80 protein-coding genes, 2 tRNA genes and 1 pseudogene are annotated in these 91,761 nt (G+C 62.8%); 31 read left to right on the forward strand and 52 right to left on the reverse strand.

Annotated features, from left to right (window positions below):
* Positions 1-203 precede the first annotated feature (203 nt).
* The gene (locus U5A52_RS35320; RefSeq protein ID WP_321938623.1) at positions 204-1,124 is read left to right on the forward strand and encodes a LysR family transcriptional regulator; all 921 of its coding nucleotides are present in this window, start codon (positions 204-206) and stop codon (positions 1,122-1,124) included.
* Positions 1,125-1,149: 25 nt separating this feature from the next.
* Here U5A52_RS35320 and U5A52_RS35325 read toward each other — a convergent pair whose 3' ends face one another.
* The 3 genes from U5A52_RS35325 to ssuD form a co-directional block, all read right to left on the reverse strand.
* Positions 1,150-2,475: a type II toxin-antitoxin system HipA family toxin gene (locus U5A52_RS35325; protein WP_321938625.1), complete on the reverse strand. Its 1,326-nt coding sequence runs from the start codon at positions 2,473-2,475 to the stop codon at positions 1,150-1,152.
* A 2-nt stretch (positions 2,476-2,477) separates the two neighbouring features.
* A complete protein-coding gene (locus U5A52_RS35330) occupies positions 2,478-2,723 on the reverse strand; it encodes a helix-turn-helix transcriptional regulator (RefSeq protein WP_321916234.1) in 246 nt (81 codons plus the stop codon).
* A gap of 175 nt (positions 2,724-2,898) precedes the next feature.
* Positions 2,899-4,017, reverse strand: coding sequence for an FMNH2-dependent alkanesulfonate monooxygenase (gene ssuD / locus U5A52_RS35335; RefSeq protein WP_321938627.1), 1,119 nt, complete (start codon positions 4,015-4,017; stop codon positions 2,899-2,901).
* 235 nt (positions 4,018-4,252) lie between these two features.
* Here ssuD and U5A52_RS35340 point away from each other — a divergent pair, with 235 nt between their 5' ends.
* Both U5A52_RS35340 and U5A52_RS35345 read left to right on the forward strand, forming a co-directional pair.
* Positions 4,253-4,630 (forward strand): DUF427 domain-containing protein, encoded by a 378-nt coding sequence (locus U5A52_RS35340; RefSeq protein ID WP_321916232.1) that lies wholly within the window; start codon positions 4,253-4,255, stop codon positions 4,628-4,630.
* 233 nt (positions 4,631-4,863) lie between these two features.
* On the forward strand, positions 4,864-6,366 hold the full coding sequence (locus U5A52_RS35345; protein WP_321916231.1) for a GGDEF domain-containing protein: 1,503 nt from the start codon (positions 4,864-4,866) through the stop codon (positions 6,364-6,366).
* A gap of 248 nt (positions 6,367-6,614) precedes the next feature.
* Here the strand turns inward: U5A52_RS35345 and U5A52_RS35350 are convergent, their stop codons facing one another.
* The 11 genes from U5A52_RS35350 to U5A52_RS35400 form a co-directional block, all read right to left on the reverse strand.
* The gene (locus tag U5A52_RS35350; protein WP_028207645.1) at positions 6,615-6,893 is read right to left on the reverse strand and encodes an HU family DNA-binding protein; all 279 of its coding nucleotides are present in this window, start codon (positions 6,891-6,893) and stop codon (positions 6,615-6,617) included.
* A gap of 532 nt (positions 6,894-7,425) precedes the next feature.
* Positions 7,426-7,983: an XRE family transcriptional regulator gene (locus U5A52_RS35355; protein WP_321938629.1), complete on the reverse strand. Its 558-nt coding sequence runs from the start codon at positions 7,981-7,983 to the stop codon at positions 7,426-7,428.
* A 13-nt stretch (positions 7,984-7,996) separates the two neighbouring features.
* Positions 7,997-9,292, reverse strand: coding sequence for an FAD-binding oxidoreductase (locus U5A52_RS35360; protein ID WP_321938631.1), 1,296 nt, complete (start codon positions 9,290-9,292; stop codon positions 7,997-7,999).
* A 170-nt stretch (positions 9,293-9,462) separates the two neighbouring features.
* A complete protein-coding gene (locus tag U5A52_RS35365) occupies positions 9,463-10,143 on the reverse strand; it encodes a response regulator (protein ID WP_321916228.1) in 681 nt (226 codons plus the stop codon).
* Entirely contained in the window at positions 10,136-11,596 is a 1,461-nt protein-coding gene (locus U5A52_RS35370) for an ATP-binding protein (protein WP_321938632.1), read from the reverse strand. Before U5A52_RS35370 ends, U5A52_RS35365 begins: the two co-directional genes overlap by 8 nt.
* Positions 11,597-11,702: 106 nt before the next feature.
* On the reverse strand, positions 11,703-13,181 hold the full coding sequence (locus tag U5A52_RS35375; RefSeq protein WP_321938633.1) for an efflux transporter outer membrane subunit: 1,479 nt from the start codon (positions 13,179-13,181) through the stop codon (positions 11,703-11,705).
* Positions 13,178-16,435, reverse strand: a complete 3,258-nt coding sequence (locus tag U5A52_RS35380) for an efflux RND transporter permease subunit (RefSeq protein WP_415774102.1) — start codon at positions 16,433-16,435, stop codon at positions 13,178-13,180. The genes U5A52_RS35375 and U5A52_RS35380 overlap by 4 nt, the downstream gene beginning before the upstream one ends.
* 17 nt (positions 16,436-16,452) lie before the next feature.
* The gene (locus tag U5A52_RS35385; protein ID WP_321938635.1) at positions 16,453-17,526 is read right to left on the reverse strand and encodes an efflux RND transporter periplasmic adaptor subunit; all 1,074 of its coding nucleotides are present in this window, start codon (positions 17,524-17,526) and stop codon (positions 16,453-16,455) included.
* 240 nt (positions 17,527-17,766) lie between these two features.
* The gene (locus U5A52_RS35390; RefSeq protein WP_321916223.1) at positions 17,767-18,387 is read right to left on the reverse strand and encodes an O-methyltransferase; all 621 of its coding nucleotides are present in this window, start codon (positions 18,385-18,387) and stop codon (positions 17,767-17,769) included.
* A 30-nt stretch (positions 18,388-18,417) separates the two neighbouring features.
* The gene (locus U5A52_RS35395; RefSeq protein WP_321938637.1) at positions 18,418-19,425 is read right to left on the reverse strand and encodes a zinc-binding dehydrogenase; all 1,008 of its coding nucleotides are present in this window, start codon (positions 19,423-19,425) and stop codon (positions 18,418-18,420) included.
* Entirely contained in the window at positions 19,422-19,925 is a 504-nt protein-coding gene (locus tag U5A52_RS35400; RefSeq protein ID WP_321916221.1) for a lactoylglutathione lyase family protein, read from the reverse strand. Before U5A52_RS35400 ends, U5A52_RS35395 begins: the two co-directional genes overlap by 4 nt.
* 94 nt (positions 19,926-20,019) lie before the next feature.
* Between U5A52_RS35400 and U5A52_RS35405 the strand changes: the two genes are divergently transcribed.
* The gene (locus U5A52_RS35405; protein ID WP_321938638.1) at positions 20,020-20,913 is read left to right on the forward strand and encodes a LysR family transcriptional regulator; all 894 of its coding nucleotides are present in this window, start codon (positions 20,020-20,022) and stop codon (positions 20,911-20,913) included.
* Positions 20,914-21,038: 125 nt separating this feature from the next.
* On the opposite strand, the gene U5A52_RS35410 is transcribed toward U5A52_RS35405, so the two are convergent.
* The 8 genes from U5A52_RS35410 to U5A52_RS35445 all read right to left on the reverse strand — a co-directional run bounded on the left by U5A52_RS35410 (position 21,039) and on the right by U5A52_RS35445 (position 29,912).
* Complete coding sequence (locus U5A52_RS35410; RefSeq protein WP_321938640.1) at positions 21,039-21,695, reverse strand: cytochrome c; 657 nt, start codon at positions 21,693-21,695, stop codon at positions 21,039-21,041.
* Positions 21,696-21,706: 11 nt separating this feature from the next.
* Positions 21,707-23,644, reverse strand: coding sequence for a thiamine pyrophosphate-binding protein (locus U5A52_RS35415; RefSeq protein ID WP_321938641.1), 1,938 nt, complete (start codon positions 23,642-23,644; stop codon positions 21,707-21,709).
* Positions 23,645-23,705: 61 nt separating this feature from the next.
* Positions 23,706-24,389 (reverse strand): 4-carboxy-4-hydroxy-2-oxoadipate aldolase/oxaloacetate decarboxylase, encoded by a 684-nt coding sequence (gene ligK, locus U5A52_RS35420; RefSeq protein ID WP_321916218.1) that lies wholly within the window; start codon positions 24,387-24,389, stop codon positions 23,706-23,708.
* A 2-nt stretch (positions 24,390-24,391) separates the two neighbouring features.
* Positions 24,392-25,417 (reverse strand): amidohydrolase family protein, encoded by a 1,026-nt coding sequence (locus U5A52_RS35425; RefSeq protein WP_321916217.1) that lies wholly within the window; start codon positions 25,415-25,417, stop codon positions 24,392-24,394.
* A 62-nt stretch (positions 25,418-25,479) separates the two neighbouring features.
* Positions 25,480-26,511, reverse strand: a complete 1,032-nt coding sequence (locus U5A52_RS35430) for a porin (RefSeq protein ID WP_321916216.1) — start codon at positions 26,509-26,511, stop codon at positions 25,480-25,482.
* A 166-nt stretch (positions 26,512-26,677) separates the two neighbouring features.
* Complete coding sequence (dctA, locus tag U5A52_RS35435) at positions 26,678-28,045, reverse strand: C4-dicarboxylate transporter DctA (protein WP_321916215.1); 1,368 nt, start codon at positions 28,043-28,045, stop codon at positions 26,678-26,680.
* 68 nt (positions 28,046-28,113) lie between these two features.
* A complete protein-coding gene (locus tag U5A52_RS35440) occupies positions 28,114-29,025 on the reverse strand; it encodes a hypothetical protein (RefSeq protein WP_321938642.1) in 912 nt (303 codons plus the stop codon).
* Between the two features lie 35 nt (positions 29,026-29,060).
* Positions 29,061-29,912, reverse strand: a complete 852-nt coding sequence (locus U5A52_RS35445; RefSeq protein ID WP_321916213.1) for an amidohydrolase family protein — start codon at positions 29,910-29,912, stop codon at positions 29,061-29,063.
* 142 nt (positions 29,913-30,054) lie between these two features.
* On the opposite strand from U5A52_RS35445, the gene U5A52_RS35450 reads away from it, so the two are divergent.
* Positions 30,055-31,284: a LysR family transcriptional regulator gene (locus U5A52_RS35450; RefSeq protein ID WP_321938644.1), complete on the forward strand. Its 1,230-nt coding sequence runs from the start codon at positions 30,055-30,057 to the stop codon at positions 31,282-31,284.
* Positions 31,285-31,356: 72 nt separating this feature from the next.
* Here the strand turns inward: U5A52_RS35450 and U5A52_RS35455 are convergent, their stop codons facing one another.
* Both U5A52_RS35455 and U5A52_RS35460 read right to left on the reverse strand, forming a co-directional pair.
* Positions 31,357-32,067, reverse strand: a complete 711-nt coding sequence (locus tag U5A52_RS35455) for an SDR family oxidoreductase (protein WP_321938646.1) — start codon at positions 32,065-32,067, stop codon at positions 31,357-31,359.
* 104 nt (positions 32,068-32,171) lie between these two features.
* Positions 32,172-32,921, reverse strand: coding sequence for an SDR family oxidoreductase (locus tag U5A52_RS35460; RefSeq protein WP_321916210.1), 750 nt, complete (start codon positions 32,919-32,921; stop codon positions 32,172-32,174).
* Positions 32,922-33,111: 190 nt separating this feature from the next.
* Between U5A52_RS35460 and U5A52_RS35465 the strand changes: the two genes are divergently transcribed.
* Together U5A52_RS35465 and U5A52_RS35470 are read left to right on the forward strand one after the other, a co-directional pair.
* Positions 33,112-34,638, forward strand: coding sequence for a PLP-dependent aminotransferase family protein (locus U5A52_RS35465; protein WP_321938648.1), 1,527 nt, complete (start codon positions 33,112-33,114; stop codon positions 34,636-34,638).
* 98 nt (positions 34,639-34,736) lie between these two features.
* The gene (locus U5A52_RS35470; RefSeq protein WP_321916208.1) at positions 34,737-35,720 is read left to right on the forward strand and encodes a nitronate monooxygenase; all 984 of its coding nucleotides are present in this window, start codon (positions 34,737-34,739) and stop codon (positions 35,718-35,720) included.
* A gap of 108 nt (positions 35,721-35,828) precedes the next feature.
* Here U5A52_RS35470 and U5A52_RS35475 read toward each other — a convergent pair whose 3' ends face one another.
* Together U5A52_RS35475 and U5A52_RS35480 are read right to left on the reverse strand one after the other, a co-directional pair.
* Positions 35,829-35,978: a hypothetical protein gene (locus tag U5A52_RS35475; protein WP_321916207.1), complete on the reverse strand. Its 150-nt coding sequence runs from the start codon at positions 35,976-35,978 to the stop codon at positions 35,829-35,831.
* Positions 35,979-36,014: 36 nt separating this feature from the next.
* Positions 36,015-36,314 carry a hypothetical protein gene (locus U5A52_RS35480; protein ID WP_321916206.1) on the reverse strand — a complete coding sequence of 100 codons (300 nt, stop codon included), beginning with the start codon at positions 36,312-36,314 and terminating at the stop codon, positions 36,015-36,017.
* Positions 36,315-36,727: 413 nt separating this feature from the next.
* Here U5A52_RS35480 and U5A52_RS35485 point away from each other — a divergent pair, with 413 nt between their 5' ends.
* Positions 36,728-37,318, forward strand: a complete 591-nt coding sequence (locus U5A52_RS35485; RefSeq protein ID WP_321938649.1) for a YSC84-related protein — start codon at positions 36,728-36,730, stop codon at positions 37,316-37,318.
* Between the two features lie 258 nt (positions 37,319-37,576).
* Here the strand turns inward: U5A52_RS35485 and U5A52_RS35490 are convergent, their stop codons facing one another.
* Positions 37,577-38,110, reverse strand: coding sequence for an EF-hand domain-containing protein (locus U5A52_RS35490; RefSeq protein ID WP_321938650.1), 534 nt, complete (start codon positions 38,108-38,110; stop codon positions 37,577-37,579).
* A gap of 533 nt (positions 38,111-38,643) precedes the next feature.
* Here U5A52_RS35490 and U5A52_RS35495 point away from each other — a divergent pair.
* Positions 38,644-39,066 (forward strand): SRPBCC family protein, encoded by a 423-nt coding sequence (locus U5A52_RS35495; RefSeq protein ID WP_321916204.1) that lies wholly within the window; start codon positions 38,644-38,646, stop codon positions 39,064-39,066.
* 13 nt (positions 39,067-39,079) lie between these two features.
* Here the strand turns inward: U5A52_RS35495 and U5A52_RS35500 are convergent, their stop codons facing one another.
* Positions 39,080-39,700 (reverse strand): HAD family hydrolase, encoded by a 621-nt coding sequence (locus U5A52_RS35500; protein ID WP_415774098.1) that lies wholly within the window; start codon positions 39,698-39,700, stop codon positions 39,080-39,082.
* Positions 39,701-40,237: 537 nt separating this feature from the next.
* On the opposite strand from U5A52_RS35500, the gene U5A52_RS43390 reads away from it, so the two are divergent.
* The 4 genes from U5A52_RS43390 to U5A52_RS35520 all read left to right on the forward strand — a co-directional run bounded on the left by U5A52_RS43390 (position 40,238) and on the right by U5A52_RS35520 (position 45,462).
* Positions 40,238-40,909 carry a hypothetical protein gene (locus U5A52_RS43390; protein WP_415774099.1) on the forward strand — a complete coding sequence of 224 codons (672 nt, stop codon included), beginning with the start codon at positions 40,238-40,240 and terminating at the stop codon, positions 40,907-40,909.
* Positions 40,910-41,185: 276 nt separating this feature from the next.
* Positions 41,186-42,364: a DUF4382 domain-containing protein gene (locus U5A52_RS35510; RefSeq protein WP_321938694.1), complete on the forward strand. Its 1,179-nt coding sequence runs from the start codon at positions 41,186-41,188 to the stop codon at positions 42,362-42,364.
* A gap of 714 nt (positions 42,365-43,078) precedes the next feature.
* The gene (locus tag U5A52_RS35515; protein ID WP_321938653.1) at positions 43,079-44,491 is read left to right on the forward strand and encodes a hypothetical protein; all 1,413 of its coding nucleotides are present in this window, start codon (positions 43,079-43,081) and stop codon (positions 44,489-44,491) included.
* Positions 44,488-45,462, forward strand: a complete 975-nt coding sequence (locus U5A52_RS35520; protein ID WP_321916201.1) for an alpha/beta hydrolase — start codon at positions 44,488-44,490, stop codon at positions 45,460-45,462. The genes U5A52_RS35515 and U5A52_RS35520 overlap by 4 nt, the downstream gene beginning before the upstream one ends.
* 79 nt (positions 45,463-45,541) lie before the next feature.
* Here the strand turns inward: U5A52_RS35520 and U5A52_RS35525 are convergent, their stop codons facing one another.
* From U5A52_RS35525 to U5A52_RS35540, 4 genes and pseudogenes are all read right to left on the reverse strand, one after another.
* Positions 45,542-45,901: a hypothetical protein gene (locus U5A52_RS35525; RefSeq protein ID WP_321916200.1), complete on the reverse strand. Its 360-nt coding sequence runs from the start codon at positions 45,899-45,901 to the stop codon at positions 45,542-45,544.
* A gap of 304 nt (positions 45,902-46,205) precedes the next feature.
* Positions 46,206-46,916 (reverse strand): amino acid ABC transporter permease, encoded by a 711-nt coding sequence (locus tag U5A52_RS35530; protein WP_321938655.1) that lies wholly within the window; start codon positions 46,914-46,916, stop codon positions 46,206-46,208.
* Positions 46,913-47,644, reverse strand: coding sequence for an amino acid ABC transporter permease (locus U5A52_RS35535; protein WP_321916198.1), 732 nt, complete (start codon positions 47,642-47,644; stop codon positions 46,913-46,915). Before U5A52_RS35535 ends, U5A52_RS35530 begins: the two co-directional genes overlap by 4 nt.
* Positions 47,645-47,660: 16 nt before the next feature.
* Positions 47,661-48,494: pseudogene (locus U5A52_RS35540) on the reverse strand (ABC transporter substrate-binding protein).
* 576 nt (positions 48,495-49,070) lie between these two features.
* On the opposite strand from U5A52_RS35540, the gene U5A52_RS35545 reads away from it, so the two are divergent.
* Entirely contained in the window at positions 49,071-49,490 is a 420-nt protein-coding gene (locus U5A52_RS35545) for a hypothetical protein (protein ID WP_321938656.1), read from the forward strand.
* Between the two features lie 33 nt (positions 49,491-49,523).
* On the opposite strand, the gene U5A52_RS35550 is transcribed toward U5A52_RS35545, so the two are convergent.
* Positions 49,524-50,267 carry a pyridoxamine 5'-phosphate oxidase family protein gene (locus tag U5A52_RS35550; RefSeq protein WP_415774100.1) on the reverse strand — a complete coding sequence of 248 codons (744 nt, stop codon included), beginning with the start codon at positions 50,265-50,267 and terminating at the stop codon, positions 49,524-49,526.
* Between the two features lie 182 nt (positions 50,268-50,449).
* Here U5A52_RS35550 and U5A52_RS35555 point away from each other — a divergent pair.
* The 4 genes from U5A52_RS35555 to U5A52_RS35570 all read left to right on the forward strand — a co-directional run bounded on the left by U5A52_RS35555 (position 50,450) and on the right by U5A52_RS35570 (position 53,087).
* Positions 50,450-50,525: transfer RNA gene (locus tag U5A52_RS35555), tRNA-Asn, on the forward strand.
* Positions 50,526-50,530: 5 nt separating this feature from the next.
* Positions 50,531-50,606 (forward strand) — tRNA-Gly (locus U5A52_RS35560).
* 558 nt (positions 50,607-51,164) lie between these two features.
* Entirely contained in the window at positions 51,165-52,472 is a 1,308-nt protein-coding gene (locus U5A52_RS35565) for an MFS transporter (RefSeq protein ID WP_321938660.1), read from the forward strand.
* A 240-nt stretch (positions 52,473-52,712) separates the two neighbouring features.
* On the forward strand, positions 52,713-53,087 hold the full coding sequence (locus tag U5A52_RS35570; protein ID WP_321938662.1) for a response regulator: 375 nt from the start codon (positions 52,713-52,715) through the stop codon (positions 53,085-53,087).
* Here the strand turns inward: U5A52_RS35570 and U5A52_RS35575 are convergent.
* Genes U5A52_RS35575 through U5A52_RS35590 form a run of 4 tightly spaced genes read right to left on the reverse strand, consistent with a single transcriptional unit; the run spans position 53,084 to position 65,578 of the window.
* A complete protein-coding gene (locus U5A52_RS35575; RefSeq protein ID WP_321938664.1) occupies positions 53,084-58,246 on the reverse strand; it encodes an AAA family ATPase in 5,163 nt (1,720 codons plus the stop codon). The genes U5A52_RS35570 and U5A52_RS35575 overlap by 4 nt on opposite strands.
* Complete coding sequence (locus tag U5A52_RS35580; RefSeq protein WP_321938665.1) at positions 58,243-64,269, reverse strand: AAA family ATPase; 6,027 nt, start codon at positions 64,267-64,269, stop codon at positions 58,243-58,245. Before U5A52_RS35580 ends, U5A52_RS35575 begins: the two co-directional genes overlap by 4 nt.
* Positions 64,270-64,302: 33 nt before the next feature.
* Positions 64,303-64,959, reverse strand: coding sequence for a response regulator transcription factor (locus U5A52_RS35585; protein WP_321916189.1), 657 nt, complete (start codon positions 64,957-64,959; stop codon positions 64,303-64,305).
* A 46-nt stretch (positions 64,960-65,005) separates the two neighbouring features.
* Positions 65,006-65,578, reverse strand: a complete 573-nt coding sequence (locus U5A52_RS35590; RefSeq protein ID WP_415774103.1) for a response regulator transcription factor — start codon at positions 65,576-65,578, stop codon at positions 65,006-65,008.
* Between U5A52_RS35590 and U5A52_RS35595 the strand changes: the two genes are divergently transcribed.
* From U5A52_RS35595 to U5A52_RS35605, 3 genes are all read left to right on the forward strand, one after another.
* Positions 65,567-65,797 carry a hypothetical protein gene (locus tag U5A52_RS35595; RefSeq protein WP_321938699.1) on the forward strand — a complete coding sequence of 77 codons (231 nt, stop codon included), beginning with the start codon at positions 65,567-65,569 and terminating at the stop codon, positions 65,795-65,797. The genes U5A52_RS35590 and U5A52_RS35595 overlap by 12 nt on opposite strands.
* Before the next feature lie 200 nt (positions 65,798-65,997).
* A complete protein-coding gene (locus tag U5A52_RS35600) occupies positions 65,998-66,372 on the forward strand; it encodes a response regulator transcription factor (protein WP_321916188.1) in 375 nt (124 codons plus the stop codon).
* A gap of 170 nt (positions 66,373-66,542) precedes the next feature.
* Positions 66,543-66,905, forward strand: a complete 363-nt coding sequence (locus U5A52_RS35605; RefSeq protein ID WP_321938667.1) for a BON domain-containing protein — start codon at positions 66,543-66,545, stop codon at positions 66,903-66,905.
* 87 nt (positions 66,906-66,992) lie between these two features.
* Here U5A52_RS35605 and U5A52_RS35610 read toward each other — a convergent pair whose 3' ends face one another.
* On the reverse strand, positions 66,993-68,228 hold the full coding sequence (locus tag U5A52_RS35610; protein WP_321938669.1) for a condensation domain-containing protein: 1,236 nt from the start codon (positions 68,226-68,228) through the stop codon (positions 66,993-66,995).
* A gap of 164 nt (positions 68,229-68,392) precedes the next feature.
* On the opposite strand from U5A52_RS35610, the gene U5A52_RS35615 reads away from it, so the two are divergent.
* The 4 genes from U5A52_RS35615 to U5A52_RS35630 all read left to right on the forward strand — a co-directional run bounded on the left by U5A52_RS35615 (position 68,393) and on the right by U5A52_RS35630 (position 70,796).
* Positions 68,393-68,617, forward strand: coding sequence for a hypothetical protein (locus U5A52_RS35615; protein ID WP_321938671.1), 225 nt, complete (start codon positions 68,393-68,395; stop codon positions 68,615-68,617).
* Positions 68,618-68,631: 14 nt separating this feature from the next.
* Complete coding sequence (locus U5A52_RS35620) at positions 68,632-69,183, forward strand: RNA polymerase sigma factor (protein ID WP_321916185.1); 552 nt, start codon at positions 68,632-68,634, stop codon at positions 69,181-69,183.
* On the forward strand, positions 69,180-70,118 hold the full coding sequence (locus U5A52_RS35625) for an anti-sigma factor (protein WP_321938673.1): 939 nt from the start codon (positions 69,180-69,182) through the stop codon (positions 70,116-70,118). Before U5A52_RS35620 ends, U5A52_RS35625 begins: the two co-directional genes overlap by 4 nt.
* A gap of 228 nt (positions 70,119-70,346) precedes the next feature.
* A complete protein-coding gene (locus tag U5A52_RS35630) occupies positions 70,347-70,796 on the forward strand; it encodes a universal stress protein (RefSeq protein ID WP_321916183.1) in 450 nt (149 codons plus the stop codon).
* 47 nt (positions 70,797-70,843) lie between these two features.
* Here the strand turns inward: U5A52_RS35630 and U5A52_RS35635 are convergent, their stop codons facing one another.
* Positions 70,844-71,887 carry a sensor histidine kinase gene (locus U5A52_RS35635; protein ID WP_321938675.1) on the reverse strand — a complete coding sequence of 348 codons (1,044 nt, stop codon included), beginning with the start codon at positions 71,885-71,887 and terminating at the stop codon, positions 70,844-70,846.
* 261 nt (positions 71,888-72,148) lie between these two features.
* The gene (locus tag U5A52_RS35640) at positions 72,149-73,429 is read right to left on the reverse strand and encodes an epoxide hydrolase (RefSeq protein ID WP_321938677.1); all 1,281 of its coding nucleotides are present in this window, start codon (positions 73,427-73,429) and stop codon (positions 72,149-72,151) included.
* 337 nt (positions 73,430-73,766) lie between these two features.
* Here U5A52_RS35640 and U5A52_RS35645 point away from each other — a divergent pair, with 337 nt between their 5' ends.
* Together U5A52_RS35645 and U5A52_RS35650 are read left to right on the forward strand one after the other, a co-directional pair.
* A complete protein-coding gene (locus U5A52_RS35645; RefSeq protein ID WP_321938679.1) occupies positions 73,767-74,558 on the forward strand; it encodes a response regulator in 792 nt (263 codons plus the stop codon).
* A 299-nt stretch (positions 74,559-74,857) separates the two neighbouring features.
* Positions 74,858-76,060: a cytochrome P450 gene (locus U5A52_RS35650; RefSeq protein WP_321938680.1), complete on the forward strand. Its 1,203-nt coding sequence runs from the start codon at positions 74,858-74,860 to the stop codon at positions 76,058-76,060.
* A gap of 32 nt (positions 76,061-76,092) precedes the next feature.
* Here U5A52_RS35650 and U5A52_RS35655 read toward each other — a convergent pair whose 3' ends face one another.
* From U5A52_RS35655 to U5A52_RS35695, 9 genes are all read right to left on the reverse strand, one after another.
* Positions 76,093-76,926: an alpha/beta hydrolase gene (locus U5A52_RS35655; protein WP_321938682.1), complete on the reverse strand. Its 834-nt coding sequence runs from the start codon at positions 76,924-76,926 to the stop codon at positions 76,093-76,095.
* Between the two features lie 183 nt (positions 76,927-77,109).
* On the reverse strand, positions 77,110-78,126 hold the full coding sequence (locus U5A52_RS35660) for an alpha/beta hydrolase (RefSeq protein WP_321938684.1): 1,017 nt from the start codon (positions 78,124-78,126) through the stop codon (positions 77,110-77,112).
* Positions 78,127-78,370: 244 nt separating this feature from the next.
* Positions 78,371-79,018: a response regulator transcription factor gene (locus U5A52_RS35665; RefSeq protein WP_321938696.1), complete on the reverse strand. Its 648-nt coding sequence runs from the start codon at positions 79,016-79,018 to the stop codon at positions 78,371-78,373.
* 77 nt (positions 79,019-79,095) lie between these two features.
* The gene (locus U5A52_RS35670; protein ID WP_321916176.1) at positions 79,096-79,467 is read right to left on the reverse strand and encodes a response regulator; all 372 of its coding nucleotides are present in this window, start codon (positions 79,465-79,467) and stop codon (positions 79,096-79,098) included.
* Between the two features lie 130 nt (positions 79,468-79,597).
* Entirely contained in the window at positions 79,598-80,329 is a 732-nt protein-coding gene (locus U5A52_RS35675) for a response regulator transcription factor (RefSeq protein ID WP_321916175.1), read from the reverse strand.
* A 144-nt stretch (positions 80,330-80,473) separates the two neighbouring features.
* Entirely contained in the window at positions 80,474-82,708 is a 2,235-nt protein-coding gene (locus U5A52_RS35680) for a PAS domain-containing protein (protein ID WP_321938685.1), read from the reverse strand.
* A 236-nt stretch (positions 82,709-82,944) separates the two neighbouring features.
* Positions 82,945-83,412, reverse strand: a complete 468-nt coding sequence (locus U5A52_RS35685) for a RidA family protein (protein ID WP_321938686.1) — start codon at positions 83,410-83,412, stop codon at positions 82,945-82,947.
* A 130-nt stretch (positions 83,413-83,542) separates the two neighbouring features.
* Positions 83,543-84,211, reverse strand: a complete 669-nt coding sequence (locus tag U5A52_RS35690; RefSeq protein WP_321916172.1) for a response regulator transcription factor — start codon at positions 84,209-84,211, stop codon at positions 83,543-83,545.
* Positions 84,212-84,544: 333 nt separating this feature from the next.
* Positions 84,545-85,015, reverse strand: coding sequence for a DUF3331 domain-containing protein (locus U5A52_RS35695; RefSeq protein ID WP_321916171.1), 471 nt, complete (start codon positions 85,013-85,015; stop codon positions 84,545-84,547).
* Positions 85,016-85,433: 418 nt separating this feature from the next.
* On the opposite strand from U5A52_RS35695, the gene U5A52_RS35700 reads away from it, so the two are divergent.
* From U5A52_RS35700 to U5A52_RS35710, 3 genes are all read left to right on the forward strand, one after another.
* Entirely contained in the window at positions 85,434-86,516 is a 1,083-nt protein-coding gene (locus tag U5A52_RS35700) for a catalase family peroxidase (protein WP_321916170.1), read from the forward strand.
* A 183-nt stretch (positions 86,517-86,699) separates the two neighbouring features.
* Complete coding sequence (locus U5A52_RS35705) at positions 86,700-87,245, forward strand: RNA polymerase sigma factor (protein WP_321916169.1); 546 nt, start codon at positions 86,700-86,702, stop codon at positions 87,243-87,245.
* The gene (locus U5A52_RS35710) at positions 87,242-88,147 is read left to right on the forward strand and encodes an anti-sigma factor (protein WP_321938688.1); all 906 of its coding nucleotides are present in this window, start codon (positions 87,242-87,244) and stop codon (positions 88,145-88,147) included. Before U5A52_RS35705 ends, U5A52_RS35710 begins: the two co-directional genes overlap by 4 nt.
* A 51-nt stretch (positions 88,148-88,198) precedes the next feature.
* Here U5A52_RS35710 and U5A52_RS35715 read toward each other — a convergent pair whose 3' ends face one another.
* A complete protein-coding gene (locus U5A52_RS35715) occupies positions 88,199-88,702 on the reverse strand; it encodes a DUF3455 domain-containing protein (protein ID WP_321938690.1) in 504 nt (167 codons plus the stop codon).
* Between the two features lie 293 nt (positions 88,703-88,995).
* Between U5A52_RS35715 and U5A52_RS35720 the strand changes: the two genes are divergently transcribed.
* Positions 88,996-89,349 (forward strand): BON domain-containing protein, encoded by a 354-nt coding sequence (locus tag U5A52_RS35720; protein ID WP_321916166.1) that lies wholly within the window; start codon positions 88,996-88,998, stop codon positions 89,347-89,349.
* Between the two features lie 86 nt (positions 89,350-89,435).
* On the opposite strand, the gene U5A52_RS35725 is transcribed toward U5A52_RS35720, so the two are convergent.
* The gene (locus U5A52_RS35725) at positions 89,436-90,449 is read right to left on the reverse strand and encodes a lysylphosphatidylglycerol synthase domain-containing protein (protein ID WP_321938692.1); all 1,014 of its coding nucleotides are present in this window, start codon (positions 90,447-90,449) and stop codon (positions 89,436-89,438) included.
* Between the two features lie 58 nt (positions 90,450-90,507).
* The coding region (hpnI, locus tag U5A52_RS35730; RefSeq protein WP_415774101.1) for a bacteriohopanetetrol glucosamine biosynthesis glycosyltransferase HpnI at positions 90,508-91,761 on the reverse strand (1,254 nt) is incomplete at its 5' end.

Here is a 91,761-nt window from a genome sequence, read left to right on the forward strand (position 1 = left end):
GGAAGTCATGTCGGATGCTGCGTAAGTGAAGAAGGTATGGTCGTTTTATACACGCCGCGCCTGAGCAAGATCCAATACTATTTGCGTCCAATTCCATACCTTTATAATATGGAGCACCCGCAATCCCTGATAAATCAGCCGATATTGCGGTGCATCATATTTTCAGAGTATTGAAAATTGGATGCTTCTTCCGGGAACAGACCATGGATCTTCGCCAGCTTCGTTACTTCGTAGCCGTTGTCCGCGAGCGCAATTTCACGCGTGCGGCGGAACAGCTTTGCATCGCTCAACCGCCCCTGAGCCGGCAGATTCAACTGCTCGAACAGGAGATCGGCGTGCCTCTGCTGATTCGCAATACGAGGCCCGTGCGCACGACCGATGCGGGGCGTCTCGTCTACGAGCAGGCCATGCAGATCCTTGGGCGCGTCGAACAACTGCAAGCGACCGCCAAGCACGTGGGGCTGCATCACCGCACCGTGCTGTCGATCGGCTTTGTCGCCTCCGTTCTCTACTCAGGGCTGCCGCCATTGATGCGCAAGCTGCGCCAGAATGCGCCGGAACTCGACATCCAGATGGTCGAACTCATGTCGGTGCAGCAGGTCGAGGCCTTGAAGGAAGGCCGCATCGACATCGGCTTCGGACGCGTGCGCCACAGCGACCCCAACGTGGCCGGCATCATCCTGCGTGAAGAGCCGCTGGCCGTGGTGGTGCCGACCGGCAGCGAGATGGCACAGGAGTCGACGCCGATTCCCATCGAACAACTGGCCGGGCAAAAGCTGATTGTTTATCCCAAGGAGCCTCGCCCCAGTTTCGCCGACCAGGTGCTCAGCATCTTGCACGGCGACGGCGTGCAACCAGGCGAAGTGCTGGAGGTGCGGGAGATCCAGACGGCGCTCGGCCTCGTCGCGGCCGAGTTCGGCATATGCGTGATCCCGGCTTCGGCGCGGCAATTGCGCCGGGACGTGCACTACCGGCTGATAGACAGCGACCACGCGACTTCGCCGATCATCCTGAATCATCGTGTGAACGACAATTCGGTCTACGTCGATCTCGTGAAGCAACTGGTCAAGGAAATGTATGCCGAGCCACAAACGTGGCTGCCGGCGAAGAAAAAGAACGCGTGAACTGGGTGCGCCGTTTTTTGCGCCGTTATTGCGCCGCGAGCCGCTCCGCGGAAAAACGCAGGCCGTCGAACAGACGCGCGGCTACCCGCTCGGGAAAGCCTTCAGGCAACGCGCCCGCGACTTCTTCTATTGCACCGGGCGTACGCGCCAGCACGCGCTCGATCAACGGCCCGGCGTCCGGCCCGTAGTGGCACAGGCGCGCGGTAGCGTCGAAATGCGTGCGCTTCACGTCGCGCATGCGATAGTGGCGCGCCCGGCCCCACACCGCCATGGCGAGCGACGCCTTGTGCCACGACCATTGATTGCCGCCGTCGCCCTCCACGGGCCAGATCGACATGACGTCATAGAGCGGCGCGAGCTGAAAGCGCCCTGCAGGCAGCAGGCGGATGCTGAAATTCTTCGCGTGTCCGTCTGGTGCCGCGAGCATCCAGAAGACGATTTGCGCAGTGAGAAACGTTTCGAGGTCCTCCCGCGCCTGCTGCGACTGGCGCAACAGACCCGCAATCTCGCGCACGCCGGGACCGCCATGCGCTTCGTACTTGCGATGCGGCGGCACGCCGAGCGCCTGGCAGAAGTCCTCTTGCGGCAGGCGCAGCAAGCCGCCCGTGCGCGAACGCGTACGATCGAAGCGCTCGACACACAGCACCTTCTGCGCGCCGAACCTGAGGATCTGCGCCTGTGAAGCGGGCAAACCGTAGGCCCTCAGCAGTGCCAGGCAAAGCCATTCGTTTTCGACCGAGGTATTGAAATCCACCTTGCGATGGCCGATCAGCCCCAGCGGCAGCTTGAAAATGTGGGTAGTGGGCGTGGCGCCGCGCGGCAGCAGCCACTTGCCGCGGTGGCGCAAGAGCGCGGTCTTCTCCTGTGCGCCCGCCAGCGAAATGCGCAGATCGTCGGCCTCCAGCGCGCCACCGGGCAGCGCACCGGCCGTTTCGAGCAGCAGGCGTTCGATGACGGCATCGCTTAACGCCGTGCCTTCAATGCGGTCGACGCGGCCCGGCATTTCGTCCTCGCCCAGCAGTTGCACTGCGCCCACGCAATCGCGCCCGATGGCCTTGAGCAGGTCGAAGGCGTCGAGCGTATCCGTGCGAAAACGCGCGGCGATGCGGCGACGGATAGGCTCGCTGTCGGGCAGGAGATTGTCGAAGTAGTACTGCACGCGCTCGCCGCGCAATGGCACATCGCCAATGCCGAATGGCAGCGAGAGCGAAAGCGGACGGCCCAGGGCCGAGCGCTTCCAGGCGTCGTCATAGCGCAGTTCGGTGTCGCCAGAGGGCGTCATGACCCACGTGCCCACACGCTCGCCGTTGGCCCAGACCGATAGCGCGCGCGAATGCGATTTGCGGCCCATCGTCACCACTCCGGCGTGCCGGCCGCCGCGTCGCGCGACTGCACGCAGAGTTCCAGCCCGTAGAGCGCGAAAAGCGCGAGCATCTGCTCGAGCGAGAGGCTGGCGGCGCCCGTGGTTTCGAGCGCGGAGAGGCGCGGCTGGCCGATGCCGAGATTCGCCGCGGCCTGCGCCTGGGTCATGCCGCGCGCCTTGCGCGCCGATTGCAGAATTTCGCCAAGCCCGCCGGGTGTCTGGACGATGATGTTCATGACGTATTCCTGTGAGGCATAAACCGATTATATGCCTGTGGGGAATATTTCGCCAATATCACTCACACGAATAAAACCGAATTATCGCTCACACGAATAATTGGCCGGTGGACCTCCGGTATGCGACCCGGTCGCCGCGCACGGCGGCCCTCACGCACGCGGCGTCCTGCGCCCGCTAGCGCGCGCGCACGTCGAACGCGCCGCCCGTCAAGGCCTGATCGCGTAACGTCACCGGTTTCTTGCCCGGCAGCAGCGGGAACACCAGTTCGGCAAAGCGGATCGACTCCTCGAGGTGCGGATAGCCGGAGAGCACGAAGCTGTCCGCGCCGGCGTCCACGTATTCCTTAAGGCGCGCCGCCACGGTTTGCGGGTCGCCCACCAGCGCCGTACCCGCGCCGCCGCGCACGAGGCCCACGCCGGCCCACAGGTTCGGGCTGATCTCGAGCTTGTCGCGGCTGCCGCCGTGCAGCTCGGCCATGCGGCGCTGCCCCACCGAATCCATGCGCGCGTAGTTTTCCTGGGCGCGGCGGATATCGTCGTCGTCGAGCTTGCTGATGAGGCGCTCAGCGGCGGCCCAAGCCTCGTCGTTGGTCTCGCGCACGATCACGTGCAGGCGCACGCCCAGCTTGAGCGTGCGCCCGTGGCGCGCCGCCCGCGCGCGGATATCGGCGAACTTCTGCGCCACGGCCTCGGGCGGTTCGCCCCACGTGAGATAGGCATCCACATGCTTTGCCGCCAGTTCGTGCGCCGCCGGCGACGAGCCGCCGAAATACAGCGGCGGATGCGGCGTCTGGACCGGCGCGTGAAAGTTCTGCGCGCCCTGCACGCGCAAATGCTTGCCCTCGAAGTTCACCGTCTCGCCGCGCAGCAGGTCGCGCCAGATCGTGAGGAATTCGTCGGCGGCTTCGTAGCGCTCGTCATGCCCGAGGAACACGCCGTCTGCCGCCAGTTCGGTGGCGTCGCCGCCCGGCACGACGTTGAGCAGCAAACGGCCGTTCAGCGCCTGGTCGAGCGTGGCCGCCTGGCGCGCCGAAGCGGTGGGACCGCCAAGCGACGTGCGCAGCGCGACGAGCAGCTTGATGCGCTGCGTGACGGGCGCAAGGCTCGCCGCTGTCACCCACGGGTCGAGGCAACTGCTGCCGGTGGGAATAAGGAGACCGTCGTAGCCGAGTTCTTCGGCGGTAACGGCAATCTGGCGCATATAGGCGTTGGTCGGCGCACGGCCGAAATCGGATTTGCCGAGGTAGCGGGTGTCGCCGGAAGTCGGCAAGAACCAGAAAATATCGAGGCTCATCAGTGATCCTGCTGCGGGTAAATAAAGGCGCGGCTGGTGACTTGAAGCGCGCAGGCTGGCGGCGCAATCGCGTGGCTATCGCCGCCCGTGCGTCGAATTCAGTCGCGCCCTCATTGAAACAGCCTGCAGCGCTTTCCCCTACCAGTTAATCTGCAATTGCATATCATGTATTCGGCTAAACGCCGGCCTCTTCAACCCTTCCCCCCGTTCCACACCTTGCGCGAGGAACCCAGTCATGGACACACGGACCGTCAAGATTCCCGGCCCCGATCATCCGATCACGGTCGAACCGGCGCGCACGCGCGTGGTGGTGAAAGCAGGCGGGCGCGTAGTGGCCGACACGCGCCGCGCGCTCACGCTGCGCGAGGCGAGCTATCCGGCGGTGTTTTACATACCGCGAGAGGACGCCGACATGTCGCTGCTCTCGCGCACGGAACATAAAAGCTGGTGCCCATACAAGGGCGAGGCTTCGTACTACTCGATCACGCCAGGCGGCGCGCGAGCCGTGAACGCGATATGGACCTATGAAACGCCGCATGAAGCGGTGTCGGCGATCAAGGATCACCTTGCGTTCTACCCGGATCGCGTCGATTCGATCGAAACGTCCGATTAAGCGCGCCGGCCTTGAGATGCGAAACACATTGGCGCGCGCAGCGATCCCCTCAAGTTTTCGCCCGCGCCGGCCGTTATGCATGTTGGCTTACTGGACAACGAATCGGACACAACCGACGCCGCAGCAACGTAACATCTGCAGCGCTGATGCCCACCCGGGCCCCAAGGTGTGCCAGGATTCGGTTATTCGTGCGGCGCAGCCCGCCGCGCCCTGCTCCCTTACATCCAACCGACATGCAACAAGGCACCCCGGCCACCGCAGCCAGTTTTGCCAACATGGGCGTCGATCTGCTCGACTTCTTCGACGTGACGCCCACCTCCTTGTGGCTCGAAGACTATAGCCAGTTGCGTGCGCTCTTCGATCGCTGGCGCGCGCAAGGCGTGACCAACCTGCGCAGTTTCCTCGAAGACGATCCGCGCCGCGTGGCCGAATGCTCGGCCTGCATCCGTGTGCTCAAGGTCAACCGCCATACGCTCGATCTTTACGGCGCGCGCGACTATGAAGAACTCGCCGCGCACCTGGCGCAGGTGCTGCGCGACGACATGTTCCAGGCGCACGTGGGCGAACTCGAGCAGATGTGGGAAGGCCACAGCACGTTCGAGAGCAAGAGCGTGAACTACACGCTACGCGGCCGGCGCATGGACATCCTGTTGCGCGGCGTGATCCTGCCGGGCCACGAAGCCGACTGGAGCCGCGTGCTCGTGGCCATCGAAGACGTCTCGGCGCTCGAAGAAGCCCGTCATCGCGCGGCCGCGAGCGAGCAATACGCGCTCGGCATTTTCGAGCACGCGCCGGTTTCGCTGTGGGTCGAAAACTTCTCCGCCATTCGCGAACTGCTCAATGAAGTTCGCGAACAGGGCATCATCGACTTCCGCACCTTCACCGACGTCCACCCCGAATTCGTCGAGCGCTGCATGAGCGAGATCGAGGTGCTCGATGTGAATCACTACACGCTGGGCATGTTTCGGGCGCCGGACAAAGCCACGCTGCTCGCGCGCCTGCCCGAGGTGTTCCGCGACGAAATGCGCCCGCATTTCCGCGAGCAATTGCTCGATCTATGGGAAGGCCGGCTGTTCCAGCAGCGCGAGGTGGTGAACTACGCGCTCGACGGCAGCGAAGTCAACGTGCACCTGCAGTTTTCGGTGTTTCCGGGCCACGAGGCGCAATGGGACCTCGTGCTGCTCGCGCTCACCGACATCACGGCGCGCAAGAAAGCCGAGGCCTACCTCGAATTCCTCGGCAAGCACGACGTGCTCACGAAGCTCAAGAACCGCTCGTTCTATGTGGACGAACTCAATCGTTTGCATCGCAAGGGGCCGTTCCCGGTAAGCGCGATCGTCGTCGACATGGACAACCTGAAGACGGTGAACGACCAGCTTGGCCACGCGGCCGGCGACGCGTTGCTGCGCCGAGCGGGCGAAGTGCTCGCGAAAGCGATTCAGAAGCCGTATCAGGCCGCGCGCATTGGCGGCGACGAATTTGCCGTGCTGATGCCCGGCGCCGACGCGCGCGATGCGGAAACCGTGGTGGACAGCATCACTAAACTCGTGGAGTTGAACAACCAGTTTTACGGCGGACCGAAACTGAGCTTTTCAATGGGTTTTGCGAGTTGCGAGGAAGGCGAAAGCGTGGAAGCGATGCTGCGTGAAGCCGATACGGCGATGTACGAGGCCAAGCGCCGCCGCAACGAAATGAGCCGCACGTCGATGGAAGCCGACGCAGCGCGCGACGCGTGAGCTTCGACACACGAGGCGTGAGAAACGCTTCGGACACCGTAGGAGAATCGGGGAAGAAAAAGCGGCCGGCATGTGAGCATGCCGGCTTGCCGAAGGCCTTGCGCCCTCGTCTCACACACTCGGGCGAGCGGCGTGACGCCACGTGCCCAAGCGCGTGCCACCGCCCTGGCGTGATACTGCGCCGCGCACCAGCCAATGAGCCAGCGGAGCCAGCAGCGCGCGTATCCGCCATGACGGCGGACCTGGCATCACGACGCGTTGACAGCGTCCTTGAATGCCTTGCCGGCGGTGAACTTCACCGTCTTGGCAGCGGCAATCTGGATCTCCGCGCCCGTGGCCGGGTTGCGGCCCACGCGGGCGGCACGCTGGCCAGTCGAGAACGAGCCGAAGCCGACGAGTTGCACGGAGTCACCCGAGGTGACCGCGCGCGTGACGACGTCGAGAATCGCGTCGATGGCGGCGCCCGTGGCTGCCTTGGTCTCGCCCGTGCTAGCGGCGACTGCGTCAATGAGTTCCTGTTTGTTCATCTGCTACCTGTGTTGAGTTGAGAAAACCTGCATACCCTACCTCACGCGGGCAAAACAGGCAAATCGCGTTGCATATGGAAACGCCTCGATCGCCCGCCCGGCACGTGTTTTGCGGTTGCCGCGCATGAGGGCGAAAGCCGAATCAATAGCACAACGCGGAGTCACTGTGTAGACAAAATTACGTTAAAAATTGGCAAAAATGCACAAAAACGACATTACGGCGGTTTTAAGCGGGTTTATACAGGAACGATTCGTGCAGATGGCCGTTGGCGGATAACGAAAATCAGCGATATTTCCGATTTTGACCAGGTCAGAAAAAAATGCCTCGCCGGAGCAGCCGCCGGTCATACTTCCCCTGCGGGAACGCCGCCAGCAAGGTTCCAGGCGCCCGGCGGAATCGCATCCTGTCTTTCAATTGCGCAACGTCAGGCAGCATAAACGCCTTTCGCCCGGCGTGTCGTCAACGCGTAACTTTACGGCATAATCAATCGATATATTGCTCAGTCATGCTGATTATCTATCGAGTCGCCGCTCAGGTGAAAACCCATAGCACGCGCGCGGGCGCATCGGCGAGATTGGCATAACGGAAACGGCAGCGCGCCGGTAGCTGAAAGCTGTCGTTGGCCCGCAACGTCACGGGGTCTTCGTTGTCCTCCAGCCAGATCGTCAGCTCGCCTTCGAGCACGAGGCCGCCCTGCTCGTCGCTGTCGTCCACGGGGCGCTCGCCGCTTGTCGCGCCGGGGTCGAGCCGGCTCTCCAGCATCGAGAAACCCGACGACATGCTGGGCAAAACAAGCACGTCCGTAATGCCGCCGCCATAGTAGAGCGTGCGCCGCTCGCCTGGCCTCGTGACCCACGGCAGCTCGCGCGGCATGCTCACGCTGTAGAAGTACGTAGTAGGCGTTTGCAGCGCCTCGCCGATAGCCGTGAGATCCGCCACCGTGGGCCGCGAAAGACCGCGTTCGACCTGCGAAAGAAAGCCCACCGAACGGCCGATTTTTCGTGCGAGATCGGTGAGCGTCACCTTCTTGTGTTTGCGCAGATCGCGAATGAGGATCGCGAGGCCTTCTATTTCGTCCTGCCGGTCCATGCGTTTCTCTCTGTCACACGACGTCGCGCAGGCGGTACCACAACTTGCCGAGCGCTTCGAGCGGCGCGGCGAAGCGCTCGCCGCCCGGAAAACGCGGATTATGAATGCGCTCATAGAGCGAAAGCAAGCGCGGCTCGCCGAGGATGGCGTCGGCAACGGCGCGCGCCGCCGCGAGCGTCGGCAGGATGCCGTGCCCGGAAAAGCCCTGCAGCCAGTAGCGATTGCGTGCGTGACCAACGTCGGGCGTGCGGCGAATGCTGATGTCGATATGACCACCCCACGCGTAGTCGAATTCGACGCCGCGCAACTGCGGGAACGCGCGCTCGAGGCTCGGGCGGATCGCTGCGCCAATGTCCTTCGGGATGCCGCCAAGGTAGGTGCACGCACCGCCAAAAAGCAGGCGATGGTCCGGGCTCAGCCGAAAGTAGTCCGGCACGAACTGATTGTCGATCACGCAACTGTTGCGCGGTAGCAGCAAGCGAGCAAGCTCAGGATCGAGCCTGCGCGTGGCGACCTGCCAGGTGCCCACGGGCAGCACGCGCCCCGCGAGATCGCTATCGAGCCGGTCGATGTAGGCGTTGCAGGCGAGCACCAGCGTGCCGGCGCGCACCGTGCCTTCCCGTGTGGTCGCCACATAGCCGCCCGGCGTTTCGCGATACGCGAGCACACGGCTTTGCTCGAAGATGGCGCCGCCCGCGCGCTCGATGGCGTCCGCGAGGCCAAGCGCAAGCTTGAGCGGATCGAGATGCCCCGCCTCGGGATCGTAGAGCGCCGCGCGATAACGGCGGCTGCCGATCCACTCCGGCATCTCCGCTTCAGGTATGAACCGCAGGCGCTCGTAGCCCCACTTTTGCGCGGCCTCGTCGCGCGCGGCTTCCAGCATCGCGACACGCGAGCGCCGGACTGCCGCCCACAGGCTGCCTGGCCGGTAGTCGATGTCGAAGCCGTGCCGCGCGGGCAACTCGCGCACTTCGGCGGCGGCCCAGCGCATGCTCTCCCACAACTCTCGCGCGCCCGCCAAGCCCAGCGCCTGTTCGAACGGGGGCATGTCGCATGACCAGCCGAGCAGCGCCTGACCGCCGTTGCGCCCCGAGGCGGCCCACGCCACACGGCTCGCCTCGACGAGCGCCACGCGCCGCCCGGCCAGCGCCAGACGCAACGCCGTGTGCAGCCCGCTGAAGCCCGCGCCGATGATCAGGACGTCCGCACTGTAGTCGCCCGCCAGCGCGGGGCGCTCGGGCAGCGCGCCGCTTTCGGCGTAGTGACGTGCGTAATAGCTTTCGATATGGCGGGTCGATTCGGCGAACATGGGGCGCGTACGTGAAATTTATCATGCTGAATTTCATGAAAAATTATCATGGCAATTTCATGCACGCAACCTGGGTGTAGTGCGCACTGCGGTAGTCGCCCGGGTCCGGAGAAAGTCCGGCGAACTTCGGCTGCGCTCCCTTCCGCACGATTGACCGGTGCGGGCGCACCCTACAATGCCAGGCGAAAACCCGCGCCGTACACGGACTGGATCACGTCTTCGCCAGGCGCAACCGCCTCGAACTTGCGGCGGATCTTCTTGACGTGGCTGTCGATCGTCCGATCCTCTACGATGCGGCCGTCCGGATAAAGCCGGTCCATCAGCACGTCGCGCGAAAACACCCGGCCTGGCCGCCCCGCGAGCGTCTTGAGCAGCCGGAATTCGATCGGCGTGAATTCGATCGCCACGCCGCGAAACGTCGCCTGAAAACGTTCTTCGTCGAGCGTGAGCGGCGCGCTCTCGGGAAAGCGTTCGAAGCGCGCGCGGCGCAGGATCGCCTTCACGCGCGCGACCAGTTCGAGCAAGCTGAAGGGCTTGCAGATATAGTCGTCCGCGCCGAGTTCGAGGCCGATCAAACGATCGACCTCTTCGACCTGCGCCGTCACCATGATGATCGGCACGTCACTATAGGTCCGCAAATCACGGCAGATATCGCGCCCGTCGCGGCCGGGCAGCATCAGGTCCAGCACGATCAGACCCGGCATCTGCCGCGCCACTTCGTTCGCCACCGCGCGCCCGTCGCTCACGCAACGCGTCGTGAAGCCGGCCGCCTGCAAAAAATCCGCCATCACACTCGCGAGCTTCGGCTCATCTTCGACGATGAGAATGTCGATTGGCGTTTCGTTACTCATGATCAAGTCGGTTCCTGATGCTGTCCTTCAGGCGCGGTAATTCGATGGCAATGCGCAAGCCGCCCAGCGGCGCGTGCGCGGCTTCGATACGGCCGTTGTGCGCCTCGACAATGCCGCGGCAGATCGGCAGGCCGAGACCCGCGCCGCCGGTCGCGCGGCTACGCGACGCCTCGACGCGATAGAAACGCTCGAAGAGCGACGGCAGCGTCGCATCGGGTACGCCCGCGCCGCTGTCGTCGAAATCGATACGCACCGTGTGTGCATCTTCGCGGGCTGTCACGTAGACGAAGGCGCCCACATCGACATAGCGCACCGCGTTTTCGAGAATATTGGTGAAGACCTGCTGCAGCCGCCGCTCGTCGCCGCGCACCCACAACGGCGCATCCGGCAGATCGGTGCGCAGGACGAGACCCGCATCGTCGAGCCGCCGTGCGCTACGGCGCAACACCGATCTCAGCGTTTCGCACACGTCGATCCGCTCGTGGTGATAGCGCAGCGCGCCGACATCGGCGAGCGAAAGATCGTAGAGGTCGTCCACGAGGCGGCTCAGGCGCTTGACCTCTCCGCCGAGTGATCGCACGGCCTCCACGCTCACGGGCCGCACGCCCACTTCGATCGCTTCGATCTCGCCGCTCATCACCGCGAGCGGCGTACGCAGTTCGTGCGAGATATCGGCGACCAGCGCGGAGCGCATGCGCTCGGTGCTTTCCAGCGTTTGCGCAAGATGATTGAAATCGTGTTCGAGCTGGCCGATGTCGCCACTGGAGACTGTCGGTACGCGCGCGCTCAGATCGCCGCCCGCAAGCGTGTGCGTCGCGTTCGCGATGCGGCGCAGCGGCGACGCGAGCGCGCGCGCCATCCACAAGGTCGTGAGCACCGCCAGCAGCGTGGCCACAATCGTGATGATCCAGCTCGACTCGCGCTGCGTCTTCTGGAAGCGCAGGTCGCCCGCTTCCGTGGCGCGCTCGAACGGCACCATCAGCAGCCAGCCAACGGTCTTGCCGTTGACGACGATGGGACGGCGCGGCGAAGCCGCCGCGAAGGCCGGATTGCCGAACACATACGCGCCGTTCGCATCGAGCAGGGTAAAACGCGTGTTGGTGCCGATCAGCGACGACACCGGAAGGCGCGGCAGTGGCGCGCGACTCGAAACCGGATACGATGCCGGCGCATACGGCCGCATGATCTCGTGCCAGAGGCTGCGATTCTGCAGCAGAAAATCCCAGCTGCCGTGGTCGCGATACGCCGTGGCCAGCGGTCCGACACTCGACTCGAGCCGCTTGATTTCCTGCTGTTCGAGATAGCCGAGGAAGCCGCGCTCGAAGCTCAGCCGCGCGCCCACCGTCATCGCGCCGATCACGAGCACGTTGACGACGAGCATGGCGGCAAACAGCTTGCCGGTGAGGCTCGCCCGGCGAATCGCGCGCATCACGCGTGTCAGTGCTTGCGGCATGACATCGACTCCTGGCGCATGACCTTGCTACCCCACCGTTCTTTCTGGAAACGTCCGGACATCATATCTACCTCGGCAGACGCCACTCAGTGCGTCTTCATGCTCCTTAGTGCTGGCCCGCAGCGGCCGTCGCGTCACCGGAATCCGCGGAATCGAGACCACCGCCCAACGCCGCGTAAAGCGTGATGAGACTGGTTTGCGCCGAAAGCTGCGTGGCAACCAGCGATTGCTGCGCAGAATACAGCAAGCGCTGTTGCGTCAGCGCGTCGATCAGGCTGTCGCCGCCCTGCTGGTATAGCGCCATCGTCAGGTCGTAGGCGTGCTGATCGGCCTTCACTGTGCGCGTCTGGGCGTCGAGCTGTTCGTCGATGGTCTCGCGCGTGGCCAGCGCGTTCGCCACTTCCTCGAAGGCGGTTTGAATCGTCTTCTCGTAGGTCGCGATATCGATTTTCACAGTCACCTTGGCGGCGTCGAGCGTGGCGCGATTCTCGCCGGCATTGAAGATTGGAATGACCGCCGAAGGCTCGAACGACCAGCTGCGATTGCCGCCCGTGAAAAGCTGCGCCAGCGCGGGACTTTCGAAACCCAGCGCGGCAGTCAGGCTGATGGTCGGGAAAAAATTCGCGCGCGCGGCGCCAATGTCGGCGTTATCGGCCTTCAACGTGTGTTCGGCAGCCAGCACGTCGGGGCGACGCTGCAGCACGGACGATGGAATGCCCGCGGGAATGGTCGTGATGCTGGAGACCGGATCGACCTGCGCATCCGGCAGATCGGCGTCCGGCACACGTGCGCCCACGACGAGTTCGAGCGCGTTGCGCGCCTGTGCCGCCGTGGTCTGCGCCTGCGCGACTGAGTTGCGCGCGGATTGCAGACTTGCCTGCGCCTGCTCGACGTCGAGCGCGCTCGCCGCACCGAGTACATGCTCGCGATCCACGAGATCGAACGTGCGCTGCTGGCTCGTCAAGGTTTCCTGTGCGATCACCAGCAGGCGTTTGTCCGAGGCCAGCGTCAGCCAGTCGCTCGCCACATCCGAAACCAGGCTGATCTGCGTGCTGCGGCGTGTTTCGATCGACGAGAGGTAGGTCTCCAACGCTGCCTTGCTCAGATTGCGCACGCGTCCGAACAGATCGAGTTCGTACGAGGTAATGCCCAGACTCGCGCTGTAGATGTGCGAGGTCTTGCCCGTCGCGCCGCTCGTCGTGGCCGACTCGCCGGATTGCGCCCGGCTCACGGAGGTGGGCGTGCGGCCAGCGTCTTCGGAGCCGCCAAGGTCGATTTCCGGAAACAGCGAAGCCCGCTCGATCCGGTACTCCGCGCGCTCCTTTTCGATGTCGAGAATTGCGATACGCAGGTCGCGGTTGTTCGTCAGCGCGAGCGCGATCGTGCGTTGCAGGCGCGGATCGACGAAGAACGTACGCCAGCCGATATCGGCAGCGGCCGTGCCGGACGCTGGCGCAGAGGCTGCCTCCGGCCACGCCGCCGCGACCGGCGCGGCGGGCCGCTGATACGAGGGCGACAGGTCGATACACGCGCTCAGCGCCGCGGCGGCCGCGCCGGCCAGCATCCAGTGGACTGCGCGCTTCATGCCTCACCTCCGTTCACCGACAACGCATATGCCTCGCCCTCTGCGGTTTCCTGCGCAGCGTGCTCCGGGACGCCCGCCTGAGCTTGCGCGCCCGTCGAACCCGAATCGCCTTCGGGCGCACCGGCCCCGCCGCGACCACCCGGACCACCGCGGCCGCCTGGCGAGCCGCCCTTGCCGCTCAGCTTGCGCACCATGAAATACGACAGCGGCGTGAAGAAAATGGCGAGTACCGTGCCAACCAGTGTCCCGCCGAACACACCCGTGCCGATCGACTGGCGCGCGGCCGCGCCCGCACCGGTCGCCACGACCAGCGGCGCGACGCCGAGCAGAAACGCCAGCGAGGTCATGATGATCGGCCGAATCCGCAATGCGACCGCCTGCTCGACGGCCTTGAGCGTGCTGGCGCCCTGCTTTTCGAGCATCGTGGCGAATTCAACGATCAGAATCGCGTTTTTCGACGACAGGCCCACCGTCACGAGCAGCCCCACCTGGAAGTAAACATCGTTGGACAGACCGCGCAGCGTCGTGCCGAGCGCCGCGCCAAACACCCCGAGCGGCACGATCAGCAGCACGGCCAGCGGCACCGACCAGCTTTCATAGAGCGCTGCGAGACACAGGAATACGAACAGCACGGAAACCGCGTAAAGATACGGCGCCTGCCCGCCTGACAACTGCTCCTGATACGACAGCCCCGTCCACGCGTACGAGATACCCTTGGGCAGTTTGGCCACGAGATCCGCCATGGTTTTCATCGCCTGACCGGAACTCACGCCGGGCGCCGGATCGCCGACAATCTCGAACGACGATTCGGCGTTGTAGCGGTCGAGCTCAGGCGGCCCGAAGGTCCAGTGCGAAGTCGCGAACGCGGAGAACGGCACCATCGTGCCCGACGCATTGCGCACGTACCATTGTTCCAGCGACTCCGGCGTCATGCGAAAAGGCGCGTCGCCCTGCACGTAGACCTTCTTGATGCGCTGGTTATCGAGGAATTCGTCGACATATTCGCCACCCAGCGCGTCTTCGATCGTCGTGTTGACGTCGCTGAGCGTGAGTCCCATTGCGCTTGCCTTGTGGTCGTCGATGTCGAGCGACAGTTGCGGCGTGTCGGCCAGACCGTTGAAGCGCACCTGACGCACAACGCCGCTTTGATTCGCCATCCTGATGAGCTTGTCGCGCGCGGCGGCTAGCGCCGTGTGACCAAGACCGCCTTCATCGACGAGCTGCATATCGAAGCCCGAACTGATACCCAGCCCGCGCACCGTCGGCGGTTGCAGCACGAACACCTTGGCGTCGCGAATCTGCTGCGACAGATCGCGCGAAGCCTTGGCGACGAAGCCCTGCGCCGTGTCGTTGACCGCTGTGCGCTGGCTCCAGTCCTTGAGCTTCACCCACATCATGCCGACGTTCTGGCCGTTACTGCCGACCGCGTAACCGGCGACGTTGAACACCTCGGACACGGCCGGCTGTTTGAGCAGATAGTCTTCGACTTTCGCCATCGTCGCTTCAGTGCGCTCGCGCGTTGCGCCAACGGGCGCGGTCACCGTCACCATCAGCACGCCTTGATCCTCGGTCGGCAGAAACGACGTCGGCAACCGCACGAACAGCAGCCCAGCGCCCACAACGAGCAACGCGTAGACGATAATCGCGGGCTTGCGATGGTGGAGCATCTTGTCGACGGCGCGGCGGTACTTGCTCGTCGAGGCGTCGAAGCCGCGATTGAAGCTGCTGAAGAACCGGCCCTTGGGCTTCTCGTGCCCGTCTTTCAGAATCGTTGCGCACAGCGCGGGCGTGAACGTCAACGCCACCACCACGGAAAGCGCCATCGCCGAAACCACGGACACCGAAAACTGACGATAAATGATGCCGGTCGAGCCGCCGAAGAACGCCATCGGCAACAGCACGGCGGAGAGCACCATCGCAATGGCGACCAGCGCGCTGCTGATTTCCGTCATCGACTTCTTCGTCGCGTCGCGCGGCGAGAGGTGCTCTTCTGTCATGAGGCGCTCGACGTTCTCGACCACGACGATCGCGTCGTCCACCAGCAGGCCGATCGCGAGCACCACGCCGAACATCGTCAGCATGTTGATCGAATAACCCAGCACGTCCAGGATGCCGAAGGTGCCGAGCAGCACGACCGGCACCGCAATGGCCGGAATCAGCGTGGTGCGCAGGTTCTGCAGGAACAGGAACATGATCGCGACCACGAGCACGATGGCCTCGGCGAGCGTCTTCACCACTTCCTCGATGGAGGTCTTGATGAACGGCACCATCTCGTAGGGATATTCGACCTTCAGCCCCGCCGGAAAGCTTGCTGCGCGCTTGCTCAGGAAGGCGTGCACTTCCTTGTCGACCTGCACTTCGTTCGCACCCGGCGCGAGTTGCAGACCCAGACCCGAAGCAGGCTTGTTGTTGAAGTTGGTTTCCACCGTGTAGGCCTGCGGGCCGAGCGAGACGCGCGCGACGTCGCCAAGCAGCACCTGCGAGCCATTGGTCCCGGTCTTGAGCACGATGTCCCGGAACTGCTGTGCGGTCGTCAGGCGGCTGCGCGCCGTGATCGTCGCGTCGAGTTCCTGGCCCTTGACCGCCGGCGTATTGCCGACTTCGCCCGCCGCCACGTCGGTGTTCTGCGCGTCGATCGCGGTGACGACGTCGGAGGGCATCAGCGCGTACTTTTGCAGCTTGTTCGGATCGAGCCAGATCCGCATCGCGTATTCGTAACCGAACTGCTGCGCCTGGCCGACGCCTGGCAGGCGCTCGATCTGCTCTTCGAGGTTGCTGTACAGGTAGTCGGCAATGGCCGCCTTGCTCATCTTGCCGTCCTCGGACACGAGGTTGAAGACGAGGAAGGTATCGGGCGACGCCTTGCGCACGGTCACGCCGCTTTCCTGCACCTCTTCCGGCAGCAGCGCATTGGCCGACTGGAGCTGGTCCTGCACCTGCACCTGCGCGGTGTCCGGATTCGTGCCCGCCGAGAACGTCAGCTTGATCGAGATATTGCCCTCGGAGTTCGCTGACGAGGACATGTACATCAGATTGTCGAGCCCGACCATCTGCTGTTCGATGACCTGCACGACCGCGTCCTGATTGGTCTGCGCAGATGCGCCGTTATAGGTCGCCGTGATCTGGATGGTCGGCGGGGCGATGTCCGGATACTGGTCGAGCGGCAATTGCGTGATCGCAAACGCGCCGGCCAACGACACCAGAATCGCGAGCACCCACGCAAAAACCGGCCGATCGATAAAGAAATGAGCGATACGCATGCTTTCGCTCCTCAGTTCGCCACGGGCGTGGACGCCGCGTCGGCCGCGGCTTCCTGACTGGGTTCGGATGCCTCAACGGCCTTCACCGTATCGCCGACGCTCACGAACTGCGACCCGGCGACGACGATGCGCTCGCCCGCCGCGAGGCCGCCCGTCACGACCCACTCGTTGTTGTTCGCCGTGCCCTCGAGCATCAGCGTACGCTGCTCGATCCTGTGCTCGCCGTCGACGATCAGCGCCGTCGCGTTGCCGCGCTGATCGTGGGCCACCGCCTGTTGCGGCACGAGGATTGCGTTTTCGTTGATGCCCTGATCGATGACGGCGTGCAGATATTCGCCCGGCAACAGCAGCTTTTCCGGATTCGGCACGATCACGCGCAACGTCACGGTGCCCGTGGTTTCATCGACGCCCACGCCCGCGAATTGCAGCGTGCCTTCGTGTGCGTAGGCGGTGCCGTCCTCCAGTGTGATCCGGACTTTGGCGTTGCCGTTCGCGTCGGTCTTGTAGGCGCCGCTCGCGAGCTTTTTGCGCAGCGCGAGCACGTCCGTACTGGACTCGGTGACGTCGAGATACATCGGGTCGTAGGCGTAGATGGTCGCCAGCGCCGTGGTCTGGTCCGCCGTCACCAGCGCGCCGGGCGTATAGGTCGACGCGCTGATCGTGCCCGTCACGGGCGCCGTCACGCGCGTGTAGTTGAGATTGATGCGCGCGCTTTCCAGCGCGGCCTTGTCCTCGTCGATCGTCGCCTCGTCCTGCTTGAGCGTCGCTTCCGCGTCTTCGAGCGTTTCCTTGCTGATCGCGTCGATGGCGGCCAGAGAGCGGTCGCGCTCGGCGATCGGCCGGGCCGACAGCAGTGCCGCCTGCGCTTTTTCGAGGTTGGCCTTGTCGGCGTCGTAGGTCGCCTGATACGGCGCGGGATCGATCTGATAGAGCACCTGGCCTTCGTGCACCACGCTGCCTTCGGTGAACAGACGCTTCTGGATCACGCCGGTCACTTGAGGCGTGACCGGCGAGGTCAGGAACGACGTCGCACGCCCTGGCAGCGACGCAGACTGCGCAAAAGGCACGGTTTTGACCGTTTCCACGGACACCGTCTGAACTTTTTTCTGAGCGCTCTTTTGCTCGTGCGAACACGCCGCCAACGCACAAGCCAGAAACAGAACGCTGGTCCAACGAGGCACGGAAAGCAGGATTTGCATAGGAAAGGCCTTAATACCGAGAGCGCGGTCCACGCCCGATTGCGGCATTATGCAAATCAAATTCGCAAGAAATTAGGAACGGCGGAGAACGGGTCCGATCGCTACATCGAGGCATGCCGGCTATCGTCAGAAGCCGGCTTCGTAGCGGCTGACCTCCATGCCGGTGCCCACAGGCAGCAGCACGCTGCGCATGCCGGGCTTCGCGCGAATTGCCTGCCCGTAGGCGCGCACGTCCTCGGACCCGGGGCGCAGCATGTTGTCCGCGACGACGATCGCGCCGGGATTGAGCTTCGGATAGAACGCTTCGAGGCAAGGCACGTAGAGATCCTTCCACAGGTCCACGAACACGAAGTCGACCTTACCCGCAAGCTCGCCGATCAGCTGCACGGCGTCGCCGATCCGGAAGTCGATCCAGTCCGCGAGCCCCGCTTTCGCCGCCATGTCCTGGGCGTAGTGCGACTTGTAGTCGTGCAGCTCCATCGTGATGAGCCGGCCACCGCTGGCGCGCGCCGCTTCGGCCAGCCAGATGCCGGAATACCCGAACGAGGTGCCGAGTTCGAGGATGACGGGTTCAGCAAGACTCTTCACGAGAATGTTGAGCAGTTGCCCGGCTTCCGGCGAAACGGCCCGCATGCGCTGGTCGTGACCACCGTCGCGCCCGCCGGGCGCTTCGACTCGCGGCTGGCTGCGCTCTTGCTGCATACGGGCGTGGTACAGCGCCAGAACTTCTGTGACTCGAACATCCATCGAATTCTCCTTGCGGTCGAGTGATGGCGACTACGACACGCGGATCACCGGTTTACCGGAGAAATTCCGGTTCCTCAGCGTATCGAGCAGTTGGGCCAGCTCGTCGAACTTGTGCACGACGCGCCCCTGTGGCTGCATGCGTCCCTCGGACACTTCACTCAGCATCCGTTCGCCCGCGCGCCGTAACTGCAACCATGCACCGTCGTCGCCATGCACGTGCAGCGCACCCAACGCCACTTCGTGCATCGACAACGTCAAACCGAATGGCTCGCACGGCCATTGCGGCACGCGGTCCTGGATGCAGACCAGATGACCGTTGGCCCGCAGCGCGGCCGCCATACGCGTGGCGTGATCGCCGCTGACCGTGTCGAGGACTGCGAAATAACGCCGGCCACCCGTCCATGCTTCACCATCGGGTAGCGGCCCGTCGACGCAATCTTTCGCCCCGAGCGCAAGCAGACGGTCCCGATGCCGCGCATTGGCCATGGCGGTCACGGCAAAGCCACGCGCGGCGGCGAGTTGAATCACGTACTGTCCGACCGCGCCGCCTGCACCGCTCACGAGCAGCGGCTGCCCGGGCTTCACCGGCACCTTGTCGATCGCGAGCCAGGCGGTCAGCGCCGGACAGGGGAAGCTCGCTGCCGTTTCGAAGTCGAGCGCATGGGGGAGACACAGTAGCGCTCGCGCGTCCACCAGCGTGTGCTCCGCGAAGCTGCCGTCGCGATGCAGACTCGTGTGATAGGCCACGCGTTGGCCGAGCCGCTCGGCGCTGACGCCCTCGCCGAGCGCCACCACTTCGCCAGCGCCATCGACGCCCGGCACGTGGCCTGCCTGCCAGTTCACGAGCGCGCCGCCCAGCACTTTCCAGTCGACCGGATTCAGCCCGATCGCAGCATTACGCACGAGGACCTGGCCCGCCGCAGGAACCGGCACAGGAACCCGCGCCAGTTTCAGGCCCAGCGGCTCCGGGCTGGTGTGCCAGGTCCACGCCCGGTGCTCCGCGCGTTGCGTCGCGCCATGCATGCCCGGCCCTGTCATTGCTGGTAGGCGCCGGCCGAGTAGGTCAACTCGTAGCTATGGCTGTAGATTTCCAGGATGTTGCCGAACGGGTCTTCCATGTAGACCATCCGGTAGGGCTTCTCGCCCGGGAAATATTCGCGCACCGGCATGCGCTGCTTGCCGCCGGCGGCGACGATCTTTGCGGCCAGCCCCTCCACATCCGGGTCCTGAACGCAGAAATGAAAGACGCCCGTCTTCCAGTACTCGAAGTTGTTCTCAGGCTTCTGCGCGTTGCGGAACTCGAAGATTTCCACGCCGATACGGTCCCCCGTCGAAAGGTGCGCAATGCGGAACGAACCCCAGCCCGCACCAAACACGTCGGTGCACATCACGCCGATCGCACTGTCGTCCTCCGTGATCGTGGTCGGCGGCATGATCAGATACCACCCCATGACATCGGTATAGAAGCGGACGGCGGCGTCGAGGTCGGTCACGGAAAGACCAATGTGGGAAAAACTGCGCGGATAGGGTCGAGACATGATCAAAGCTCCTGAAACGTCGATCCCACAAGCGTAGCCCCTGTCCGCTAAAATCTGCTCTAATGCATTCTTATCGATTGGATAAGAATTCGTTATGCTCAACCCCCAATGGCTGCGCTCGTTCGCTTGCGTGGCGGAACTGGGCGGCTTCACGCGCGCCGCCAACCAGCTGGGACTGACGCAGGCAGCCGTCAGCCAGCACGTGCAGCACCTCGAGGCACAATTGGGACCGCTGCTGATCCGGCGCGGTCGCCAGTTCGAACTGATGCCGGCCGGGGCCGCGCTGCTCGACTACTACAACGAGGTCGAAGCGTCACATAAGCGTCTGCAGGCGCGGCTGTCCGACGCCTCGGTCGACAGCGGCGAAGTCAGCCTCATCACGCCGGGCAGCGTGGGACTGGCGCTTTATCCGTTGCTGCTCGATTTGCAGCGGGCTCATCCGGGCCTCGTGATCCGCCATCGGTTCGCGCCCGATCCCGAAACGCGCGCAGCGGTGCTCGACAAGCGATACGAACTCGGCCTCGTCACGCTCCGGCCCGACGACGCACGCCTTGCCGCCGAACCCTTCGCCGAGGAGCCGCTTGAACTCGTGGTTCCCGCCGGTGAGGACGTGAAAGGCTGGGCGGATCTCGAGCGGCTGGGCTTTATCGATCATCCGGACGGACAAGCCATGGCCACACGACTCCTGGCCCGCCACTTTCCCGCCAATCCGGGTGTGCTGAGCCTGCCGCAGCATGGGTTCAGCAATCAGGTCTCGCTGATCCTCGAGCCTGTTGCGCGCGGACTGGGATTTACGGTGATTCCCCGGCACGCGCGTGAAGCGTTCGCACAGGCACGCGCCATTCGCGTGATCGAATGTGGCGCGCCAGTCGTCGATACCTTGTGGCTGATCCATCGTGCCGAGTGGCCGCTCTCGTCCCGTGCGATCTGGGTGCTGAACGAAATTCGTAGAATGCAGACGTTTTCGCGCCGGGTCGTCATAGATTGATCTGTGCACAAAATTCGCATGTCGAATTAATGTGCATCGTGAATGCGGTCACGATGCGCGAACGGTGGGAAACACGGTCAGTTCCACGTGCTGACCGATCGCGCATATTCCCGATACGGGGCACCTTATTGCGAGCCCTTCAAGGACGCCACATAACGTGCGACCTCCCGCACATCTCCAGCATTGAGAGGCGCGGGAAACAATCTGGGCATGATGCCGGTTGGTTCCCGAATACGCGCTTCGATATCCGATATTTGAAAGCGGCTCGAAATGCCGATCAGCGCAGGACCGATTCCGCCCTCTCCGCTCTGGCCATGGCACGCGGCACAATTCGCTGCATAGATCGATGGGCCTCGCTCAGACGGCTTGGCAACCGATGCTTCGCTGATGGGGTGGCTTCCTAAAGACGCTCCGTTGCTCAATAACGCAATGCTGTCGGCAGGCGGATTCTGCGGCACCGACGCGAGATACGCGTGAATGCGTGCAATATCGTCATCGGAGAGAATCTTTGCGCTGAAGACCGGCATCTGGCCTTTGGGATTGCGCACATAAGCCTGCATGGCCGACAGCGGTATCGGATGCGGCGCCAGCGCAGGTCCGGTCGTGATACTGCCTTGCCCGAACATGCCGTGGCATTCGTAGCAGCCCTTCTGCATGTATAGCGCGCGCCCGGCCTCGATTTCGGCATTCGCATCGGCGCGCGACGCAATCGGCCATGCGCAGCCAATCGCTGCTGCAAGTGTCATTGCCGCGCGCACGGTTGAACGGTCATGCACTTTCATCGGCACCTCGGTTATCTGGGTTGAGTCAGCACATCGACGAGTGCAGGCTTGCCGCTTTTGACCTGTTCCATCGCGCGTGCGAGTGCCGGTCCGAGATCGGCGGGCTCCGATATCGGGCCCTCGGCCCACATGCCCATGCTTCGCGCCATTGCGGCGTAGTCGATTGGCGGATCGTGAAGCACGGTGCCGATGGTCCCTCTTTCCGGATGCCTGTCGCGGCGGCTCGCCATGCGCTGGATATGCATGGTCTCCTGATGCCAGGCGCGATTGTTGTGCATCACGGTGAGCAACGGAAGGCGATGATGCGCTGCCGTCCAGAGGGCACCCGGCAGCACCATCAAATCGCCGTCGGTCTGGATATTGACCGCGATACGGCCAGCGTCGCGATGCGCGAGCGCTGCGCCGACGGCGGCGGGTGCGCCATAGCCAACGCCGTAGCCGCCGCCGGAACCGATGAACTGCCAGGTCTTCGTGAAATCCCATAGCCGTTGCGGCCACATGCTGATCGGGTTGGGCGGCGAGACCATTGCCCAGTCCTCATGCCAGATCACATTCCACACCTCCTGACACAGCCGGGCGGTGCTGATGGGGCTGCCATCCCATGCGCGCGTCGCGGCCTCGCGTGCATCATTGCGCATCTTTTCAAACGCCAGTTTCAGTGGCTGTTCGCGTGCGGCGGCGGCGCTGCGTTGCGCCGGTGTCATCGCAGCGAGGACGGCGCGCAACAATCCGGGCAACGACGCTTGCGCGTCACCGGCTATGGGTAACGTGGCCGCGAAATAGCGCTCTGCGTCCTGCATGTTCGACTTGCCGTACAGGTAGGCCGTGGAAATGCTGATGACCTGGGTGTCGCCCTTCGTGCGCGGCTTCGAGGGGCGGCTAATGGTGTCGGGCACCGTTGCCGTCAATCCCCAGACATCGGCGACTTCCAGCGCAAGAATGACGTCCGCCTGAGCGAGCAGCCGCGCCTGATGCGACGAATGATTGAGGTAGTGGTTGGTCGGGAAATTCATGCGCCCGAGCAGATCGATCACGGGTGCGTTCAGCGCCTGGGCGATCTGGACGAGCGTGTCCATCGCGTCCTGCGTTCTGACCGCCCGATCGGCCACGATGACCGGCGCTTTCGCGCCGCACAGGAGCGACGCGGCCGCCGCGAGCGCATCCGGGCTGCCAACGGGTGGCGTGGCTTCGCGCAGCGGCGGTACGCGCATATCGCGCGGATCGGCAATGGGCTGCTCCTGGAGTTCGGTATCGGCGACGATCAACACGGGCTCCATCGGCGGCGTGACGGACATCGTGTAAGCGCGCATGAACGACTCGGCGTAGTGCTGGAGCGACACGGGGTAATCGTCCCACTTCGTATAGTCACGCACGAGCGCGCCAAGGTCCTGCGCCGTGTGATACCACTCCACGCCAGGGCGGCGCTTCGTGGCGTCGGCAATATTGCCCGCGAGCACCATCATGGGCACACGATCGCACCACGCGTTGTAGATCGCCATCGAGGCGTGCTGCAACCCGACCGTGCTATGGACGAGGCACGCCATGGGCTTGCCCGCGACTTTCGCGTAACCATGCGCGATCGCCGCGGACGCCTCCTCGTGCGTACACACGATCAATTGCGGATGCGTGTCGCCCGCGTAGTTGACGATCGACTCGTGGATGCCGCGAAAGGTCGATCCCGGCATGGCCGCCACATAGTCGATACCGGCGATGCGCAGCAAATCCACCATGAAATCCGAGCCCGGATTGCCGATGTGCGCGGAATCGGCGGCGGGCGCTTCGTCGAGCGAAGGCGCCAGTGTCTCGGCCGCGGCCAGCGCAGCGTGCGGGCGCTCCACCGCCGGGGCCTTGTCTGCCGCGGACTGCGCAGCGCTGGCGCCAGGCTTTGCCAGCACGGCAGCCGTGCCCGTAACGATTGCCTCTTTCAGAAACTTGCGTCGGCCAGTCATGTTCCTGCTTCCTTTTTCTTGTTCGTCACGGCGGATCTGATGCGCCTGCTGGCCGTGCGGGTCAGTCGATGTAGCGCAGCCCCAGTTTTTCCAGCGGCTCGCGCATCTGGTATAGGTCGAGTCCCAGTACACCGGAGGCGAGCAGAGCGCGCTTCTGACCTTCGTTCGCCTCGCGCCTGCTTGCGTTCTCGAGCGTTTGCGCCGCCATGGCTTGCGGCACCACGACCACGCCGTCGTGATCCGCCACGACGACATCGCCGGGCGTGACCAGCGCGCCCGCGCAAACCACCGGCACATTGACCGAACCCAGCGTGGCCTTGATCGTGCCTTTCGACGAGATCGCACGGCTCCACACCGGGAAGCGCATGTCGGTCAGCACGTTGACATCGCGCACGCCCGCATCGATGACGAGTCCGCGCGCGCCACGCGCCTTGAAACTGGTGGCGAGCAGATCGCCAAAATAGCCGTCCGTACAATCGGCACTCAGCGCGGCCACCACGATGTCGCCAGGCCGAATCTGTTCGGCGGCCACATGCAGCATCCAGTTGTCGCCGGGATGCAGCAGCACGGTGACGGCGGTGCCCGACGCGCTCGCGCCGGGATAAATCGGCCGCATATAAGGCTTGAGCAGGCCGCTGCGGCCCATCGCTTCGTGCACCGTGGCGCTGCCGAGCGCGCCAAGCGCCTCGGCGGCACGGCTGTCCGCACGCGTGATGTTGCGATACACCACTCCGGGTTCATACATGGTCAACGTCCTTGGGCAGTGAGAGCGGCGTCCAGCCGCGGATAGACACGGCGTGCATTGCCTTCGTAAATCTTGAAGCGCTGATCGGGTGTCATGTCGGCGGCTTCGATATAGCGTTTCGTGTCGTCGAAATAGTGCTGCGTGTATGGGTCGATGCCGCGCACGGCACCGATCATTTCACTCGCGAACAGGATGTTGTCGACGGGAATCACTTCGGTTAGCAAATTGATTCCGGGCTGGTGATAGACACAGGTATCGAAAAACACGTTGTTGAGCAGATGCGCTTCCAGCGGCGGCTTTTTCATTTCCTGCGCGAGGCCGCGAAAACGGCCCCAGTGATACGGCACCGCACCGCCGCCATGCGGAATGATGAAACGCAGCGTGGGAAAGTCGTGAAACAGGTCCGACGTCAGGCATTGCATGAATGCCGTCGTATCCGCGTTGAGATAGTGCGCACCGGTGGTGTGAAAACACGCGTTGCAGCTCGTGCTCACGTGAATCATGGCCGGAATGTCGTACTCGACCATCTTCTCGTAGATGGGGTACCAGTAGCGGTCGGAGAGCGGCGGGCTCGTCCAGTGCCCGCCGGAAGGATCGGGGTTCAAGTTGATCGCGACGTTGCCGTATTGCTCGACACATTTCACGAGTTCGGGAATGCATGTCGCCGTATCCACACCGGGACTTTGCGGCAACATCGCGGCTGGAATGAAATGCCGCGGAAACAACTCGCTCACGCGATAGCACAACTCGTTGCAGATCGCCGCCCAGGTGCTCGACACCTCGAAGTCGCCGACGTGATGCGCCATGAAGCTCGCGCGCGGGCTGAACACGGTGAGATCGAGCCCGCGTTCGCGCATCAGCCGCAACTGGTTGGTTTCGATCGAGTCGCGCAGTTCGTCGTCGCTGATATGCAGCTCGGAGGGACTCGGGCCGCGCGACGATTGACCGATAGCCGCGATCTGCCTGTTGCGCCAGGCTTCCAGCGCTTTGGGCGCGGTCGTGTAGTGGCCGTGGATGTCGATGATCATGATGGGTTCCTGGGAAATTCGGCGCGTGCGTGTCTTACACGCGCCCTGCTGTGTCACTGCGGCTAGAACAGCACGTCCAGGCCAACGGTCACGGCGGTCTGGCTCGACGCGCCGGCCGGGTTCAACGTGCTGACCACCGCGTGCTTGTACGACGTGTAGTCGATTGCGCTGTAAAGCGTCGTGCGCTTGGAGAGCAAATAGGCGAGCGAAATGATCGAAATGCCGCGGCGGCTCGCCTTGTCGGTCGACACGGTGGTCTGGTAGTAGCCGCCATCGAAAATCAGGTTCGGCAAGATCGTCCAGGACAGACCGCCGAACGCGTTGTTTGTCACCTGGTGCGGTGCGGCGGGGTTTTGCAGGTCCTCGGACATGAAGCCGCCCGACACCCGAACCGGACCGATGCTGTAGGCCACGCCGCCCATGTAGTAGCTGTCCGGAACATAAGCCGTGCCGGTCAGAATGCTGCGATGTCCGTACACGCCGCCCACGCTAACCGGGCCCGCGCTATAACTCATGCCGACCGAGCGCGTTGCGCCGCTGGCGAAATTTCCCGCCACGCCGCCAAACGAATTGTCTACCTCGAACAACAGCGGCCCGAAGTCGTTCTTGTACTTGATGGCGTTGTTGTTGCGCGTGCCGTCCGACGCCTGGGTCAGCGGCAGGATCGGCGTGTAGTGAAAGCCGAACGGGTCGTAAATGCTGATGATGTCGTGCGAAATCGTGTACTGGCGCCCGAGGTCGATCGACCCGTATTTTCTGTTTCCGATGCCAACATAGGACTGGCGATTGAACAAGGTGTTAGTCGTGTTGTCCAGTTGTCCATTGCCAAGGTTGAAGCCGCTTTCCAGCCGGAAGTGAGCATTCCACCCGTCACCCAGGTCTTCCGTGCCCAGGAATCCCAGTTTGTTCGAACTGTAGTAGCCGTTCGAATTCATGGTCACCACCGTGCCACCGCCCTTTACCGCGTTCGTCTGGTAACGCACGCCGCCGTCTGCCGTGCCATAAATCTGGACACTGCTCTGTGCATAAGCGGGCACCGCGCCGGCGGCCAGTGACAGTCCAACCCCAACGCTTCTCCACGCGGCTATTTTCATCGTATGTCTCCAAGATTGTGATTTTTTTGCATCGCATGAGATACGCGAGATCTCCCATACGATTCGTATAACTAACTACATAACCTGCCTTCAACCCTTCGTGACGGTGACTTCGCGCTGGCGGGATCGGGTCGCCGGTTCCGCCAGCGCACGCGCTCACATGCGGCTAATTGCCCGCGTGACCGCTGCTGGTCTGATTGAGGCGTCCCGACGAGGCGACAACGGGTTTGAAGCCTGTTTTCAGTTCCCGGCGCAGTGCGACGCGGTCCAGCGCTTTTTCCCAGTTCGCGACAACGATAGTCGCCACGGTATTGCCGACGATGTTGGTGAACACAAACCCGCTGGAAAGCGCCTTATGGATGCCGAGAATCAATGCGATGGATTCGACCGGAATGGTGTTCGATGCGGTAAGCGTCGCTGCGAGCACCGCAATGGCCGCACCGGACACGCCTGCCGCCCCCTTCGACGTGAGCAGCAACACAGCGAGCAGGACGAGCTGATCGTGCCAGCTCATCGGCGTATTGGTAGCCTGCGCGAGGAACACCGCCGCTGCGGCGAAATACAGGCACGTGCCGTCGTGATTGAACGTGTATGCCGTCGGCAGAACCAGACCGACCACCGACTTCTCGCAGCCCAGGCGTTCGAGCTTGTCGATCAGTTGCGGGAACACGGTTTCCGACGAACTCGTACCGATCACGAGCAGCAGCTCCGCGCCGATATAGCGCATCAGCCGCAGCAGGCTGAAGCCATTGACCTTCGCGATCGGCCAGAGAATGAGCAGAATGAACAGCGCACAGGTCAGATAGAACTCGAGCACGAGTTTGCCGAGCGAGATCAGCGTGCCGAATCCGAATTTGCTGACCGTGAATGCGATCGCACCGAACGCGGCGAGCGGCGCGATCTTCATCGTCAGCCCGATGATCCAGAAGAGCGCGCCCGACACCGACTCGATCAGATTCAGCGCGGGCTGCGCACGTTCGCCGATTGCGGCCAGCCCGAACGCGAACAGCACCGAGAAGAACAGCACCTGCAGCACGTCGCCACCGGCGAACGCGCTGATCGCCGTATGCGGAATCACGTTGAGCAGAAATTCGCTGGTCGTGACGACGTGATGCGCCTTGGCAACGTAGGTATCGACAGCGGCCGAGTGAATGCCGTGCAAGTCCACATTCATGCCCACGCCGGGCTTGAGCACATTGACGACCACGAGGCCCAGCACCAGTGCGAGCGAGGTCACCACTTCGAAGTAGAAGAGCGCCTTGATCGCAACACGGCCGACCTTCTTGAAGTCATTCACGCCCGCAATGCCGCTGCATACGGTACAGAAAATGATCGGGCCGATCAGCATCTGGATGATGCGGATAAAGGCGTCGCCTACGGGTTGCAGATTGATGCCGAACTTCGGGAAGAAGTACCCCGTGGCCACACCCAGCGCCATACCGGCCAGCACCTGGAACGACAGGTCGAGATAGAACGGACGACGTTCCCTGGATTCCCCCGTTTTCGCGGCGGTGGATTTGCCCGGCAGGCTCATGGTGTCTCCTTGACAGACTGCGGCGAATTCAGATTCGCTCAAAACTCGTGAAGCGGACGAATGGCGCATTAGTACGCGGCGTCGCCCAGAATGGCCAGACTGTCGGCAAATAATTCATCGACGGTCAGCTTGCGCGGCAGCAGCCCCTGCTGCTCGCAAAACCCAAGGGTTTCTTCGAGCGGCCCGCGCAGTGCGTCATAGCCGAACAGCAGCTTGTCGGCTTTCCCGGCGTTTTCCGCGGCGACCGATTCCTTGCCGCGCTTGAGCAGGTCGTACACCGCACGAACGGCTTGCGGGTTCGACTCCGCCAGCGCACGCGTCACCACGACCACGTGATTGATCGGCACATAGCGGTGACGCCCGTACCACTCGAGGTCGGCTGCCGCCGCGTTGTCGATCAGCGGCTTGAATTCCGGTCCTTCCGGCAGATCGTTGCCGAGGATCGCTGCGTCGATCTCGCCCGCACGAAGCATCGGCAACAACTGCTTGCCCGCTTCGGCGCGGCGCACAAAGGCGGGATCAGCATACTCTTCCAGATGCCCGCCCTCGATTGTCACCCATTCGATCTTCTCGAGCGGCACGCCGTACCTTTCACCGAGAATGGCGCGCACCCACATGCCCGTGGTCTGCGCATAGGTACGCACACCGATGCGCTTCCCTGCGAGTCGGGCGATGTCCGGTTTGGCCCGCTGCGCATCGTAAATGAGGCAGCTTTGCTGGAAACGCGCGGCCACCACGGCGGGCAGCAGCACAACCGGTTTGCCGTACGCTTTCGCCTGAAGATAGGTGACGATGGCCAATTCGCTGACATCGAACACCTGGCGGCGCGCCATCGGTGCGAACGCGCGGTGAATGGGCTCGACGTCCTCGAAACGAAGGTCGACCGCCGGATCGGTCAATTCGCCCGCTTTCAGCGCTCGCGTATGCGGATAGGTTTTCAGCGCGGCCTTCAAGACCAGCGGTTGCGTTGGAGTGCTCACGATCGGGTATTCCTGTTGCAAACGAAATCGGCGAATCAGGCGGCGAGCGCCGGATAGACGGTTCGCGCCGTGCCGCCGAAAATCGCCTCCTGCGCGTCGGCGGGCAGCATGGAGAGGCTCTCGCGAGCTTGGGCGAGCAGCTCCGGCAGCGCGCCTTCCGCAGCCGGAAAATTCGAACCCCACGCAATGCGGTTCGCACCGAATGCGTCGAGCACGCGCGGGAAAAACGCGGCCGGCGTGGAGGCGCCACGGCCCGCTTCGGCGATCGTGCGGTTCGTGAGCTTCAGGTACACGCCGTGATGCGAGGCGAGGCTGAAGAGGGGCGCGGCGGCTTCATAGGGCGGGCCCCCGGCGAGTTCGGGGCGCGCGAGGTGGTCGAGCAGCACGCGGATGTCCGGAAAGCGCGCGAGCATGTTCAGCAGCGCCGGAATGCCTTGCGCGGTCATTTGCAGGCAAATCGACACGTTGTGACGCTGCGCGTAGTCCCAAACCGGGAACGAGCGCTCGTCGTCCAGCCACCCCGCCTGCCCCGGCATCGTGCTGCCGGTCGTGAAAAGACGCAGACCGGAGAGACCCGCGTCGAGCCAGCGCTGCATCTGGGCGACGGCGTCGCTCGCCAGCACGTCGATCGAAAATACGCCGGCGAAACGGTCCGGATGGCTGCGCACCGCCTCGACCACATAACTATTGTCGTTGCCGTAGACCGTCGACGCTTGCACCACCACGGCGCGGTCGATGCCCGCTTCGTCCATCGATGCGAGCAGACCTTCAAAGCTGACTGGGCGCTTCGCCGACCACTCGGACTGGTGGCCGCCGACCGGCGCGAGCGGATAGCGTTGTTTATCCGGGGAAATTGCGTGCGTGTGCGTGTCGATGACGACGGACATGAAGTGCTCCTGACTGGAAATGCCCTGCTGAATTGAACGTAACTGTAATCGCGATCGGGTCCGAGACCTCAATTGGAAGTAAGGCCCAGCTCATAAATTTGCGTTAAGCTAAGGGTTTTGGATTGGTGTATCGGGAGGCGCGATGGGGGCGGACGGACAGGCATCATCGGACGATGATCTGGCGCGTTTAAGGCGTCTTTTTCTGTTCGATGCGGTGTGCGAAGCCGGTGGAATCGGACAGGCTGCAGTGCGCGCGGGACGCACCCAGCCGGCGGTCAGCATGGCGATCAACAAGCTCGAGACAAGCTTTGGCGGTCAACTGTTCGAACGCGGCTTCGGCGGCAGCGAGTTGACCGGCGAGGGCCTCATCGTGCAGCGGCGCGTGCGCCGCATGCTCGATCAGATGGAGCGCGCCGTGATGAACCTGACCGATGAGCCGCAGGCGAACGCAGCAAAGATCTGCCGCCGCCTGACCGACGCGCAGGTCCGCTGCCACATCGCGATCGCCGAAGCGGGTTCGGCAGCCGAGGCCGCGCTGTCACTGGGGATCTCGCAGCCCGCGGTGCATCGGGCCGCGCGGCAAATCGAGCAGAACGTCGGCGTGGCGCTTTACCGGCGGCGCGTGCATAGCGTGTCGGCGAATCCCGCGGGCATCGAGTTCGCCCGCTGTTTGAGCCTTGCGCTCTATGAAGTCGCACAGGCGGTGGACGAACTGGCGTACGCCCGCGGGCAACTGACCGGCAAGGTCGCGATTGGCGTCTTGCCGTTGTTGCCGCCGCGCCTCGTTGCACGGGCCATCCAGAGGCTGCGCGAGCGTTACCCCGCCGCACGCGTCACGGTCGAAGAAAGCTCCCACGCACAATTGCTGCGCGAACTGCGCGGCGGCGGGATCGACATTATCGTGGGCGGGCTGCGCGAGCCCCGCCTCGCGGGGTCGGTACAGGAAACGGAGCTCTTTGCGGACCCCTATGTGGTAGCCGTGCGCAAGGGGCACCGGCTGGCGCGGCGCAAGACCGTTGCCCTGGCCGATCTCGCCGACCACGACTGGGTCATGCCGCAGCACAACGTACCGCGCCGCGCGGTGATCGATTCGATCTTTGCGCAGTTGCCGGTCAAGCCGCCTCCGGTGCTCGAAACGAGTTCGCTCGCCATGATGCTGGCCATGCTCATGGAAAGCGATTGCCTGACGCTGCTCTCGCGCGCGCAGATTCGCGACGCTTACCCGGGGCGCGAGTTGGTCGCGCTGGACCTGGCGTTGCCGGGAGCAAGCCGCGAGGTCGGCTATACGGTGCGCACCGACTGGCTCGGCACGGCCGTCCAGCAGACTTTCGTCGAAGTGCTGCGCGCGGAGAGCGAGAGCGAACTGGGCTGACTTTGGCGGCGTCACGACAATTGATCAGCAGACCGTATCGAAAGGCGGCACCGGCTTGCGAGCCCGTAGACTTCAGTGGCCTGCGCTCTGGCCGCCGTCGACGTGCAGAATTTCGCCCGTGATGAACGGTGCACGATCAAGGAAGAGAATTGCATCGGCGATATCGCTCATCTCGCCCATGCGCCCCAGTGGATGAAAGGCGCCCAGTGCCTCATGGGTTTGCGGTGCGTGCATCGGCGACTTGATGATCCCCGGTGCGACTGCGTTCACGCGTATCCCTTTCTTCGCATACTCGATCGCCAGCGACTTTGTGGCCGCGTTCAGACCGCCTTTCGTCAGCGCTGCCAGCACCGAATACACGCCGCTGTGCGCTGCATCGACGACGCTGGCGGTCACGCTGACCACATGGCCGCCAGAATGCCTCTCCATTTCAGCAATGGCGAGTTGTGTAATGTGATAGAAGCCCGCCATATTCACGTTCATCACCGCAGCGTAGTCTTCGGCAGTGTGTTCGGTGAACGGTTTGCCGATGTATATGCCAGCGTTGTTGACCAGCGTGTCGATCCGTCCAAACCGGGCGATGCCCTCGGAAATCACGCGTTGGGCGGTTGCCGGGTCACCGATATCGCCCGTGACGCTCAAAATGTCGGGGTCGTGCGACGGCTTGATCGAGCGTGCGGTCGCGACAATGCGATAGTCAAGCTTGCGAAACGCCTTGACGACTTCAGCGCCTATGCCTTGTGAGGCGCCGGTCACGACGACAACTTTTCTTGATGTGCTCATGCTTCACCCAAAGCTTATTCTCCTGGCTTCGACGCCTGTCGATTCGACGGTCCCGGCCAAGGCAGTTGCGAACATGTTGATTCAGGTTTTGTATCGCCCCGAAATCAACCCTGGTTATGCGCCAGCCACTGGTCCAGACTCAGACGGCCAATTCGCGCGTCGCCGAGCGGGACTAGCGACTGCTCCTCGACGCGACCGCCGTAATACAGCGCATCCTGATCCGTCATCACTGGGCGCGGGTCGCCAACCGACTTCAAATAGCGTCTGACGATCCCGGCGAACGGCTCACGGTCCGGGCCCGCGATATCGACCGTGCCGTTCAGCGGCGCGGCAAGCGCGACCTGCGCGAGGGCCGCCGCGACGTCATCCGCGGCTATCGGCTGAAACAGTCCGTCGCCAACACGCACCGTCCCGCCTTCGGTGCCGAAATCCGCAATGGCGCCGATGAATTCCATGAACTGGGTCGCGCGCACGATCGTGTAGGGCACGCCCGCCGCTTCAACCCCCTCTTCCTGCGCGACCTTGGCGACGAAATACGCGTTCTCCGGTGTGCGGTCGCAGCCGACGATGGAAAGCGCGACGTGATGGCGTACCCCTGCGGCCACTTCGGCTTTGCCGAGGTTGCGCGTCGCGGTACGGAAGAAGTCGAGCACCGCCTGAGGCTCCCACGAAGGCGCATTCGCCACATCCACGACGACGTCCGCGCCTGCCAGCGCGTTGCTCAAGCCCTCGCCCGTCACGGCGTTCACGCCGCTACGCGGCGACGCAGCGAGCGCTTCGTGACCCGCCTCGCGAAGCAGCGTGACGACACGCGAGCCGATCAGGCCGGAACCACCGATTACGACGATCTTCATGACACATTCTCCAGATGAGAGTCAGTCGACACGCGAAAGAGCGGCTGGCGGGTGTCGAATCGCGTGAAGGACACGCCGCCATCGCATCGCGTGAGGCTATTGTGGGAAGATCATGAACTACCGAAAAGTGCCAAGAAATGGCGATTGGACCAGGACATCCCGATTCCGCTCCGCTCGTCGGCAAACCTTCATGACCGCGCCGCCCACCGCATTCACCGTCGACATCGATCGGCAACTGCAGTTGCCGGTCTACCAGCAGATCTGCGCGCGCTTCAGAACCGCGATCGCCGCAGGGCATCTGCGTCCAGGTGATCGCGTGCCCGCGCTGCGCAGCCTCGCCACGCAGCTGAACACGGCGCGCGGCACGGTCGAGCTGGCCTATACGATCCTGGTCGACGAGGGCTACCTCCAGATGCGTGGTGCGGCCGGCACGTTCGTATCGCCCTCGCTGCCGCCATCGATAACGCGCTCGCGTGCGCAAGGCGCGAAGGATTCGAACGGGACGCAAAGTATCAAGCGCGCCATCACACCTCAAACATCAGGCGAATCGCGCGGCGTTCAACCTCCGCCGCGCCAGCTTGCCATTGCGGCCGCGATGAGTGGAGAGCCCCGGCCGTTGCAACCGGGGCTGCCCGCGCTCGACGCGTTTCCGGTCAAGGCTTGGAACCGGCTCGTTGCGCATCGCGCTCGCAGCGGCGAGCGCGCGATGCTCGCGTACCCGGATCCAGCCGGCTACCGGCCGCTGCGCGAACACATCGCCACGTATCTCGGGCTGTCGCGCGGCGTAACCTGCCTGCCGGACCAGGTGTTCGTCACCAGCGGCTACCGTGCAACGCTCGAACTCGTGTTGCGCAGTCTCGCCCGCCCGAATGACAGCGTCTGGTACGAAGACCCAGGCTATCTTCTCGCGCGCGGTTTTCTGGCCGAAACCGGCGTACAGCTTGTCGCGGTGCCGGTCGATGACGAAGGGATCGACGTCGAGCGCGGCACACAACTGGCCGCGCAGGCGCGCTTCGCGCTGGTCACGCCGTCGCACCAGAGCCCGCTCGGACACACGTTGTCGCTCGCCCGTCGTATGGCGCTGCTGGACTGGGCTGAGCAGGCATCTAGCTGGATCGTCGAAGACGACTACGACAGTGAGTTCCGCTATCTGGGCCGGCCGTTGCCGGCTTTGAAGAGCCTCGACCGGCACGATCATGTGATCTATTGCGGCACATTCAGCAAGGTGATGTTTCCCGGCTTGCGGCTGGCCTACGCGGTGGTGCCGGAGCGGGCCGTCGAGCGTGTCGGGCGCGTGGCTCGCAGCATGAACGCTGGTTCGCCAACGTTGTTGCAGGCCGCTTTGGCGGACTTCATCGAGCAGGGGCATTTTGCACGGCATCTGAAGCGCATGCGTGCGCTATACGCCGAGCGGCGCGTGCTGATCGTGCGCGCACTGGAGCGGGCATTCGGCGAACGGCTGATCGTCGAATTGCCGCCAGGGGGAATCCAGTTCGCGGCGCAGTTCGCCGAAGGCCCTGATGGCCCGGTCGACGACGTCGCCGTTGCTGCGCGCGCCCGCGAAGCAGGACTGGCCGTACTGCCGCTTTCGATCTGGTACGCGAACGGCCGCACGCGGCGCTCGCCGCGCGGCCTTGTGATGGGCTTTGCAAACATCGCCGATCCGGGTGAAGCGGCCAGTCTCGCGCGGACGTTGCGCGCGTGTCTGGACGGCTAACGAGTGGGTAGCGCCGGCTAGTCGCCTGACCTTGACGCTTGAAGCTTCGATGTTCCACCATTGACAGGAGCCGCTTCCTCATCGATGTGGGGTGCTATATGTCAATCGCCACCGCAGTGACAGAACGTCTGGGAATTCGACACCCCGTTCTGCTGGCGCCAATGGACCTCGTTGCCAACGCGCGTCTAACCGCGGCGGTCAGCGCTGCCGGCGGGCTGGGGATTCTGGGCGGCGCGTATGGAGATGAGGTGTGGCTACGCCGGGAACTGGAGTCGCTACGGCACATCGGGACGCGCTTCGGTGTTGGCTTCATTACGTGGAGCCTCGCGAAAAGTCCGCATCTGCTTGAGCTTGCCCTGGAACACAAGCCCTTGGCGGTCGTGCTCTCCTTCGGGGACCCGGCGCCCTTTGCGGCAAAGATCAAGGGAGCCGGCTCCATCCTCATCTGCCAGGTTCAGTCGTTGGCCTATGCAAAGGAGGCATTCGCCGCGGGCGCGGACATCCTCGTTGCACAGGGCACGGAAGGCGGTGGTCACGGAGCCTCGCGTGGGCTGTTTTCGCTCGTGCCGGAAATCGTCGACGCGCTTGGCACGACGATTCCCGTTGTAGCTGCAGGTGGCATTGCTGACGGGCGGGGCCTCGCGGCCGCGCTAGCGCTTGGCGCGTCAGGCGTGCTGATGGGTACGCGCTTCTATGCAACCCGGGAGTCCGCAGGAAAAGATGCTGCGAAAGCCAGAATTCTCGCCGCGACTGGCGACGACACCTTGCGAAGCATCGTATTCGACGTTTCCCGTCGCAACGTTTGGCCCGCTCCGTTCACCGGCCGGTGCCTCCGCAATGGGCATCTGGATCGCTGGTATGGCCGGGAGATTGAGCTGCTGCGTCACCTCGACGAGGAGTCAGCGAAATACGCGAACGCCCGCGAGGCTGGGGATTTCGACATCGCCGCCGTAATTGCAGGCGAAAGCGCCGGGTTGATTCAGGATATCCCGACTGCCCAGGAGGTCGTCGAGAGGACCGTGCGAGAGGCTTCGGCAATTCTTGCGAATGGCGTTCACCGGATTCGTTTGGACCAGGATTGAGGCGTTGGCCATTGCGGTCGCCGGGTAGCACGACAGCTCAGCCGCTTCAACGTCTCACCGCCTTTGTCAACAGGCGCCCCCCTCCTCGATACCACCAGGCGCACTCTGCTACGTCGCCTTCTTGACATCGTCGCTCGACGGATTTGTCAGGATGGCGCTCGCAATCACGTGAACAAGATGATCCCCCCGTGGCGCGAATGCGGGTTGGCCGACGACCCAGCCGAGCACCGGCATCAGGGCGGGGTCGACATGACCCATTCGCCTTCCCGCAAACGCGACATCGGCTCGAAACGATCAATGCAGGGTCTGGACGCTGCTGACGGCCTCCCCATCGGCGTCATCGGACGCGGCTTGATCGAGGATTGCGCACCTAAAGTCGAACTTGACGCGAAGGATCGCCGATTCAACACGAGCGTCGCCGCGATAGCCCTTCAGGCGAGTATCGATCGCCTCCTCGACGGCGAGGATCGCCTGCTCGATGCTCTCAGGGTCATCGCTATCGAAACCGACCTCAATCTCAATGCTCTCCAGTAGATTCAGCGCTGTTGCCATGTCCTCGGAAGCGACGAATAGCGTCTCGGCGTTTTCTCTCATCTTCCCTCCCCGTTGGGTTGTCCTGAGTCTTCAGACAAGTGCGAGTTGCACGGCTATCGTTGCATATCCGGAGCAAGCCTGCAGGGCGACCGAGGCGGGTGTTGCGTTCGAAACAACGGGAGGGTTGCCGAACGTTGTGAAGCGAATAGAATTGAATGTTCCAGCTCGATCCATGGTCGTTGCGCTCGACCCGAAGCCGTCGTTCGCCGAAATCCGTGACAAGACCGTTCTGTTCGGCGCAGGTCGCTAGCCGCCGGTCAACCAGCGAGCTTCGCGTGACTCGATTCCCGACCAAAAATGACGAGCAGGTTCCACCATGTCATGCTCTCGACATAGCCAACGCATGGATTGCTTGCACCACGCCGGATGATTGCCGGAGGCAGCGAATTCGACCGTAACCCTTGTTGGAGGTGATGATGCGCAGACGTTCTGTTCTGAAGACCGGTGCTGCAACGCTAGCCATTGCGGGACTGTCGCTGCCCCGATTCCCGGCGGCAATGACTGAGGCCGTTGCCGCAGAGTCCAATGCAGCGAAGCGTCACGAAATCGACGCGAAGGTCAACGCGACACTGTCGAGGCTGTACGAGACAGTCAAAGGCTCAAAGGAACTTGTCGCCAAGGCGGATGGCGTACTTGTCTTCCCGGCTGTGATCAAGGCTGGGTTCGTCGCCGGGGGAGAATACGGTCAAGGCGCTTTGCGGGTGGGCGGGAAAACGGTTGGCTACTACAGCACCGCGGCGGGCTCATTCGGCTTGCAGGCAGGTGCGCAATCCAAGGCTGTCATCTTCCTTTTCATGACCCATGATTCGCTTAACAGCTTCCGCAACTCGAAAGGCTGGTCAGTCGGTGGCGAAGGATCGGTTGCGCTGCTGAAGGTTGGAGCAAACGGCCAGATCGATACGACAACGGCTAGCGCACCGGTTCAAGCCATTGTGATGACAAACGCCGGGCTGATGGGCGATGTGTCGCTGTCCGGCACCAAGGTCTCCCGGCTGAAAATCTGAAGTCGCTCCCATCGCCCTTGAGGCCGCAACTACCCGTGCGGCCTTATCGGGTCGGCGTGGTGCGTCGCCGTCGGCCCGCGTTCGCCCAGTTACCGACGTTGACAAGCGCTTGAATCTGCATTGAAGCACAACAAGGCGCGATCGTCGTTAGTCGGCAATGATTTTACGGTTGCATTTAAGGCTGCGCCGGCTCGAACGGCATCGCAATGTCTATTGCGGCGCGATCCGGGTTGGTATGCGGCCGGCGCGTTTTTGTGGCTAGCCGAGATTTTTCCAGAACGTTTCGGCCAGGCTCAGGCCGGCACTCAGGAAATTATCGGCTTTGGTTTGATCCAGATTGCCGTCTGCATCGCGTGTATAGGAATCCAGAAGATCGTTGAACACCTGGCTTCCGCTCGAAATGCTCTTGCTCACGCCCGTCACGAACTCGGTAAGCGATACCTGACCGTCATCGGACGTGTCGAAGCTGCTAAAAAGCTGCTTTGCGTCGTCGGCCCCTACGCCGGCGCGCGAAAGTTGAGCCTGGAATTCGTCGAGCGACAGGGCATCGTCGTTGTTCTTGTCGCCCTGCACGAACATCTGGGGCGCCCATGCAACCGCGAGCGGCGTCGCGCGCAGTGTCTGCGTTTCAGCCGCGCCGGTGCTCGTATTGATGGCCGTGACCGTTTTCTGGGTCGAAAAGCTGTTGAGCGTGGCACGATCGGGGGAGTCCGACGAAGCTGACTGCTTTTGCGCGAAGCTGGAATACGCGTCGTAAGCAGAAGTCGAACCGTTCACTGAGGACATGGACATCACAGAATCCTTTGACGAATTGTGTTTGGTGGGCCGCAAAATGCCGTACGGCCGTGCAGACATTCATTCTGGATTACGGTTGCATTTCATCTGACTTTAGACGTTGTACAAATCTGTACAAATCTCTACAAAGGCACACGCGATCGACGCATGAGGTCGGCGCGCGATGCGACCAGGAGGCGTCATTCACCAGCGCCGTCGCCCAGAGACTCAGATGTCCGCTCCGCATCAAGCAAGCGACCGAACCATTTGCGACGGTGAACTGCAGCACGTGCCTATCGATTCGCCGGTTGTATGATTCCTGCCTCACTGCCGACAGCGGCCAGTCCAGTTATTTCTGACTGTTTGTGCAAGGTTGATGGTTACTTGCACAACGGTATAACGCGCCGCGGCCACGACGGCGGATTGCCAATGCGCGGTATCGGACTCGGCCGGCGGGAACTTTCATTTCGCAATCCTGGCCATTGCAATGTTGACGGCGTATCTTTTCAAAGAATAATATGCGCACATATTATTCTTTGAACGGAGCTGGCATGTGGTCAGTCGAGGTCACGGGTGAATGTACAGCGACACCAGCAAAGGTTTTTGGCGTCCTGGCGGAACCGGAGAAGTGGTCGGAGTGGAACAAAGGTGTCCTTAGTATCGAAATGCACGGACCGTTCCAGGCTGGCACAACTGCGGTGATGGTCTTGCCAGACTTGACGAGGTTGCCGTTCCGCTTCGGGTGGGTTGAGGCTGACAAGGGTTTCGAGGATATCACTGAAGTACCCGACGCTGGCGTGGTGGTTCGCGTTCGTCACGAGCTATCGCCGACCGAACGCGGCACCCGGATCACGTATCGCTGCGAGGTCGATGGCCCTGAACCCGTAGCCCGTGAGGTGGGCACCCTTGTTACGTCTGATTTCGCCGATGTCATCGCCGCCCTTGGTTTGCGGGCAGAGCAACCAGGTGAGTGAGGTCCGCTGGACCTCATGCCGCGCAAATTAGCCCACTAAGTGCCAAAGCGTCGGCAAGTGAACGATGACCAGTAAAGTGATGAGCGTTAAGACCGGCTAGCCCGGCGCCTGCAATATTGTCCGGAAGGTCGTCGACGAAAAGCGTTTCGTGCGGCAAAGCACGAAGCTTCTCGAGACATCGACGGAATACCTCGACGTCCGGCTTTGCGGCCGAGAACGATGCAGATGCGTACACGTGATTGCCAAATACGCTGGCGATTTCCGGGCAAAGGTACTTGATGTTTGACGACACGATCTCCGGATTATTTGTCAATACGGCGATCTGACAACGATTCGCTGCTTCCTTTGCCAATTTCAAGACCTCGTAATTGGGCGACATCGCTGCCTTGCGGGCGCTCAACCAGTCCTTCTCCGAGATCTCGCACCCAAGCAGTTTTCCCGTCGCAAACAGGTATTCGGCATCGGTCACCGCGCCAGCGTCGGCCTTTGCTTCGAGCCCGGAATCCCAGATCGCATTCGCAACCTCTCGCTCGGTTCGGCCGGAGAGCGCGGCCAACCTGCGGACCCGCAACGATCTGTCGTAGTGACAGAGAACGTCGTCCATGTCGAACAACGCCAGGGAGATTGAATTCATTGGATTGTGGATATCAGGCGTTCAGGGCCTGCGGGACGTTCCCGTATCAGCAAGCTGTCGAACTTACAACAGCAGCCCCCTGGTTGGCAATGGCGTCTGCACCTGTCGCGACATGTTGCACAGTCCTGCACGGTGGAAACCCGGTGCTTCGTAGCGGATCGTCAATTCAAGGAACTCGCCGGACGGCCGTTTAGTGCCGCGAAGCCGTCACACGAACCACATCGCGGGCAATAGCGGCAATGGGTCATTCAGCGACCACTGGCAGTATAGGGCCACCTCACAACGCTAAACATTTGCCCACTGTAAATTTGAATTGACAATCTTTAAATATAGTCAGTTGTTCGCGCAACGAAAGTTATGATTAAATTAGCACGATCGTTAGTCTGGCTGTTCACTCCATTTAACATGCGTGCACCGGACGATAAAAGAAGTTAAAAACTTAAATCCCATCTTCAACGGCGGTATTGACTGGCCACGAATGCGTCCAACCAGTCGCGCATGCCCGGCACCGCCAAAGTGGCCTGATCCGCGAACCAGATGTTGGCCGCCACTCTTGCTGTGACGGGCCTGAACAGCAAAGCGCTCGAAAATCCCCCAATCAATAATTCATTGCGCATGCACTGTTGTGCAGCCGCCGCAAGCTCATTTTTCGCTAAAAAAATTACCAATTCTTCTTATATCTTTCGTGCCGAAAATTTTAAGGCAATTAACGTAAGTAATCGTGCACGAGGTAGCGAATTGGAGTTTCCGGAAATGCGAAATGGTGTCAATGCGGCGGCATCGGGAAATGGAGTGAAACAATATCCGCCGGTGGAAACTGGCTGGGGCATCAAGCGAGGTGAGCTTTTCCTCCTCTCGCGCAGCCGAATCTCCATCGCGATCATGCTGGCCGTTGCAGGGAGCTTCGCATTGGGCAGCGGCTCAGTTCGAGCGAACGGCGGTAACGGCGCCACTGTCCTGGGCGTTGGACTGGGTGGTACAGGCGGCACGGACGGCAGCCCATCGAGCGCCACGGGTCAGGACGGCGCCGCGGGTGGCGCGCCGGCCACGACAGGTCCGGTTGCGTACCGTCCCGCAGTGGTCGGTTATTCCGTCACTCCGCTGCTCAACGCGGACTATGGCTTCAGCATTCTCGATCGCCCGCAGGAACGCGTTGGAGACGTGGCAAGCGTCGATTCGGCGGAACCTGCACACGGCAACGGTGTGTGAGGCCGCATTGGCGGACAGAATCTCGACGCCGACGCAGGCGAGCGATTCTCCACCGACGAGCGTACGTTCTTCGCGCGGCGACTTCGCCGTGACAGTCGGCCGTCGTTGCGGGTCGCGACGACGGATCTCGAGCACACGTCTCGTGCTGTACAAAGGCTCGCAACGAACTTTAAACAGCGAGCACAAAAATTACCAATTGTTTCAATGTCGCAAGATAACTTGCAACCCGTCGAGCGTATGCTTCGCGCACCAGGGACAAAACAAAAGGTGCTTGATATGAACGGCATGCATAAAACACTAATGGCCGCTGTTTTCGGGGCGGCCGCTCTCACGGCTTGCGGCGGTGGAGGCGGCAGCAGCAGTAACAGTAGCGGCGGCAACCCGACCGGCACCGTGAACGTCCAGATGACCGACGCCCCATCGTGCGGCTTCGACCACGTCTACGTAACGGTGAGCCAGGTCGGCATTAACGCAAGCTCGAGCGCCGGCGACAACGACAGCGGATGGACCAACATCACGCTCGCTGCCCCGCAGAAAATCGATCTACTTTCGCTGACGAACGGCACGATGGCGACGCTCGGTCAAGCAACCCTGACCGCGGGCCAATATCAGCAGGTACGGCTTGTCCTTGCCCAGAACCAGGGGAACACGGTGGCCAATTCGGTCGTGGTGTCGGGAACGACCAACGAACAGCCACTGGCGACGCCAAGCGCAACCCAAAGCGGCCTCAAGATCATTCGCCCCTTCGACGTGGCCGCGAACTCGACCGTCGATCTCGTGCTCGACTTCAACGCCTGCAAGTCAGTCGTTCAGAAGGGCAACGGCTCGTATGCGTTGAAGCCGGTGATTACCGCCACGCCGACGACCGTCACAGGCTTGATTGATGGCAACGTCGCAGCGGCCGAAGCTGGCGCTACGGTGTATGCCGAGCAGAACGGCAAGGTGGTGAGCGGCACGGTGGCGGACAGCACAGGCCACTTCGTGTTTTCGACGCTGGTCCAGAGTTCGACCAACGGCAACTACGATATCGTGATCGTGCAACCCAACGAGACAACGGGGATCATTTCGTCAGTGCCTGTCGTCGTAGGCGCTACGACCCACGTGTCAACGGCAGGCCAACCCATTGCGCTTCCCGCCTCGGCGATGAATACCGTGAGCGGCACCGTCACGGTGTCGGCGGATGCCAGTGTGCGTGCGATTCAGACCACATCAGCGGGCGTCTACGAAATCGCAGCGGCGAATGCCAACCTGGACACGGGCGTCTATACAACGAGCCTGCCCGTTGCGGCGCCGATGGCCGGCGCCTATAACGGAACACTGCCCGTTAGCCTGACCGCGGTGACCTCAGCGGCGGGCCAGTACACAATCGAAGCGGATGCGGCTTCCGGCACCACGCAATCGACGGCCGTCAACGTGACGAGCGGCAGTCAGACCAGCGTGAATTTCACTTTCTGATAACGGCAGGAATAACGAAGGGGCGAATCGCCTCTTCTCTTCGGGGGACGGTCATGAAAAGAATCATCATCGCTTTGGCGATTGCTTCCGGCACACTGGCCGGGTGTGCCGTGTACGTGCCGGGCGAACCCGCCGTGGCCCCGCCGCCGCAAGGCGGTCCTGGCAACGGGTTCTGTCCGCCCGGACAGGCCAAGAAAGGAAACTGCTGAGACGGTTCTCTTGTATGCGGGAAAGGTGCCGAGGGCCATGTCTGAGGCGAGACCGAACCGCCGCGCGGAGAACCAGTCACGTGTCTCCAGATATGGCGACTCGCAGTAACGAGCCCGGCGCCGTGCCCATCAAAAGTGTGTGCGGTAGCGTACAGACACGATGTAACCCCGGCACCCCGGCAACCGTATAAGGCGTTATAACCATCCCAAGGACTTTCCATTTTGCGAAGATCGCTGCGCGCAATGCAGCGACCTCATTCGATAACAGATATCGTTAGGAAACCTTGACGAATGCGTTGGCGCAATTCTACTTTGGATGAGCATCCCGAGACTTTAAAAATTCAAACGCTCTCTCGTTGAACGCTCGAGAAGCCCGCGGCCCAGTTTTCCCACCCTTACGTCGAACGCCCGTTGCGTCCCAGCTGTTTGACCAAGTCGGTTGACAGCCGGCGGAAAGCCTCTGGCGCGGAAATTCACATCAATGTCTCCCATTTAGGAGAGTGACATGGCATGCATCGAGTCCGACTACTTCGTGACAGGAACGGGCGCTACCGCCATGGCATTCGTCGACACGCTGCTCACCGAGTCGCCCGATGCGCGAGTCGTGATGGTGGATCGCCACCACCGTCCCGGCGGCCATTGGAACGACACTTATTCGTACGTGCGGCTGCACCAGCCGTCTGCCTGGTATGGCGTGGCCTCGCGTGAACTGAGCGACTGGTCGCATGAAGCGACGGGCTTTAACGAAGGGATGCTTGGGCTTTCCTCGGGAGCCGAGGTGCTCGCGCATTTTGAGCAGGTAATGAAACAGCGCTTCATGCCCTCTGGCCGCGTGCAGTGGTTCCCGAAATGCGATCACTTCGCGAGCGAAGGCCGCACGCACCGCTTCCGCTCGCTGCTGACCGGCGCCGAGCACGAGGTGCGCGCGCGGCGCAAATGGGTGAATGCCACGCATGCGAAAACCGAGGTGCCGTCCACTCACCCGCCAAAATACAGCTTGGCCGCGGGTGTGCAGTGCATTGCCTGCAACGAATTGCCGAAGGTTACGCGGCCGTACTCGTGCTATACCGTCGTCGGCTCCGGCAAGACCGGCATGGATGCGTGCATCTGGCTGATCGAGAACGGTGTGCCGCACGAGCGCATCCGCTGGATCATGCCGCGCGACGCATGGGTGATGGATCGTGCCAACATGCAGCCCGGCCCGACCGGCTGGCGGCGTTATTTCGAGAACAGCGTGGTGCAATTCGATGCGATCCGCGACGCACGCGACGTCCCCGACCTGTTCCGGCGACTCGAAGCGGGCGGCGCGCTCATGCGGATCGACCCGGCCATCGAACCCACGACCTACCGCTGCGCACTCGTTTCGCGAGGCGAGATGGCCCAGTTGCGCAAGGTTGGTGAAATCGTTCGGCTGGGCCGTGTGCGCGCAATCGAGCCGTCGCGCATCGTGCTGGAGAAAGGCGAACTCAGCGCCGATCCTGACACACTGTACATCGACTGCACGGCCTGCGCGATCCAGCCATTGCCGGGCGTACCGGTGTTCCAGGAAGAAGCCATCAACCTCCTGATGGTCCGCTGGTGCCAGCCGCTCTTCTCGGGCAGCGTGATCGCCTGGGTCGAGGCGCACATGGATAATCTGCAGGAACAGAACGCGATGTGCATGCCCGTGCCCGTGCCCGAACTGCCGATCGATTACCTACGGATGTGGCTGCCGACGCTCGCCAATGCCGCGCACTGGCAGCAGAACCCCGACTTGAGCGCCTGGCTCAGACAGTGTCGCCTCAACGGGCAGGTTGTGATTCTCAAAGGTGTGGAGTTGGACGCTGCCGTGCAGGACCTTCTCAAGACCGTCGGGGCCAAAGCTTCGGATGCGGCGCAGTGCATTGGGCAATTGCTGGCAACAGCGGAGGCAGCGTGAGCGGCCCCCGCGAGCTGCAACTCGAAACGCTACAGGTCGGTGCCATCCGCATGCGTGTCGCGCTGCAGGGCGCTGGGCCACTCGTGGTGTTTTGCCACGGATTTCCGGAGTCGTGGGTATCCTGGCGCGCGCAGATGGCTGCGGTCGCGGACGCTGGCTATCGCGCCGCGGCGCCGGACATGCGCGGCTACGGCGGCACCGACGCGCCGGCGGACCCTGCACAGTACACGATGCTGCACCACGCAGGCGACATGGTGGAACTGGTCCGCGTCCTTGGTGCCGATACGGCGGTGATCGTCGGCCACGACTGGGGAGCGCCTGCAGCCTGGAACAGTGCGTTGCTACGGCCCGATGTCTTCCGCGCCGTCGTCGGCCTGAGCGTACCGTATGTCCCGCCCGCGAAAATCGACCTGCTGACGGCACTCGAACGGCAGGGTGTGACGACCTTCTACATGCAGTACTTTCAGCGAGAGGGTGTGGCCGAGGAGGAACTTCAAGCCGATGTCGAAGCGACCCTACGCCGCGTCACGTTCAGCATGTCGGGCGACGGCCCGGGCCGCATGGTCGCAGGCATCCTCGCGCCGGGCGCCGGCCTCCTCGATAACACCGTGGACCCCGACGTCTTGCCGGACTGGCTTCTTCAGGACGACCTCGACTATGTCGTCGGTGAGTTCCGGCGCACCGGCTTCCGTGGCGGATTGAACTGGTACCGCGCGATCCGCCGGAGCGCGGAATTGCTCGCCCCCTGGTATGGCTGCCCAATTCGTCAGCCTTCACTCTTCATTGGCGGCTCGCGGGACGATGTACTCAGGTTTCCCGGCATGCAGCAGCGTGTCGCCGCGTTGCCGCAAGTGCTGCCGGGTTTGCGCGGCGCTCACGTGCTGGAAGGCGCAGGCCACTGGCTGCAGCGCGAGCGCGCCGAGGAAGTGAACCGGTTGCTGCTCTCCTTCCTGAGCGAACTCGACGGATGACCTGCACCATTGCGCGACATGGAAGCGCCAGCGCCGACAAGCGACTTCTGTCAGCGCAACCGCAAAACCACGCTTGACGCTATTGCCCGGGGGCTTGCGGCGGGTCACATAGCCTGGCCACGCATCGCCAGAACTCGTGCTCGTGCGGTGCGTTGTCGAAGAAGCCTGGCGTTGCCTGCCACAAGGAGGCGCTTTGAATTCGCCCTTCCGGAGTTTTGCAGTCGTTGGCTGCTTGCTCAACCGATTTTGCTGCGCCATCAAGACAGCGCGGATCACCTTGTGAGCACATTGCCGCGGCCTCTTTTTCGCAGGCAGCAAAAGCACAACCCGCAGTGAGATACAGTGCGGCTGCCATTATTTGCGCCGCAATTTTAATCGGGAAATGCGTAAAAAGACGCGGGTCTGGAATAGCCCACTGCTGCGTGGTCTGGACGTTCACGGTAGCCTCCCTCGGCGTATTCGCCATTCACTGCATTCACAACGATGGGGAGAAAAGACCTGAGTAGTCCGGCGATGGCCTGACCGTTGAGCATGCATCGGACAGGATTATTATTTGTTATCCTAAGTGGTTTTCGTATTCTAGTTCGCCGCGCTTACGTATCAATTAAACTGAAATTTACGGATAGCAGAAAAGGCGCTGACCGTAGGCTTTCCGCGCCGTCGGAATCGTTGAGTTTTGGATCGGGAGCTTGGCGTGCCGCCCTCCTCACCCCTCATAGGGCGAGCGCCTTGAACCCGGCGAACTACAATGGCGCGCCTTTACGCCCATGCAGTCCCGGCAGCTTGCGCCGCACGAGCAGCGCATTGGCCCCCCACTGCAGCGCACCGCACAGCAGCAGATAAACGAGCCCGACGAACAGGAAGATCTGCGCCGGATACACCAGCAGCCGGTTATTGAGTTGATTGGCGAGGAACGTGAATTCCGGCACGCCGACGATATAGGCGAGCGACGTATCCTTGATCAACGCCACCCACTGATTGACGAACGACGGCATCATCACGCGCACCGCTTGCGGCAGGATGACTTCGCGTAATGCCTGCCAGCGCGTCAAGCCAAGCGAAAGCGCGGCCTGCCGCTGCCCTTCGCTGATCGACGTGATGCCCGCATAAACCGAATGCGACAGATACGCGCCGCCAATCAGTGCCAGCGCACACACAACGGTCGCGAGGCCCGGAACGTCGACGTGCAGCAGGATCGGCATCAGGAAGAAAGTCCAGAAAATCAGCATGAGCACAGGTATCGCGCGAAAGAACGCGACGCCGGCGGTCAGTGCGAGACGCACGGTGCCTCGCGTCATGGCGAGCGCAACGCCAAGCGCGAGTCCGATCAACGCCGCGAGCAGCGCGGATATCACGGAGAGCGCGATCGTCAGCGCAATGCCGCCCAGCGGTCCAGCCGGAAACGCGCCGAGCATCAGGTAGCGCAACGCAGGCAGCCACTCGAATCCGTTCACGCGCGGCCTCGCTGCAAACCGCGCAGACCGGCGCGTTGCCACAACACCAGCGCGACCTCGATCACCGCGATAGCCAGCACATAGAACATAGTGGCCGTGCCGAATGCCTGAAACGTCCTGAAGCTTTCCGTATCGACCTGACGCGACATATACGACAGCTCCCCAACGCCAATCGCCATCGTCAGCGACGAGTTTTTTATCACGTTCATGTATTGGCCGGCGAGCGGCGGCGTCGCAATGCGCAACGCCTGAGGGAGGATCACATAGCGCAGGGTCGCGTAACGGCCCATGCCGAGCGCCGCAGCGGCATGCCACTGTGCGGGGTTCACGCCGCGCATGCCGGCCAGGAACTCTTCGCCGATGAACGCCGTGGTGTAGCAGGTCAGTCCGACCCAGCCCGCGAACAGTTCGAAACTCGGCCAGCGCAGCGTGAGCGGCCCGAACGTTGCCAGGTGCGGCGTGTTAAGCCAGTCCATCAATCCGGACGGCAACACAGCCGCGGCGCCGAAATACCAGAACAGCAGTTGAACGAGCAGCGGCGAATTGCGGAAGACGAACACGTAAAGCGCCGCCACCCGCGCAATTGCACGGGTAGGGGCGCTGCGCGCGACCGCCAGCAAAAAACCCAGCGGCGTCGCGAACGACGCCGCGCAGGCGGAGAGCATCAACGTAACGAAGAAACCCTGTTCGAGCCACGCAAGATACTTCGGTTCAAGCCAGTTATGCATGAATCAACCGCGGCGCTCAACTGTTCTTTTGCGGATCGCCGATCTTGAAGAGACGGGGCAACGGCGCCGCACTCTTCGGGCCGAACCACTTGTCATAAATCTGCGCGGCTTCGCCGTCGGTTTCCAGGTGCGTCAGCGTGCTGTTCACCGCATCGAGCAAACGCGTTTCGCCTTTGGGCACGCCAACGCCTTCGTAATCGTTCGAGATCGTGAACGGGGAAATCTCATAGTTCGCCTTGTCCGGCGCGCGTGCAAGCAGCGCGACGAGTTTCGGACCATCCTGCGTAATGGCTTGCACGTTGCCCGTGCGCAGCGCGGCGAAAGCGAAAGGCGTGTCGTCGTAGGCGACGATCGTTGCGCTCGGGAATTTCGCGCGCACCTGCTGTTCGTTGGTCGTGCCTTTGTCTGCGCCAATGCGCAGGCCATTGATCTGTTCCGCAGACGTCAGCACGCCCTTCTTCGCAATGAACTGGGTGCCGGAAGCAAAATACGGGGTGCTGAAATCCACCTCCTACTTGCGATCGTCGGTAATCGTAAAGTTGGCGAAGACCAGATCGACCTTGCCCGACTTCAGAAACGCAATGCGATTGGCGGGGTTGGTGGGTTGGATTTCGAGCTTCACGCCAAGGCTATTGGCCATGGCGCGCGCGTAGTCCACGTCGAGCCCGACGATCTGATTGTCTTTCTGATCGACGAAACCGAACGGCGGGTTGCTGTCGAATGCAGCCACGCGCAATACGCCCGCGCGCTTGATATCGTCCAGACGATCCGCATGCGCGGCGGTCGATGCCACGACCAGAAGTGCCGTCAACAGTGCGCCTGGCACTGCGCCCCAGATGCTGCTTTTCATTATTGAGTTTCCTTCTTCTTTTGTTGCCCTTGCGCTGCCACACTGAATATTCGCGCTGGCGAAGTACGCAGGCTATCGGTATGACGCGCACGAAGGAACCAAGCATTTCTCAGATCGAAAGCGCTACGGGCGATATGGACCGCTGGGACAGTGCTGCATTCGCGGGGTGCTCCACGTTATAAGCACCCGGATATAGCGACGTAGCGACCCGATTCGCTCGACAGGAAGCGGAAGTCATGTTGACGCACGCCGCTTCACACATGTGACCTGCGTCGCAACTCTTGCCGGGTAAATCGCCGCGACCCGGTAATGTCGACTATCGCCCATGTCGTCGATGCGTATTTCTTTCGCGCGAGAAACCTAAATGTGAATGCGTTGCGAAGTGCTTACAAATTCAAGGGCTTATCTCCCTTGACCTGGGCACAGGGGCTGCTTACGCTCGACCAGGGACTTTGCTCTCAGGTTCTTCATCGATGAGCCACCTGGTCGGGCCGCCTGGTCAGGCCGCGCAGTCAGATTCAGACTGCAGCCATGCCCGCTGCAAAGCCCGGCTTTTCTGCATTTTGGGGGACTTTTATGTCTTACCGCCGCTGGACCTCTCCTGCCGAGACGGCAGAATGGATCATCCTCGTCGGCGCAGCGTTCGCCGTGCTGGGCGGGTGGATCCCCTGGATGGGCCACGCGCCTTACTACTTCGTTGCCGGCGTTGCATTGATCGGCGCCGGCATCCTCATGCTTTGGAACCGCTCCGCGGGACTCTGGTGGTATTTCGCCATGTTCGCCGCTGCCGTGATCTGGTCGATCTTCAAGGTTGGGCTGGATGGCTGGAGTCTTCTGCCGCGGCTCCTCGTGCTCGCCCTGATCGGCATCGGGATAAGCCTCGTCATTATCACCAGCACTTCGACAGTTGGCCGGCCGCTACGCGTAGCGGCCATCATCACGGCGGTGATCTACGCCCTCGCCATTGCCAGCATGCTCTGGTCCGCCATCTACTGAGCGCGACCGCGCGCTTCCCGTTTGTCCTGGCCGTCACGTTGCCCAGGCCTTCACATACGCGGGCGCCTCGCGCTCCGGCGTTGCCGTGTCGGCCTCGGGCGGCAACGGTGCGAGCGTGAGTGGCAGCACGCCTGCCCAGACGGGCCGGTCCATGTCCTCCTCGTCGTCCTTCGGGCCGCCCGCGCGGATCTTCGTCACGGACTCCGCGAGTGCAATGCGCATGACCGTGGTCGCCGCCAGCTCCTTGCTATTGCCCGCGCGCACTTCATGCCTGCGCCCCGGCGCAATGTGCTCCATGAAGGCGTCCAGCACGGCAGCCTTGTGCTCATGGGCCACCACCTCGAATACGCCGTAGATCACCGCGGAACGATAGTTCATCGAATGATTGAACGCCGAGCGCGCTAGCACGAGCCCATCCAGATGCGTAACGGTCACGCAAACCTGGGCGCCTTCGGCTGCGAGGCGCAACATGCGGCTGCCGTTCGAACCGTGAATGTAGAGATGATCGCCCTCGCGCCAGCATGCGGTGGGAATGCAATGCACGCCGTGCTCGTCGGCGAACGCCACGTGGCAGACGTAGGCTTCGTCAAGAATCGCATGCAACGTTGCCGCGTCGTAGTGCGCGCGTTGCGCGACCCGGCGCACGCGCGTGCGTTGCGAAGGTGCCGCGCTGGTGTCGGCGGAGGATTCGTTAACGGCATCGGCGAGGGACATCGTTGTGCTTCCTCTACGGTTGGGTTTGAGATGCCGTCTACGATAGTCAAGCTGTGGCCCCATGGGTAGATCCAGACTTCCATTGCGCAATAGAGCCACGAGCGGGCCAAACCTTCTCCGCGAGTAGGTAATACACCATAAACCGTTAGATTTCTACCTTAATTGCCAGCAAAGGCCCTTGTTGAAATTTGTCAGGAAAAAGCTGCAACTTCGAAAAATCTCCTGTACAATCCGGCCTCCTTGATTCCCCGATAGCTCAGTCGGTAGAGCGCCGGACTGTTAATCCGTAGGTCCCTGGTTCGAGCCCAGGTCGGGGAGCCAGACATGCGGGAGTAGCTCAGTTGGTAGAGCGCAACCTTGCCAAGGTTGAGGTCGCGAGTTCGAGACTCGTCTCCCGCTCCAGCACCCAGGCGGGCCATCCGCCTGCGATCAAGGCAGCAAGTCGGCGCACTTGCCCTTGCCTTACGGTAGTGAAACCTCAAGCACGTCCCCTGCCCGATCAGCGAAGTCACTTCGATCTGTCCGCCATGCCGGATGCGGTCGCCTTCAATGAGCCTGTGTCGCGAAGTTGCCGATAACAACGTCGCGCGCTCGACATCCCAGCCTTTTGCACTATTTCCGATAGTTGCTAGCGCAACGACATTGAGCGTGCCCTGTTCGGGCACATGCAGCCCGACGCGCTCGGTGCAGGCGTTTTGAAACGCAATGTCCCGCTGCACTTCCACTCCATCAACCTGCACTGCGCCGTCGCGCAACAACGCGCGCTCGCTCGATGCGCTTCTCTGTCTTTTGTACACGACCCAAAGCGCCAACTCCGCCTGCCCCGCGGCGGGAATAGCGCGAATCGCTCAGGTGTTTTGATGGCCTGGGACGTTATCGGAGCCGAGGTCGGTTCATCGCTCACCCATTGCGCCCGCGCGCACCGAACGTGCCCTCCATCAACCCAACCTGGCCTCGCCGATGAATTCCCTCAATTCGCCTCAAATTCCCTTCGTGCCGCACCGCCCGCTGGCGGGTAGCGATCACCGCACGCTCACATTAGCCGCGCTTGGCGGCGCACTCGAGTTCTATGATTTCGTCATCTACGTATTTTTCGCCGCCGCCATCGGCCAATTGTTCTTTCCTCCCGCGATTCCCGACTGGCTGCGCCAACTGCAGACGTTCGGCATTTTCGCGGCAGGCTACCTCGCGCGGCCACTCGGCGGCGTGATCCTCGCGCATTTCGGCGACCTGGTCGGGCGCAAGCGCATGTTCACGCTGAGCGTGATGTTGATGGCGCTGCCCACGCTCCTCATGGGGCTGCTGCCGACCTACGATGCCATCGGCATTGCCGCGCCTGTCCTGCTGTTGTTGTGCCGCGTGCTGCAAGGCGCCGCCGTGGGCGGCGAGGTGCCGGGCGCATGGGTCTTCGTTTCCGAGCACGTGCCGCCTCGCTATGTCGGCTATGCGTGCGGCCTGCTCACCGGTGGCCTGACGCTCGGCATCCTGCTCGGCTCGTTGCTCGCCTCAGGCATCAATCATCATTATTCGCAGGCGGAAATCGCCGCCTACGCATGGCGCATTCCCTTCGTCACTGGCGGCCTGTTTGGCATTCTCGCGGCCTTCTTGCGGCGCTGGCTCAACGAAACGCCGGTATTCGTCGAGATGAAGGCACGCCGCTCGCTCGCCACCGAAGTGCCGCTCAAGACCGTGCTGCGCAAGCACGGCCGCGCTGTGGTCGTCTCGATGCTGCTCACGTGGACGCTCACCGCCGCGATCGTCGTCGTGATCCTGATGACACCCACGCTCGTGGCGAAGCGCTTTCATATCGACGCCGCCACCGCGCTACAGGCGAATTCGGCGGCAACGTTCTGCCTGACTATCGGCTGCGTGGTGGCGGGATCGATTGCGGGCCGCATCGGCACGCGGCGCACGATCTTCGTTGGATGCCTGCTGCTCGGCGCATCGTACTTCGCGATGCTCCGGCATCTTGCCGTCGATCCGGGCGCGCTGCTGCCGCTCTATGCCGTAGCAGGTTTTTTTGTCGGCGCGGTTGCGGCAATTCCTGTGGCAATGGTCAACGCCTTTCCGGCCGCCGTGCGCTTTTCCGGCATCTCGTTCTCGTACAACGTGGCCTACGCGGTATTTGGCGGCCTCACGCCCGTTCTGGTTTCGCTGATGCTGAAGTGGAACCCGTCCGCCCCCGAGCTCTATGTGGCCGCGCTGTGCGGCATCGGCGCGTTGACGAGTCTTGCGCTGCCTCGCGCGTCCGGCGCCACGGCAAAATAACTTTCCATTCCGAAATGACTCGAAATGAATCACCGGTAACCTGCGCGGCCTGCACGCTCACTACGCGCACCGCGCAGCGTTCTCTCCAGCAAGCACACGCATGGTTGCCGGTGTTGTAAATAATCACACCCGCTATACAAGCGTATGATTCCGCCCGGCGAATTCCGTCATTACTATCAGCGCTGTCGACCCGCGCTGGAGTGCTGGTCCATCGCGCCGTTGTTGCTCAGGAGATCATGCGTGTCCGCCGCTCATCACGTCTGTGTGGTCGACGACGATCAGTCAGTTCGGCTTGCACTTGCCAGCTTGCTTCGTTCGCTCGGCTATGAAGTCGAAACCTTCGAATCGGGGAATGACCTCCTGCGATGGCTTGCGCACAATCGCACTGCGTGCGTCGTCTCCGATCTCCAGATGCCCGGCATGTCCGGCCTGCAAATGTTCGAGGGCATGATCGACATGGGCGTCGATGCGCCGTTCGTGCTCATCACGGCGTATCCGACTGCCGAAGCCGAGGCGCGGGCCATGTCGATCGGCGTTCGCGCGTTCCTCACCAAACCGGTCAGCGCACAGGCGCTGGCCATGCACGTCAAGCAGGCGGTGAATCGGGCCGGCTAGCGCTCGAGCGCCGCGTTTCCCCCCGCCGCTTCAAACGCGGCGGCGAGCGAGAAAACGAAACGCGCGCCATGCGGCGTGTTGGGCTCGAACTCCAGCGTGCCGCCATGCCGCTCGATAATCGAACGGCAGATCGACAAGCCCAAACCCATGCCCGTTGCCTTGGTCGTCACGAACGGCTCGAACAGCGACCCCTCAACGCAGGCTTGCAGCCCAGGCCCCGAGTCGGCCACGGTGATTTCCGCCCGGCCGCCGCCCACATGGCGACTGGAAAGTTCGAGTACGCGGGCGCGCGAATCGACGCCGGCCATCGCCTCCACGGCGTTGACAATGAGATTGAGCGCGACCTGCTGAACCTGCACGCGATCGCCCTTCACGAAGAACTCCGGCGCGATGGCGTTATCGACTTCGACCTGGTGATTCTCGACTTCCGCGCCCGCAAGCAGCAGCGCTTCGGCGACCGCGCGCCTCAAATCGAACACGGTTAGCGTGGGCGGCGCGTTCTTCGCCAATTCACGTATGCCGTGAATGATGCTCGATGCACGCAGGCTCTCGCCCGCCACGAGCGTCAACATCTTGCGCGCCTCCTCGAGTGCGGGCGGTTCGCGCTCGAGCCAGTGCACGGCCGCCGAGGCCGATGAATGAATCGCGCTCACAGGCTGACTGATTTCGTGCGCAATGGATGCCACCAGTTGGCCCATGGTCGTGAGGCGCGTCACGCGCGCAAGCTCGGCCATGGCGTTGCGCAACGCTTCCTCCGTATGCGCGATGCGCTGATTCTGCTCCACGAGATCCTGATAGAGGCGCGCGTTTTCGAGTGCGATGGCGGCCTGTGCGCCGAGCACGGAAAGCACGGCGATCTTGTCCTCGGTAAATGCGCTTTCGCTAAGCCGGTTCTCCAGAAAGATCACGCCCACCAGACCGCCTTGTTTGAGCAGCGGCAGGCAGAGCACCGACTTCGCCTGGGTCCTTCGCACATAGTCATCGCGCGTATAGCCGCCCTCTGTCGCGGCGCTGCCGAGCGCGAGCGGCTGCCCCGTGCGGATCGCCGTGCGAACCAGCGTAAGCGGCAAGTCCTCGCTCGAAATCTCGCGCCGCACGACATTGACTTCGGCGAGTTCGGCGCGCGTCACGGCCTCCGCATGAATCTGCAAGCCGCCCTCGTGGTTCAGCGCGAGCACGCAACGCTGGGCGCCTGCGTGCTCGAGCGTCACGAGCGCGAGCGTTTCGATCAGACGGCTCAGCACGATTTCGCTGGACAGCGCGCTCGAAGCCTTGATGATCGCAGCAATATCGAGCTGTTGCGACGGGTAGTCGAATGGCGGCATCGGCGCAGCGGCCGACGGCTCCGTTTTCAGGCCTCGCTCCGTCATGGCGCGCACCTTGGCGTTCGCGCCCCACCATGCATAGGCATGCGAAGCATCGCGCAAGTAGGCGTCGGCAATCGTGCCGCGCCCTTGCTGGCGATGAAATCCTGCCGCGAGTTCGCACGCCAGCGCCTCGACATGCAGAATCCGTCGTTCGTGGGCGTGACGAATCGCCTTGTTGTAGAGGTGCTCCGCGTCGCGGGCGCGGCCGTCGAGCCGCGCGATCTCGGCATCGACGAGCGCGGCCCGGCCCGTGAGATTCGCGGGACCGACGTGCGCCCATGCGCTCAGCGCCGCGCAATGCGCGTCGAGGGCTTCACGGTGTGCGGCCCGTTCGTGCTGCGTCGCTGCCATTTCGCACAGCTTCGCGCGCGTGAGCGCGCCAAAGAAGCGATATTCGATCAATTCGAGGAACATTCTCGACGCGCCGATCGATCGCCTCGCCGCCACCTCTGCCTCGAGCGCCGCTTCGAAATCGCCGGAAATGAAGCTCGCCTGCAGCATGCACGTCCAGTAGGCAAAGCCAACGCTCGTGTTGTTCGCGCGCACCGCGTCGATGTCCCGCTGATATTCCTCGTCGCCGGCATGATCCGCCGTGTCGCGCCGCCCCGCGTCGCCCAGTTGTTCGACAAGCTGGATCTGCGCGCGGAAAACGCCGGAATACAGAAAGAAACGCGACAACCTCGCGACGTTCAGACCGTTTTTCGCCTCCGCGAGAACTTCGTCCAGCGGCCGGCCGGCGAGAAGCAGCACGCTCACGACATTACGCGCGCCCGACACGTCGAATACCAGATCGCCGTCCGCTTTCGCCACCTTCTTCGCTTGCTCGATATACGGCATGGCGTCCTGGGCCGGCCGGCTCCACGGAATCACGAGACTGCCAAAGCGCATGTAGATGCGCGCCTTGTAGCGCGAGCGCTTGCAACGATCGACCACGTCGACGGCCAGTTGCGCAAACTCATAGCCCGTCCTGTAGTCCCCATAGCGCTCGGCGAACACGAGATTCAGGCAAACGAAACCATACGCCGCGGAATCGGAAAGACCGTGCCGCAAACTCAGCAAGGTCAGGTTCAGCAGAATCACGTCGAGCAGATTGGCATTGAAAAAGAGCGCGGGCGGAATGAGATCGGCGAGCACATCGAGCGCGCAGCGCCACACCGGGTCTTCGACCCACGCGTTATCGCCAAGCTGGGCAATCGACCTGTCGCCCAACTCGCTGCGCAACTGCCGATAAAGGCGATCGACTTCACTGTCCGACGGGCGCTCTTCGATGTTGACACCGAGCCGGGCCAGAAAGTCGAGCCCCGTGGTCAGCGCCTGAATTTGCCGGTTCTGTGCGGTTTGCAGGCTCGCCGTCAAGCGCGTCAATTCCGCCCGCAGCGCCATGCTCACCGGCTTGCGGCCGAGCGCCGCGAGCCGCGCCTCGGCGGGCGCGAGCGTGCCGATCAGGCACTCCACGTCAGCCCGGTGAAATTCCGTCCATTGTGCCGTGTCTTCGTCGGTGCTTTCGTCGATCAGCGCCGCCGCCGTTTCGAAATAGACCAGCGCCGACGTGTACGCGGTCGCCGCCTTCGCACGTTCCCCCGCGAGCAGATTGAGGTAGGCAAAGCGCTTGCGCTCCTCGGGCGAAACGACATGCGAAGCCCCACGATTGATCTGATTCGCGACGACGAAAAGTTCGTCGCTCGGCTCGTCCTCGCGCAAACGCGTGGCGAGCCTGCGCCCGATCTCGAGGTGCAGGGCCGCTTGTTCGCTTTCGCGCATCGAAGCGTAGGCGGCCTCGCGAATGCGGTCGTGCGTAAAGCGCAGCCTGTCCGCATCGCGGTCGATGAGCGAAGCGTTGATGGCCTCGCGCAGGCTTGCCTCCAGCGCTTGCTTCGTGAGGCTTGCCGCCGCCGCGAGATCGGCGATCTTCGCAGCGGCTCCCAGACAGGCAAAGACCTGCAACGCGTCACGCGCGGCCTCGCCCAGCCGTGCGAAGCGCAGCAGCATGAGGTCCGCTACGTTGTCCGAATACAGCTTGGCGCGAATGCGATCGACGTCGCGCAGGCGCAACGCGCCCTTTTCCTCGAATTCAATCAGCCCTTCGCTCGCGAGTTCCGCAGCCAGCTGAATCGTGAAAAACGGATTGCCACCCGTCTTTTCCCGAATGATGTCGATCACCGGCAGCGACGCGTCGAGCTTGCAGCCCAGCGTGTCGCCAACGAGGCGCGCCATGTCGCCGCGGTCAAGCGGCTCGACTGCAATGACCTGATGCCGGTCTTTGGTCTCGGCAATGAGCCGCTCGAGCGCATGCCCCGGCGTCACTTCGTTGCTGCGAAACGCTGCGATGAGCATGACATGCGAGAGGTCGCTGTCGCGGGTCAGATAGTCGAGGACCGTCAGCGTGCCTTCATCGACCCACTGCATGTCATCGAAAAACAGCACGAGCGGGCGCTCGGGCTGCAACACGCTTTTGAGCAGATCGGCAATCGTGCGCAAATAAACCGCTCTGTCGACATTGAATTGCGTTTCGTCGTCGCTCGACAGAGCGCCCAGTATCAGTTTCAGGTCGGGCAAAAGGCCATAGAGAATTTCCGCGCGAGCGCCCATGCACGCCGTGAGGCGATTGCGCGTCGCGGTGAAGCTCGCGTCCTCCTGACCGAGAATCGGGCGGATGAGCCGCTCGAGCGCGCGGGCCAGCGCCCCATAGGGTTGGGTCGAATCGAGCTGTTCGCACACGCCTCGCGCATACGAGATCGATGTCGTGCCGATTGCGCTTGCCCATTGATCGACCAGCGCGGACTTTCCGCTACCCGAATAGCCGGCGACGAAGACCAGCTCGACCGCGCCGCTCGTGCTCACGCGGCGCAAGGTTGCGTCGAGCGCATCCATCTGGCCACGGCGGCCGTATAGCGCCCCGGCGTGCCGGCTGATCGCAACGCTTGCGTGCAAGTCCAGCGGAAACACGGCGGCGTTGCGCTCCGGCCCGGCGTTCAGGCAGCGCATCAAGTCGGCCAGCAGCCCGGCCGCTGACTGATAGCGGTCGTTGGGATTCTTGGCGAGCAGTTTCATGACGACCGCTTCGACCTGGCGCGGCAATCCAGGCGCGTAAGCGGAAGGACGCATGGGTTGCTTGGCGAGCTGCGCATGCGCGAGCGCCATTCTGTCGACGCCCGTGAACGGCAGCACGCCGGTGAGCATTTCGTAGAACAGGCAGCCCAGCGAATAGAGGTCGGCGCGACAGTCCAGCATGCGCTCCATCCGGCCGCAAAGTTCGGGCGCCATGTATTCGATCGCCCCGCTGCTGGCACGATGAAGATTGGTTTCGCGGTCCGAACGATCGGCCATCATCGCGTGACCAAAGCCAAGGAGGCACGCCGATTCGTCGGCGTTATCGAGCAGAATACAATCGGGATTCAGGTCGCAATGGACCAGCCCGGTTTCATGCAGCGATTCCACGGCGGTGGCAATCGCCATTGCGGCGCGCAGAAAGCGCTCGAGCTTTTGCGGCGAACGCCAGCGCGCGCGCAAGAGCGTGCCGCCGGGGTCGCGCAGCGCGAGCGCAACGAAGCCGTTTTCCCGCAATAGCGCATAGGGCCGTGCAGCCCACGGCGCCGCGAGGCGCGCGCGCAACGCATAAGCGTGCTCTAACCGCGCGCACCGCTCGTGCTCTTTCGGGCCGTCCTCCGTCACCATGAACAGCACGTGCGCGCCTTCCTTGTTCACGCCGCGATAGAGCGCCGGCGGCCCCGCGACCAGTTGCGTGACATCGTAATCGGCGAGTTGGTCGAGAATGGGCGCGTAATGGCTCATGCGGTCGTTCCGTTCGCGCGTGCCGCGACAGTGCCTTCGGCGCCGCTTCCTGCCGCGCGAAGCTCGAAGCAGAACGTCGCGCCCGCGTCCTGATTATTGAACGCCCAGATCGAACCGCGATGTTCCTCGATGATCGAGCGGCAAATGGACAGGCCAAGCCCCATGCCGTCCGACTTCGTCGTGAAGAACGGCTCGAATAGCCGCTCGACGATATCGGCATCGATACCCGTGCCCGAATCGCACACACACACGCGCACGGACTCCGCGCCAGCGAATTCGGCCGAGATTTTCAGCACCCGCGTACTGCCCGGACACTTCAGGATCGAATGCATGCCATTGAAGATCAGGTTCATGACCACCTGCTGGATCTGGATCTTGTCGGCGGCCACCTTGGGCAAACCGTCTTCCGACACGACACGCAGGCGAATGTTGTTCTTTTCCATTTCCTGCCGAACGAGTGCAACGACTTCGCTGACGGTTTGCGTCAAATCGATCGCGGCGCGATTCGGGCGCTCCTTGCGCGCGAGCGCGCGCAGGCGGTTGATCACTTCACTCGCGCGGTCCGCGTCGCTCACGATACGCGCGAGATTGTTGCGCGCTTCGGCAACCGAAGGCACCGCGCGGTCCAGCCAGCGCATGCCCGCCTCGCCATGCGTGATGATCGCCATGAGCGGCTGCTTGAGGTCGTGCGCAAGCGATGCCGTCAATTCGCCCAGCGTCGACACGCGCGTGACGTGCGTGAGTTCCGCCTGCGCGCGCAACAGCGCGTTTTGCGCCTGGTGAATTTCGGTCATGTCGGCAAGGGCGCCGACGTATTCCACGGCACGGCTCGCCGAAGCGATTGGTCTCGCCACCATGCGCAGGTACTTCACCGCGCCCGTTTCCACGCGCACGCGATACTCGGCCTCGATGATCGACGCGCCTGCCTCCCCCTCGCACAGCGCGCGCCTCACCTGATCGACGTCGTCGGGATGAATGCGTTCCAGCATGAGATCCATATGCGGCCGCGAGGGTTCGTCCATTTCGAGGATCCGGTAGGTTTGCGCGGAGCACGTCAAGTCGCGAGATTCGACATTCCAGCCAATGCTGCCGATATTGCTGAGGCGCTGGGCTTCGGAGAGATACATCTCGCCGCGCCGCAACGCGTCTTCGAAGGCGCGCCGGTCCGTGACATCGATCGTCGCGCCGATATATTCGCGCGCACCGCTCTCGTCGCTCGACCACGGCCGGAAAATCACCTGCAGGCGGCGCACGCTGCCGTCGCTTTGCCGTGTCGAGAATTCGTGGCTATGCATGCCGTCTTCGCAAATTGCGTTGACGAAGACTTCCTTGAAACGCAGGCGGTCCGCCTCCAGCACACGCTCGAGGCACATTTCGATGGTCGGCCGCTCGCACGTGAATTCCACGCCCCACAGCTCGTAATTCTCACGCGACCACAGCAATTGGCCCGTGGTCGTGTTCCAGATCCAGGTACCTGTCTTGCTGATGCGCTGGCCCTCTTCGAGGAACGCCTCGCTGCGCCGCAGCCGCGCTTCGGTTTGACGGCGCTCCACGTTCTCGCGCTTGAGCGCGGAATAGAGCCGCGCGTTCTCGATGGAAATGGCGGCCTGGGCGGCCAGCATGTTCATGAGGTTGATGCGCGCGACATCGAACACATACGGCGTGACGCTGTTTTCCATATACAGCACGCCAACCAGCCCCGCGTGGCGCAACAAGGGCAGGCAGAGCAGCGAACGGCAGCGGCCCTCGCTCAGGTAACGGTCGTCGCGGAAGTCGTTCGGCTCCGCGCCGTCGTCGATGACGACGTTCTCGTGAACCCGCATGACATGGCGAATCACGGTAAGCGGGACCACCGACTCGCACAGGCCCATGTCGCTCGCTTCCACGGTAATGCCGTTTGCCCTGGAACCGGCCTGGGCCACAATGCGAAAGCTCTCGCCCGACCAGAGAATGAGCAGCGCACGCTGCGCGCCGCTGTGGCGCACGGCAATCTGCATGAACGCCTGCACCAGCTTGTCGAGGTCGATCTCGCTTGAAACGGCCTGGGACAACTGGACCATCGCGGCGACATCGACCGTGCCCTGTGGCGCCGCGTGAGCGCCGGAACTGCGCGCGGCAGGCGCACCGTCACGAAGATGGTGAAAGGCCTGCTCGAGACTGCGCACCTTGGCGTCGGCGCCCCAGCGCGCATAGGCGTCGCGAGCCGAGCGCAAACACGCCTGGGACACCGAAACTAAACCGCGTTGCTGGTAGAAGTGCGCCGAGCATTCGCGCGCCATGGCCTCATAGTGCGGCTGCCCATTCTCACGCGCCAGTTCGATCGCGCGCTCGTATTCCTGCTCGGCCTGCGCATAATCGCCCACGAGCCGCGCATATTCGGCCGTGACGAGCGCGCAGCGGCTGCCGAAGTTCTCCGGTGCGCTATGTGCCCATGATTCAAGCCGCTCGATGGCGCCGATCAGTTCGCGCTCCATCAATTCGTGCGCGGCTTCCTGCCCGGCTTCCTGCGGCAATTCGTCGATCACGCGCACGAGCGCAAGCGCCCGCAAAAAGTAGTACGTCACCTCGATCGGCATGGCCATCACCGCGCCGAGCAGTGGCTCGATCTCTCTTGCGCGCGCAATCGTGGCAGCGAAGCGGCTGTGCAGAAAGTCCAGCTTCATTTCCATGATCGCCGCATAGGCGATGCCGCAGCCGAACTGGCTCTCACGCACGAACGAGACGAGTGCTTCGTGCGTGGAGGCAATGCCCAGGTCTGCCGCATCGACGCCCTGCAAGCGCAACAGGAACATCAATTCGAGTTCGATCGTGACGCTGATGGTCTTGTTGCGCAGTTCGTTCGCAAAGCGCAGATTCTCGCGGCACAGGTTAGTCACCTCATTGAGGTGCTCGCCGCGCTCATAGGCCTGCCAGATACTCTCGAACGCGATATAGCCCGCGTAGATGAAGTCGCCCGCTTCGACGCACTGGCTCATCGCACGGCCCAGCACCGGAATGGCCGCGCGAAACGGCCGCCGCCAGATCAGGATATGGTCGCCGTGCAAATGCAGCAGCGTGCCACTCAAACGCGGTTCGCCATAACGCTCGTTCACGGCAAGCGCAAGCTCGGAAAAGCGCAACGCAAGATCGAAGTCGCGCGTGGTGCCGACCAGCAGCAGCGCGTAGATGGCGTAGACATAGCCTGCCAGCCGCGTGTTGCCATGCGCGAGGCACAACTCGGCTGCCTTGAGCACGAGAATCGGGAACAGCTTTTGTACGCCGATATACGCACTCGGAATCGCGTCGATGATGAGGCCGATCACGGCCTCGTGCATGGGGTCGTCGAGGCAGCCGCGCGTGAGCAGCGCCGCGACCCGGTGCGGCGGGCACAATTCGCGCAACGCCGCGAGCTTTTGCGCGACTAGCGCATCGTCAATGGCTTCGCCCTGCACCTCGACATTCAGCAACGAAAGCGCGCTGAGCGTCGTTTCGACCGCCAGACGATAGTCGCCGGACGCCTGGTGAATGCGGATTTCCATGCGCAGCGCGCTAGCGCGCTTGAGCAGACCGCCCGCGCAATCACACGCCTTGCGCGCCGTTTCCAGCGCCTGGCTGAAACCGCCGGTGAGGTACTCGCATTCCGCCATGTCGAGCAGCAGCCGGAATACGTCGATACGCGCCTCGCTCACGCCGTACTGCTCGATAAGCTTTTCCGCCTGGGCGAAATACTCGCGCGCGGAACTCCATGCAGCCGCCGCTTTCGCCGCGTTGCCCGCCAGCACATCAAGCTCCGCAAGTCGCGTGCGGTCGGCTTGCGAAAGAATGCGCTGCGCGCGGTTCAGGTGGCCGACCACCTCGAACACTTCGGCCGTGCTCGGGGCCGTCGGCATGGCAAAGAGCAGGTTGGTGCCGATCTGCGCGTGCGCGAGTTCGCGTGCCGTTTCGCCGAGCATCGCGTACGAGGCTTCCTGCACGCGGTCGTGCGCGAAGCGGTAGGCTTCCCCCTTGCGCGACACGAGGCCCGCCGTCTCCGCTTCGCGCATCGTCGCCAGGACGCGGCGGCTATCGGTGCCGAGCACGCGGGAGAGCGCCCCCACGCGCGCCGTTCCCCCCACGCACGCGAAAACCGCCAGAACATGCTTCGTTTCATCGTTCAGGCGCGTGAGACGCAGCGTGAGCAGGTCGACCACATTGTCGGTGTAACCCTTGTCGCGAATCTTGTCGATGTCCCACGTCCAGCCCACGCTGTACGCGTCCGGCACGATGAGCCGGTCCTGTATCAGCTCGCGCAGGAATTCGATCGTGAAGAACGGATTGCCGCCCGTCCTTTCGAAGATCACCGAAGCGAGCGGCGCGACGGCCTCGGGCGGCTCGACCAGCGTTTCGGCAATCATCGTCACGATGTCCGCGAGCGTGAGCGGCAACAGGCCGATCTTTTCGGTCACCTTCCTGCCGAACAGAATGCCGTTGAGCCGTTCGCTCGCCACCCGCGAGCGGCCCAGATCGATGCTGCGGTGCGCGAGCACGAGCAGCAGGTGCTTCAGTTCGGCGTCCGTTGCGAGGCCATCGATGATTTCCAGCGTGCCGGAATCGAGCCATTGCACATCGTCCAGAAAGAGCACGAGCGGCCGCTGCTTGTCCGAAAACAGCATGAGAAAGCGCTTGACGACCAGCAGAAAACGGTTGGTCGCTTCCTGCGGCGGCAGGGTTTCGATTGCGGGCTGCGGCCCCACCATCGCGCCGATTTCCGGCACCAGATTGACGATCAGTTGGCCGCCCTTGCCCACGGCTTCCTCGAAGCGACCCTTCCATAGCGCGATTTCCGGGCCGGTCTTTCTGAGCAGCGGGCGCACGAGCCCGCGCAGCACCTGGACAAACGCCGCATACGGCACATTGTCGTTGTACTGATCGAATTTTCCGAGCGTGAAATGCACGCCGGCCGACCCGATATTGCGTTTGAATTCCTCGATGAAAAACGTCTTGCCGACGCCGGGCTCGCCCTCGACGATCACCGCCATGGCGTCGCCGGTCTGGCGCACGCGTTCCAGCGCGCCGTGCAGCTGTTCGAGTTCGCGCTGCCGCCCGTACGTACGCATGGGAAACACGGCCTGCGATTGACGGTCGCCCCGGCCGAGCAGTGCGGGCGATATCTGTGCGCCGTATGTCATTTCATCGAAGCAAAGCTGCAGGTCGGCCTCGACGCCCGCCGCACTCTGATAGCGGTCGTCGGCGGCTTTCGCCAGCAGCTTGTTGATGATGAATTCGATCTCGGGACGGATTTCAGGAACGAGATTGCCGAGCGGCCGCGGCGTACTCACGAGATGCGAATAGACCCATTCCTCGCGCTCGCGCGCGTCAAAGGGCAACTGCCCGGAGAGCAGTTGGTAAAGCAGCACGCCCAGCGCATACAGGTCGCTGCGCGGATCGTTACGCTGGCTCGCGGCGCTGGTGCGCTCGGGCGCGAGATACGGAAGCTGGCTCATGGGCACGATACCGATCTCGCCGCCGCCCGCGTAGCTGCCCTCGATACCGCAAGCGCTGCCGAAGCCCGTGATCCACACGCGCTGCTCGCGATCCACGAACAGGTTGGCGGGGCTCAGGTTGTGATGAACGAGTCCATGCGAGTGCATGTCCTTGAGCGCCGAGGCGAGCGACACCGCGAGCGCAAGAAAGCGCCGCAGCGAGCGGCCATGCGCCATGTCGCCGCTGAGCGATGCACCCTCGCAATTGTGCAGCGTGAGCAGAAACTGGCCGCCCGAACGAAACAACTCGCGCGGACGAATGCCCCATTGCGCGTCGATCGATTCGCGCAGGCTGTATTCTTTCTCGAACGATGCGAGGAGTTCACGCGAAGCGCGTGCCTCGAACGGCGCTTTCACGATGAGCGGCTGTTCGCACGCCTCGGTGCTCACGCGGTATAGCACCAGGTCGTCGTCGCGATGAAGCCGTTGCGCGCAGGTAATGCGCCCGTGAATTTCCGCGGCGCCTGTCGCCTCCCAGCCCGGGATCTCTGCCATCGAGTGCCGACCCGCTCTAGCTGCCATGCCTCTCCCCATCCATGTCGTGCCGGTGCGCCATTAATTGCGCGCGTGCCCGGCTGCGCTAATGACCTCCATCTTCCTCACGAGATCGGCGACCGACTGCGCTTCGAGCTTGCGCATGGCGGAACTGCGATGAATCTTGATCGTGATCTCGCTCAGCTTCAATTCGCCCGCAATCTGCTTGTTCAGAAAGCCTTCCACCACGTACGACACGACTTCGCGCTCGCGCGCGGTCAACTGGTCGTAGCGCGCGCGTAGCGCCGCCTCCGAGCGGGCGCGTTCGCGCCACGCGGCATGGCTCGCGATGGCGGTCGTTACGGCATCGATCACGCGCTGCTCGCGCACAGGTTTCGTAAGAAAGTCGATCGCGCCCGCCTTCATGGCCCGCACCGACATTTCAATGTCGCCGTGCGCCGTCATGAAGATAATGGGCATGTCCACTTCATAGCGGTGCGCGCTCTGCTGAAAGGTCAGGCCGCTCTCGCCGCGCAGGCGCACGTCCAGCAGCAAACAGCCCGGCACGTCTTCTTTCGGCGCCAGCAGGAATTCGTCGATGCGCGTGAACGTGCGCGTGGCGAAGCCGGACGAGCGCAGCAGGCTCGAAAGCGCCGCGCAAATCGACTCGTCGTCGTCGATCACGTAGACAACCGCACCCTCCCCCCCTGGCGCAATACGAACCGCGTCTTTCTCCATTACCGTTCCCCTGCAACCATGCACGTTATCTCCGGCGAATCGTTCATCAATCGTGGGTACGCGGATCGGCTATCGACCCGGCGTCGCCTCCGATCTGCAGCGTCCGGATTTTTCGCACCAGGTCCGCCGTCGTGCGCGCGGCAAGCTTCTTCATCGCTCTCGCGCGGTAAATCTTCACGGTCATCTCGCTGAGTGCGAGTTTGCTCGCCGCCGCCTTGTTCATATACCCCGCGGCAACGAGCACGGCGATATCGCGCTCTCGCGGCGTCAAGGTGGAAAACCGCTCTCTGAGCGTGCTCGACTGGCTCAGCCTCATCAAACGCGCCGCGTCGCGCTGCAACGCCTCGGTCACGGACTCGATCATGTCCTGCTCGCGAAACGGCTTGGTCAGGAAATTGATGGCGCCGCCTTTCATGGCGCGAACCGACATTTCAATATCGCCATATCCGCTCATGAAAATAATCGGCATGACGATTTCATTTTCCGCCGCCCATGCCTGAAACTCGAGACCGCTCTCGCCTTTTAACCGCACATCGAGTATCAGGCAACTCGGAATATCGGCCTGCACGCGCTCGCAAAATTGCGCTGTGGCCGGGAAGGTCTCGACATGAAACCCCACCGATTCGAGCAGGCTCTTGAGTCCTTCCCGAAGCTTTTCGTCATCGTCGACGACAAAGACTTTCGATGCAGCGTGCTCCGTGCAAGCCCGGCTCGCCTCCACGGACGCGCGCTTGCCACGATCGCTCTCGATTTGGTACATGCCAAACTCCACCGGTTGCTGATTTCAGGCGTCAACCCAAAGGGAATGCCGCGCGCGAGGCGCGCGATTGCGCAATGATTGGTAAGCGTTGTGTGCTCGGCGAGGGGCGTGCGGTGGGTGAACCCTCATTTCCCCCTTGCATCTTACCTACGGATTGCGGCAAACCCTATCTATACCTCCGTATGATTTCGGCGGCTTGGGGGCTCCGGTAAGCTTATGCCGCGTACACGCGACGGATCACAGCCATACCGCCTCCAGCACGCCACGGGAGATATTCATTGTGTACGCCACAAGTCATCTGGGTGGTTGACGACGACCCTTCGGTCCGTTCCGGCCTTTCCAGCTTGCTACGCTCGCTCGATTACGACGTCGTGACATTCGAGTCCGGCATGGATCTGCTGGCCGCCGTGGGCGAGCGGCACCCGCGCTGCATCATTTCGGATGTCCAGATGCCCGGCATGACCGGCGTCGACATGTTTTTGCGCCTGATTGGCGCGGGCATACGCATACCCACGATTTTCGTCACGGCCTACCCCATGCCCGAACTCCAGAGCCTGGCGCTGGACAATGGCGCGAGCGCATTCCTCATCAAGCCCGTCAGGGCCAGGGATCTCGCCGCCGCCGTCGCCGTGGCAGCCGGTAGCGCAGCGTAAATCGTCGCGGATCGCCGGAGCATCCCAAGGTATAGTGCGCCGTTGACATTCGTATAGGACGAACCACCTAACGTCTGATAGAGCCAGGACGGCCAGCGGTCTATGCTTCCCACCGGGCAAGACCCGCTTCGACAACCCCTCGTTCATACTCAACGTCAACAGGTGATTCCATGACGCTTCGCTCCAAGGCACTTACGGCCGCACTCGCCGCGCTGCTCTCCTCCGCCGCTCTCGCGCAAACCGCCACGACCGGCGACACGCCCGCACTGACCAAGCAGCAGATCCGCGCGCAAATGCGTGCCGACCGCGCCGCCAATCACGCATTGGCGAAAAAGGTCCGCGAAGCCCTGTACAAGGACCACGACCTGAACGACACGGACATCGCCGTGTTCGCCAATACGCGCACAGGCAAGGTCATCCTGGCGGGCACGATTCTCGACGAATCGCAGGACCAGGTTGCTCAGGACGTCGCAGCGAAAGTGCCGGGCGTTCAGCAGGTCGCAACCAAACTGACGCTGTACGCAGCACCGTGATAAGCACTACCCCGACGCTCCCGGTTTCACCGTAAGCGAGTGCGCCGGCCATGCCGGCGCACTTCAGGTTTCACCTCGGCCGCAACACTAGGCAACAACGGCCTCGCTCAGCACGACGCACACTTCATCGAGCAGTCCTGGCATGGCCGTGTAGCTCGCCTGCGTGAGACGCAACACCCCCCCTTGCGTGCAGACGCCCACGACCTGATCGTCCTTGAAGCCCGAACTCACGATCGGCCCCCATAGCGCCTTCAGCGCAAAACCTTCGTAGGCCGAAGCGACCGGCTCGCGGCCCAGGTTCGAAAGCAGCACGTCGAACGCCAGCATGTGCGAAAGAAAACCCGCGGTGTCTTCAACGGAGGGATTCGACGACATGAATGCATCCAGCGCTTTCGTTTCCTGTACGACCGATGCGTGCGTTTGCGCGGGTGCGAGCAGGGCCTTGACCTCGCGTGCCGCGTCCCAGAACGGTGCGCCTTGCGGACGATCGTCGACCGTCACGATCTGCGTGATGTACACGCCGTTGGCCTGGCCCATGCCGCCCACGGTTCGGCGCACGTCGATCGGCGAAACGGTACGCACCGAACGCTCGCGCCACGCCTGCGACAAGCGCCGCCCCGCTTCATTGACCGCTGCCGCGAGCGCGCCGTGCACTGTCGTGCGCTCCATGCGCGATCGCTCCACAACGGCCCGCGTGAGCGGCGCGCTGAGCGCAAGCGCGGCGACCTCGGCACGCGCGCCCGAAGCCGCGCGGAACACCTTGGGCTCGGGCGCCGGCGCCATCGCGCCGGGCACGGTGGCCGTGGCCATTTGCGCTCTCAACAGGCTTTCCAGCGGCTGCACGAGGGGCAGACTCATGAGCGAGCCGCCCGCGAGCGCGCACAACAGATCCTCCATCACATAGGCGCCGCCCATGCCATCGAGCACCGAGTGATGCGCGGCGAGAATGACCGTCGAGCCGCGTTCACCTTGCAGCAAGGTTGCACGCACAAGCGGTGCAGTTGACCAGTCGAACGGTGCGTTCATTTCGCTCGCCGCCTCGACTTGCCACGAAGCCCTCGCATTTTCCACTACGCGCAGGGGAATTCGCGCGTCGGGATCGCGATGAAACGCAGGGGCGCCGTCACGGCCGGCGACGATACGCGTGGAGAGCAACGGATGCCGCTGCTGGATCGCAAGCAATGCCGCATGCCACGCGCTGGGCTCGAACACGCGGTCGATTTCCGCGACGAGCGCGAAATGAATCGCCCGATTGCGGTCGAGCAGCCAGAACAAGTGTTCCGTACCGCCAAGCGCCCGCACCCAAGCGGGCTCCTGTTTCATGGTGTTTTCGCTATCCGCTTGCTGATTTCGCATGTGAATTCCGTGTTTTTGAAAAGGGAGTGAAACGTTGAACGCAATCGCTTCCCCAACAAGAACACCTGTAAAGCGCGCTGCATTCCACGATGCATGCGCCGATCAGCACGACGTTTTGTGTCGCAATGTGTATGGCTTCCGGCATTGATACAAACACTTTCAATCAGCAGCCGGCCGGAAATATGGCAGATACCTTCTCCGGTTGTAATTCGTTTTGTCTCCTGCCCGCGAGGCGCCCGGCCCGTCAAGAAGATGAAGGCGGCCGGCGATATCTGCGCGTATGGAATTTCAATCGCCCGCCGGGTGTTCTCGTCAAGGCGACGGTTTTGCCGCTTAACCCTATCGTCGAAAAATGAAAGCTACCGAGACGATGACTGTCGCCGAATTGTCGGCGCTCCTGCCTTCCATGCTTCCGCGATTGTGGGCGTTCGCGCTACGCATTTCGGGCGATCAGCATGATGCCGAAGACCTCGTGCAGCGGGCATGCGTGCGCGCGCTCGAACGCGCGCATCAGCTCGAGCCCGGAACCGCGCCGCTCAGCTGGATGTTCTCCATCGTTCAGTCCACGTGGCTCAACGAACTGCGCGCCCGCAATGTGCGCAACCGTTCGGGCATGGAATGGGATGACGGGTTTCTCGAAACTGTTCCCGATCCTTCCGCGAGAACGCCGGAAGAACAGGTCATGAATGGACAGATCATCCGCGCCGTTGAGCGATTACCCGAGGCGCAGCGCATTGTCATGCTGCTTGTCGCGGTGGAAGGGTTAAGCTACGGCGAAGCCGCCGAGGTGCTGGACGTACCGATCGGCACGATCATGAGCCGCCTTTCGCGGGCACGTCAGGCGATCGGCGCCCTGTTCAACGATCAGAAAAAAGAAAAGCGCGCGCCAAGCGCGGAGAACAGCAAGGAAATTGGGGCATGACTATGGATGACATCCTGCTCATGGCTTATGTCGACGGTGAACTCACGCCGCGTGAGCGCGAAGATGTGGAGAAGACAATTAGCGCGTCGCCCGAGATCGCGGAGCGCGTGGCGCTATTCACGGCGTCGGCGCTAAGGTATCGGCACGCCTTCGCACACCAGAAACTGCCGCCCGTTCCCAAGCGGCTCACGCTCAAGATCGAGCAGCTCAGCCGCGCGCATTTGGGCATGCCCGAGGCGGCGAGCAGCACGGACACCGCGCGCCGCGGCGCCACGGAACCTGCCTGGTTTGCGCGGCTTATCTCGCGTTGGCCGTTTCGCGTTGCGCTGCATCTGTCGCTGCCGGGTTTAGCCGTGACATTCGCCGCGGGCGTGCTGAGCTGCGCGCTCGTGCTGCGCCATGCAACAGACTGGGCGCGCAGCGACGGTGGTGCAGGCACCGGCGCGTTGCACGCCGCGGCCGCGAGCGTCTCGCCATGGGTTGCCGCGGCGGTGAACTATCAGCAGCTTTACACGCGCGACACGGTTGCCTTCGACGCGCTTACGCCGGAAGTGGTCTCGCAGGTGATCGCGCAGATTCACGTCGACGACGGCGTACCGATACGCGTGCCGGACCTGCGCCCAGCGGGGCTTACATTCACGCGCATTCAACGATTGCGTTTTCACAACAGACCGCTCGTGCAGATCGTGTATCTACCCAAAACGGGTTTGCCGGTTGCCCTGTGCGTGATGAAGGACGAGAAACCGGACGCGAGCATGACGCACGAGCGTGTTGAAAGCATGAATGTGTTGACATGGCGGCGTGCCAACCTCAGCTACGCGCTAATTGCGTCGCTCGACGACGATCAGTTGCTCGCAATCGGCACAGCGATTGCAAAGGGCCAGAGGATCGAAACCGTGGGCCAGGTTGCGCCTGCTGGCCATGCTTCGGGTTGACGGCTTGCACGTTTTGTCGACCACTCTGGATTCCGAAATATTCCGAAATAATCTTGTTGCCGCAAACATCTCGGCGTCACGCGAACGAGCACGCCGCCGGGAATAAACACCGATAACGGACTGTTCTGATTGCGCGGCCGGACAATTCACCCTTTGGGACGATTGCGCTGGCCGACCTTCATGTTCAATCAGGCGCCGCCAGCGGCTCCGTTACGTTATCGGCACACCATGTCTTCCTTTTCCCGCATGCTGCTCGTGTACGACGGCACGAGCGAAGCCCAGGCCGCTCTGCAACGCTGCTCGCAACTCTCGCTCGCCTTGTCCGCTCTCGTCGATGTCGTCGCCGTCGTCGATTCCGAAAGCGTGAACGCAAGCTGCGCTGGCCTGCTTACCGACGTTGCCTATACTCACCTCGAGGAAATGGCCCGCAACACGCTCAGCGACGCCGTCACGCGGCTGGCCAATATCGGCATTACCGCAAACGGCTTCGTCAAATTCGGGCGAATCGCCGATGTCGTGGCGCGCCACGCGCAAACGTTCAACCCCGACCTCATCGTGCTCGGCCACCGCTCGAGAGCCGGCCGCTCGCGGTGGTGGAACGTGCGTCCCGCTCATGTCGATCTCGCCGAGCGCTTGTGCGGAACGACCATCGTTACCGTGACGCTGGCGTCTGCCTAGACATGTGCAACACAGCGCCGATGCCCCGGCAATTCGACTTGCCCGCCTCACGCTGCTGTCAACGGCAGCGTGAGGCGGGCCTCGAGGCCGCCTGTACGCCGGTTTTCGAGTTCCAGCTCGCCGCGCATGGCGAGCGTGAGGCGTCGCGCAATCGCGAGCCCGAGCCCCGAGCCCGACGCCGAAGCCGCCGTTTCGGGCGCGCGATACCAGGCCGCGAACACCGTTTCCAGACTGGCGGGTGCGATGCCCGGCCCCGAGTCGAGTACGGCCAGCACGAGACGTTGCGCCTCGACTCTCACGTTCAGGCGGACATCCACGCCGTAGCGCAGCGCATTGTCGATGAGATTCACAAGCACGCGGCGCAGCGCATGGGGACACGTCACCACGGGACGCCCCACCTGCCCCTCGAGTTCAACGGTGCGCCCGGCGTCCCGATAGTCGGCAATCAGCGCGCCGAGCAAACTGTCCGCATCGACCGAACGCATGGGCTCCTGGGCGCTGCATTGCATGCGCGCGCAAGAAAGACTGCCCTCGACCAGCTCGGTCATCTCCGCAAGATCGCGGGCGAGCGCGCCTCTTACTGCCGCTTCCTCCACGAGTTCCGCGCGCATGATCATGCGCGTAAGCGGCGTGCGCAAATCGTGCGCATAGGCGGCAAGCACGTGAAGCAACTCGGCCTGGCGGCGCGCGCGATGGCGCGCGCACACATTGAACGCGCGAGCGAGACGCGCAATGACAGCAGGCCCCGCGTCTTCGGACAGGACCGCTTGAGCATCTTCGCCGAGGCCGCGCTCGACCATGGCCGCCATGCGCTGAACGGATACCTGCAACTCGGCGAACTTCAGCGCCACGAGCGCCGCCACGAGTATGGCGGGCAGCATCATGGGCAAGCCGTAGCGCGCAAGCTCCTGCCACGGTACGGCATGCGTTGCGTACGAGGCGTAGGCGCAGGCCGCCGCAAGCAACACCCATAAAGGCCGCGACCATGCCTCGAAAGAGCGCCACGCGCCGCCGGGCGACGAAGCGCGCACCGCGCTTGCGTGCAGCGACGCCTTTGGCGTATTCGATGGGTCGATGGCGTGCGCGTTCATATTCGTTCTCCTGTACTGGCCGGGCCTCACCCGGCCGGGCCACTTTGCACCACAGGGGAACGCGCGTATTAGACAGACAGCTGGCACGCTGCCTGGCAACATCGGCTTCGCGGTACGCCCTGCCCGGCAGCGCCAGAATAGGCCACCTCAGGCGTACGGCGCCATTATATGAACGTATATCTTCAAACCTACGGATGGGTAAAACGGCGCCGCTCGCGTCCCGCACGCCAGGAACGACGAGCGTGCGGGACACAGCGGTTTTTACGCGAGCTTGCGCATCGGCCTGAACCCGGCGCGAACCTCCTGTGCGAACAGGAGCGGTTCTTCCCAGGCCGCGAAGTGGCCGCCCTTATCGACTGTGTTGAAGTAGACGAGATTGTGATAACTGCGCTCCGCCCAGCTGCGCGGCGCCTGATAAATTTCTCCCGGAAACACGGTAATCGCCGCTGGCAAGCTGATATCGACCGCGTTGAAGTTATTCGAGTGATCTTCCCAGTAAATCTGTGCGGACGACGTCGCGCTGTTGGTGAGCCAGTACAGCGAAATATCGTCGAGAATCTCGTCGCGGGTCAGCGAACGTTCGGGAACACCGCCGCTATAAGTCCATTGGGAAATCTTGTCGTACATCCATGCCGCCTGGCCCACGGGCGAATCGGCGAGCGCGTAGCCCACCGTCTGCGGGCGCGTCACCATCATGGCCGAATAACCGCAGTTGTCGCGATAGAACACATTCAGCTTTTCGTACGCACGTGCCTCGTCCGGGGAAAGGTTCGCGGGTGCGGGCTCGCCCAGCGCAAGCAGCCGCGCAATATCCGGCGGCACGGTTGCCGGCATGTTCACGTGGATGCCGACCAAGCCCCTCACATGCTGCATGGCCATACGGTGCGAGACGACCGAGCCGCAATCGCCTCCCTGGGAAACGAAACGTGCGTAGCCAAGGCGCGCCATCAGCTCACCCCAGGCCCGCGCAATATGATCGGAGCCCCAACCCGGCGTGGTCGGCTTTCCAGAAAAGCCGAAGCCGGGCAAGGACGGCACGACCACATGGAAAGCGTCGTCGGCGCTGCCGCCGAAAGCCGTGGGATCGGTCAGCGGTTTGATGGCCTTGGTTAGTTCGAGAATCGAGCCGGGCCAACCGTGCGTCATGATCATCGGCAACGCATTCTCGTGTTTCGAGCGCACATGAATGAACTGAATATCGAGCCCGTCTATTTCCGTCACGAACATGGGAAATTCATTGAGTTTCGCTTCGCCCTTGCGCCAGTCATAATCGGTGCCCCAGTACTCGACCAACTGCTGCATGCGCGCGAGGCGAACACCTTGCGATTCGTCGGCCACGGTTTCTTTTCCAGGCCAGCGCGTATTGGCAAGACGCCGCCGCAAATCGACAAGCGCAGCGTCAGGAATGTTCGCCTTGAATGGACGGATTTTCGCGTTCGGCGTGTCGGCGTAAATTGCCTTGGGAAAGAGCGCAAATGCACCAGCCGCCGCCGATGCGGCTAGCAGGTGGCGTCGCATCGGAGAAAAATCATTCGAAGACATCGTTGGCTTCCTGTTCATGAGGGATAGTCGAATTGACGCGGCGACACGGCAACGCTTGTTTATTCGCGCTGACGATCGTTTCCGGAAAGTCGTCCCTCATTAAAGTCAGGCAATGTATCTCGTGTATGTCGGCAATGTAATCTTTCGTAAGCCGCACATAAACGCGGTCCACCCGGTTATATTTTTTATTACGGTGAAATACCCCTATACCAAGGTATATGACCTACTATCCTTAGTCATCTGTCGACTCAATCCAGAATGGAATGGTCCGATCGTCTGCATCCGGTTACGCTGCTGGCAGCGGTAAATAGGCGCCGCTGCTCCGCTTATGACGATCATGGAAAAAATCGATCACATACTGCTTGTTGACGACGACCGCGGCATACGCGAACTGGTTGCCGGTTATCTCCAGCGAAACGGCATGCAGGTCGCGACCGCGTGCAACGGCAGGGAGATGCATGAGTATCTGGGAAGGCATGCACCCGACCTCATCCTGCTCGACCTGATTCTGCCCGGCGAAGACGGTCTCGCGCTCTACCGCGGATTGCGCGAAAGCCGCCATCGCGCACTCCCCGTCGTCATGCTCACGGCCCGCTGCGATGTCACCGACCGCATTGTCGGGCTCGAAATGGGCGCGGACGACTATATGGCCAAGCCGTTTCAGGCGCGCGAACTGCTCGCCCGCATCCGTGCGGTGCTGCGCCGCACGCGCATGCTGCCGCCCGACCTGCAGCCCGTGGACGACACGCCGGTGCTCGGCTTCGGAGACTGGCGCCTCGACACCACCGCACGCCATCTGCTCGAATCCGACGACACGGTCGTCGCGCTCAGCGGCGCCGAATATCGCTTGTTGCGCGTGTTTCTCGACCACGCGCAACGCGTATTGACACGCGACCAGTTGCTCAATCTCACGCAGCGGCGCAACGCCGACCCGTTCGACCGCTCGATCGATTTGCTGGTGAGCCGGCTGCGGCAGAAGTTGAACGACACGGCACGCGCGGCCCGTTACATCAAGACACTGCGTAACGAGGGCTACATTCTTTCCACGCCAGTGACGGTTCACCACGACGCGCGCGAAGCCGCGCCCGGCAACCGTGCAAGCGTTGAAAGCGAAGCGCTCTGTTTTTAGCGGCCCCTGCCTCTCAACAGGACGTCGTTGGGTTCGAGCCGATCTACGCGCACGCCTGACCGCCGCTGCGCCCGGTGCAAACGCGGCACGGAATAAACGCCGGGGCTCGGGTGTTCCAGTGAGATCGGCGCATTCGGGCGCGATGGGAGGCATGATGCGGCTTACGGTACTCGGCGCCGGCGCGATCGTGCGATCGCGGTATGATCGCGGGCATCGCTACGCCTGCCAATCGCCTACTCCACACGCTCGTCAAGCTGCTCGAAAAACCCGCCACTCACGCCTGACGACCTCGCACACCCATGCAATTTTCCGACTTCTCCTCGCCTGCCTTCTACGCCAATCCGTATCCCCTGTACGAAAAGATTCGCGCAGCAGGGCCGATTCTGCCGGTTGGCCCCAAAGCCTTCGTGACCGGGCGCTTCGAGATCGTCGACGCCATGTTGCGCGACCCGCGCATGGGCAAGACCTATCTGCAAAGCGTGGCCGCGCGCTATGGCGCCGAGGCGACGGCGCAACCGGTGTTCCAGTCGCTCAGCCGTACCTTGCTGATGATGAATCCGCCCGCGCATACACGGTTACGCGCTTTGTTGATGAAGACCTTCAACGCGCGCGGCATCGAGAAGCTCACATCGATTGTCGAGGCGACAACGCATGAACTGCTCGAACGCGTGGCCTCGCACGCCGAATTCGATCTGGTCAGCGACTACGCGTTCCCGTTGCCCGTGCAGATCATCTGCCGGCTGCTCGACGTGCCCGTTACGGACGCGACCGCGCTAGGCGGCGCAGCAAGCCAGCTCGTCGCCGCATTCGATCTCGCGCCGCTCGACGAAAACGGCTTGCGCGCGGCCAACGAAGCCGCGCTCACGCTCGAGTGTTACTTTCACGGCGTGATCGAGCGTCGCCGCGCCCACCCCGGCGACGATCTGATTTCCGCCATGCTCGGCGTGGAAGACGAAGGGTCGCGGCTAACTGACGAAGAAGTCGTGTCGAATGCGGTGCTGCTCTTCATTGCCGGGCACGAAACGACGTCGAACATGATTGGCAATATGATGATCGCGCTCTTTCGCCATCCGCAGCAAATGGAGGCGTTAAAGCATGACCCGAAGCTATTGCCGCGGGCGATCGCGGAGTGCATGCGTTACGACGGCGCGGTGCAAATGCTGGTCCGCACCGCGCTCGAAGACATCACGATTGGCGAAGCCTCGCTCGCGCGCGGCTCCGTCGTGTTCATGCTGATCGGCTCGGCGAACCGCGATCCGGCCGCATTTCCCGCGCCCGACACGCTGGACTTCGCGCGCGGCACGAGCACGCCAGCGGTCGCGTTCGGCGCGGGCATTCACTATTGCCTGGGCGCGCGGCTGGCCGCACTCGAAATGGATGTCGCGATGCGCTCCCTGCTTGCCCGCTTCCCCGAGATCCGTCCTGTGAATCTGGACGGACTGGTCTGGCATCGCCGCAACAACCTGCGCGGCGTGACGTCCTTGCGCGTGCACACGCGCTGACGCAGTACGGTGCGCCGGGCTGCAATGGCTTGCTACCCGGCGGCCCGGTTTGCCTCGATGTCCGCGAGAAACCGCGTAAGTACCGGGTCGAATGTCTCCGGCGACTGCCAAAACGGCGCATGACCGAGCCCGGGCAAGCGCACGCATTGGCCGCCCCACAGGTTCCCATAGGATACCGAATCGAAATAGTCGAGATTGACGATTCGATCTGCGCCGCCGTTCACGACCGCGAGCGGTATCACGCTCGTTTCCACGATCTCGCGCTGGTCTGCATTGAGCCCCGCACGCAGGCCCTCGAACAAGCGCTTTCTCATGCGTCCATCGGCACGCGCTACGGCGTCGCGCAGGAACGGCTCGGCCGAGTCGCCGAAAATGCCTTGAACAAACGCGTCGATTTCCGCGCCGGAGAGATGTTCCCGGCTGGCCGCGCCCGCCTGTGGGAGACCCGTGAAGCCTTGTGCCATGGTGTCACGCCCGACCGGCGGCGTGCCGCTGATCATCAAACCCTTCAAGCCTGGAAAACGCGCGATCATGTCGATGCCGATATGACCGCCGAGCGACCAGCCGAGCACCACCGCTTCGTCAATGCCGAGTTCGCCAAGCAATTCGACCGCAGCGTCAGCCAATCCACCGCGCAAATAGGTGCGGCTCGGGTCCGGCGCATTGCTCGACTCGCCGTGACCGGGCAGATCGAATGCGATCAAACGATGGCGCGCAGCAAGCGGGCCGTCCAGTTGATGGCGAAAAACGCCCCGGTACGAAGAATTTCCGTGAATGAGCAGTACCGGCAAGCCTTCCTGCACGCTCTCCTCCAGCGCGATATCGCCATGCGACGTCTTGACGACGCGCCGAATCAGCTTCGTCATACGCGCTCCCTGAACTGCGCCGAATCGTGCGGTCGCCGCACTCGTCCGGCGCCAGCGTTCCACGCCGCACGCGCACTGCTCAATCCCGGATAGCGATGCAAACGCAGATTGCGAATACCCAAAACCTTGCCTCCTTACGGTACGTCGAGCCCCTCATCGCGGCCCACAGCGCTTCACGAGCCGCTACAGATGCTGGACTTGCAGCACGGCATCGGCAAACGCCTTCGGCGCTTCCTGCGGCAGATTGTGGCCAATGCCGCCGCTGATGTCGCGATGCTGGTATTTGCCCGTGAACTTTCCGGCATAAGCCGCCGGCTGCGGATGCGGCGCACCGTTGGCATCGCCTTCCATCGTGATCGTGGGTACTGAAATTGCCGGCGACTGCGCCAGCTTCTTTTCGATGTCGTCGTATTTCGCCTCGCCCTGGACGAGACCCAGCCGCCAGCGATAGTTGTGAATCACCACCGCAACATGATCGGGGTTCTCGAAGGAAGCGGCCGTGCGATCGTAGGTGGCGTCGTCGAAATGCCATTGCGGCGAAGCGAGGCGCCAGATCAGCTTGTTGAAATCGTGGCGATTCTGCTCGTAGCCCGCCACGCCGCGCGCCGTGGCGAAGTAGAACTGATACCACCACGCCAGTTCGGCCTGCGGCGGCAGCGGCTTCGCGTTGGCGGCCTGGCTGCCGATCAGATAACCGCTTACGGAAACGAGCGCATTGCAACGTTCGGGCCACAGCGCCGCGATGATGTTGGCGGTGCGCGCGCCCCAGTCGAACGCGCCGAACACGGCCTGCTTGACCTTCAATGCGTCCATGAACGCGACGATATCGACGGCAACAACGGCTTGCTGGCCGTTGCGCGGCGTATCGGCGGACAGGAAGCGCGTCGAGCCATAGCCGCGCAAATACGGCACGAGCACGCGATGCCCGGCCGCCACGAGTATCGGCGTGACCTCGGCAAAGCTGTAGATATCGTAGGGCCAGCCGTGCAGTAGCACAACGGGCGGCCCGTCCTTCGGCCCGGCATCGACGTAGCCGATGCTCAAGCCATTTGCCTGTACTTGCTTGACCTCGCCGAATGAAGCTGCACCCGCCGCCGATTGCGCACGGGCCAGTTCGCTCAAACCCGCGCCCACTAGCGCAGCGCCCGCAAGGCCCGTTCCGAGAATACGCCGGCGGCGTTCGTTGATCGGTTCCGACATGATCGCTTTTCTCCTGATAATCGAAGTCAAGGGAAAACTCTTGCGCGTGCTCACGCAAATTCGCCGCTCGTAAGCTAACTGGCGACTCATTCGTTGTCCCCAATAATTTCCTTGAGCTTACTCGCGCGGCGCAGCTCGAAGCGGGGAAACAAGAGACGCGATAGCGTACCACCCCGGCAAGAGACCGCACGATACGGCGATCGGTTTAGCGCACTATACGCAGGTATATCTGCGCAATGGCTTGCTAGCGCTTGCGATCGCGCGGCGGCGTCAAGCGCAGCATCGCCGCCATATTGACGAGTTCCGGCAGCGAATCGGCGCTCATCTTCTGCATGACCTTGCCGCGGTGCATCTTCACGGTAATTTCGCTGATACCGAGTTCCGCGCCTATCTGCTTGTTCAGCAACCCCGAAACCACGAGCGCCATGACTTCCTGCTCGCGCGGCGTGAGCGTTGCATGGCTGTCGTGGAGCGCGCGCAACGCCAGATAGCTTTCGAGGGCTTCACGGCTGCGCGCGATGGCGTCGTGAATGGCGTCGAGCAAGGTTTCGTCGTTGAACGGTTTGGTCAGGAATTCGACTGCACCGGCTTTCATCGCCTTCACGGTCATGGGCACGTCCCCGTGACCGGTGATGAAGATGATCGGCATATCGGGCCGGTCGGCGGCAATGCGCTGCTGCAGTTCCAGACCGTTGACCTGCGGCAGCGATACGTCCAGAACGAGGCAAGTGGGTGCGAAAACGCGCGGGTGGGCGAGGAAATCTTCGGCGCAAGCGAATATCTGCGCGTGCAGACCTGCACTGCGCAGCAATAATTCCAGCGATTCGCGCACGGAAATGTCGTCGTCGATAACAAAGACGATGGGCTCGGCTTGCGAACCGCCCGACGGCATGGCGCCCTGACTTGCTCCACCTGCGTGACCTTGAGGCACGTTATTCCTCTTTAATGCCCCGAAGCACTGAATCGCGCTCAGTTCTCGCCCAGCGCAACCTTGAGCGCCGCGAGAAGCGCCGTATCGCTGAAGGGCTTGAACAGGCAATCGCACGCGCCCTGCGCGATCAGACGGTCGCGAACGGCTGCGTCTTTGTGAGCGGTAATGAAAATGACCGGCACGTTCTTGCCAAGGCGCTTCAACTCGCGAAAAAGCCCCAGGCCGCCCATACCGGGCATGTTGATGTCGAGAACCAGACAATGGGTTTGATCGACGGCTTCAGACGCAAGAAAAGCCTCGGCAGACGAGAACACACTCACGGCATAGCCGAACACTCTCACCAGATCTGGAAGCGACTCCCGCACTGCTTCGTCATCATCGACCAACGTTACCAGCATGATTGCCCGCAATCAAGTCTCGTTGAGACCACTACTCCGCCCTCTGAGGATGCACCAGGCCGCGTGGGGAATCTACGGTACCTTGGTATCACTCAACTCAAAATCTGTCCGCAAGGAGCGCTAACACTCGCCATGCACCGCGTCAAAGCCGCGCTGAAGCGACGGCTGCCGCAAGGCGGCCCCTTGCACGCGTACCACCGGGCTGCCACGCAGCCGGGGCCTGCGGGCAAACCTTCGCGGCCATGATCACGAGTTCAGGCAAGGACCCTGCCTCCATTTTTTCCATCAGCCTGCCGCGATGCCCCTTGACCGTGATCTCGCTAATGCCTAGTTCCGCCGCCACCTGCTTGTTGAGCAAACCGCGCACCACGAGCGTCATCACTTCCCGTTCGCGCGGCGTGAGCGCGGCATAGCGCGCCTCCAGCACGCGGTTTTCGCTCTGCGTGTCGATCGCCTCGCGGCTGCGCTCGATACCGTCGCGAATGGCGTCCAGCAACGCTTCGCCGTTGAACGGCTTGGTGAAGAATTCAATGGCGCCGGCTTTCATGGCCCGCACCGTCACCGGTACATCGGGGTAGCCGGTGATAAAAATGATCGGCATGTCCGCACGCTCGGCCACGATCCGGCGCTGCAGATCCAGGCCGTGCAGATCCGGAAGCGAAACATCGAGCAGCAGGCAACTCGGCCCGCAAACGCGAGGGTGAGCAAGGAATTGTTGCGCGGCGCCGAACACCTGCGGCTGCCATCCCGCGCTGCGAATGAGCAATTCCAGCGATTCGCGCACGGACACGTCGTCGTCCACCACGAACACAACCGGAAGCGCCTGCGAGACGTTCGCGCACACCTGTCCTTCAGTTTCGCCAGGTCTTTGCATGGCCTCCTCGCTAATCTCCGCGCCCCATATACGTCAAGGCGCCAGACGCCCCTGAAGCAAACACCGCACGATGCCCGATCCCGTCGTACGCGTCCATCATACGGAGGTATGTATACGCGCCGCTCGCGGGCGCGCAGGCGTCATTTACGCGCCATACACGGGCAGCGAGAACGAAAAGATTGCGCCGGGACCATTCGTCGGGATCTCGGCCCAAAGACGCCCGTTCTGGCTTTCGATGATCGACCGGCTAATCGCGAGACCAATGCCCATACCGTCTTGCCTCGTCGTATAGAAGGCATCGAAAAGCCGCTCCGCGTCTTGCGGGTCGAAGCCGATTCCCGAGTCCCGCACGCTCAGGCGGACCGTTTCGTCCGAACCGGCCTCCGTCTTCACCGTCACGTGCCGGGGCCGGTCGTCCACCGTGCGCATGGCGTCCGCCGCGTTGCGCAACAGGTTCATGATGACCTGCTGCACCTGCACGCGGTCGCAGCCCGCGCAAGGCAGGCCCTCTGCGAACTCCATGCGCATGACGACACGCGCGCGGTCGAGATCGCTCTGCATGAGAGCGATGATGTCGCGCGCGGTGTGAGCGAGATCGACCGGTTCAATCGTGGCGCTGCGCCTCGTGAAAAGCGCGCGCAGCCGCGTAATGACGTCGGCGGCGCGGTTGCCGTCGCGGATCGTGCGCCGCGCCGTTTCCTGCGCGCCTTCGATATTGGGCGGCACGGCCGCCAGCATGCGCAGGCAGGTGCTCGCATTGGTCACGATACCGGCGAGCGGCTGATTGACTTCATGGGCAATCGAAGCCGTCAGTGCGCCAAGACTCATCACCCGCGCGACATGCGAAAGCTCCGCGCGTGCGCGGTCGAGCGCCTCTTCCGAACTGCGGCGCTGGCTGATATCGAGCGTCGTGCCACTATATTCCTTGCGGCCCGGACGGTCCGTCATGCGGTGCGCGATCAGATGCAGATGCTTGATGCGCTGGTCCGGCATCAATAGCCGGTGCTGGCATTCGATATCGCTTTCGCCGCGCCGCCCCTGCTCGATGAACTGCGCGACGAACCCCATATCCTCCGGGTGCGCGCGCTCGGCAATACGCGCGAGCGTCACGGGCGTGCCGGGCTCGAACTCGAAGATGTGGTAGATCTGCTCCGACCAGGCAATCTCATCCGTGTCGGCGTCCCACGAGAAGTTGCCCATTCTGGCCAGCGCCTGACCTTCGGCCAGAAAGGCCTCGCTGCGCCGCAACTCTTCCTCGGCGCGCTTGCGATCGTCGATGTCGATGTTGATGCCATACCACTTGACGACGTTTCCATCCTGGTCCCGCAATGGACTCGTGCGAAACAGAAACCAGCGGTACTGGCCGTCGTAGCGCTGCATGCGCGCTTCCGCGGCGCCCGGCATACGGCTTGCCATGATGTCGGTCCACGCGGCCATGAGCCCCGGGAGGTCGTCCGGATGAACCGCCTTGGTCCATTCGTGGTCCTTCACCTGCGAGAGCGTTCGCCCGAGATAGTCGAGGTAGTACTGGTTGTAAAATTCGCCCGTCCCGTCCGGGCGCGCTGACCAGACGAGCGCGGGCAGTGCGTTGATGGTCTCGTTGAGGTGGCGCTCGCTCTCCGCGAGCGTGATCTCGGCTCGCTTCCTGTCTTCGATATCGATGCACAGCAGAAACCAGCGCAGAATGCTGCCGGTGCGATCGCGCAGCGGAAATCCGCGCACGTTGACCCAGCGGTACACGCCGTCTGCGCGACGATGACGGCTTTCGACGTTGTACGTTTTGCCGCTTGCAAGCGAGGCTTCCTGCGCGGCAACCGCCTCGTCGAGATCGTCCGGATGAACGATCTCGTGATTGCGCCAGTCCCTGAGTTCCTCGAAGGACTTGCCAAAATAATCGAGCGTGAGCTGGTTTTGCCCTTCGACCTCGCCTGTCGGCGACGTCACGGTAACCGGTACGGGAATGCATTCGACGACCAACTGCAGATCGAGCGCTTGCCGGTCGAGCGCTTCCTGCGCGCGCCGCAAGTCATCGATATCGCTGCACGTCGCGCACCAGCGAACGATTTGCCCTTCGGCGTCGCGAACTGGACTGATTTGAATATCGAACCAGCGATGCTGGCCGTCGAAGCGCCGCAGGCGCGCCGCGATGCCCCCAGGCTCGCCGCAAGCGAGAATGGCGCGACGCTGCTCGAGCAGTTCCGGCAAGTCGTTGGCGCTTACCGCGTCCAGCCACTGCGAGCCCGATGACGCCGCAAGGCCAAGGCCCGTGTATTCGGACCATTTCCGGTTGACGAAGTCGACCCGGCCGTCGGGTAGCGCAGTCCATGCCATCACAGACAGCGCATCCAGCACGAGGCCGGGATCAAGGGCCGATCCCATCATTTTTCTGATAATTACGAGCAGGCGTCAGCGTTTCAAACATACGCAAAAGCTCGCGCTCAGGCATGTTTTACGCGGATTATCCGGTCTGACCAGAGGATTTTGGGATTATTGCATGCGAAAACAGGCGTCGCAACCGCCCATTGTTCCGGAAAAGCCGGCTAATTTCGTTGCGCACGCATCGGACGGACGCCGCGCCACGCGGCGCAGCCCCGGGGCCGCAATGGCCTGATTGCTCAGTCTGCGATTTCGACGGTCAATTCGATCTCGACGCAGGCATTGAGCGGCAACTCCGCAACGCCCACCGCCGAGCGCGCGTGCACGCCCGCCTCGCCAAACACCTTCGCAAGCAATTCCGAAGCGCCGTTCGTCACGAGATGCTGCTCGGAGAATCCCGCCGCCGAATTGACGAAGCTCGTGAGCTTCACGATTTGCTTGACGTGGTTCAGGTCGCCGATTTTCGCATGCAGCGTCGCGAGAAGATCGATGGCGATCTTGCGCGCGGCCTCACGGCCCGCTTCGGTGCTCAGCGTGGCGCCCAGCTTGCCGGTCACGACCGCGCCGGCATCGCGGGCAAGGTGGCCCGCCAGATAGACGGTACCGCCGCTGCGAACGCTCATGGTGTAGGCCGCAGCCGGCGAACTGACCTGCGGCAACTCGATGCCCATCGACTTGATCGTCTCGTAGACGTCACGCTTTTCCATCGCACTCTCTCCAATTGGATAATTTCAAGGTGGAGTGCAAAAGATAACGGCAAAGGCAGAAAATAAACGCTAGATCATTGGGTGATGAACGCATCCAAAAGATTGGGAGAATATAAACCGTGGTATTAACTTACTCCCCGGACGGTTCGATCCCGAGTGCGACGATCTTGCGCACCAACTCGGCAACGGAGCGCACATTCATTTTGCGCATGGCCTGTCCGCGGTGGATCTTCACCGTGACCTCCGCAATGCCCATTCTCGAAGCGATCTGCTTGTTCATCAGCCCCGCCGCAACGTTGAGCAGCACTTCGCGCTCGCGCGGCGTCAGTGCGTCCCAGCGCTCGCGCGTTTCGACGAGCGAGCTGTCCGCTTCCAGACGTTGCGCGTCGCGCTGCAGCGCGGCGACCACGGCGTCGATCATGTCCTGATCGCGAAAGGGCTTGGTGAGGAAGTCGATTGCGCCCGCCTTCATTGCTTCGACCGTCATGGCAATGTCGCCGTAGCCCGTCATGAAAACGACCGGCATGGGCGAGCGTTCCTGCATGAGGAGCGACTTCTGCAGCGCCAGGCCGCTTTGACCGCGCAGGCGTACGTCAAGCACAACACACGATGGCCCCGCTCGCCTGGGCGCCGCGAGGAACGCTTCGGCGGAGTGAAAGGCGTGAACCTCCAGGTCGATCGAGCGCAGCAGGCTCGTGAGTGCGTCGCGCACCGAATCGTCGTCATCCACGATATAGACGATTCCGGCAGGAGTGTTGACGCAAAGGGCAGCCGACCGGTCGGTCACAGTGTTTAGCATCTACGATAGTGTTCTGCAGTGTTACGTTGTGCGAATCGAACCAACATGGACACCGCCCAATACCCATGGGACGCCAATGGTCGACTCACCCGCTGAAGCGCCAGCCGAGCGGCCGACGTCAGCCGCTAGCTAGCGCAATCCTTGCAATGCCAAGCCTGAAGCTTACATCGCGCGTTCATGCGAGGCTGTAGTACTTTGGTATTGGGGAAGTCCGGCTGCGTCGATGCAGCCCGATCACTGGCGGGAAAAACTGACGGGAAGAAAAAATCCCAAATAATGAATTTCAGGCGCCTGATTTTATTGTTTATACGGCGCAATGCTCGCTATTTGAGCTTATTCGGGGTCGGCCAGACGAGCGCCCAACGCTTCCAGCGACACGGCCAGTATCATCGCTCCAGAATTCAAAGGGACCATGTAGCGCCGCGCTAACGGCCGGAAAACGGCATCGCCTCGCTTGATACGCTCTCCGGAAAGTACGCAGACGCCCGATTTTCTGGCGATTGCCCGTTTCCAGACCTGTTCGCGGTAGCTGCAGCGCGTCGGATCGCTCCACGACAACGTGAACGAAGAATTGGCCAGTCGCTCTTCGATTGTGACCGTGCAGCTTGCGTAGGTGTTGTCATCCGCGGGCCGGAGGTCGTTTCGCGTGCGCGTCGCGCTTGCGCGGCGCGAAACACTCGTCCGCGAAGCCGGCGAGGCAAGCAGGCCGGAGACCACGTGTGCCCACGGATTGTGCGGGCAGTCGGGCGTTGCCGCGTCCACGCAGTCGCGTGGTGCATGGGTTTCGTCGTTGGCATCGTCCACACCACGGGGCCGCGCGAGACGCATGCTTTCGCCCGGGCCTGCGCCATCGAGTGCGGTTCCCGCGTATGTCGACCTCCACGAATCCAATCTCACCACGGCTAACTCCCATGTTCTGGATGAGCGTGACTGTCACGCGTGCCCCGTCTCGCGAAGCCGGAACGTCCTGTGTATTGCGCCGACCGATTTCCAATAACTGAAGCTTAAGGAGAAGCGCGGCAACCAGGTATTCTTCCCGCGCATAGGCTGAGTGACGCTTTTGGATGGCGACCCCATACCTTGGTATACATTCAACCTTCAGTACGCACTGAATAGCGGGAAGCGGATTACCATATCGGCCTCGCCGCACAACGGCAAAGCACGAGATGCATAGCGGGCCTTTCAATTCGCCGGCGGCGGCGCGAGGCTCCTGCGCCGATTTATGTCCCGTCTTTCGCATTCGCAAGTTCTTTTCCGGTACGCATGCATTGCGCTCACGCTTGCGGCGCTTGCCGCGGCGTTCGCCTGGACCGCGGGCTGGATACATTGGCCCGGCGCCCAGGCCGCGCTCACGCCCAGCCGGCTCATCGACGCGTTCGAACGCAGCGCGGGCAAGCACCCCGGCTTTCGCCGCAACCACGCGAAAGGTATCTGCGTGAGCGGCTATTTCGACAGCAACGGCAATGGCGCCGCGTTGTCCCGCGCGAGCGTATTCGAGCGTGGACGTACGCCGCTGATTGGCCGCTTCTCCGCGCCTGGCGGCAATCCCGCCGAAGACGACGCAAACACGACCGTGCGCAGTTTCGCACTGCTTTTCGCGATGCGCGACGGCGAGCAATGGCGCACCGGCATGAATTCCGCGCCAGTATTCGCGGTGCGCACGCCACACGCGGTGTACGAACTGCAAGAGGCCATGCAGAACGACAAGCGCACCGGCCGCCCCGACGCCGCGAAGCTCGATGCGTTCTTTGCGCAGCACCCCGAAACCAACGCGCTGCGCGACTGGCTCGCCGCGCATCCGCCGGCTTCCGCGTTTTATAACGCGAGTTATTACAGCATCGATGCGTTCCGTTTCACGAACGCAAGCGGCGACGTGCGATTCGTGCGCTGGAGCGTCGTGCCCGATGCGCCCTATGCGCCCTACGCGCCGGTAGACACGCGCAGTCCGAGCGCAAGCGACCCCGACTTTCTCGCGCACGGCCTGAGGGTGCGATTGCAGTCGGGGCCGGTCAGCTGGCATCTCATGCTGACACCTGCGGGCGCGGGCGACCCGGTGGACGACGCCACACGCGCCTGGCCCGCCGAACGCGAGCGGCATCGTGTCGACGCGGGTACGATCGTCATCGATCATGCGCAAGCGCAGATCGATGGGGCCTGCCGCGACATCAATTTCGACCCAACGGTGCTGCCGGTGGGCATTGCGCCCTCTGACGACCCGCTGCTCGCCGCGCGCGCCGCCGCTTACGCAGTGTCGTTCGACCGGCGTACGAGCGAAGAAGCGCAAGCTGGCGTGAAAGGCCACTGAAGGCCGTTGAGCGTCGCCCCTTCACAACCCAAACGCCGGCATGGAATAAAGCGCATCGCCCACGTGTTTCGTTACAAGTTCACCCAAAAGGCCCGAGCCGCGCCCCCCTGATCAGACGGTCGCACACGACCGCATCGCGCGCGCCAGTCCGGATTGAACGGGGATCGTGGAGAAAACCCTTCGATGAGCGGTACAGACTTACCGGCCATGCTACCCGCGATGATTCCGCGGCTGTGGGCGTTTGCGCTGCGCCTCTGCGGGGATCAGCACGACGCGGAAGATCTCGTGCAGCGCGCCTGCCTGCGCGGGCTGGAACGCGCGCATCAGCTTCAACCAGGCACGGCTGCGTTGAGCTGGATGTACTCCATCATGCATTCCACATGGATCAACGAGTTGCGAGCCCGCAGCGTGCGCAAGCGCGCGAGCTTCGAGTGGGACGACGATTTCCTCGAGAATCTCCCCAATCCCGTCGATAATGGCCCCGAAATGCAACTGATGCACAGCCAGATCATCGAGGCGGTCGAGCGCCTGCCCGAAGCTCAGCGCGTGGTGATGCTGCTCGTCGCGGTCGAAGGCATGACGTATCAGCAAGCCGCCGACGTGCTCAAGGTACCCATTGGCACCGTGATGAGCCGGCTTTCGCGGGCGCGCCAATCGGTCGGCGTCATGTTCAGCGGGAGAGCGCCGAAGGCGCCGCCTGCCCCGCAGCACAAGGACTCAATCGCATGATTGCCGACGACGCCCAGTTACTCGCCTATGTGGACGGCCGCCTGTCGCCCGACGAGCGCGCCGCGATCGAAGCGCAGTTGCGCGAGTCCGACGAGGCGCGCAAGAAGGTTTCGCTGCTGCGCGCCTCGCAGGTCGACTTCGCAGGTGCCTTCGCTGAGCAAGCGCTGCCGCCCGTGCCCGAATCGCTGCGCCTGAGCATCGATGAAATGGTGCGCGCGCAACCTTCTGCGAGTGCAAACGACAAGACGACGCCGCTCTCCGAACAGCAAGCTTCCGCGCCCGTGAAATCGCGCCTGCGCCGCGTACCGGTCTGGCTCGCGGCGGCGTGCGTGGCGGGTGCGTTCGTGGCCGGCCAGTTCGTGCGCTTCGACTCGCTGCTCGGGCCTGGGGGCCCGGGCTCCGGCTCCGCACAACTGGCGAGCGCCTCGGAGATGTCGCCGTGGGTGCAGGCGGCGGTTGGCTACCAGAGGCTTTATACGCGCGAGACCGTTGCGTACCGGCAGGACGATCCAACGCTCGCCGCGAAGGTCGTGGAAGACATCCGCCGGGACGACCGTCTCGCGCTGCGCGTGCCCGACCTGAGCAGCGCCGGGCTCACCTTCAAATCGGTGCAGCGCCTGCATTTTCACAACAAGCCGCTCGTGCAGATCGTTTATCTGCCGCGCAGCGGGCCGCCCGTCGCGCTGTGCGTGATGAAAGACGCGCGCCCGGACGAAGCGGTCGCTTCCCGCACCGTCGACTCGATGGGCGTCACCACATGGCGGCAGAACGAGTTGACGTACGCACTCATCGGGCAGACCAGCGACGTCGATCTGGCGGAAATCGGCAAACGCATTTCCAACCTCGATACGGCTGCGCTATTCAGCGAGGCGCAGCAAGCCGGGCCGATGCGCAGCGGGTAACGGATAACGGCTACGCGTCATGCCAGCAAGACCGTTCAGTGATGAGCCTTCTTACTGATAAAAGAGGTAAGTCGCGAGATAAGGCGAACTACCCGACTCATGCTCGGCCGTGCACGGCGCAGCCGGCTTGACGCCGCCAACCGTCCTGACCCGCTGCACGTAGCGCACGGATTCGAGCAGGCCCTGCGTGCCTGTGGAGTGCGTCGCGAGCAGAAGTTGCGGCACGCTATCCGGCGTATCGCTGGGCTTTTGCGCGACGAGTTTTCCTTCGACGCGGCTGCCGTCGCGTGCTTGCCACGCGGGTCCGGCGGAATGTTCGATCACGGCCGCGCCGTGCGCGTCGTAGAGCGTTGCGCGCGGCTGCTGGAACACCCATCCGAGCGTGTGATCCGCGCCGTATTCGCAGGTGTAAATCTGCACGCCCGCAGCATTCGCGGTCAGAAACGGCTGTGCGCCCGGGATATCGAACGATTGCGCTTGCGCGAGCGCCGCGCTCATCATCAAAACCAGCCCTGCCCCAATTGCAATCGGCTTCCCGCGTGAAAGGTGATTCATGGAGAGGCTCCTTTAGGCTGCGCGGCCGACCCAGTGCGGTGCGCTCTTGCTCAACAGCCCGGCGCGGAAAACTATTCCATCGCTATCGGGTTGGGCTTTGAGGCTCAGCGCGTGAGTCTGATTTGTATCCCAGTGTATATAAGGCCCTTTTTGATACGCAAGATTGCACAGGCCACTTTTCTCGACACATGCGCGATACGTCCTGCAGTTCTAATGCATTCCACATTGATCACGCTTTCCCAAGGTCGTTTGACTGAACACGTTAGTCCAACCGCAACGTCAAGAGGTGAACCATGAACCTTCGTAACCAGGCCCTCACGGGCGTATTCGCCGTGCTGCTTTCTACTTCCGTTCTCGCGCAAACCGCGGCGCCCGCGGCTCCCACGAAGGAGCAGGTTCGCGCGCAAATGAAGGCTGACAAAGCAGCGAACAAGGCCTTCTCCAAGACCGTCTGGCAAGCCGTCTACAAGACGAAGGGTCTGGAAGACACAGACATCGCCGTGTTTTCCGAAGCGCGTACGGGCAAGGTCATTCTCGCGGGGATGATCATGGACGCTTCGCAGGAACAGATCGCGCAGGACGCCGCGGCGAAAGTGCCGGGCGTTCAGTCGGTCACCAGCAAGCTGACCGTGTACGAAGCGCACTGAACGTCGACTGCGCGTCGACTGCGCGTCGATTGCGCGGCGCACGCCGAATCCGGCGTTCCTTCACGCTCGCCCGGCGGCCAGTGCCTTTATTGGACGCGCCGGGCGCGTGTGGCCGCGCCCTCTGTGCGGCGCCTTGACGGCCGGCCATATTCGGCGGCCTGCCAGGCAAGCAGTCCGGGCAAATAGAACATCAGATCGCGTACGCGCCTTGCGCCCGCGAGCGCGAGGCAGGTGGGCGCGTCGAATCCGAGCAGTCCGCCTATCACGACGAAACCGCCTTCCTGCACGCCGAGGCCGGCGGGCACGAGAAACGCAATGCTGCTGAGCATCTGGATCAGCGCTTCGATTACGAACGCCTGCATGAAGGTCGCATCCGTGCCGAGCACACGCAGCGCGATCCAGATTTCAAGCGCGTAGCCGAGGCATTGAAGCGTTTGCCAGATGAGCACGTAGCGCACGACCACGCCGGTCTGCCGCCAGATCAGCTTGAGCGATAAGTCGACGCGTACCGACTTGCCCACGAGATCCACGACCTTGCCGCTCGTAACGCGGTTGAGCGTGCGTGCCGCCCGCTCGAACGGCCGCGCGTGCTGCACGAGCGCAAAGAGCACGAGCAATGGGATGAACCCAGCGAGACCCCATGCGAAACGCCCCACGAAGCGCGCGGTATCGGAAGAAGAATGTTCGAGCAGATAGCCTGCAGCGATCAGCGCATAGAGAACCTGGCTGATCAGCGTGAGCTGCATGTCGGCGATCAGGCTCGCGACCGCCGTGGCCGGCCGCACGCCCGCACGGCCGAGCAGGCGAAACGAAACGAGCTCTCCGCCCACGCGCGCAACGGGCAGCAAACCGTTGATCGACTCGCGTATCCATACGAGTTTGAGCATCGCCGCGAACGACGGACGCTGCGCCGCGCGAATCAGACTGCGCCAGTCCCACGCATTCGCGCACATCGGCAGGATATGCACGGCGGCCGCCAGCACGAGGCCCATGCCCGCGCCGCGCAACAGTTGCAGCACCGCCGCAGGATGTTCGCGCCATACGAGCCACACGGCGATCGCGAGACCGACCAGGGCGGCGATACGTCCCATGTGCTTCATCTGCGGGTGCTCTCCAGGCTCTGCTCCCGTCTCATTGTGCCCCCCTCAACTGTGACGCTCAGCTCTCGTGGACTGGCGAAAGCATGCCATTCCTGTCGACGCGAAAGCGCGTGCCGCGCCAAACGACGCCAGACGAACAAAAGCTCGCAACGTAGATCGCGAACTGGACCATTTCCCAAAGGGGTAAGCATAACAGTCCGCTGGACTTGTCACCGGTCGCGCGATCGGTTCTCCAGATCAGCCACGCGCGCGCGCAGAGCGCCACGGCGGCCAGCATCCACGCCGGCGCGGCCCCGCCGGACAACGCCACCGCCAGCATGGCGAGCGCGAACGGATGCATCAGCACGGCGCCCAGATGCCCCGAGCGGTCTGCCGCGCGCACGGTGCGGCTCCAGCGCAATTCATGCGCAAAGAGCTGGGCGAACGTATTTTCCACGCACGCGTGCCGCACGAGAATGGGCGGAACGGAAACTTCCGCGCCGGCACGGCGCACGGCCTCGCCAATCGCATGATCTTCGGCGAGGTGATGCGCGAATTGCGCAAGGCCGCCAATGCGTTCGAGCGTGTCACGCGTCATGGCGATGGACTGGCCGAAACACGGCCGCGCGCGCCCGATTGCGAGCCCCGTGACAACGCCGGGCAGGAAGTGATAGTTCGTCAACGCCGCCGCCACGCGAGGCCAGAATCCGGGCGCGCACAGGCCGCGATAGACGGCGGTCACGAGACCGACGCCGGGCTGCTGCAGCGCGCCGACCACCTGGCGAAGATAGTTTCGATCGACGAGCACGTCGCTATCGGCAAAGCACAGCACGTCGTGCTCGGCCTTCTCCAGCATGTTCACGAGATTGGCGATCTTGCGGTTGGGACCGTACAGGCGCGAGTCGGCGACGACCGTGATGTGCGCGCCGGGGTAGCGCACGCGTAGCCGCTCGATGGCTTCGAGGGCTTCATCGCGTGCGTCGTGAACGCCGAAGAGATACTGGACTTGTCCAGGATAATCCTGCTCGAAGAAGCTGGCGAGATGTTCCTCGAGGTGCCATTCGCCGCCGTGCAGCGGCTTGGCGATCGTGATTGCCGGAAAGTCGCGCGGCGCAGCCACCTCACGCGCGAAGAAACGGCCGACCAGCGCGCTGGCCGTGCACGTATAGATAATGCCGAGCGCCGCGCAAAGACCGATAAGCACCGCTAGCGAATCGAAGAGCAGATGCGAGAACCCGGGCAGTGCAGTGCGCATGACTTCAATTGCCGCAGCGGCAACGGCAAGCGCCGTCACGGCCATCGCAACGATGGCGCCCGTTCGCCCCGTCGCGTG

Origin of the sequence: Paraburkholderia sp. J8-2, from assembly GCF_905220195.1 — a bacterium.
Classification (GTDB): Bacteria; Pseudomonadota; Gammaproteobacteria; order Burkholderiales; family Burkholderiaceae; genus Paraburkholderia.

What these genes read in the sequence shown, in the direction of transcription:
- U5A52_RS35480 (WP_321916206.1), bottom strand. Translation starts at nt 36,314, where the DNA reads ATGAGAGAAAACGCCGAGACGCTATTCGTCGCTTCCGAGGACATGGCA.
- U5A52_RS35645 (WP_321938679.1), top strand. Translation starts at nt 73,767, where the DNA reads ATGGAAAAAATCGATCACATACTGCTTGTTGACGACGACCGCGGCATA.
- ligK (WP_321916218.1), bottom strand. Translation starts at nt 24,389, where the DNA reads ATGTATGAACCCGGAGTGGTGTATCGCAACATCACGCGTGCGGACAGC.
- U5A52_RS35550 (WP_415774100.1), bottom strand. Translation starts at nt 50,267, where the DNA reads ATGGGGCCACAGCTTGACTATCGTAGACGGCATCTCAAACCCAACCGT.
- U5A52_RS35400 (WP_321916221.1), bottom strand. Translation starts at nt 19,925, where the DNA reads ATGTCTCGACCCTATCCGCGCAGTTTTTCCCACATTGGTCTTTCCGTG.
- U5A52_RS35580 (WP_321938665.1), bottom strand. Translation starts at nt 64,269, where the DNA reads ATGGCAGCTAGAGCGGGTCGGCACTCGATGGCAGAGATCCCGGGCTGG.
- U5A52_RS35485 (WP_321938649.1), top strand. Translation starts at nt 36,728, where the DNA reads ATGATGCGCAGACGTTCTGTTCTGAAGACCGGTGCTGCAACGCTAGCC.
- U5A52_RS35640 (WP_321938677.1), bottom strand. Translation starts at nt 73,429, where the DNA reads ATGTCTTCGAATGATTTTTCTCCGATGCGACGCCACCTGCTAGCCGCA.
- U5A52_RS35685 (WP_321938686.1), bottom strand. Translation starts at nt 83,412, where the DNA reads ATGGAAAAGCGTGACGTCTACGAGACGATCAAGTCGATGGGCATCGAG.
- U5A52_RS35510 (WP_321938694.1), top strand. Translation starts at nt 41,186, where the DNA reads ATGAACGGCATGCATAAAACACTAATGGCCGCTGTTTTCGGGGCGGCC.
- U5A52_RS35675 (WP_321916175.1), bottom strand. Translation starts at nt 80,329, where the DNA reads ATGCAAAGACCTGGCGAAACTGAAGGACAGGTGTGCGCGAACGTCTCG.
- U5A52_RS35365 (WP_321916228.1), bottom strand. Translation starts at nt 10,143, where the DNA reads ATGAGTAACGAAACGCCAATCGACATTCTCATCGTCGAAGATGAGCCG.
- U5A52_RS35635 (WP_321938675.1), bottom strand. Translation starts at nt 71,887, where the DNA reads ATGAACGCGCACGCCATCGACCCATCGAATACGCCAAAGGCGTCGCTG.
- U5A52_RS35360 (WP_321938631.1), bottom strand. Translation starts at nt 9,292, where the DNA reads ATGTTCGCCGAATCGACCCGCCATATCGAAAGCTATTACGCACGTCAC.
- U5A52_RS35630 (WP_321916183.1), top strand. Translation starts at nt 70,347, where the DNA reads ATGTCTTCCTTTTCCCGCATGCTGCTCGTGTACGACGGCACGAGCGAA.
- U5A52_RS35655 (WP_321938682.1), bottom strand. Translation starts at nt 76,926, where the DNA reads ATGACGAAGCTGATTCGGCGCGTCGTCAAGACGTCGCATGGCGATATC.
- U5A52_RS35625 (WP_321938673.1), top strand. Translation starts at nt 69,180, where the DNA reads ATGACTATGGATGACATCCTGCTCATGGCTTATGTCGACGGTGAACTC.
- U5A52_RS35680 (WP_321938685.1), bottom strand. Translation starts at nt 82,708, where the DNA reads ATGGGATCGGCCCTTGATCCCGGCCTCGTGCTGGATGCGCTGTCTGTG.
- U5A52_RS35395 (WP_321938637.1), bottom strand. Translation starts at nt 19,425, where the DNA reads ATGACAGGGCCGGGCATGCATGGCGCGACGCAACGCGCGGAGCACCGG.
- U5A52_RS35565 (WP_321938660.1), top strand. Translation starts at nt 51,165, where the DNA reads ATGAATTCCCTCAATTCGCCTCAAATTCCCTTCGTGCCGCACCGCCCG.
- U5A52_RS35495 (WP_321916204.1), top strand. Translation starts at nt 38,644, where the DNA reads ATGTGGTCAGTCGAGGTCACGGGTGAATGTACAGCGACACCAGCAAAG.
- U5A52_RS35665 (WP_321938696.1), bottom strand. Translation starts at nt 79,018, where the DNA reads ATGCCGTCGGGCGGTTCGCAAGCCGAGCCCATCGTCTTTGTTATCGAC.
- U5A52_RS35455 (WP_321938646.1), bottom strand. Translation starts at nt 32,067, where the DNA reads ATGAGCACATCAAGAAAAGTTGTCGTCGTGACCGGCGCCTCACAAGGC.
- U5A52_RS35710 (WP_321938688.1), top strand. Translation starts at nt 87,242, where the DNA reads ATGATTGCCGACGACGCCCAGTTACTCGCCTATGTGGACGGCCGCCTG.
- U5A52_RS35545 (WP_321938656.1), top strand. Translation starts at nt 49,071, where the DNA reads ATGTCTTACCGCCGCTGGACCTCTCCTGCCGAGACGGCAGAATGGATC.
- U5A52_RS35595 (WP_321938699.1), top strand. Translation starts at nt 65,567, where the DNA reads ATGAAACCCCACCGATTCGAGCAGGCTCTTGAGTCCTTCCCGAAGCTT.
- U5A52_RS35345 (WP_321916231.1), top strand. Translation starts at nt 4,864, where the DNA reads ATGCAACAAGGCACCCCGGCCACCGCAGCCAGTTTTGCCAACATGGGC.
- U5A52_RS35355 (WP_321938629.1), bottom strand. Translation starts at nt 7,983, where the DNA reads ATGGACCGGCAGGACGAAATAGAAGGCCTCGCGATCCTCATTCGCGAT.
- U5A52_RS35585 (WP_321916189.1), bottom strand. Translation starts at nt 64,959, where the DNA reads ATGGAGAAAGACGCGGTTCGTATTGCGCCAGGGGGGGAGGGTGCGGTT.
- U5A52_RS35610 (WP_321938669.1), bottom strand. Translation starts at nt 68,228, where the DNA reads ATGAAACAGGAGCCCGCTTGGGTGCGGGCGCTTGGCGGTACGGAACAC.
- U5A52_RS35605 (WP_321938667.1), top strand. Translation starts at nt 66,543, where the DNA reads ATGACGCTTCGCTCCAAGGCACTTACGGCCGCACTCGCCGCGCTGCTC.
- U5A52_RS35615 (WP_321938671.1), top strand. Translation starts at nt 68,393, where the DNA reads ATGGCTTCCGGCATTGATACAAACACTTTCAATCAGCAGCCGGCCGGA.
- U5A52_RS35410 (WP_321938640.1), bottom strand. Translation starts at nt 21,695, where the DNA reads ATGAAAGTGCATGACCGTTCAACCGTGCGCGCGGCAATGACACTTGCA.
- dctA (WP_321916215.1), bottom strand. Translation starts at nt 28,045, where the DNA reads ATGAGCCTGCCGGGCAAATCCACCGCCGCGAAAACGGGGGAATCCAGG.
- U5A52_RS35460 (WP_321916210.1), bottom strand. Translation starts at nt 32,921, where the DNA reads ATGAAGATCGTCGTAATCGGTGGTTCCGGCCTGATCGGCTCGCGTGTC.
- U5A52_RS35660 (WP_321938684.1), bottom strand. Translation starts at nt 78,126, where the DNA reads ATGTCGGAACCGATCAACGAACGCCGCCGGCGTATTCTCGGAACGGGC.
- U5A52_RS35700 (WP_321916170.1), top strand. Translation starts at nt 85,434, where the DNA reads ATGTCCCGTCTTTCGCATTCGCAAGTTCTTTTCCGGTACGCATGCATT.
- U5A52_RS35500 (WP_415774098.1), bottom strand. Translation starts at nt 39,700, where the DNA reads ATGAATTCAATCTCCCTGGCGTTGTTCGACATGGACGACGTTCTCTGT.
- U5A52_RS35340 (WP_321916232.1), top strand. Translation starts at nt 4,253, where the DNA reads ATGGACACACGGACCGTCAAGATTCCCGGCCCCGATCATCCGATCACG.
- ssuD (WP_321938627.1), bottom strand. Translation starts at nt 4,017, where the DNA reads ATGAGCCTCGATATTTTCTGGTTCTTGCCGACTTCCGGCGACACCCGC.
- U5A52_RS35350 (WP_028207645.1), bottom strand. Translation starts at nt 6,893, where the DNA reads ATGAACAAACAGGAACTCATTGACGCAGTCGCCGCTAGCACGGGCGAG.
- U5A52_RS35705 (WP_321916169.1), top strand. Translation starts at nt 86,700, where the DNA reads ATGAGCGGTACAGACTTACCGGCCATGCTACCCGCGATGATTCCGCGG.
- U5A52_RS35715 (WP_321938690.1), bottom strand. Translation starts at nt 88,702, where the DNA reads ATGAATCACCTTTCACGCGGGAAGCCGATTGCAATTGGGGCAGGGCTG.
- U5A52_RS35575 (WP_321938664.1), bottom strand. Translation starts at nt 58,246, where the DNA reads ATGAGCCATTACGCGCCCATTCTCGACCAACTCGCCGATTACGATGTC.
- U5A52_RS35720 (WP_321916166.1), top strand. Translation starts at nt 88,996, where the DNA reads ATGAACCTTCGTAACCAGGCCCTCACGGGCGTATTCGCCGTGCTGCTT.
- U5A52_RS35690 (WP_321916172.1), bottom strand. Translation starts at nt 84,211, where the DNA reads ATGCTAAACACTGTGACCGACCGGTCGGCTGCCCTTTGCGTCAACACT.
- U5A52_RS35325 (WP_321938625.1), bottom strand. Translation starts at nt 2,475, where the DNA reads ATGGGCCGCAAATCGCATTCGCGCGCGCTATCGGTCTGGGCCAACGGC.
- U5A52_RS35515 (WP_321938653.1), top strand. Translation starts at nt 43,079, where the DNA reads ATGGCATGCATCGAGTCCGACTACTTCGTGACAGGAACGGGCGCTACC.
- U5A52_RS35425 (WP_321916217.1), bottom strand. Translation starts at nt 25,417, where the DNA reads ATGATCATCGACATCCACGGCCACTACACGACCGCGCCCAAAGCGCTG.
- U5A52_RS35470 (WP_321916208.1), top strand. Translation starts at nt 34,737, where the DNA reads ATGTCAATCGCCACCGCAGTGACAGAACGTCTGGGAATTCGACACCCC.
- U5A52_RS35405 (WP_321938638.1), top strand. Translation starts at nt 20,020, where the DNA reads ATGCTCAACCCCCAATGGCTGCGCTCGTTCGCTTGCGTGGCGGAACTG.
- U5A52_RS35490 (WP_321938650.1), bottom strand. Translation starts at nt 38,110, where the DNA reads ATGTCCATGTCCTCAGTGAACGGTTCGACTTCTGCTTACGACGCGTAT.
- U5A52_RS35375 (WP_321938633.1), bottom strand. Translation starts at nt 13,181, where the DNA reads ATGAAGCGCGCAGTCCACTGGATGCTGGCCGGCGCGGCCGCCGCGGCG.
- U5A52_RS35650 (WP_321938680.1), top strand. Translation starts at nt 74,858, where the DNA reads ATGCAATTTTCCGACTTCTCCTCGCCTGCCTTCTACGCCAATCCGTAT.
- U5A52_RS35430 (WP_321916216.1), bottom strand. Translation starts at nt 26,511, where the DNA reads ATGAAAATAGCCGCGTGGAGAAGCGTTGGGGTTGGACTGTCACTGGCC.
- U5A52_RS35390 (WP_321916223.1), bottom strand. Translation starts at nt 18,387, where the DNA reads ATGGATGTTCGAGTCACAGAAGTTCTGGCGCTGTACCACGCCCGTATG.
- U5A52_RS35320 (WP_321938623.1), top strand. Translation starts at nt 204, where the DNA reads ATGGATCTTCGCCAGCTTCGTTACTTCGTAGCCGTTGTCCGCGAGCGC.
- U5A52_RS43390 (WP_415774099.1), top strand. Translation starts at nt 40,238, where the DNA reads ATGTTGGCCGCCACTCTTGCTGTGACGGGCCTGAACAGCAAAGCGCTC.
- U5A52_RS35330 (WP_321916234.1), bottom strand. Translation starts at nt 2,723, where the DNA reads ATGAACATCATCGTCCAGACACCCGGCGGGCTTGGCGAAATTCTGCAA.
- U5A52_RS35620 (WP_321916185.1), top strand. Translation starts at nt 68,632, where the DNA reads ATGACTGTCGCCGAATTGTCGGCGCTCCTGCCTTCCATGCTTCCGCGA.
- U5A52_RS35465 (WP_321938648.1), top strand. Translation starts at nt 33,112, where the DNA reads ATGACCGCGCCGCCCACCGCATTCACCGTCGACATCGATCGGCAACTG.
- U5A52_RS35450 (WP_321938644.1), top strand. Translation starts at nt 30,055, where the DNA reads ATGGGGGCGGACGGACAGGCATCATCGGACGATGATCTGGCGCGTTTA.
- U5A52_RS35370 (WP_321938632.1), bottom strand. Translation starts at nt 11,596, where the DNA reads ATGCCGCAAGCACTGACACGCGTGATGCGCGCGATTCGCCGGGCGAGC.
- U5A52_RS35535 (WP_321916198.1), bottom strand. Translation starts at nt 47,644, where the DNA reads ATGCATAACTGGCTTGAACCGAAGTATCTTGCGTGGCTCGAACAGGGT.
- U5A52_RS35445 (WP_321916213.1), bottom strand. Translation starts at nt 29,912, where the DNA reads ATGTCCGTCGTCATCGACACGCACACGCACGCAATTTCCCCGGATAAA.
- U5A52_RS35475 (WP_321916207.1), bottom strand. Translation starts at nt 35,978, where the DNA reads ATGGGTCATGTCGACCCCGCCCTGATGCCGGTGCTCGGCTGGGTCGTC.
- U5A52_RS35725 (WP_321938692.1), bottom strand. Translation starts at nt 90,449, where the DNA reads ATGAAGCACATGGGACGTATCGCCGCCCTGGTCGGTCTCGCGATCGCC.
- U5A52_RS35415 (WP_321938641.1), bottom strand. Translation starts at nt 23,644, where the DNA reads ATGACTGGCCGACGCAAGTTTCTGAAAGAGGCAATCGTTACGGGCACG.